Origin of the sequence: Streptomyces sp. NPDC017979 (genome assembly GCF_044328175.1) — a bacterium.
In the GTDB taxonomy this organism is placed as follows: Bacteria; Actinomycetota; Actinomycetes; order Streptomycetales; family Streptomycetaceae; genus Streptomyces.
Genome location: NZ_JBIRGU010000009.1, coordinates 169991 through 285333 on the forward strand (window position 1 = coordinate 169991; position 115343 = coordinate 285333).

The 115343-nt window shown below is 71.7% G+C and carries 90 protein-coding genes, 1 tRNA gene, 3 pseudogenes and 1 riboswitch (2 of these 95 running past the window's edge); of the genes and pseudogenes, 50 read left to right on the forward strand and 44 right to left on the reverse strand.

The annotated features are described in order from the left end of the window. Nucleotides 1-1280, forward strand: partial view of a PAS domain-containing protein gene (locus ACH4E8_RS23160; RefSeq protein ID WP_398451070.1) — the 3' portion only. It extends 2932 nt beyond the left edge of the window; only the last 1280 of its 4212 coding nucleotides appear in the window; its start codon lies off the left edge, out of view; the stop codon is at nt 1278-1280. Between the two features lie 67 nt (nt 1281-1347). Here ACH4E8_RS23160 and ACH4E8_RS23165 read toward each other — a convergent pair whose 3' ends face one another. The 6 genes and pseudogenes from ACH4E8_RS23165 to ACH4E8_RS23190 form a co-directional block, all read right to left on the reverse strand. Continuing rightward, nucleotides 1348-3000 (reverse strand): long-chain fatty acid--CoA ligase, encoded by a 1653-nt coding sequence (locus tag ACH4E8_RS23165; protein ID WP_398451072.1) that lies wholly within the window; start codon nt 2998-3000, stop codon nt 1348-1350. Nucleotides 3001-3314: 314 nt separating this feature from the next. Beyond that, nucleotides 3315-3899, reverse strand: a complete 585-nt coding sequence (locus tag ACH4E8_RS23170) for a SigE family RNA polymerase sigma factor (protein WP_398451074.1) — start codon at nt 3897-3899, stop codon at nt 3315-3317. Nucleotides 3900-4637: 738 nt separating this feature from the next. Beyond that, nucleotides 4638-5804, reverse strand: coding sequence for a lipid-transfer protein (locus ACH4E8_RS23175; RefSeq protein ID WP_398451076.1), 1167 nt, complete (start codon nt 5802-5804; stop codon nt 4638-4640). Nucleotides 5805-6511: 707 nt separating this feature from the next. Next, a pseudogene (locus ACH4E8_RS23180) lies at nt 6512-7645 on the reverse strand (bifunctional MaoC family dehydratase N-terminal/OB-fold nucleic acid binding domain-containing protein); the annotation flags it as partial. Beyond that, a pseudogene (locus ACH4E8_RS23185) lies at nt 7642-7881 on the reverse strand (acyl-CoA dehydrogenase family protein); the annotation flags it as partial. The pseudogenes ACH4E8_RS23185 and ACH4E8_RS23180, both read right to left, overlap by 4 nt. A gap of 243 nt (nt 7882-8124) precedes the next feature. Beyond that, entirely contained in the window at nt 8125-8433 is a 309-nt protein-coding gene (locus ACH4E8_RS23190; RefSeq protein WP_398451077.1) for a hypothetical protein, read from the reverse strand. 396 nt (nt 8434-8829) lie between these two features. On the opposite strand from ACH4E8_RS23190, the gene ACH4E8_RS23195 reads away from it, so the two are divergent. Together ACH4E8_RS23195 and ACH4E8_RS23200 are read left to right on the forward strand one after the other, a co-directional pair. Further along, complete coding sequence (locus ACH4E8_RS23195) at nt 8830-9741, forward strand: bifunctional DNA primase/polymerase (RefSeq protein WP_398451079.1); 912 nt, start codon at nt 8830-8832, stop codon at nt 9739-9741. Nucleotides 9742-10115: 374 nt separating this feature from the next. Next, on the forward strand, nt 10116-13988 hold the full coding sequence (locus tag ACH4E8_RS23200) for a hypothetical protein (protein ID WP_398451081.1): 3873 nt from the start codon (nt 10116-10118) through the stop codon (nt 13986-13988). On the opposite strand, the gene ACH4E8_RS23205 is transcribed toward ACH4E8_RS23200, so the two are convergent. Continuing rightward, the gene (locus ACH4E8_RS23205) at nt 13951-14751 is read right to left on the reverse strand and encodes a VOC family protein (protein ID WP_398451083.1); all 801 of its coding nucleotides are present in this window, start codon (nt 14749-14751) and stop codon (nt 13951-13953) included. The genes ACH4E8_RS23200 and ACH4E8_RS23205 overlap by 38 nt on opposite strands. Before the next feature lie 183 nt (nt 14752-14934). Between ACH4E8_RS23205 and ACH4E8_RS23210 the strand changes: the two genes are divergently transcribed. Further along, on the forward strand, nt 14935-15573 hold the full coding sequence (locus tag ACH4E8_RS23210) for a GNAT family N-acetyltransferase (protein ID WP_398451085.1): 639 nt from the start codon (nt 14935-14937) through the stop codon (nt 15571-15573). Here ACH4E8_RS23210 and ACH4E8_RS23215 read toward each other — a convergent pair. Next, complete coding sequence (locus ACH4E8_RS23215; protein ID WP_398451087.1) at nt 15489-16454, reverse strand: GNAT family N-acetyltransferase; 966 nt, start codon at nt 16452-16454, stop codon at nt 15489-15491. The genes ACH4E8_RS23210 and ACH4E8_RS23215 overlap by 85 nt on opposite strands. Before the next feature lie 189 nt (nt 16455-16643). After that, on the reverse strand, nt 16644-17237 hold the full coding sequence (locus tag ACH4E8_RS23220) for a TetR/AcrR family transcriptional regulator (protein ID WP_398451089.1): 594 nt from the start codon (nt 17235-17237) through the stop codon (nt 16644-16646). 254 nt (nt 17238-17491) lie between these two features. Between ACH4E8_RS23220 and ACH4E8_RS23225 the strand changes: the two genes are divergently transcribed. Continuing rightward, nucleotides 17492-18952, forward strand: coding sequence for an amidase (locus tag ACH4E8_RS23225; protein ID WP_398451299.1), 1461 nt, complete (start codon nt 17492-17494; stop codon nt 18950-18952). 61 nt (nt 18953-19013) lie between these two features. On the opposite strand, the gene ACH4E8_RS23230 is transcribed toward ACH4E8_RS23225, so the two are convergent. After that, nucleotides 19014-19967 (reverse strand): hypothetical protein, encoded by a 954-nt coding sequence (locus tag ACH4E8_RS23230; protein WP_398451090.1) that lies wholly within the window; start codon nt 19965-19967, stop codon nt 19014-19016. A 436-nt stretch (nt 19968-20403) separates the two neighbouring features. Between ACH4E8_RS23230 and ACH4E8_RS23235 the strand changes: the two genes are divergently transcribed. Beyond that, complete coding sequence (locus ACH4E8_RS23235) at nt 20404-20892, forward strand: N-acetylmuramoyl-L-alanine amidase (RefSeq protein ID WP_398451092.1); 489 nt, start codon at nt 20404-20406, stop codon at nt 20890-20892. Between the two features lie 173 nt (nt 20893-21065). Here the strand turns inward: ACH4E8_RS23235 and ACH4E8_RS23240 are convergent. Both ACH4E8_RS23240 and ACH4E8_RS23245 read right to left on the reverse strand, forming a co-directional pair. Beyond that, nucleotides 21066-21150, reverse strand: a tRNA-Ser gene (locus tag ACH4E8_RS23240). Between the two features lie 104 nt (nt 21151-21254). Next, nucleotides 21255-21608, reverse strand: coding sequence for a DUF4333 domain-containing protein (locus ACH4E8_RS23245; protein ID WP_398451094.1), 354 nt, complete (start codon nt 21606-21608; stop codon nt 21255-21257). A 449-nt stretch (nt 21609-22057) separates the two neighbouring features. On the opposite strand from ACH4E8_RS23245, the gene ACH4E8_RS23250 reads away from it, so the two are divergent. Next, nucleotides 22058-22570 (forward strand): hypothetical protein, encoded by a 513-nt coding sequence (locus ACH4E8_RS23250; protein WP_398451096.1) that lies wholly within the window; start codon nt 22058-22060, stop codon nt 22568-22570. A 68-nt stretch (nt 22571-22638) separates the two neighbouring features. Here ACH4E8_RS23250 and ACH4E8_RS23255 read toward each other — a convergent pair whose 3' ends face one another. Further along, nucleotides 22639-24267 (reverse strand): S1C family serine protease, encoded by a 1629-nt coding sequence (locus tag ACH4E8_RS23255; protein ID WP_398451098.1) that lies wholly within the window; start codon nt 24265-24267, stop codon nt 22639-22641. Nucleotides 24268-24483: 216 nt separating this feature from the next. Here ACH4E8_RS23255 and ACH4E8_RS23260 point away from each other — a divergent pair, with 216 nt between their 5' ends. The 4 genes from ACH4E8_RS23260 (at nt 24484) to ACH4E8_RS23275 (ending at nt 28483) form a co-directional block, all read left to right on the forward strand. Continuing rightward, the gene (locus ACH4E8_RS23260) at nt 24484-25293 is read left to right on the forward strand and encodes a glycerophosphodiester phosphodiesterase (protein WP_398451100.1); all 810 of its coding nucleotides are present in this window, start codon (nt 24484-24486) and stop codon (nt 25291-25293) included. Nucleotides 25294-25590: 297 nt separating this feature from the next. Then, the gene (locus tag ACH4E8_RS23265; RefSeq protein ID WP_398451102.1) at nt 25591-26163 is read left to right on the forward strand and encodes an ATP-binding protein; all 573 of its coding nucleotides are present in this window, start codon (nt 25591-25593) and stop codon (nt 26161-26163) included. A gap of 220 nt (nt 26164-26383) precedes the next feature. After that, on the forward strand, nt 26384-27385 hold the full coding sequence (locus tag ACH4E8_RS23270; protein WP_398451104.1) for a DUF5926 family protein: 1002 nt from the start codon (nt 26384-26386) through the stop codon (nt 27383-27385). An 882-nt stretch (nt 27386-28267) separates the two neighbouring features. Beyond that, nucleotides 28268-28483, forward strand: coding sequence for a hypothetical protein (locus ACH4E8_RS23275; RefSeq protein ID WP_398451106.1), 216 nt, complete (start codon nt 28268-28270; stop codon nt 28481-28483). 309 nt (nt 28484-28792) lie between these two features. On the opposite strand, the gene ACH4E8_RS23280 is transcribed toward ACH4E8_RS23275, so the two are convergent. Further along, complete coding sequence (locus ACH4E8_RS23280) at nt 28793-29476, reverse strand: bifunctional DNA primase/polymerase (protein ID WP_398451108.1); 684 nt, start codon at nt 29474-29476, stop codon at nt 28793-28795. Between the two features lie 839 nt (nt 29477-30315). Between ACH4E8_RS23280 and ACH4E8_RS23285 the strand changes: the two genes are divergently transcribed. Both ACH4E8_RS23285 and ACH4E8_RS23290 read left to right on the forward strand, forming a co-directional pair. Continuing rightward, on the forward strand, nt 30316-31923 hold the full coding sequence (locus tag ACH4E8_RS23285; RefSeq protein ID WP_398451301.1) for a PP2C family protein-serine/threonine phosphatase: 1608 nt from the start codon (nt 30316-30318) through the stop codon (nt 31921-31923). A gap of 168 nt (nt 31924-32091) precedes the next feature. After that, entirely contained in the window at nt 32092-33549 is a 1458-nt protein-coding gene (locus ACH4E8_RS23290; protein WP_398451110.1) for an aminopeptidase P family protein, read from the forward strand. A 51-nt stretch (nt 33550-33600) separates the two neighbouring features. Here ACH4E8_RS23290 and ACH4E8_RS23295 read toward each other — a convergent pair whose 3' ends face one another. Then, nucleotides 33601-34230 carry an ATP-binding protein gene (locus ACH4E8_RS23295; RefSeq protein ID WP_398451112.1) on the reverse strand — a complete coding sequence of 210 codons (630 nt, stop codon included), beginning with the start codon at nt 34228-34230 and terminating at the stop codon, nt 33601-33603. A gap of 244 nt (nt 34231-34474) precedes the next feature. On the opposite strand from ACH4E8_RS23295, the gene ACH4E8_RS23300 reads away from it, so the two are divergent. The 9 genes from ACH4E8_RS23300 (at nt 34475) to ACH4E8_RS23340 (ending at nt 44659) form a co-directional block, all read left to right on the forward strand. Further along, the gene (locus tag ACH4E8_RS23300) at nt 34475-35326 is read left to right on the forward strand and encodes a hypothetical protein (RefSeq protein ID WP_398451114.1); all 852 of its coding nucleotides are present in this window, start codon (nt 34475-34477) and stop codon (nt 35324-35326) included. A 136-nt stretch (nt 35327-35462) separates the two neighbouring features. After that, nucleotides 35463-36248, forward strand: coding sequence for a YcnI family protein (locus ACH4E8_RS23305; protein WP_398451116.1), 786 nt, complete (start codon nt 35463-35465; stop codon nt 36246-36248). Nucleotides 36249-36319: 71 nt separating this feature from the next. After that, on the forward strand, nt 36320-36973 hold the full coding sequence (locus ACH4E8_RS23310) for an SCO family protein (RefSeq protein ID WP_398451118.1): 654 nt from the start codon (nt 36320-36322) through the stop codon (nt 36971-36973). Beyond that, the gene (locus ACH4E8_RS23315; protein ID WP_398451120.1) at nt 36970-37506 is read left to right on the forward strand and encodes a copper chaperone PCu(A)C; all 537 of its coding nucleotides are present in this window, start codon (nt 36970-36972) and stop codon (nt 37504-37506) included. Before ACH4E8_RS23310 ends, ACH4E8_RS23315 begins: the two co-directional genes overlap by 4 nt. A gap of 19 nt (nt 37507-37525) precedes the next feature. Then, nucleotides 37526-39493 carry a copper resistance CopC/CopD family protein gene (locus ACH4E8_RS23320; protein ID WP_398451121.1) on the forward strand — a complete coding sequence of 656 codons (1968 nt, stop codon included), beginning with the start codon at nt 37526-37528 and terminating at the stop codon, nt 39491-39493. A gap of 33 nt (nt 39494-39526) precedes the next feature. Next, nucleotides 39527-40795, forward strand: a complete 1269-nt coding sequence (gene efeB, locus ACH4E8_RS23325; RefSeq protein WP_398451303.1) for an iron uptake transporter deferrochelatase/peroxidase subunit — start codon at nt 39527-39529, stop codon at nt 40793-40795. Nucleotides 40796-40871: 76 nt separating this feature from the next. After that, on the forward strand, nt 40872-41807 hold the full coding sequence (pheA, locus tag ACH4E8_RS23330; protein ID WP_398451123.1) for a prephenate dehydratase: 936 nt from the start codon (nt 40872-40874) through the stop codon (nt 41805-41807). A 726-nt stretch (nt 41808-42533) separates the two neighbouring features. Next, complete coding sequence (gene serS, locus ACH4E8_RS23335) at nt 42534-43811, forward strand: serine--tRNA ligase (protein WP_398451125.1); 1278 nt, start codon at nt 42534-42536, stop codon at nt 43809-43811. Continuing rightward, nucleotides 43808-44659 (forward strand): HAD family hydrolase, encoded by an 852-nt coding sequence (locus ACH4E8_RS23340; RefSeq protein ID WP_398451127.1) that lies wholly within the window; start codon nt 43808-43810, stop codon nt 44657-44659. Before serS ends, ACH4E8_RS23340 begins: the two co-directional genes overlap by 4 nt. A 353-nt stretch (nt 44660-45012) precedes the next feature. On the opposite strand, the gene ACH4E8_RS23345 is transcribed toward ACH4E8_RS23340, so the two are convergent. The 4 genes from ACH4E8_RS23345 to ACH4E8_RS23360 all read right to left on the reverse strand — a co-directional run bounded on the left by ACH4E8_RS23345 (nt 45013) and on the right by ACH4E8_RS23360 (nt 48658). Continuing rightward, nucleotides 45013-45732 carry an ABC transporter permease subunit gene (locus ACH4E8_RS23345; RefSeq protein WP_398451129.1) on the reverse strand — a complete coding sequence of 240 codons (720 nt, stop codon included), beginning with the start codon at nt 45730-45732 and terminating at the stop codon, nt 45013-45015. Between the two features lie 16 nt (nt 45733-45748). After that, the gene (locus tag ACH4E8_RS23350) at nt 45749-46660 is read right to left on the reverse strand and encodes an ABC transporter ATP-binding protein (protein ID WP_398451131.1); all 912 of its coding nucleotides are present in this window, start codon (nt 46658-46660) and stop codon (nt 45749-45751) included. 67 nt (nt 46661-46727) lie between these two features. After that, complete coding sequence (locus tag ACH4E8_RS23355; protein ID WP_398451133.1) at nt 46728-47630, reverse strand: ABC transporter permease; 903 nt, start codon at nt 47628-47630, stop codon at nt 46728-46730. Further along, the gene (locus ACH4E8_RS23360; RefSeq protein ID WP_398451305.1) at nt 47627-48658 is read right to left on the reverse strand and encodes an ABC transporter ATP-binding protein; all 1032 of its coding nucleotides are present in this window, start codon (nt 48656-48658) and stop codon (nt 47627-47629) included. The genes ACH4E8_RS23355 and ACH4E8_RS23360 overlap by 4 nt, the downstream gene beginning before the upstream one ends. 480 nt (nt 48659-49138) lie before the next feature. Between ACH4E8_RS23360 and ACH4E8_RS23365 the strand changes: the two genes are divergently transcribed. The 6 genes from ACH4E8_RS23365 to ACH4E8_RS23390 all read left to right on the forward strand — a co-directional run bounded on the left by ACH4E8_RS23365 (nt 49139) and on the right by ACH4E8_RS23390 (nt 55675). Then, complete coding sequence (locus ACH4E8_RS23365; RefSeq protein WP_398451135.1) at nt 49139-50002, forward strand: M24 family metallopeptidase; 864 nt, start codon at nt 49139-49141, stop codon at nt 50000-50002. Nucleotides 50003-50133: 131 nt separating this feature from the next. Continuing rightward, complete coding sequence (locus ACH4E8_RS23370; protein ID WP_398451137.1) at nt 50134-51951, forward strand: SDR family oxidoreductase; 1818 nt, start codon at nt 50134-50136, stop codon at nt 51949-51951. Continuing rightward, complete coding sequence (locus ACH4E8_RS23375) at nt 51948-52901, forward strand: MerR family transcriptional regulator (RefSeq protein WP_398451139.1); 954 nt, start codon at nt 51948-51950, stop codon at nt 52899-52901. The genes ACH4E8_RS23370 and ACH4E8_RS23375 overlap by 4 nt, the downstream gene beginning before the upstream one ends. A 124-nt stretch (nt 52902-53025) precedes the next feature. Then, nucleotides 53026-53571: an RNA 2'-phosphotransferase gene (locus ACH4E8_RS23380; protein WP_398451307.1), complete on the forward strand. Its 546-nt coding sequence runs from the start codon at nt 53026-53028 to the stop codon at nt 53569-53571. 10 nt (nt 53572-53581) lie between these two features. Then, on the forward strand, nt 53582-54487 hold the full coding sequence (locus ACH4E8_RS23385; protein WP_398451141.1) for an LLM class flavin-dependent oxidoreductase: 906 nt from the start codon (nt 53582-53584) through the stop codon (nt 54485-54487). A gap of 348 nt (nt 54488-54835) precedes the next feature. Further along, on the forward strand, nt 54836-55675 hold the full coding sequence (locus ACH4E8_RS23390; RefSeq protein ID WP_398451143.1) for a Cof-type HAD-IIB family hydrolase: 840 nt from the start codon (nt 54836-54838) through the stop codon (nt 55673-55675). Between the two features lie 23 nt (nt 55676-55698). On the opposite strand, the gene ACH4E8_RS23395 is transcribed toward ACH4E8_RS23390, so the two are convergent. The 6 genes from ACH4E8_RS23395 to hisC form a co-directional block, all read right to left on the reverse strand. Continuing rightward, on the reverse strand, nt 55699-56934 hold the full coding sequence (locus tag ACH4E8_RS23395) for a peptidoglycan DD-metalloendopeptidase family protein (RefSeq protein WP_398451145.1): 1236 nt from the start codon (nt 56932-56934) through the stop codon (nt 55699-55701). A gap of 572 nt (nt 56935-57506) precedes the next feature. Beyond that, complete coding sequence (locus ACH4E8_RS23400) at nt 57507-59414, reverse strand: GAF domain-containing sensor histidine kinase (protein WP_398451147.1); 1908 nt, start codon at nt 59412-59414, stop codon at nt 57507-57509. Between the two features lie 68 nt (nt 59415-59482). Beyond that, nucleotides 59483-63127 (reverse strand): thiol reductant ABC exporter subunit CydD, encoded by a 3645-nt coding sequence (gene cydD, locus ACH4E8_RS23405; protein WP_398451149.1) that lies wholly within the window; start codon nt 63125-63127, stop codon nt 59483-59485. A gap of 78 nt (nt 63128-63205) precedes the next feature. Further along, nucleotides 63206-64207, reverse strand: a complete 1002-nt coding sequence (gene cydB / locus ACH4E8_RS23410) for a cytochrome d ubiquinol oxidase subunit II (RefSeq protein WP_398451151.1) — start codon at nt 64205-64207, stop codon at nt 63206-63208. Between the two features lie 22 nt (nt 64208-64229). Continuing rightward, complete coding sequence (locus tag ACH4E8_RS23415; RefSeq protein ID WP_398451153.1) at nt 64230-65738, reverse strand: cytochrome ubiquinol oxidase subunit I; 1509 nt, start codon at nt 65736-65738, stop codon at nt 64230-64232. Nucleotides 65739-66029: 291 nt separating this feature from the next. Next, nucleotides 66030-67109 carry a histidinol-phosphate transaminase gene (gene hisC, locus ACH4E8_RS23420; RefSeq protein WP_398451155.1) on the reverse strand — a complete coding sequence of 360 codons (1080 nt, stop codon included), beginning with the start codon at nt 67107-67109 and terminating at the stop codon, nt 66030-66032. A gap of 380 nt (nt 67110-67489) precedes the next feature. On the opposite strand from hisC, the gene ACH4E8_RS23425 reads away from it, so the two are divergent. The 3 genes from ACH4E8_RS23425 (at nt 67490) to ACH4E8_RS23435 (ending at nt 70999) form a co-directional block, all read left to right on the forward strand. After that, entirely contained in the window at nt 67490-68602 is a 1113-nt protein-coding gene (locus ACH4E8_RS23425) for a LacI family DNA-binding transcriptional regulator (protein WP_361536233.1), read from the forward strand. Nucleotides 68603-68821: 219 nt separating this feature from the next. Continuing rightward, complete coding sequence (locus ACH4E8_RS23430) at nt 68822-70033, forward strand: metallophosphoesterase (RefSeq protein ID WP_398451157.1); 1212 nt, start codon at nt 68822-68824, stop codon at nt 70031-70033. A gap of 147 nt (nt 70034-70180) precedes the next feature. Further along, nucleotides 70181-70999, forward strand: coding sequence for a hypothetical protein (locus ACH4E8_RS23435; RefSeq protein WP_398451159.1), 819 nt, complete (start codon nt 70181-70183; stop codon nt 70997-70999). Nucleotides 71000-71364: 365 nt separating this feature from the next. Here ACH4E8_RS23435 and thiC read toward each other — a convergent pair whose 3' ends face one another. Then, nucleotides 71365-73158: a phosphomethylpyrimidine synthase ThiC gene (gene thiC, locus ACH4E8_RS23440; protein ID WP_398451161.1), complete on the reverse strand. Its 1794-nt coding sequence runs from the start codon at nt 73156-73158 to the stop codon at nt 71365-71367. Next, nucleotides 73153-73325: riboswitch (TPP riboswitch) on the reverse strand. (Overlaps the previous gene by 6 nt.) A 71-nt stretch (nt 73326-73396) precedes the next feature. On the opposite strand from thiC, the gene ACH4E8_RS23445 reads away from it, so the two are divergent. Further along, nucleotides 73397-74782, forward strand: coding sequence for a YibE/F family protein (locus ACH4E8_RS23445; RefSeq protein ID WP_398451163.1), 1386 nt, complete (start codon nt 73397-73399; stop codon nt 74780-74782). Nucleotides 74783-74855: 73 nt separating this feature from the next. Here ACH4E8_RS23445 and ACH4E8_RS23450 read toward each other — a convergent pair whose 3' ends face one another. From ACH4E8_RS23450 to ACH4E8_RS23465, 4 genes are all read right to left on the reverse strand, one after another. Next, entirely contained in the window at nt 74856-75293 is a 438-nt protein-coding gene (locus ACH4E8_RS23450; protein WP_398451165.1) for an SsgA family sporulation/cell division regulator, read from the reverse strand. A 148-nt stretch (nt 75294-75441) separates the two neighbouring features. After that, nucleotides 75442-76209 (reverse strand): IclR family transcriptional regulator, encoded by a 768-nt coding sequence (locus ACH4E8_RS23455; RefSeq protein ID WP_398451167.1) that lies wholly within the window; start codon nt 76207-76209, stop codon nt 75442-75444. A gap of 304 nt (nt 76210-76513) precedes the next feature. Then, nucleotides 76514-76732: a DUF5326 family protein gene (locus ACH4E8_RS23460; RefSeq protein WP_398451169.1), complete on the reverse strand. Its 219-nt coding sequence runs from the start codon at nt 76730-76732 to the stop codon at nt 76514-76516. 198 nt (nt 76733-76930) lie between these two features. Continuing rightward, complete coding sequence (locus tag ACH4E8_RS23465) at nt 76931-77248, reverse strand: cupin domain-containing protein (protein WP_398451171.1); 318 nt, start codon at nt 77246-77248, stop codon at nt 76931-76933. 206 nt (nt 77249-77454) lie between these two features. Here ACH4E8_RS23465 and ACH4E8_RS23470 point away from each other — a divergent pair, with 206 nt between their 5' ends. The 6 genes from ACH4E8_RS23470 (at nt 77455) to ACH4E8_RS23495 (ending at nt 82462) form a co-directional block, all read left to right on the forward strand. Next, nucleotides 77455-78582: a cystathionine gamma-lyase gene (locus ACH4E8_RS23470; protein WP_398451173.1), complete on the forward strand. Its 1128-nt coding sequence runs from the start codon at nt 77455-77457 to the stop codon at nt 78580-78582. 214 nt (nt 78583-78796) lie between these two features. Continuing rightward, the gene (locus ACH4E8_RS23475; protein ID WP_398451175.1) at nt 78797-79687 is read left to right on the forward strand and encodes a LysR family transcriptional regulator; all 891 of its coding nucleotides are present in this window, start codon (nt 78797-78799) and stop codon (nt 79685-79687) included. Nucleotides 79688-79781: 94 nt separating this feature from the next. Next, complete coding sequence (locus ACH4E8_RS23480) at nt 79782-80261, forward strand: NUDIX domain-containing protein (protein WP_398451177.1); 480 nt, start codon at nt 79782-79784, stop codon at nt 80259-80261. Between the two features lie 191 nt (nt 80262-80452). Further along, nucleotides 80453-80998 carry a DUF2269 domain-containing protein gene (locus ACH4E8_RS23485; protein WP_398451179.1) on the forward strand — a complete coding sequence of 182 codons (546 nt, stop codon included), beginning with the start codon at nt 80453-80455 and terminating at the stop codon, nt 80996-80998. Between the two features lie 5 nt (nt 80999-81003). Then, nucleotides 81004-81861 carry a GNAT family N-acetyltransferase gene (locus ACH4E8_RS23490; protein WP_398451180.1) on the forward strand — a complete coding sequence of 286 codons (858 nt, stop codon included), beginning with the start codon at nt 81004-81006 and terminating at the stop codon, nt 81859-81861. A 148-nt stretch (nt 81862-82009) separates the two neighbouring features. Further along, a complete protein-coding gene (locus ACH4E8_RS23495) occupies nt 82010-82462 on the forward strand; it encodes a GNAT family N-acetyltransferase (protein ID WP_398451182.1) in 453 nt (150 codons plus the stop codon). A gap of 110 nt (nt 82463-82572) precedes the next feature. On the opposite strand, the gene ACH4E8_RS23500 is transcribed toward ACH4E8_RS23495, so the two are convergent. Continuing rightward, complete coding sequence (locus tag ACH4E8_RS23500) at nt 82573-83958, reverse strand: serine hydrolase domain-containing protein (RefSeq protein WP_398451184.1); 1386 nt, start codon at nt 83956-83958, stop codon at nt 82573-82575. A 129-nt stretch (nt 83959-84087) separates the two neighbouring features. Here ACH4E8_RS23500 and ACH4E8_RS23505 point away from each other — a divergent pair. Next, a pseudogene (locus ACH4E8_RS23505) lies at nt 84088-84516 on the forward strand (GNAT family N-acetyltransferase); the annotation flags it as partial. Between the two features lie 123 nt (nt 84517-84639). Next, nucleotides 84640-85227, forward strand: coding sequence for a class I SAM-dependent methyltransferase (locus ACH4E8_RS23510; protein ID WP_398451309.1), 588 nt, complete (start codon nt 84640-84642; stop codon nt 85225-85227). Nucleotides 85228-85303: 76 nt separating this feature from the next. On the opposite strand, the gene ACH4E8_RS23515 is transcribed toward ACH4E8_RS23510, so the two are convergent. The 6 genes from ACH4E8_RS23515 to dnaB form a co-directional block, all read right to left on the reverse strand. Further along, nucleotides 85304-86578 (reverse strand): MFS transporter, encoded by a 1275-nt coding sequence (locus ACH4E8_RS23515; RefSeq protein ID WP_398451185.1) that lies wholly within the window; start codon nt 86576-86578, stop codon nt 85304-85306. Nucleotides 86579-86662: 84 nt separating this feature from the next. Further along, the gene (locus ACH4E8_RS23520; RefSeq protein WP_398451187.1) at nt 86663-87196 is read right to left on the reverse strand and encodes a carboxymuconolactone decarboxylase family protein; all 534 of its coding nucleotides are present in this window, start codon (nt 87194-87196) and stop codon (nt 86663-86665) included. Between the two features lie 22 nt (nt 87197-87218). Beyond that, nucleotides 87219-88112, reverse strand: coding sequence for a hypothetical protein (locus ACH4E8_RS23525; RefSeq protein WP_398451189.1), 894 nt, complete (start codon nt 88110-88112; stop codon nt 87219-87221). Nucleotides 88113-88278: 166 nt separating this feature from the next. Continuing rightward, nucleotides 88279-89781, reverse strand: a complete 1503-nt coding sequence (locus ACH4E8_RS23530) for an amidase (RefSeq protein WP_398451191.1) — start codon at nt 89779-89781, stop codon at nt 88279-88281. Between the two features lie 222 nt (nt 89782-90003). After that, nucleotides 90004-90342: a cyclic-phosphate processing receiver domain-containing protein gene (locus ACH4E8_RS23535; protein WP_398451193.1), complete on the reverse strand. Its 339-nt coding sequence runs from the start codon at nt 90340-90342 to the stop codon at nt 90004-90006. A 247-nt stretch (nt 90343-90589) separates the two neighbouring features. After that, on the reverse strand, nt 90590-92092 hold the full coding sequence (gene dnaB / locus ACH4E8_RS23540; RefSeq protein WP_398451195.1) for a replicative DNA helicase: 1503 nt from the start codon (nt 92090-92092) through the stop codon (nt 90590-90592). A gap of 425 nt (nt 92093-92517) precedes the next feature. Between dnaB and ACH4E8_RS23545 the strand changes: the two genes are divergently transcribed. Next, nucleotides 92518-93867, forward strand: coding sequence for an MATE family efflux transporter (locus ACH4E8_RS23545; RefSeq protein WP_398451197.1), 1350 nt, complete (start codon nt 92518-92520; stop codon nt 93865-93867). A 145-nt stretch (nt 93868-94012) separates the two neighbouring features. On the opposite strand, the gene rplI is transcribed toward ACH4E8_RS23545, so the two are convergent. From rplI to rpsF, 4 genes are all read right to left on the reverse strand, one after another. Next, nucleotides 94013-94459 (reverse strand): 50S ribosomal protein L9, encoded by a 447-nt coding sequence (rplI, locus tag ACH4E8_RS23550; protein WP_398451199.1) that lies wholly within the window; start codon nt 94457-94459, stop codon nt 94013-94015. Nucleotides 94460-94477: 18 nt separating this feature from the next. Next, a complete protein-coding gene (gene rpsR, locus ACH4E8_RS23555; RefSeq protein WP_005315025.1) occupies nt 94478-94714 on the reverse strand; it encodes a 30S ribosomal protein S18 in 237 nt (78 codons plus the stop codon). A 61-nt stretch (nt 94715-94775) separates the two neighbouring features. Further along, nucleotides 94776-95372, reverse strand: coding sequence for a single-stranded DNA-binding protein (locus ACH4E8_RS23560; RefSeq protein WP_398451201.1), 597 nt, complete (start codon nt 95370-95372; stop codon nt 94776-94778). A 75-nt stretch (nt 95373-95447) separates the two neighbouring features. Continuing rightward, nucleotides 95448-95738, reverse strand: coding sequence for a 30S ribosomal protein S6 (gene rpsF / locus ACH4E8_RS23565; RefSeq protein ID WP_003956532.1), 291 nt, complete (start codon nt 95736-95738; stop codon nt 95448-95450). 315 nt (nt 95739-96053) lie between these two features. Between rpsF and ACH4E8_RS23570 the strand changes: the two genes are divergently transcribed. The 3 genes from ACH4E8_RS23570 (at nt 96054) to ACH4E8_RS23580 (ending at nt 98859) form a co-directional block, all read left to right on the forward strand. Next, nucleotides 96054-96362 (forward strand): hypothetical protein, encoded by a 309-nt coding sequence (locus tag ACH4E8_RS23570; RefSeq protein WP_398451203.1) that lies wholly within the window; start codon nt 96054-96056, stop codon nt 96360-96362. Between the two features lie 170 nt (nt 96363-96532). Further along, nucleotides 96533-97651, forward strand: a complete 1119-nt coding sequence (locus tag ACH4E8_RS23575; RefSeq protein ID WP_361959723.1) for a peptidoglycan bridge formation glycyltransferase FemA/FemB family protein — start codon at nt 96533-96535, stop codon at nt 97649-97651. A 176-nt stretch (nt 97652-97827) separates the two neighbouring features. Beyond that, nucleotides 97828-98859 carry an alanine racemase gene (locus tag ACH4E8_RS23580; RefSeq protein WP_398451205.1) on the forward strand — a complete coding sequence of 344 codons (1032 nt, stop codon included), beginning with the start codon at nt 97828-97830 and terminating at the stop codon, nt 98857-98859. A gap of 35 nt (nt 98860-98894) precedes the next feature. On the opposite strand, the gene ACH4E8_RS23585 is transcribed toward ACH4E8_RS23580, so the two are convergent. Then, on the reverse strand, nt 98895-100475 hold the full coding sequence (locus ACH4E8_RS23585; protein WP_398451207.1) for a glycosyltransferase family 87 protein: 1581 nt from the start codon (nt 100473-100475) through the stop codon (nt 98895-98897). Nucleotides 100476-100603: 128 nt separating this feature from the next. Further along, nucleotides 100604-103273, reverse strand: a complete 2670-nt coding sequence (locus ACH4E8_RS23590) for a transglycosylase domain-containing protein (protein ID WP_398451209.1) — start codon at nt 103271-103273, stop codon at nt 100604-100606. A gap of 360 nt (nt 103274-103633) precedes the next feature. Between ACH4E8_RS23590 and ACH4E8_RS23595 the strand changes: the two genes are divergently transcribed. The 3 genes from ACH4E8_RS23595 (at nt 103634) to ACH4E8_RS23605 (ending at nt 106910) form a co-directional block, all read left to right on the forward strand. Next, nucleotides 103634-104347 carry a helix-turn-helix transcriptional regulator gene (locus tag ACH4E8_RS23595; protein WP_398451211.1) on the forward strand — a complete coding sequence of 238 codons (714 nt, stop codon included), beginning with the start codon at nt 103634-103636 and terminating at the stop codon, nt 104345-104347. 59 nt (nt 104348-104406) lie between these two features. Further along, nucleotides 104407-105489 carry an inositol-3-phosphate synthase gene (locus ACH4E8_RS23600; protein WP_398451213.1) on the forward strand — a complete coding sequence of 361 codons (1083 nt, stop codon included), beginning with the start codon at nt 104407-104409 and terminating at the stop codon, nt 105487-105489. 131 nt (nt 105490-105620) lie between these two features. Further along, nucleotides 105621-106910, forward strand: coding sequence for an MFS transporter (locus tag ACH4E8_RS23605; protein WP_398451215.1), 1290 nt, complete (start codon nt 105621-105623; stop codon nt 106908-106910). 149 nt (nt 106911-107059) lie between these two features. Here the strand turns inward: ACH4E8_RS23605 and ACH4E8_RS23610 are convergent, their stop codons facing one another. Then, entirely contained in the window at nt 107060-108505 is a 1446-nt protein-coding gene (locus ACH4E8_RS23610) for a CCA tRNA nucleotidyltransferase (protein ID WP_398451217.1), read from the reverse strand. 174 nt (nt 108506-108679) lie between these two features. On the opposite strand from ACH4E8_RS23610, the gene ACH4E8_RS23615 reads away from it, so the two are divergent. The 3 genes from ACH4E8_RS23615 to ACH4E8_RS23625 all read left to right on the forward strand — a co-directional run. Then, nucleotides 108680-111094 carry a DUF6049 family protein gene (locus ACH4E8_RS23615; RefSeq protein WP_398451311.1) on the forward strand — a complete coding sequence of 805 codons (2415 nt, stop codon included), beginning with the start codon at nt 108680-108682 and terminating at the stop codon, nt 111092-111094. Nucleotides 111095-111138: 44 nt separating this feature from the next. After that, a complete protein-coding gene (gene murJ / locus ACH4E8_RS23620) occupies nt 111139-113466 on the forward strand; it encodes a murein biosynthesis integral membrane protein MurJ (RefSeq protein WP_398451219.1) in 2328 nt (775 codons plus the stop codon). Between the two features lie 120 nt (nt 113467-113586). Beyond that, on the forward strand, nt 113587-115343 hold the 5' portion of the coding sequence (locus ACH4E8_RS23625; protein WP_398451221.1) for a serine/threonine protein kinase. It continues 130 nt past the right edge of the window; the window shows 1757 of its 1887 coding nt (coding positions 1-1757); its start codon is at nt 113587-113589; its stop codon lies beyond the right edge, outside the window.

Here is a 115343-nt window from a genome sequence, read left to right on the forward strand (position 1 = left end):
CGGCACCGGCACCTGCGGCTGGGCAGGCCCGGGCGCCTCAAGCCGCTGACGTGCGCTCCCTTGAGCAGGGGCCGCGGTCCCTGTCCCAGCCGTTGCCGGCCGAGGCTCCGATGCCGGCCGACGCCTCGCAGGGGCGGGCGTTCAGCGTAAGGACCCTCGGGCAGGGCGTCCCGTTCACACCGAACCAGGGCCAGGGTCAGGGTCAGGTTCAGAACCAGGCACCGGGCCAGAACCAGGCACCGGCACCGGCACCGGGTCAGGCGCAGGCGCCCTCCTCCGGCTCCGGGCGGCGGCGCAAGCTGGCCACCCCGCCGGCCGAGGACCGCCCCGAGCCGTCAACGACGGCACCCGCCGCCCCACCGCAGCCGAACGGCCACACCCAGTCCGCGCTCCGCCTCCCCGCACCGGGGGAGCGCGAGCGCGAGGAGCAAGGTCGGGCGTACGCCATAGGCGCCCCCGACGAGGGCGCCGCCGAGGGCCCCGAGCCGTTGGACGGCCCGGGCGGCGCGGTCGAGGTCACCAACCGGCCGCACCCCCAGCCGGTCGACGACGAGTTGCCGCCCGAGCCGTTGGACAACCCGCGCCGGCTGCTGGTCTGGCCCGCGCCGGACGTCTCCACTCAGCAGGCGCTCAGCGAGCGCGGCTACCGGCCGGTCGTCGTGCACTCGCGCGAGGAGGTCGACGCGCAGATCGCCGCCTTCCCCGCGGCGCTGTTCGTCGACCCGCTCACCGGGCCGATCACCCGCACCGCGCTCCAGTCGCTACGCCAGGCGGCCGTCGCGGCGGAGGTTCCGGTGCTGGTCACGGCCGGTCTGGGGCAGGCGACCCGGGAGGCCGCGTACGGCGCCGACCCCGCGGTGCTGCTGAAGGCGCTCGCCCCGCGCGACAGCGAGCAGCACCCCTCGCGGGTCCTGCTGATCGAGGAGCACGAGGAGATCGCGCTGGCGTTGACGGAGGCGTTGGAGCGTCGCGGCCTCCAGGTCTCGCGCGCCGCCGCGGACGCGGACGCCGTCTCGCTCGCGTCCCAGATGCGGCCGAACCTCGTCGTGATGGACCTGATGCAGGTGCGCCGGCGCCGCGCCGGGATCATCGACTGGCTGCGGGCGAACGGGCAGTTGAACCGTACGCCGCTGGTCGTCTACACGTCGGCCGGGCTCAACCGCGCCGAGTTGCCGCGGCTGTCGTCCGGGGAGACGGTGCTCTTCCTCGCGGAGCGGTCGACGAACGCGGAGGTCCAGTCGCGGATCGTGGACCTGCTCGCCAAGATCGGCACGAATTAGCGGGACGAGCACGTGAGAGGGGCCCGGGAGCGTGGGCTTCCCGGACCCCTCTCACGTACCGCCGTCGCTACAGCTCCGTCACGTCGAACTCGCCGTCCGCGTACTTCCGACGGATCGCCCGCTTGTCGTACTTGCCGATGTTCGTCTTCGGCACCTCCGGCACCAGCACCCACCGCTCCGGCAGTTGCCACGACGCGAGGCTCTCGCCGAGGAACGCCCGCAGCGCCGCGTAGTCCGCGCTCGCGCCCTCCCTGAGGACGACGGTCGCCAACGGGCGCTCGCCCCACTTCTGGTCCGGTACCGCCACCACCGCCGCCTCGACGACGTCGGGGTGCGCCATCAGGGCGTTCTCCAGGGCGATGCTGGAGATCCACTCGCCGCCGGACTTGATGACGTCCTTCACCCGGTCGGTGAGGGTGAGGTACCCGTCGGCGCTGATCACGCCGACGTCGCCGGTCTTCAGCCAGCCGTCCTCGCTGAACTTGTCCGCCGGCCTGACGGGCTCGGCGCCGACCCCGCCGAAGTACGCGGCGGCGATCCACGGCCCGCGCACCTCCAACTCGCCCGCCGACTCGCCGTCCCAGGGCAGCACGTCCCCGCCGGGCCCGACGACCCTGGCTTCGACGCCGGCCGGGAAGCGGCCCTGGGTGACGCGGTACGGCCACTCCTCCTCGGGCGTCAGCCCGGCCGGAGGGTGGGCCATCGTGCCGAGCGGCGAGGTCTCCGTCATGCCCCAGGCGTGGCAGAGCCGTACGCCGAGCTTGTCGTACGCCGCCATCAGCGCGGGCGGACAGGAGGAGCCGCCGATGGTGACGGTCCGCATGGAGGTCAGGTCGCGCGGGTTCGCGGTGACCTCGGCGAGCAGGCCGTGCCAGATGGTGGGGACGGCGGCGGCGTGGGTCGGCCGCACCCGTTCGATCATCTCGGCGAGGGGTGCGGGCTGGAGGAAACGATCCGGCATGAGCATGTGCACACCGGTCATAAACGCCGTGTGCGGTATTCCCCACGCATTTACGTGGAACTGCGGCACGACGACGAGGGTGGTGTCCCGGTCCGTCAACCCCATCGACTCGCTCATGCTGACCTGCATGGAGTGCAGGTAGACGGAGCGGTGGGAGAAGACCACGCCCTTGGGGTCGCCGGTGGTGCCGGAGGTGTAGCACATGGCTGCGGCGGTGCGTTCGTCCAGCTCGGGCCAGTCGAAGGTGGTCGGGCGGCCCGCGATCAGGTCCTCGTACTCGTGCACCTGCGCCCGGGAGTCGACGCCGTCGAGCAGGCTGCGGTCACCGGGGCCGGAGACGACGACGTGCTCCACCGTCGGCAGGTGCGGGAGGAGGGGCGCGAGCAGCGGCAGCAGGGAACCGTTGACGATCACGACGCTGTCGGCGGCGTGGTTCACGATCCACACCAACTGCTCGGCGGGGAGGCGGAGGTTGAGCGTGTGGAGCACGGCGCCCATGGACGGGATCGCGAGATACGCCTCGACGTGCTGGGAGTTGTTCCACATGAGGGTGGCAACACGCTGGTCTCCGTCGACACCGAGTTCGTCGCGGAGCGCGTTCGCGAGCTGCGTCGCGCGCTCGCCGACCTCGCGGAAGCTGCGGCGGTGCGGTTCGGCTTCGCCGGTCCAGGTGATGACCTGGGACTTCCCGTGGATCGTCATCCCGTGTTGGAGGATCCGGGTCACGGTCAGCGGTACGTCCTGCATGGTGCTCAGCACGGCGTCCTCCTGGTGGGCGCGGGCGCGCTACGTCGCAGTACGCCCTACGTGGCAGTAAGGGTGTGCAGATTCTGCATGTGCACCCCGGGATGCCACCACCCCTAGGGAAGCGCAATCGCTTCGTGTCTCACTTATCGCATGTATCGCACGTATCACGCGTGGCCACGTAACGCGTGTGCCGGTCGGGCCGGTCAGGCCGGTCAGGCCGCGGTTGTACGGGGGCGGGGTCCTGCCTGCCGTACGGCCGTGGGCCCGCGGGCCTCGGGCTGACGTCTGCGGGCGGGCGTCAGGGAACGGGCGTCAGCGGGCGGGCGTCAGCGGACCGGGGCCAGCTCCGGGTCCTCGCGCAGCTTGCCGAGCGCGCGTGAGACGGCGCTCTTGACCGTGCCCACCGAGACCCCGAGCACCTCGGCGGTCTGGGCCTCGCTCAGGTCTTCGTAGTACCGCAGCACGACCATGGCGCGCTGGCGGTCCGGCAGCTTCATCACGGCGCGCCACATCGCGTCGTGCAGCACCTGCTGCTCGGCGGGGTCGGGCGTCGGCGAGGTCTCGCGCTCGGGCAGCTCGTCACAGGCGAACTCGTCCACCTTGCGCTTGCGCCACTGCGAGGTGCGGGTGTTCAGCAGGGCGCGGCGGACGTATCCGTCGAGGGCACGGTGGTCCTCGATGCGCTCCCAGGCGACGTACGTCTTGGTGAGCGCGGTCTGGAGCAGGTCCTCCGCGTCGCTCGGGTTCGCCGTGAGGGAGCGGGCGGTGCGCAGCAGCACGGGCCCCCGTGCCCGTACGTACGACGAGAACGACGGGTAACGGGCGTAGGTCGCATACCGTGCGTCGGCTCCGTACGACGGAGGCACCGACCGGGCGGCCTTCGAAGCGCTTGTGCAGACTGGCGTGGTCATAGCCTCCAACGTAGGAGCGGAGGCCGCTCCAGCGGATCGGCCACAGGTCCCGAAGGCTTCTCCCCCTCAGGTTGTAGTGGTGGCGCCAACCCCACCTCCTGAAGGTGGAGACGACCCTCAGGAGCGATGACCCCGCGCTCAGGGGGAGGGGACGGCAGTCCTACGGAACGCGTGCCCCCGCATGCCGTTCGTAACCGTGGCTCGTGCACGGATCCTCCTTGAACCGGCCGACGAGCGGCCGGGATCGTGGGCTCCTGGAGGTCGGGTCGAATCCGTATCGAGGCTGCGTAGGGGGCAGGTCGGGGCCAGAACGAGGCCGGAACGGCGCCGGTACGGGGGTCTGATCCGGGGGAGATTGGGCCAGAACGGACAGGGTCACCCCGAGGTCCACGAGGCACAGCGGGAGCCGAGGGGAATCGACGGGGACCGCCCCGGCGGCAGCAGGGGCGGTGCGGTCCTTGCCGACGGGGGCGCCCGCTGGTCGTACGACCAGGGTGGAGATCCCGTACGACTCCAGGTGGACATCCGTCTCGGGGATCCCCGGGGGGCGCGGTACTTCCGTACGGGGTCGGGAGCGGGGCGGGCTGGTAACCGGTGCCTTCCGGGAGACGGACTCGGGGGCTCGGGCTGGGGCGCTCGGGGGCTGGGGGGCTCAGGCCCTCGGGCGCTCGGGTGTTCGGGCGCTCGGGCGCTCGGGCGCTCGACGCTCGGAGGCTGGGTGCATCTCGCCGCGGCCGGTCATCCGTCTGCTCCCAGGATCAGGCCCGACGTGGGGACGCCCGTGCCCGCCGTCACCAGGGTGTGCGCCGCGCCCGCCGCCTGGTTCACGGAGGTGCCGCGGATCTGTCGGACCGCTTCCGCTATGCCGTTCATCCCGTGGAGATACGCCTCGCCGAGCTGACCGCCGTGGGTGTTCAGCGGCAGGGCGTCCGCCGCGACGAAGTCGGAGCCCAACCCCGGCCCGCAGAAGCCGAACTCCTCCAACTGCATCAGCACGAACGGAGTGAAGTGGTCGTAGATGATGCCGACGTCCATGTCCCCGGGGCCGAGCCCCGAGGTGCGCCACAGCTGGCGGGCGACCACGGCCATCTCGGGCAGTCCGGTCAGTTCGTCACGGTAGAAGCTGGTCATCTGCTCCTGTGCGCGCCCCGCCCCCTGGGCCGCCGCGACGACCACGGCCGGTGGATTGCGTAGGTCGCGAGCGCGCTCCCGGCTGGTGACGACCAGCGCCTGCCCGCCGTCGGTCTCCTGGCAGCAGTCCAGCAGCCGCAGCGGCTCGACGATCCACCGCGACGCGGCGTGCTCGGCGAGCGTGATCGGCTGACCGTGGAAGTACGCGGCGGGGTTACGGGCCGCGTGCCGGCGGCCGGTCACGGCGACCCGGCCGAAAGCCTCCGGCGTCAGACCGTACGCGTGGAGGTAGCGCTGGGCGGCCATGGCGACCCAGGATGCCGGGGTGAGCAGCCCGGACGGCAGGTTCCACCCGAGGGCCGTGCCCTCCGCCGAGGGCTCTCGCTGTTGCACGCCCGCCCCGAAACGGCGGCCGGACCTTTCGTTGAAGGCGCGGTAGCAGACGACGACCTCGGCGATGCCGGCGGAGACGGCGAGGGCGGCTTGAAGGACGGTGGCGCAGGCCGCGCCGCCGCCGTAGTGGACGCGGGAGAAGAAGGAGAGTTCACCGATGCCGGCCGCCTGGGCGACGGTGATCTCCGGGCTGGTGTCCATGGTGAAGGTGACGAGCCCGTCGACGTCGGCCGGGGAGAGACCGGCGTCGTCCAGCGCCGCGTGCACCGCCTCGACGGCCAACTTCAGCTCGCTGCGGCCCGATTCCTTGGAGAACTCGGTGGCCCCGATGCCGACGACGGCCGCCCGCCCGCCGAGAGCGTCCTTCTTACCCAGACTCATCGGATGCCCTCCTCATCGCACGGTGGACGACTGGCGGTGGGGCTCGGGTCGGCAAGGCTCGACAAGGCCGGGGCAGGGCCGGTCAAGGTGGGGAGCGTGACCGTGGCCGTGCCGGTGACGTGGGTGCCGATGCCGTTCGCGCCGGTGATCCGTATCTCCGCCGCGCTGCCGCCGGCCCCGGTGCCGCCTCCTTCGTCAGCACGGATCGAGGTCACGGTGCCGCGCAGCACCATGGTGTCCCCCGGATAGTTGGGTGCACCAAGGCGGATGGCGACCTTGCGGAGCACGGCCCGCGGCCCGAGGCGGTCAGTCACATACCTTCCGACCAGGCCGTTCGTCGTCAGGATGTTCATGAAGATGTCAGGGGAGCCCTTTTGCCGCGACAGCTCCGCATCGTGGTGCACGTCCTGGTAATCGCGGGAGGCGAGCGCACCGGAGACGATCAGAGTGCGGGTGACGATGATCTCCAGCGGGGCCAGTTCGTCCCCGGGACGCAGCGGCACGGGACTGAGGTCCGGGCCGGGGTGCGGGGTGGGGTGTGAGGTGGCGTGTGGGCCAGGGTGCGGGGTGGGGTGTGAGGTGGCGTGTGGGCCAGGGTGCAGGGTGGGGTGCGGGTCGGAGTGTGGGGCGCCGCCCGGATCGTGGCGGGCGCCGTCACGTGAGTCTTCACCTGGATCGTCGCGTGGAACGTCATGCGGGACGCCGGCCGCTCCCGCGGCCGGGTCACCGACGACCCGGAAGACGGGCACCGTGAAGGCGCCCTGAGCACCGGCTGCATCATCTGCGTCGTCCTCGAACCGGTGGAAGTCCAGCTCCACCGGCATCCCGATGCGCACCCGGTCGTACGGAACCCCGGTCAGTCCGGCGACGATTCGCACGCCCTCCGACAGCTCCACCAGCCCGACGGCATAGGGCGGGTCGAAGGCCGGGAACGGAGGGTGGTGCATCACGACGTACGAGAAGACGGTGCCCGTACCGGCGGCGGGAACGGTGTCCCAAGCGTCCGAACCGCAGGCGTTGCACCCCGGCAGCCAGGGGAAGCGCAGTCGCGCGCAAGCCGTACAGCGCTGGATCAGCAACTGGTGCGCGGACACGCCCTCCCAGAAGCCGGCGTTGTCCCGGTTGACGACCGGGCGCGGGCGACGGGCCGTGACCGCGCCATGGGGCGGGGCGGTCCCGGGGGCGCCCTCTGGCCGGCGCTTCGCGGGGGCGTACTTCAGGATGCGAAAGCGGTGCGTACCGGCCAGTTCGCCGTCGGCGCGCACGTCCATGCGGGTCGTGATGAAGTGGCCCGTACCCAGCGCGGTCCGCTTCCGCGGTGACACGGACTCGATCACCGCGTCGAAGGTGATCCGCTGGCCGGGGCGGAGCGGAAGCAGATACTCCTGCTCGCAGTCGGTGGCGACGACCGAGCCGTAGTCGGCGGATTCGAGCAGCGCGAACATCTCGTCGTGGGCACCGCCCTTGCCCGGAGCCGGTTCCCCATCCCCATCCACGTCCCCGCGCTGGCCCTGGTCCCGGTCCCGCCCCTGGTCCCGGTCCTGGTCCCGAGAGCGGCTGTGTCCGGAGAGTCCGGCCATCGTCCACGCCTGGAGCATCGTGGGTGGCGCGATGGCGTCCGGGCCGCGGTACGCCGGGTTGCTGTCGCCCATCGCCTCGCACCAGTGCCTGATCATCGGCTCGTTGACCAGGTCCTTGCCGATGCCGCCGATGGTGGCGGGCCGGCCCTCGAACTCCTTCAACTGCGGATACACGTCGACGGGTTCGACGGGTGCGGTGAAGTCGGCGGGCTCTCCCACCGGCGCCGATCCCGAAGTCACGGTCGTCCGTTGCGTCGTCATCGGCTCCCCCTCTTCATGCCCTTCATGCCGAGTCGCTTCGTTGCCACGATCTCGCGCTGCACCTGGCCCACACCTCCCCCAAAAGTGCTAATTCGCGCGGCTCGGCTCCCCCATTCGAGCTCCCCCACCCTCAGCGCCCCCGGTGAACCGGCACGGATCAGGGCCTCGTCGCCCACGGGCTCCCGGCAGATGCGGTACACCTCCACCGCGGACTCGGTGCCGGCGAACTTCACGCCTCCCCGCGGTGGAAGGGCGTGGATGCGCTGTGCATGAACCTGCGGATGCGCGAGGCGCGTGGGCACCGATGTCGAAGTTCGAACCTGTCCGGGTTCCGCGTTTCTGACTGTCCGTCAGAAATGGATGTCTGTCAAGGTTCAAGGTCATCGCCGCACGCACGAAACCGCCTGGGCGACGGCGCCGAAGCGCCGCCGCCCAGGCGGCCGTTCACCCCTTGCTCACACCCCCATCGGGCCGGCCCCCTACCACCACAGGTGCGTGAAGTTCACCGCCACGTTGTCCTGGTCGATGGCGGTGAAGGCGGACCCGTTCACGCTGGCGGTGTTGTTCTGATTGGAGGCACCGGGGCCGCTGGCCACCTGCTGGGTGGTGGTGGAATTGCCCAGGTTGTCGCCGGCGACACCACTGCCGATGATCGATCCCACGGACGCATTGGATCCGTTGCCCGCCAGGGCGCCGTTGTCGGCCGCGGCAACGCCCGTGAAGAGGGCGGCCGTCAGCGGCAGGGCGGCGACGGCGGCGAGAACGCGGGCGGTACGGACGCTTGCCATGTATTTCCTCCAAGAATCACAAAAGGTCGATAAGCAGGAGCACGCACCCGAGGGGCTCGCACTGCTGCGCTGTGCACTGCCGCGGAACGCAAGTTCCGCTCAACACCCGGACGGCTGGCCGACCGCTCCGGACCCGAACACGACGTCGCGCAGTCACAGTTGCCCAGCGACCCCCTGGCGAACCACCCGACCCGGAGCGATTCCCCCTCAAGCGTGAGGACAAGCAGATAAACCCTCTTCACTCCCGCAAGACCGCAGACCGGGACGTCCAGCCATCGAAGCCGCAGCACGGAAACCGGGCAGCCCAAGGGGTGAACCGTTTCGGCGCTGATTCGGCACCGTTTCAGCCAACATGGCACGCTTCCCTTTCTCGAACACTCGTACGAAACTAAAACCATGGCCATCACCGATCGGCACACCGCCACCTTGGCCCTGGCCCACGCCCTCTCCGCCGCGGAGCGCGGGCTCCCCGTCATCCCGCTGTCCGCCACCAAGCTCCCGGCCCTGCGCTCGCCGCACCGCAAGGACGCCCTGCCGACCCGGTGCCGCGGCGAGTGCGGGCTCCTCGGGCACGGCGTCCACGACGCCACCACGGACCCGGCGGCCGTACGGGCCCTGTTCACCGCGGCGCCCCGGGCCACGGGGTACGGCATCGCCTGTGGTCGACCCCCGCACCACCTGCTCGGCATCGACCTGGACGTCTTCGGGGAGAACGGCTCCGGCGGCGCCGACACCCGTACCGACCACGCCCTGGCCGATTCCTTGTCATCGCTCCGGGACCTCGCCCTGCGGCACCTCTTCACCATCCCCGAGACGGTCACCGTCCTGACGCCCAGCGGCGGCCGACACCTCTGGTTGACCGGCCCCGCCAACGTCACGGTCCCCAACTCCGCGAGCCGGCTCGCGCCGGGCATCGACATACGCGGAGCTGGGGGTTACCTCGTGGGACCGGGCTCAGTCACCACCCGGGGGACGTACCGGCTCGCGCCCGGGAGCGCCCGGATCTCACCTGCTCCGTGCCCCGGCGCCCTTCTGCACCTTGTCGCGCCCCCTGCGCGCCCTCACCACCCCACCCGCACCACCCCCGGTACCGCGCGGAATCCCGGCCAGGGGCTCGTCCACTTCGTCCTCGCCGCGCACGAAGGACAGCGCAACACCCGACTTTTCTGGGCGGCCTGCCGTGCGTACGAGAGCGGATACGGGGACGCGCTCGCCGACGCACTCACGGACGCGGCCGTCCGCACGGGCCTCACCGAGCCGGAAGCACGCGCGACGATCGCCTCCGCGCGCCGTATGACGACCGCTTGACGACCGCATGACCGCACCCCGGCCGACCCCGGCCGACCCCGGCCGGCGAGCCGCACACGGCGCACGGGCTCCTGTTCCACACGGACGACGGCGCACGGTCGGATGACGGCCCGAAGCAGCCCCGCAAGCATTGTTAGGACAATCAGAACAGTCAGCGGCATCGGGTGCTGCTGCGCCATAAGCCCAGGTAGAGCCGTTGGTCCCGACGCTCCCGTGGCGTTCTCTCATGTGTGCGTGGTGGTGGCGACGGCTTCTCGACCGGCGCTTGTCCACAACCTTCCGACCCACCGTCAGTTTCCCTCTAGGCTGAAGAAACACCGGGAAACTCGGGGCACCGGGTACCGGACCGCAGCAGCGGAGGGGGATGAGGAACCATGGCCGGAGGTCGCCCGCCGAGAGACGACGCACCCAAGCGTTACCCGGAGTTGGAAGAGTTGGCCGCCTGGTTCAGTCAGGCCATGGCGGACGCCGGCTACCCCAGTCCGAACGCGGTCGTGCGCGCCGAGATCGCCCACAAGAACGTCGTCTACGGCATCCACGGAGCAGCCCGCTTCCTCAAGTTGGACGTCGTGCGCGCCCTCGCGGTGGGGCTCGGCCGCGACCCCGTCGAGGTCGAGCCGTTGTGGACCAGGGCGAAGGAGGCCGTGGACCGCGCCGCCGCGGACCAACTCGCCGCTCGGACCCCGCACCTCACCTCCTGGGCGCAGCTCCCCCTGCCCGAGCTGGCCCTGCGCAATCTGGTGGAGGCGCAGAGCAAGGCGGTGGAGCGCCTTCCCTACGATCGGCTCGCCGTGGAGGAGCCGCCGATGTCCGCGGTGTACGTCCGCCCGCGGATCCGCGCCTCCGCCCGGGCCGGCGAAGGCCACGCCCCGCGGGACGTGCGGACCGCCGGTGACGGCGACGGCGCCCGGCGCTCGGCGGACTCCGGCCGGGAGGAGGGCCCGGTGCTCGATGCGGTGCTGCCCGTCCCGGACGCCCTCGCCCGCCACGACCACCTGCTGATCACGGGCGAGCCCGGCGCGGGCAAGTCGACCCTCTCCAGCCACCTCGCCTGGACGCTGTCCCGGATCTGGCTCCGTCAGGACACCAGCCTCGAAGCACCGGTGCCCGAGCCCGTCATCCCGGTGCGCATCGCCGCCCGCACCCTCGTCGACCAGGGCGGATCGTGGAGCGCGGTGCTGTGCCAGGCGGCCCGGCGCAGCCTCGGCCGCAGCCTGGTCGCGGATCCGGACCCGACATTGTTCGCCGGCCGGGTGCAGGGCGCGCGCTGGCTGGTCATGGTGGACGGACTGGACGAAATAGCGGACCACGACGCGCGCACCGGCGTGATCCGTACGATCGCGCAACACGCACGCGCCGGCAGCGACTACCGCTTCGTGGTGACCACCCGCCCCCTGCCCGAGTCCGAACTCGCCCCGCTGCGCACGCCGCTCGTCGGCGCGTACGGCATGGAGCCGTTCCGGGACGCCGAGTTGCGGGACTTCGCCGGCAAGTGGTTCGCCGCGCAGTACGAGGGGGACAAGGAGCGGGCCCGGGCCGCCGCCGACCGGTTCCTGAAGGAGACCCGGGACGGCCGCCTCCAGGAGCTCGTCCGCAATCCGCTGCTCGCCACGATCGCCGCGGTGAACGCCACGGTCGACCGCTCGCGCCCGCTGCCCACCAGCCGTCTCAGCCTCTACCAGCGTTTCTGTGAGCACCTGTTGACCAGGGGCGAGAGTGCGGCGGCGGTCCGCGCCGAGCTGTACCGGCGCCATCGCGACGACCCCGAGCGGCGCGCCTTCCACCTCTGGCTGGAGGAGGACAAGCAGGAGGTGCTGGGCGTCCTCGGCCGGTGCCGCATGGAGGGTGAGGGCTCCCTCGCGGAGGCGGCGCTGCGCTGGGTGCGGGAGCACCCGGCCGGGCGACCGCTGCCGGCGGGCTGGGAGACGGAGGTGCGGGAGTTCCTCCAGGGCACGGGGCTGATGGTGCCCGCCGACGGCGACTACCGCTTCCTGCACCACTCCTTCGCGGAGTTCATGGCCGCGCAGTCGTACGCCCTGGAGATCCCGCCGGAGTTCCCGGACGTCGAGGACTGGATCCGGCGGGCCTACAAGGACGACGAGCAGACGTTCGTGATGTTCGTGTTCTGCATGTGGTCCGAGCGCCCCGAGTGCCAGAGGGACCGCATCACGGACGAGTTGCTGACCGGTACGCGCGGCGGGCACGAGCGGACGTTGCTGGCCGGGCTGCTGCTGGCGGAGGGCGTGTCCCTGGGGGAGGCGGAGGAGGCCCGGGTCCTGGACCGGCTCGAAGCGGTCGCGCGTAACGCCGACGCTGACGACAGCGAGGAGGCGTTGGAGGTCCTCGGCGGCCTCGGGGGTCGGCCGAGCGTCTTGGAGCGGCTGGAGCGCATGGCGTCGTCGGAACTGCTGGGCCCGATGCCGCGGCTGTACGCGGTCGAGGGGTACAGCCAGGCCGGGGAGGCGGAGGAGGCCGAGCGGTTGCTCGGCCTTGTGCTGGGGTGGATCTACGGGGCGGTGCCGCGGGCCGCCGAGGTGGCCTGCTCCATCGGGGAGGGCGCGCGCGATGCGGTGCGCCGGCGGGCCTGGGCCCTCGCGCAGGGGCCGGAGTCGAACGTGTTCCTGCGGGCCCGGTCCGCCGTGGCCCTGGAACGGCTGGGTCACCCCGAGGAGGCTGCGACCCTGGCCCGCGAGGTGCTGACGGACCCGTTGGCCGGTTCGCCCCAGCTCAAGGAGGCGTCGGAAGCCTGGACGAAGGCGATCCCGGCGGAGGCGGCGGTCGTGGCGCGGCTGGCGCAGCAGCGCCCCGCCGTGGACCAGCAGGGCCGGGCCACCGTCGCCAAGGTGTTGGAGGAGGCCGGCGAGTCGGAGGCGGCGGCGCTGCTCGCGGGCGAGGTGCTGCGCTCGGGCACGCCCGACTCGTCTGCACTCACCTCCGCGGCCAGGACCTGGGTCAAGGTGCGGGGCACGGATGCCGTGGCGACGGTGTTGGAGGCCGTCGCCACCAGCAGCGCCGACCAGGGCCACGACCTGGACACCCCGGCCGCGCTCCTCTCGTCGGTCGCCGTCTTCGCCGCGGAGTCACAGATCGTCGAATGGGCCAAGGACGTGCTGACCGAGCACCGTTGGGGCACGTTCGAGGGCGGTGCCGTCGTCTCCACCTGGCTGGCGTCCGGCGGCCCCGCGGCGGTCGACGAGGTCATGGCGAGGATCGACCGCGGCCGGCTCCTTGAGGGGTACGCCCGGGCGGAGGCGGCGGAGGTGCTGCTCGACGCGGGCGCCCGGGCGGAGGCGGCCGAGTTGGCCGAGTGCGCGCTGCGCACGCCCAATCTGTCCAACAAGCGCTACGAACAGTCGGCGGAGGTCCTGCTGAAGGTGGCGGGCGAGGGTGCGGCCGAGCAGTTGCGGACGGTCTGGGACGAGTGTCCCGGCTTGGGGATCAACAGCGCCTGGCTGCACGGCGTGTTGGACGCCTGCGGGAGCTACGAGGAGGAGGCGCCGCGCCTGTCCGCCGCGGCGCGCCACTTCGCCACGGAGCTGATCGACCTGGGCTCGGTGCAGAGCTCGGACGTGCTGCTGGCCCTGGAGGCCCTGGGCGAGCTCGATGGGCGCGGCTCCATCCCGTACGTCGTCCGGACGGCGAAGGAGCACAGCGAGCTTTCCTGGCAGAACCTCTGCGACATCGCCCAGGGGTTGGCGGCGCTGGGGGAGCGCGCAGCGGCCCTGGAGCTGTGGCGGCACGCGATCGCCATGCCGTATCCGCCGCAGCAGTCGGAACTTCGGCTGCTGATGGACATCGAGCGGGCGGAGGCGGTGGCCGAGGCTGCGGGGTGGATGCGGGAGTTGATCGCGGACCCGAGTACGTACGCGCCGCGGCGGTTGCGGCTACGGCAGTTGCTGGCGTGGTTGACGGCTGGTCAGGCCGCGGCCGAGCCGGACGCGCCCCATGCACCCGCCACGCGCGATGTGCCCGGTGCGCGCGATGCGGGAGGCGCGGGAGATACGAGAGGTGCGCGCGATGCACCCACCGCGCCCGGTGCGCCCGTCGCGCCCGTCGCGCCCGTCGGGTGTGGGATACCCGTCGGGTCTGGGGTACCCGGTGGGCAGGGCGTGCGAGCCGCATCGGATGCCCCGGCGGCAGGCCCGGTGCCGGGCCAAGAACCGGACGCGGCGCCGGACGCGGTGGTGGCGGACGCGGTACAAGACGCGGTCAGGGGAGGTCCGTCAGTTCCGGCGCCCCGCCGGTGAGGAGGGTGACGTCCAGGATCGAGAAGTCGGCGCCCTGCGGGTCGGTGAGCGAGGCGTACCGCCCGAAGGGGCTGTCCACCGGCCCGTACCGGAGCACGGCGCCGAGCCCGGTCGCCCGGGCCACGGCCTCGTCGCAGCCGGAGACGCTGAAGTACACGTTGACGTACGGGGGCACCTCGGGCGGGAAGTCGTCCGTCATCTTCATCCGCCCCAGGACGGGCTCGCCCTCGACGTTGTAGACCCGGAAGTCCACGTCCGGGTCTTCCATCTGCTGGGAGGTGTAGCCGAAGACGGCGGGGAAGAAGGCGTCCGCTGTCGCCGGGTCGCGGGTGAAGACCTCGGCCCAGCAGAAGGCGCCGGGCTGTTCCTTCGTCGCCTCGAAGCCCTCGTGCGCACCGGCCTGCCACACGCCGAAGACGACGCCGTCGGGGTCGCTGGCGAGGCACAGCGAGCCCAGGTCGTCGGCCTGCGTCGGCTCCAGCAGCACCCGGCCGCCGTGGCGCCGCACCTCGTCAGCGGTGGCGGCGGCGTCGGACGAGGCCAAGTAGAGACACCAGCGCGAGGTGCCCTCCAGGCCGGGCATCGGCGGTACGACGGCGGCGACCGCCTTCCCGTCCGCGTACGCCTGCGCGTAGCCGCCCTGGCCCGACGGCATCTCGCGGAAGGTCCAGCCGAGGACCGCGCCGTAGAAGTTCTTCGCCGCCTCGGTGTCCGGGAACATCGCGTCGGCCCAGACGGGCGTCCCCTGGGGTTTCACGGTCATGGCTGCGCTGCCTCCCGATCGCTGGTGCGGTCCGTCAAGGTGCTTCCCCATTCACGCTAGTCACTCGTGGCCCAGCACGCCCATCAAATCCGAACTTTTATTCGAATGAATGGGGAAGCGGCTCGATGCTCCCGCCCTGGCGCCCACCGCTCACGCGCCGGCACAGCGGTGATCAAATGGGGCATGACCTCCATCGACACGTCCTCCTTCTGGACCGGCGAGCGCGTACGGCTGCGCGGCATCGAGCCCGACGTCTGGACGGCGTTCATGCGCTTCGCCGTCGACGAGGAGGGACTCGGCGACCTCATACAGCCCCCGCGTTCCGCCGAGGAGCACCGGAACTGGACGCGGGAGCGGGCCGTCGCCGGGGCGGGGGACGGCGACCGGTTCCAGTTGGCGGTGGAGGCCGTCGACGGCGGCGAGATCGTCGGCGCGGTGGGGTCGCACCACGCCGACGCCCGCGCGGGCTGGTTCGAGTACGGCGTCACCATCGGTGCCGCGCACCGGCACCGCGGCTACGCGTCGGAAGCCGTCGCCCTCCTGCTGCGCTACATGTTCAACGAGCGGCGCTTCCACAAGTGCCAGGCGCGGATCCTCGCCCACAACGAGCCGTCGTTGGCGCTCCACCGTCGGCTCGGCTTCGTCGAGGAGGGGCGCCTACGGGACCACGTGTTCAGCGCGGGTCGACACCACGACCTCGTGCTGATGGGCGTGCTCGCCGACGAGTTCGCCGAGGCTCAGCCAGCGACGTCCGGTCCGGCGACCTCCGACCCGGCAACCTCCGGTGCAGCACCGTTCGATGCCGCGTCGCCCGTCGGGTAGGAGAAGTCGTACACGACGACCTCGGCCACCGGGACGTAACCGACGCGCTGGTAAAGGGCGTTGCTGGTGGGGTTCGCCGCGTTCGTGTACAGCACGACCTCCTTGGCGCCCGCCGCGAGCGCGGCGCGGCTGACCTCGACCGTGGCGGCGCCGGCGTACCCGCGTCCGCGCAGGTGGGCCGGGGTGTACACCGGATCGATCCGGACCTGGCCGCCGACCAGCGGATTCGCTCCGGCCATGGAGACGGGCGTGCCGTCCGGGGTCTCCCAGTAGGTGTAGTGCTTCTCGGCGAAGCGCGTGCCGGCCCAGGTGTCGGCGTCGATGGTGACGTCCTCACCGACGTCCGCGGCGAACTCGCGGCACCACTGCATGAGGTGCTCGTGCTCGGAGTCACCCACCAGCCGGCCGCGCCCCGCGGGGAAGGGATCGGGCGGGGTGAGCGTGCCCAGTCGGTTCAACCGGAGGCGTACGCGGGGCGCGTACGTCGCACCCGTACGCCGCTGCCACGCCTCCGCGAAGGCGTTCGCGGTGCTCTCCTCCGCGGTGACGTGGGGCAGGACGTACCCGAGCGAGAGCAGGTGCGCGGCGAGGCCGTCGGCCTGCTCGGGGGTGAGGGCGGTCGGGCTGAGGCCGCCGCCCGAGAGGCGGTGGAAGGTGGCGCGGACCTCGCCGTCCGACACCAACCGACCGAAGAGGGGGGCCTTGGGGCCGTACGCACCGGGCCCCTGGGTGCGCAGCTTCTCGGTGACCGAGAGCGGTGTGGTGTGCAGTACGGGGTCGGAGCGCAGGAAGTCGCCGGCGTGGGCGAGGAAGCCGTCGACGTCGTCGGTGAGGTGCCACTGGTGCGGTGCGTGCGGAGGGTGCCGTAGGTCTGAGCGCATCCCGACATGCTTTTCGAGGTGGAGGGCGCGAGCCAATGGTTTTCCGTAGGGCAATCGCCGGCATTCCGCACCATAGCCAGCCGGGCTCGCCCCGGCCCGCGCCCGTCGGCCGTACCGCCACGCGCCCTGCCACGAGTGCCGCGCGCCCGTCACGAGCACCGCGCCCTGCCACGAGTACGACTGCGCCCGTCACGGGTGCCGCGAGACGATTCCCTCCACGATCCTCATCAGCCGCTCCCCCACCCCGTCGATACTGCCGTTCTGCGTGCTGACCTGCGCTCCTTCGAGTACGAAGGTGATCTCAGCCGCGATCTGCTCGGGGTCGGGCAGCCCGGCCGCGGTGCACATTCCGACCAGCCGACGGGTCTGGAGCGCCTTGTGCTCCTCGATCACCCGCCGTGCGGGGTGGGCGCGGTCGGGCAGTTCGGCGATCGAGTTGATGAACGGGCAGCCCCGGTGCGAGATCTCCGGCAGCCCGTCGGCGATGAAGCGGGCGAGGCCGAGGATCTGCTCCCGCGGCCGGTCGGGGTGCTCGGCCTCCACCCGGTCGAAGGCCGCCCGGTAGTCCGCGGCGACGATCCGCAGCCACTCCGCGACCAGCGCGTCCTTCGTCTCGAAGTGTCGGTAGATCGCCATCTTGGTGGTCGCGGCCCGCTCGGCGATCGCCTGCACGCCGACCCTTCGGATCCCCTCGCGCTGGAAGAGTTCCTCCGCGGCGTCGAGGATGCGCTCGCGCGGCGGCAGTTTCGCCACCCTGCTCGGTCTGCTGGCGGTCGATGCCATGGCTACCCGATCGCTCGTTCTCTCACGTCCGGTGCGACCCCGGCGCACTCCGGCGTGAATCCGGCGTGAATCCGGCGTGCACCCGCGGGACTCCGGCGTACATCCGCAGGACTCAGGCGGGGCTGAGGCGTGACTCCGGCCCGTTGCACCCCTGTTACGGTACCAGCACGTCCCAGACGATACCGCTGGGTATCGTCGAGAACCGAACGGTATCGATGTGGCGAACCGTCGTCGACTGGGCTGGGAGAGTGACTGTGAAGGTTGCCGAGTACGTGCACTTCGACGCGGTCGGGCTGGCGGAGCTGATGGCCCGGGGCGAGGTGGCCCCCGACGAGGTGGAGGCGGCCGCGCGCCGGGCCGCGTACGTCGTCGATCCGCACATCAACGCCGTCGTGGAGACGTGGCCGACCGACGACGCCCCCGTTCCCCTCGCCAGCAGTTCGCCGCTCGCCGGGGTCCCCTTCCTCATCAAGGACATCGGCGTCTTCATGGCCGGTCGACGCATGGAACTCGGCAGTCGGCTCGCCGCCGGCCACACCGCCGAAGTCGACTCCGCCCTGATGCGCCGCTTCCGCCGCGCCGGCCTCGTCACGTTCGGCCGCACCTCGACACCGGAGATGGCGTACAGCAACACCACCGAGCCGGTGCTGTACGGCGCGACCCACAACCCCTGGGACACCCGGCGCAGCGCGGGCGGTTCCAGCGGGGGCGCGGGCGCGGCCGTCGCCGCCGGCGTCGTCCCGATCGCGCACGCCACCGACGCCGCGGGCTCGATCCGCATCCCCGCCGCGCACAACGGCCTCTTCGGCCTGAAGCCCACCCGCGCCCGGGTCTCCGCGGGCCCCCACTTCGACGAGGTCTTCAACGGCCTGGCCGTCCACGGCAGCGTCAGCCGCTCCGTACGCGACAGTGCGACCCTGCTCGACCAGGTCCGCGGCCCGGAACCGGGCGACCCCTACGTCGCACCCGAGCCGACCCTCCCGTACGCACAAGAGGTCACCCGCGACCCCGGCTCACTGCGCATCGGCGTCCTCGCCCAGGCGTGGGGCGGCCACCGCACGTCCCCGCCGGTGGCCGACGCCCTCGCCGGCACCGTCCGCCTCCTCGAATCGCTCGGCCACCGGGTGACGGAGGCGGTGGTCGACCTCGGCGTGGACTGGGAGGAGTTCGTCGTGGCCAACGCCCGCCAGTGGACGGCGAACCTCACGGCGTCGATCGACGAACTCGCCACCGCCTTCAGCCGACCGATCGACTCCACCACGCTGGAGCCGCCGGTGCTCGCGAGCTACGAGTACGGCCGACGGGTCACCGGCCCCGAACTCGTCGCCGCCCTCGCGGTCCGCAACCGCGTCGCCCGCACCCTCGCCGGCCACTTCGCCACGTACGACGTCCTGCTCACCCCGACGACCCCGGGCCTCCCGGTCCCCCTGGGCACCCACGCCGAGGGCGCCGACGCCCTGGACGGCCTCGGTTGGCTCCGCCGCCTGCTCGACCTCGCCCCCTTCACGGCCCCCTTCAACGTGTCGGGCACCCCCGCCATGTCCGTCCCCGCCCCGCCCGACCCGAAGACGGGCCTCCCGATCGGCATGCAGTTCGCGGCGGGTTACGGGCTGGAGGGCCGCCTCTTCCGCCTCGCGGGGCAGTTGGAGCAGGCGAGCCCGTGGGCGGAACGGAGGCCGGGGGTGTGGGCGGGGAGCTTGGCGGGCGCGTACTAGGAACCCCGACCCCGACCCCGACCCCGGCCCGGCTACGGGTCCTTCAGGTCCTTCAGGTCCTTCAGGTCCTTTGGGTCCTCCTCCAATACGAACGGGCGGCCGCAGCCAAGGCGACGCCGTACGCGGCGAAGGCGACCATGCCGATCCAGGCGACCAGCAGGGCGTCGTCGGAGGAGGGGAAGTCGCCGCGGCGCATGGTCACGACCCCGGCCGTGGCGAGCGCCGCGTAACCGACCCCGATCACGCCGTACGGAAGGAGGGTTGCGGCGCCGATCACCGCGGGTACGAGGGGGAGCCAGCGCGGGAAGACCTGCCCCCAAGGGCGGACCAGGCCCCAGAGCAGGAAGACCCCGAGGGCCGCCAGCAACACCGTGGCGTCCAGCCCCCAGGACTCCAGGGCGAGCCAGATCCCGGAGGCCCCGTTGGCCTCGGACAGCTCCAACATCTCGCCCCCGGACACCCCCGCGAAGGTGCCGCCGGACACCCAGATCAGCTTCATCACCACGTACGGATGAAACGCCACCGTTCCTGCGCAGGCCCCGAGTTGAAGCGGACGGGAAGCGGCTGACGGCGCCCCGACAGAGCTCGCCTCCGGCGTTCGCCGGTCGGATCGGGCGGTGCCGGCGAGGAGCACCGCGCCGACCGCCGCCAGGGCGTGCTGGGTGGCCGCCGCCCAACTGTCCACCGCCTGCCCGAACATCAACGTGACGACGTCCATCAGGAGGCCGAACGCAGCGATCACAGCACATCCGCACGTGCCCCAGAGCAGGGCCCGCAGCGCCGGTCGCAGGCCGTACCGCACCACCGCGCCGCAGACCAGCGCCGCGACCGCGCCCAGCACCACGACGCCCCAGCCCGACGCGGACGCACCCGCAGCGCCCCCTCGCGGCAGGAGCGACGTCCCGTTCACGGCGCAGGCCAGGCCGAACACCGCGTACGCCACCGCCCAACACATCGCGGCCCGTCCCGCCCAGCGCCTCCGGTGCCCCACCTTCGTCCGCACGTCTCCGGTCATGCCCGGAGCCTCACATCGGCCGGCGCGCCAAGGCATCGCCCGCCCGAACGACCGGCTCTCCGCTCCCGGAGGGAGAGGACCAGCGACCGGAGGACGACGTCCCGCGAGCGGGCGTCCACGGTCCGATGTTGCCGTCCCATCACATGTTCATGCAGTGATGACCATGTTGCGGAGGCACCCTCGTCGCCATGTTGACCTCCCGGAAGAACGGCGCGACGACCACCGCCGGCGCGAGGCGCCCATGACACCGGCCCACCGCCGACCGAGCCGACGCGGCGTGCTCGCCCTCGGCGGAGGGCTCGTCCTGGCACCCCTGTCGGCAGCCGCCCTCCTCCTCCGACCGGACCGGCAACCGCGGCGGGCACCTGCTGCGCCGCCTCCGTCACAGGGCATCCGCCGGACGTCGGCCTCCCCCGCCGCCCGGCCTCCCGGATGGATGGAAGGCGTCGCCCGAAAACCGATAGAAGCGAACTTCACGCCGGGCGGCCGGGAGGTGCAACGGGGCCTGATACTGCACGTCCAGGAGGGCGAAGGATCGCTCTTCGAGCGCTTCTCCGCTCCCGGGACGCGGAGTTCGGCGCACTTCTGGGTGTCCCAAGCCGGCGAGATCGAGCAGTACGTATCGATCCACGACCGCGCCTGGACCCAACGCGCAGGCAACGCCGACTGGGCGTCGATCGAAACCTCCGGCTTCACCGGCAAACCACTCACCCCGGCCCAACTCGACGCCGTCGCCCGCGTCTACACCTGGGGAGCCCGCGTCCATGCCTGGCCCCTCGAAGTGACGAACTCCCCCCAGGGCCGCGGCCTCGGCACCCACTCCATGGGCGGCGCCGCATGGGGCGGCCACGCGTGCCCCGGCCCGCAACGAGCCGGGCAGCGCGACGCCATCATGGAGCGCGTGCAGCAGTCACTACGGACGTGACGGCGTCGAACTCGCCAACCTTCGCCACCGGCGACGTCCCGGTCCACACCTGGTCCACATTCGCTGGTCAGCAACGCGACAGAGACAAATCAGAGTGGGACAGGCCACATGCGGAAGGGGTGCCCCTCAGCGAGGGGCACCCCTTCTGACCAGCGCATACGCTGATCTGCGTGCGGTGGGTGTGGGATTTGAACCCACGGTGACTCGCGCCACGACGGTTTTCAAGACCGTTCCCTTAGGCCGCTCGGGCAACCCACCCTCGCCCCGGCCACCAGCGGCGGAGCGGCTACAGCGTACCGGCTGGACGGCCGGGGTGCGGAGTGGTGGTCGGAGGGCGGATGGGGGCGTTGGGGGGGGGAGGGTCAGGTCCGGGCCGGGGTGGGCGTGTCGTCGGCCTTGATGTCGAAGTTGATCCGGTCGCCTTCGACCGAGGTCACCTTGACCGTCACGCCCAGGGTGCTGCCGTCGCCCGCCGTGAGTTCGCACCGGGTGGTGGTTTCGACCTTGCCGGCGAGGTCGTCGGGGCAGGTGACCTTCGGCTTCGGCTGACCCGTCGTCTCGGCGAGCTTCTCGGCGACCGTGTCGCCCAGCTTGTCCGCGGACATCTTCGGCTCGGACGTTCTGACCTCGGCTTCGGCCGAGCACCCGACGAGCAGTGCGCTGGCAGCCACGGCCGTGAAGATCGACGTTGCTGCGGTCAACCGGGTTGCGCTCATGGTGGACTCCGGTCCGGGGATCTCGGTGGGAAGCAGGAAGAGGTAGGAAGCCTACTCGGCGCGTTTGGCCTCGTTCTCGTGGCGTGACGGTACGCAGGAAGGGCACAAGTCGCCTGCTGTACGAGCCCTGTGGCTCGCGCCGGGCGTGCCCGTGGTCGCCAACGGCCGGACGACTTGTCGTAACCGACGTGGGTGGCCATGCCGGCGCTGTTGACCTTGTAGTCCTTCTGACCGGCCGTACTCGAAGGCCGTGGCGGAGGCGTACTCAGGCCGGGGGCGGACGCGACGGGCTCAAGTCGGGCGCGGAAGCGTTCGCCGGCGCCAAGGCCGGTGCCGGAGCAGGCGCGGACGTCGGCGGCATCGGGCGGGTGCAACACCGGGACCTCCTGGCAGCCCGGCACGAGCGGCCGTCCTTGCACCGGCAAACCGACTCTCCATAGGTTGAATTCATGGGACTCTTCGACAAGCTGACCGGAACCAAGCGCCCGGCCGACGGGGTCCCCCCGCGGTCCGCAGACGAGTTGGGCTCGGCTCTGCTCGGGATCAATCGGGCTGATGTCCCGTACGTGGTTCGGGACGGGCGGGCGGAAGGGGCCGATTTCGTCGCCGAGTGGCGGGTGCTGGATCCCGCCTGGCGGACCTTCTTCGTGGGAACGCAAGTGAGCAGGGTGTTCCAGATCCGGATGCGCTTGGTGCCGGAGAAGAACGAGGTCCGGTCGCTCGACCAGCAATACGAGGTGACGTGGGTCGGTGACACCCCCACGCTGGCCATTGATGCCAGTGCCCAGCGTGGTCAGATGCGAACGGTCTCGAAGGAGTGGACGGTCGGGAGGAACGACGACGGCGGCCTTCAAGCAACAGAGACGTTCAGCTTCGACAGCTCCGAGCTGAAGGGGCCCGTACAGGACGCCGTGCTCGGGGCCGGATGGACCTGGCGGGGGGTCATTTCCGGGAAGTTGTAGGGGCCTCCCGGGGAAAGCGCGGGTCCCCGCCGACCAGTTCGTCGACGGGGACCCGGAGAGGCGGTGCGTCAGCTGTCGCCGGTGCGGGAGCCGAGGGTGACCGGGGTGGTGGATTCCTTGCCGTCGCGTTCGTAGGTGAGGGTGACCTGGTCGCCGGGCTTGTGGTTCCAGATCTCGCTGATCAGGGTGGGGCCGCTGTCGATGGGCTTGTCGTTCAGCTTGGTGATGACGTCGCCCGGCTTCAGTCCGGCCTTGGCCGCGGGGCCGTTCGGCGGGACGGCGGGGGCGCCGCCGGTGCCCTCGGGAGCGATCTTGGCGCCGGTGGTGGTGGGGTCGGCGATGCCGATGACGGCGCCGATGACCGGGTAGACCGGCTTGCCGGTCTTGATGAGCTGCTCCGCGACGTTCTTCGCCTGGTTGATGGGGATGGCGAAGCCGAGGCCGATGGAGCCGGCCTGGGACTGGCCGAGGCCGCCGCCGGTGGACTGGATGGCGGAGTTGATGCCGATGACCGAGCCGCGGGAGTCGAGGAGCGGGCCGCCCGAGTTGCCGGGGTTGATGGAGGCGTCCGTCTGGAGGGCGCTCATGTAGGAGTTCTTGTCGCCGTCGCCGGAGGCGACCGGGCGGTTCTTCGCGCTGATGATGCCGGTGGTGACCGTGTTGGAGAGGCCGAAGGGGGCGCCGATGGCGATGGTGGAGTCGCCGACGGCGACCTTGTTGGAGTCGCCGAGGGCGAGCGGGGTCAGCCCGGTGGGGGCGTCCTTCAGCTTCAGTACGGCGACGTCGTAGCCCTCCGCGCGGCCGACGACCTCCGCGTCGTACTTCTTGCCGTTCGAGAACGTGGCGGAGAGGGTGCCGTTCTCGGCCGCGGTCGCGACGACGTGGTTGTTGGTGAGGATGTGGCCCTGCTTGTCGTAGACGAAGCCGGTGCCGGTGCCCGTACCGGATTCGGGGCGGCCGCCGAGGTCGCCGGAGCCGTTGCCGCCGCCGGACTTCGCTTCGATCGTGACGACGCTGGGCAGCGCGTTCGCGGCGACCGCGGCGATCGTGCCGGGGTCGCGCTTGAGGTCCTTGGGGATCTCGGAGGCGGTGACGGTCGTCGAGTCGTCCGGTCCGTCCTCGTGGTTGCCGGCCCAGAAGCCGGCCGCGCCGCCGACCGCGCCCGCCACCAGGGCGGCGACCAGGACGGCGGCGGCCAGGGCGCCGGGGCGCTTGCGCGGGGGCTTGGCGGCGGGCTGGACCGGGGCGCCCCAGACCGTACCGTCGCCGCTGCCCGGGGCCGCGGACGGCGGGGGCGGGGGCCAGGCCCCGGCCTGCGGGTGACCCGCGCCTTGGGGGTGGCCCGCGCTCTGCGCGTACGTCGTGTCGTGTCCGTACGTCGTGTCGTGTCCGTACGGCGCGTTCGCGGTGGGCGGGACGGCCTGGCCGTACGCCGCGGGCTGTGCCGTGCCGTGCGCGGTCTCCTGGCCGTACGCCGCGGGCTGTTCGGGCGTCGCGTCCGTCGCGGGCGCGGGCTCCGGCGCGGGCGCCGATGTCGGCTCCGCGTCGCCGGAAGCCGAAGCCGAAGCCGGGGGCGTCGGCGGAGCCGCCGGCGGGGGCGGCGGGCCCTGAGGAGCGGGAGCGGCTGCCGGCACGGGAGGTACGGACGGGGCGGCCGGCTGCGCAGTGCCCTCGTGGCCGTCGTTCTCGGTGCTCACGCTTCTCTCCTCTAAGGTCCACAAGCTCTGGTCGGCCGGAAAAAAAATCAGCTCCGCAGCGTTCTCAGGTAAGCATTTCCCACGGCCCGTCAGGCCACTGTAAGCAGGAGCTGTGCGTATCCCGGCATTCCCTTACAACGGACATAGCCGGCGCGCCGCCCACCGCGCCGACACCCCGACCCCTGCCCCGGCCCGCCCCGGTGACACCATGACGCGGTGACCCCAGCACGGCAGCCCCACATCCAGGTCGTGGCCCACCGCGGTGCCTCGGAGGACGCCCCCGAGCACACCCTTGCCGCGTACATGAAGGCCATCGAGGACGGCGCCGACGCGCTCGAATGCGACGTGCGGCTCACGGCCGACGGGCACCTCGTCTGCGTCCACGACCGCCGCGTCAACCGCACGTCCAACGGCCGTGGCGCCGTCTCCGCGCTGGAGCTCGCCGACCTCGCCGCGCTCGACTTCGGCACCTGGAAGGGGCGTGAGGACTCCACCGAGAGCCCGGACTGGGGCGATCCGTCGCTCACCTCCGTACTGACGCTGGAGCGGCTGTTGGAGCTGGTCGCCGACTCCGGGCGCCGCGTCGAGCTGGCGATCGAGACCAAGCACCCCACGCGCTGGGCCGGGCAGGTGGAGGAGAAGCTGCTGCGGCTCCTCGACCGGTTCGGGCTCGCGGCGCCCGCGGACCCGGCGGAGTCCCCGGTGCGGATCATGAGCTTCTCGGCCCGCTCCCTGAACCGGGTCGCGGCGGCGTCGCCCACCCTGCCCACCGTCTACCTGATGCAGTTCATCGGGCCCCGGCTGCGCGACGGGCGACTGCCGGCCGGCGCGCGGATCGCCGGGCCCGGCATCCGGCTGGTGCGCAACCACCCGACGTACGTCGAGCGGCTGCACCGGGCCGGCCAGCGGGTGCACGTGTGGACGGTGAACGAGCCGGAGGACGTGGAGCTGTGCGCCCGCCTCGGCGTGGAGGCGATCATCACCAACCGGCCGCGCCAGGTCCTCACCCAGCTCGGTCGGGCCTGAGACCCGCCCCAAAGAAGGCACCGCCCCAAAGAAGGCCCTGCTCTCAAGAGGCCCGCCCTAAAGAAGGGCGGCCCGAAGAAGGACGGCCCGAAGAAGGACGGCCCCAAGAAGGCGCCGCCCGGGCTTAAGAGGAACCGCGGAGAGACGAAGCACACACGGGGCGCCCGTCGGCCGCGCTGTGCAGTCGCATTCGTACGCCTACGGTGCGGTTCACCACCCTCCGCCCCACCATGCTTGGCCATGACAACCACTACGGGGAGTGCACCGGCGCATTCGTAACGTACTCGCCGGTCAGTTGTGCCCCACCGGGCTGCTCCGGTCCGGTTTCCGGTCCAGTCCAGGGGGGCATTCAGACGGTGGCGTGGGGCAAAGGAGGTCTCGGGGGTGGCGTTGGTGGTGGCACAAGAAGTGCCCACGTCGTCGAGCATGGCCGTACCCCATGGCCCTGCGGGCGTGGGCGAGGCGCGACACCGCATGCGTGAGCAATTGCGCATGGGGGGAGTGCCCGAATCGGTCGTCGACGACGCGATTCTGATCCTTTCCGAACTGCTCAGCAACGCCTGCCGGCACGGCAGACCGCTGGGGCGTACGGAAGTGGGCGACGGGGACGTGCGCGCCGCGTGGCGCGTCGATCTGGACGGCCGGCTGATGGTCGAGGTCACGGACGGCGGCGGGCCCACCCGGCCGGTGCCGTCGACGCCTTCGGTCACCGCGCGCGGCGGTCGCGGGCTGAACATCATCACGGCCCTGGCCAAGGACTGGGGCGTGCGCGACGACCCGGCCGGCGAGGTCACCGTGTGGGCGCTCGTCACGGATGGGCAGCGTCACGACCATTTCGCTACGCGCGTCACACACGACGAGCACAACTGATCAAGGGCGTTCCGGAGGCGAGGGAGCGGGCGATCGCGCAAGGGTCGAGTGCCCCCGCGCGCCGAAGCCCCGCCCCCGCCCCGCACTCGTCCCGCCCCGTGCTCGTACTCGTCGGCGGCACGCACCCCGTCTCGGGTGCCGCGCCCCCGCCCGCGGGGCGGACGACTAGGCTCGCCCAAGCACCGCACCACGCATCGCCGCATTCGGGAGAAGCCGCACCATGGCCAAGAAGCGCCCCCAGACCAAGGCCGCCAAGCACCAGCCCCAGGGCCGGGGCAAGCCCGTCGGCAGCGCGGGCGCGGCCGGGGCCGTGCCCGTGGTCGGCGCCCGCGAGCCCTGCCCGTGCGGCTCGGGCCGCCGCTACAAGGCGTGCCACGGCCGGGCCGCGGCGCACGCCGTGACCGAGCTCGTGCAACGGCCCTTCGCGGGGCTGCCCGGCGAGTGCGACTGGGTGGCCCTGCGCGAGCTGGTCCCCGCCGCCACCGTGGAGCTCACCCTCAAGGACGGACTGCCCGAGGGCGTGCCGTCCGTGACGCTGGCGACCGTGCTGCCGATGGCCTGGCCCGCGCTGCGCCGTGACGACGGCTCCGTACTGCTCGGCCTGCAGAACGACGGCTCGTCCGGCGACCTCAGCCGCGACCTGGGCGAGACGCTGGCCCGGGCGCTGCGTGCCGAGCCCGGCAGCCCGGTCGGCGCGGAGCGCGCCGCGTCCGACGAGGGCGTACGGCTCCAGGACCTGCTGGCAGCGGACGCGCCGTTCGCGCCCGTGGTGCACTCCGGCTTCGAGTTCTGGGTGCCGGACGCGGAGTCCTCGACGCCGGACGTCGTCGCCTCCCTGGAGCGGGCGAACGCCGCGGCGATCCCGACCGTCAAGCTCGCCGGCGTCGACGCCGCGTACTGGTGCGAGACCCCGGAGAAGAACCACCTGCGCTGGGTCATGCCGCACGCCGAGGAGGAGCTGCTCGACGCGCTCGCGCGGCTGCACGCGGCCGGCCGCAGCTCGCTGGGCGAGGGGACGCGGCTCGTCGGGTCGTTCCGGGCGCACGGTCTGGTCGTCCCGGTCTGGGACCTGCCGAGCGGAATGGGTGCGGAGGAGTGCGAGAAGCCGGCCGCCGAGTTCGCCGAGCGACTGGCGGAGGCGCTGGAAGCTGACGCTCCGCTCAGTGCCGACGAGCGCCGGGCGCGCGGTGGACTCACCAACCGTCAGGTCACCCTGAGCTGAACACGCCAAATATGGCACGCGTCGGGAAACTGGCCGGAACGTGACGCCAGCGGGAATCCCGGGCCGCCTTCGGGCCCGGGACCCGCGGTTGAGCCCGGTACCCCCCTCGGCATTACCGGGTGACTCCAGTCACAACTCCCGCCACTGTCAGCCGTTTCCGTGTCCGAATAACCGAGATCGAATTTGCGAACCGCAGATCTCTTGTTACCGTTCTTAGAGCCCGGTCGCTGGTGCATCCCCCGTCGCCAGCGACCGGGCCTCTCCATTTCCGGATGCGGTCCGTCCGCCTCGGCCGGAACCTTGACGTCCGCTCAACCCCCGCTAGTGCGCGCGGAGTTGCTGCCGGCCCGCAGGAGCAGTCGGCCGGCCCCTGGCCCGTCCTGCACCACCCCGACCGCCGCGTCGACGGAGTCGTCGGCAGACATGTCAGCAGGTGCTCCGACGGCCGCGTCGGCACTCACATCAGGCCCCGCACCGGCCGCCGCGAACTCCGCCACCGCCGAATAGCCGGCACCGCTCCCGGAACGCTCTCTCGGGGTCTCGCAGACACCGGGCTCATCACCCGCTTCGACGGTGCAGTTGATCTGTAGCGTGCGCCCCTGCGGACCCATGAGAGTCAGTACGGAAGTCAATTTCGCGCCCGTGGCATTCCGGTAGTACGTACGTGCCCATGTGGCAAGGCCATCGGCCAGTACACACGTCTGGGCTTCCACTCCTTCAGGCGAGGAGAGTTCCGGACCACAACGCACTCGGGTGACCTGCGTTCCTTCAGTTCCCCGAGTGGACGGAGTGGGTGAAGTGGATGGAGTGATCTCAGAGGTTCCTGCCCCTTGAGCAGCTTGAGCGGCTTGCGGGGTGACGGGCGCGGGACGGGGGCGGCCGGTGGGCGACGGGAGCGACGGACCCGGCTCGGCGCGCACGACGCCGTACTCGTCCTCCGCGCCGCCCGGCACCACCTGGCCCCACGCGGCCAGCGGCACCAGCGCCGCGGCCAGCACGGCGGAAGCGAGCCCGACCACACGGACGTACACGGACATGGGCCACCTGCCGATCGCGCGGACGGCGCGGGAACGCGGGGACGGAGAGCTGCGGAGCTGAGGAGAAGGCTGAGAAGAACCGTCCCCACGCCGTGCCGGTGGCACATGCGAGGGCAACGGTGGAGCGACGATAGCGACGCGGTACGGACGGACGGCCGGCCGCGCACCCGATTCCCGTACAACTCGGGCCCACTCCTACCCGATCGGGTGACCCAACCCCCGCGCCCAGCCCTCACGCCTCGGGCGGCAACGCGAGCACGGAAGCGGAAGGACGGCAGCACGAGGCCGGCAAGCACGAGGGCGGCCACGCGAGGCCGGCAACGCGACGGCGCGCCGCTTCCCCGCGGCGCGCCGTCAGCAGTCAGTCCCCTCAGTAAGCCAGTCGGCTTCCTTCGTCCGGCGCGCTCGTGCTCGCCTCGACCAGCGCGTCCACGACCGCCTCCACGTCCGGCAGCCACGGCGCGGCCGAGCCGGGCAGCGGCGCCCGCTCCCAGCGGACCTGCCCCGTGCCCGTCTCGGACGGGGGCAGCACCACGTACCCGCCCTCGCCGTGGAACCGCAGCGAGCTGGGCACGCAGTCCTTGGCGAAGAGCAGCTCGCCGAGTTGTTCGAGGGTGTACGGGGCGACCAACAGCGACCACCGCGTGGGCGTCGCCAGGACCGGCCCGAGCCGCATGTCCATCCGGTCGAGCTCGGCCAGCGCCCGCGCCCCGGCCTGCGCCGGCAGGCTCACCGCGCAAGGCGCCGCACCGCCGGTGGCGAGAACGACCGGCGCATTCGGCCGGTTCGTCCACCACCAGCGCAGCATGCGCTCGTCGGTCGTCGCCGCGAGGACGGAGGGGTCGAAGGGGTGCGCGCCGGGTACGACGCACTCGGGGTCGGGGCAGCCGCAGCGCCGCCCGTTGCCGCCGCCCGCCGCGGGAAGTCCCACCCCGGGGATGACGGGCCACCGCCATGCGGCGCAGGTCAGCGCCGCTTCCAGCTGTGCAGGCTGTGCCGGCCCCTTCTTGCGCCACAACCGGAGCCTGCGTCGCCTTCCGAGGATCTCGCGCATGAGCGCTCGTTCCTTTCCGTTGAACGCCGAGGTCCACATCACACCATGTGTGCAGCTTTTCACTGTGCGTACGAATGCGTACTGATACGCCCTGCATGTGCTTACTGCGTGCGTGTACGTACGTCGTCCTTCGCATGTAACGCGGGTACGCGTACGTACGGATCGGCTGGTCGGCGCGTCACCACCCGCGCCTTCGGCGCGGACGTCCCCCGGTGGCCTGCGGCAGGATCGCCGCCCGGGGGTCCAACGTGGGCCCTACTCCATTAAACGCACGGCGGGGAATGCGCGCTCAGTGCTTGCGTGTCCCGTGACCGACACCACCGAGTCAAACCCGCACACACGGGTCGATCCGGCACTTCCCCACACTCCGGGGGTCCGCCCGGAGTTCTTTCCGGGATCCGCCTCGGCCCTACGGACAGTAGGACGTCGGAGCCCGTCGCCAGGTTCCGGACGATGCCAACTGGCCGCCGGACGTCACCCTTTTCGTACCCACCACGTTCGGTATGACGCGCCCGTGCAGTCGCCCTCGGCGACGCCCGCCCGGGCGTCGCGCCCTGGGGGATCCGCTGAAGGATCACTGTCAAGCGCGCTCAGTCGATCGCAAAGAGCGGCAACGAGGTGCAATTTCCAGCCAAGTTCCCGATACATGCATGGCGGGCGCCGAAGGGCGAGCGGGAACGGAACCCTCCGTCAAGAGCACCCCAAAGCCTCCCCAAACTCCCGTAGACACCATCAATCCCACTGGTGCAATGCTGGACATCCCCTTACATCTGCGTGTAGATGTGGATCCATTGTCAGGCGCGCGAAATGACACGGGGGTTTGCGATGCTATTGCATGAATTGCACCCATTGAAAAGACCACTTCCGTGAGCGCCCCTCACTTTCCGAAAGTGGCCGGAATCGACTCTTCGAGTCCTCACTCCCCGCACACTGCGGCGGCTTCAGCGGCCCTCGCGGGAGGCGTCACGGCGGGCGATGCGACCGGCGTCACGCCAGCGCCGCCCCACCGGGCCTCGACCGGCGGCGCCAACGGCGCCGCTGCCGGCGACGCAGCCGGCGACGGACCCACCGACACCACCGACACCGCCGTCGACGGCGGCACCCCGCTCCACGACCGGCTCGCCGGCTGGGTCTCCGAACTGACCACCCTCCACGAACTCACCGAACGCCTGGCCGCGACCGGCTCCCTCGACGACGCCCTCGACGAACTGCTGCGCGCCGGCGCCGCCCTCATCGGCGCCCGCCGCGGCCTGGTCGTCCTCGAACCGCCCACCGCGCCCCCCGCCGGCCCGCCCGCCCGTGCGACCAGCCCGACCGGCGTCACCAGTCCCATCAGCCCTACTAGCCTCACCAGCCTTACTAGGGGATACGGGCTGTCCCACGCCGAACTCGGCCACATCGAGACCGTGCCGCGCGCCCTCACCGCGTACGGCCGCATCCTGGAGGGCCGCCGCGGCCCCGCCGGGCCGACCGCCCCCGAGGCCGTCGCCCACCCCGACATCCTCGGCGACGCGACGCTCGACCCGGTGCGCCGGGAGGTCGCCGTGCGCCTCGGCTGCGCCGCCGCGTACACCCAGCCGCTCGCCTCGAAGACGGCGGGCACGCTCGGCGCGGCCGTCTGGCTGTACGACGAGCCCGCCGCCCCGGTCGACCGGCGGCGGCACCTGATGCACCTCTACGTGCGGTACGCCACCGAGCACCTGGCCCGGCTCATCGAGGTGGCCCGGGCCCGGCAGACCGTCGCCGCGGTCGCCGAAGAGCTGCTGCCGAGCCGACTGCCCCGGGTCCCCGGCGTGCGGCTGGCGGCCCGGCACCGCACCGGACCGCTCGGCGGCGGCGACTGGTACGACGCCCTGCCGCTGCCGGACGGCGCCCTGGGGCTCGCGGTCGGCTCCGTCGGCGGGTCGGGGCCGAGCGCGCTCGCCGCGATGGGGCGGCTGCGCGCGTCACTGCGGGCGTACGCGGTCATGGAGGGCGAGGACCCCGTCGCCGTACTGTCCGACCTGGAACTGCTGCTGCGGCTGACGGAGCCGGCACGGACCGCCACCGCGCTCTTCGCGTACGCCGAGCCCGCCGCCGGCAGGGTGCTGCTGGCCGGGGCCGGGCACACCCCGCCGCTGGTGGTCGGCGACCGGCGCACCGAGTTCGTCGAGACGTCGCTCTCGGCGCCGCTGGGGATGCTGTCCTGCTGGGAGGCGCCGAGCATCGAGGTGTGTCCGCAGCCCGGAGAAACGGTGCTCCTGTACACCGACGGGCTGCTGCGGCGCGGCGGCGACCCGATGGACCGGGCCTTCGCCCGGCTGCACGCCGCCGCGGCGAGCGTGCCGAGGGCGGCCCGGGAGGACCCGGGCGCGATCGCGGACCACGTGCTGCACGCGATGGTGCCGGCGGACGCCGCGGGGGCCGCCGGGCCCGACGTCGTCCTGCTCGCCGCGCGCTTCGACTGACCGGCCTTCCCGGAAGGCCCTCGACCGAGCCTCCGCCGGGGCCTCGGCCCGCCCTTCGCCCGGGCCCAGTGGTACACCCGAAATGTCTGACTCCTCACACCCGTGGAGAGCGTCTTCACAGGACACATACGATGGACGTCGGTCCGATGACGCATCGAGGAGGCAGACGTGGCCGAGGAGCTCAACCCGAGCACTCCGGAAGAAGAAGAGCAGCCGGTCAAGCCGCGCAAGAACGGCCTCTACCCGGATGTCTCCGAAGAACTCGCCGCCAACATGGCGAGCGGCTGGGCGGACACCGAGCGCCACGACCTGGCGCCGATCCCGCAGGCCACGCACACCGCCGACCGCCGCGCGGCCCTGTCGCAGCGGTTCCCCGGCGAGCGCCTGGTGGTCCCCTCCGGGAAGCTGAAGACCCGCTCGAACGACACCGAGTACCCCTTCCGCGCCTCCACCGAGTACGTGTACCTCACCGGCGACCAGACCGAGGACGGCGTCCTCGTCCTGGAGCCCACGGCCGACGGCCACGAGGCCACGGTCTACCTGCTGCCCCGCTCCAACCGTGAGAACGGCGAGTTCTGGCTGTCCGGCCAGGGCGAGCTGTGGGTCGGCCGCCGCACCTCCCTCGGCGAGGCCGAGCAGCTCCTGGGCCTGAACACCAAGGACGTGCGCGAGCTGGCGGACGCGCTGAGCGCGGCGACCGGCCCGGTCCGCGTCGTCCGCGGCCACGACGCCGGCATCGAGTCGGCGCTGACCGACAAGGTCACCGCCGAGCGCGACGAGGAACTGCGCGTGTACCTCTCCGAGGCGCGCGCGGTGAAGGACGCGTTCGAGATCGGCGAGTTGCAGAAGGCGTGCGACTCCACCGCCCGCGGCTTCGAGGACGTCGTCAAGGTCCTCGACAGGGCCGAGGCGACCAGCGAGCGCTACATCGAGGGAACGTTCTTCCTGCGCGCCCGCGTCGAGGGCAACGACGTCGGCTACGGCTCCATCTGCGCCGCCGGCCCGCACGCCACCACGCTCCACTGGGTCCGCAACGACGGCCAGGTCCGCTCCGGCGAGCTGCTGCTCCTGGACGCCGGCGTGGAGACCACCACCCTCTACACCGCGGACGTCACCCGCACCCTGCCGATCAACGGCCGCTTCACCGAGCTCCAGCGCAAGATCTACGACGCGGTGTACGACGCCCAGGAGGCGGGCATCGCGGCGGTCAAGCCGGGCGCGAAGTACCGCGACTTCCACGACGCGGCCCAGCGGGTGCTGGCCGAGCGGCTGGTGGAGTGGGGCCTCGTGGAGGGACCGGTCGAGCGGGTCCTGGAGCTGGGGCTCCAGCGCCGCTGGACGCTGCACGGCACCGGCCACATGCTCGGCCTGGACGTGCACGACTGCGCCGCCGCGCGCACCGAGGCGTACGTCGACGGCACCCTGGAGCCGGGCATGTGCCTGACCGTCGAGCCGGGGCTGTACTTCCAGGCGGACGACGTGACCGTGCCGGAGGAGTACCGGGGCATCGGCGTCCGGATCGAGGACGACATCCTCGTCACGGAGGACGGCAACCGGAACCTCTCGGACTCGCTGCCGCGCCGGGCCGACGAGATCGAGACGTGGATGGCCTCGCTCAAGGGCTGACGCGCCGCTGACGAGCAGCGGCCGGGCGGAGGGCGCGCGACCCGGGGTCTCTCAGGAGACCTTGAGGAGCGCGTCCTCCCGCCATTTCAGGACCTTGTCGAAGCTGACGACGGCGCCGCGGCCCGGGCGGTTGCTGAAGTCGACGTGGTCCGCCAACTCCTCGATCAAGCACAGCCCGCGACCGCTCTCGGCGAGGGCGACGGCCTGCCGCTCGGGTCTCTCCCGTCCCTCTCTCATCTCCCGCCCCTCTCTCGCTTCGCGACTCTCTCTCGCCCCGCGAACCTCGCGAACTTCGTCCCGCCTCTCACGGCCCTCACGGCCCTCACGACCGTCCCGGTTCTCCCGGCCGTCCTGGCGCAGGCCGGCCGCGTGGGCGCAGCCGCCGTGCCGCGTCGACCTGGCGGGGAACCCCGGCCCGGAGTCGGCCACTTCGATGCGACACCTCTCGCCGTCCAGATACGCCGTGACGCGATACGCCTCCGAGGCTCCCGAAGGATCGCCCGGGGCCGGCCCGCCGCCGTGCTCGACGGCGTTCGCACAGGCTTCGCTCAGCGCCACCGAAAGGTCGAAGGAGATGTCGGGGTCAACACCCGCGGTCTCCATCGCGCCGATGAGCAGTCGCCGGGCGAGCGGGATGCTCGCAGCTTCGCGCCGCAAGTGCAGAGACCACCAGATGCTCATGCTCCAGCCTCCTGGCTGCGGCTCGACATACCGATACGTATTGCCCCAAGACACGGTCCGTAAGCACGGAGTTGCTGTGATTGCGCTCATTCGGCGGAAGCGCGCCAGTGGCGCGAAGGTGTAGGGCGCGCCCGGGAGTCGGGGGCGCCGGCGCGTGCCGGCGGCGATCGTCCGGCGAGATCAAAAAGGGCGTTACGGACCTGCCGTACCGCGCCGGGGGGCGTGGTGGGATGATGAGCCGGCCATGTCGTCCCTGTCGTCCCCACCCGGTGCGCCCGGTGCCGCCGCTCTGACCGGAGCCCCCGGTGAGCGCACCGGCGCCGGTGTCAGGCTGCTGCGGGCCGCGGTGTTCGCCGCGGTCTGCGTCGCGCTGTCCGCGGCGGGGCACGCGATCGCCGCCTGTGCCGGCGTCCCGTGGTGGACGGTTGCGGTGGGTCTCGCCGGCACGTTCGTCCTCGTCCTGCCCTTCACCGGCCGGGCACGTTCCCTGCCGGCCGTCGCCCTCGCGCTGGGCCTCGGTCAACTCGCGCTGCACGCGCTGTTCGGCGCGGGCCAGCAGCACCAGGTCCGCATCGGGCCGACGGCCGACGACCTGTTGCTGCGGATGGCGGCGAAGCTGGTGTGCGGCGTCGGCGCCGCGCCCCTCTCCGCCGAGGAGGCCCGCCAGGTGGTGACCGCGGCCGGGATCACCCCGCCGACGGCGCCGGCGCATCCCGCGCACCCGGCGCAGGAGGCCCTGGCCCAGCCCGAGCTGCTGCCGTCGCTGCCCATGCTGCTGGCGCACCTGCTGGCCGCGCTGGCGACGGGCTGGCTGCTGCGCCACGGCGACCTGGCGCTGCTCCGACTGATCCGGCTGTCCACCTCCTCCGCCGAGGAGGCGCGGGAGCTGGTGGCCGAGGCGGGCCGGCTGCGCTCGCTGCGGGCGGCGCTCACGCTCGTACGGGCGCTCTGTTCCGGTCTCGTACGCCTGCCGGCTCCGGGCGCGCGCCCGGCGCGGGCCGTGGACGATCCGCCGCCGCCGGCCACGGCCGAGGCGCTCCAGCACGCGGTGATCAGGCGCGGGCCGCCCGCCCCGCGTTACGCCCTCGCTGCCTGACGCGGTCCGCTCGACGGGAGTGGGACCGCGGTGCCCGCGCACCTCGCGCGCCTCCGCGCCCCCTGGGTGAGGAGTGCCCTGCCGCGTACGCCCGGGCGCACCCACCGTTCCTCCCACACCGTGGAGTGCATTCATCATGAACGTTTCTTCCTACGCGTCCCGTAAGCCCCTTTCGTCCCGCACGCCGTCGTCCCGCGTGCTGTCGTCCCGCGTGCTGCGCGGCGTCGCCGTCGCGGCCGGTGTCGGGGTCGCCTCGGTGCTGCTGGCCGGGCCGGCCGCCGCGCACGTCAGCGTCCAGCCGCAGGGCGAGGCCGCGCAGGGCGGATACGCCACCGTCTTCGTCAAGGTGCCGAACGAGCGCGACAACGCGTCGACCGTGAAGCTGGAACTCAACCTGCCCACCGAGCACCCGATGACGTCGGTGATGCCGCAGCCCGTGCCCGGCTGGCGGGCCGAGGTCACCAAGTCCAAGCTCGCGAAGCCGCTGACGGTGCACGGCAAGCAGGTCACCGAGGCGGTCTCCAAGGTCACCTGGACCGCGGACGGATCCAAGATCGGCCCGGGGCAGTTCCAGCAGTTCCCGCTCTCGCTCGGACAGCTCCCCGAGAAGGCCGACCAGCTCGTCTTCAAGGCGCTCCAGACGTACGACAACAAGGAGGTCGTGCGCTGGATCGAGGCGCCGGAGGAGGGCGCGGCCGAGCCCGAGTCCCCCGCGCCCGTGCTGAAGCTCGCCGCCGCGCAGGGCCACGGCCACGGCGCGGCCGGCGACGAGGCCGACGGCAAGTCGTCCGACCAGGCCGCGAAGGACGACTCCGACGACAGCACGGATGCGACTGCACGGGTCCTCGGCGCGGTCGGCATCCTGGTGGGGGTCGCCGGAGTCGCCTTCGGCGTGCTGGCGGGCCGCCGGCGCGCCTCCTGACGACTCCCCGACCGACCGCACGCAACAGAACAGCACCCCCTCCTCGAACTCCTCGAACCAGGACTCTCCCCATGCGCAAGAAGACCGCCCTGGCAGCAGCACTCGCCGCGACCGCCGTGCTCACCCTCTCCGCCTGCTCCACCACCAGCAGCACCGGCGGCAAGAGCTCCGTCGCCGAGGTCTCCGTACCGGAGGCGAAGCCGGGCACCGTGCTCGACCAGCCCTTCGAGAAGCCGGACCTCGTGCTCACGGACACCAAGGGCAAGCCGTACGACCTGCGGGCCGAGACGAAGGGCAAGCCCACCCTGATCTTCTTCGGGTACACCAACTGCCCGGACGTCTGCCCGCTGACGATGAGCAACATCGCCATCGCCGAGAAGAGCCTCTCCAAGGCCGAGCAGGACAAGCTCCAGGTCGTCTTCGTCACCACCGACCCTGAGCGGGACACCCCCGCCCAGCTCGGCAAGTGGCTGCCGGGCGCCGGCGACCCCTCCTTCGTCGGCCTCAGCGGCGACTTCGCGAAGATCCAGGCCGCGGCGAAGTCGATCGGCATCGGCATCGACCCGGCGAAGAAGGAGGGCGACTCCGTCGTCTCCATGCACGGCGCCCAGGTGATGGCGTTCTCCCCGGAGACCGACAAGGGATACGTCGTCTACGGCGAGGACACCAGCCCCGACGACTACAAGAAGGACCTGCCGAAGCTGGTGCGCGGAGAGAAGCCGTGAACCCCCGCACCCGACTGCCCTGGATAGCCGGTGCGATCGCGGCGGCGCTGGCGCTCGCGGGCTGTTCGTCGGGGTCCGCCGACGACGGGGCCGACCGCGCGGGCGGCCCCGAACTGAGCGTCAGCGGCGCCTTCATGCCGCAGCCCGTCAGCGACATGGCCGCCGGCTTCCTGACCGTGCGCAACGCCGGCGGCGCCGCCGACCGGCTGACGTCCGTCTCCAGCCCCCTCTCCGACGCGGTGACGATCCACGAGTCGAAGGGGCAGAAGATGCGGAAGGTCGACGGGTTCGACGTCCCCGCCGACGGCGAGCTGACGCTCAAGCGCGGCGGCAGCCACATCATGCTCGACCGGCTGAAGCAGCGACCGGTGAAGGGCGACAAGGTCACCGTCGAGCTGCGCTTCGAGAAGTCCGACCCGATCCGGGTCGAGCTTCCCGTCATGGAGCCGACGTACGTCCCGCCGGAGGCGGACGGGTCGCACGACCCGTCCGCGGGCTCGACCGGTACCGGTTCCACTTCCGGGCACCACTGAGCGAAGGACGCGACGACACATGGCAACCACCGCCCCCGCCCGAAGGGCGCCGTACCGACCGCTGCTCGCCGTGGCGGTGCTCGTCGGCACCGTGCTGGCCGCGCTGCTGACCGCGGCCGGCCCGGCGAGCGCGCACGCGGCCCTCACCGGCAGCAGCCCCGCGGACGGGGCGGTGGTGGCCACCGCCCCCGAGGAGGTCTCGCTCAGCTTCTCCGAGCCCGTCGCCATGGGGGACGACTCGATCCGGGTCCTCGAACCGGGCGGCGAACGCGCGGACGCGGCGAAGGTCCGCGACACGTCCGCCGCCGGCAAGGTCTCCTACGCGGTCGACCTGCGGACCGACCTGCCGAACGGCACCTACACCGTGGCCTGGCAGGCGGTCTCCGCCGACAGCCACCCCATCTCCGGCGCGTACACCTTCTCCATCGGCGCGCCCTCGGCGACCTCGGTCTCCCTGCCCGACGGTGAGCCCGGCGACGGCCTCGTCGGCACCCTGTACGACGTGGCGCGGTACGTCGCCTACGCGGGCTTCGTGCTGCTGGTCGGCGCGGCCGCGTTCGTCCTGCTGTGCTGGCCGCGGGGCGCGTCCGTGCGGCCGGTCCAGCGGCTCGTCGCGTACGGCTGGGTCGCGCTGACCGTCGCCACGCTGGCGATGCTGATGCTGCGCTCCCCCTACACCGGCTCGGGCCGGCTCGCCGACGCCTTCGACCTGGACGGGCTCCAGGACGTCCTGGAGACGAAGACGGGCACGGCGCTCGTCTCCCGGCTGCTGCTGCTCGGCGTGGCGGCGCTGTTCGTCGCGGTGCTCTTCGGGGCGTACGCGCAGCGCCGGCACGACGATCCCGCGGACGACGATCCCGCGGACGACGGGGACGGGGACGACGGGGACGGGGGCGACGAGCGACGCAACGACCTGACCTTCGGCCTCGCCGTGGGCGGCACGGTGGTCGCCGCCGGGATCGCCGCGACCTGGGCCCTGTCCGAGCACGCCTCGACCGGCATCCAGACCGGGCTGGCGATGCCCGTCGACGTGCTGCACCTGCTGGCCGTCGCGGGCTGGCTCGGCGGGCTCGCGGCGCTGCTGACCGCGCTGCACCGGGCGCCGTCGCTCGACGCGTCGGCGGTGCGGAAGTTCTCCCGGGTCGCCTTCGGCTGCGTGGTCGTCCTCGCCGTCACCGGGCTGTACCAGTCCTGGCGGCAGGTCGGCTCCTGGTCCGCGCTGACGGGGACGGACTACGGGCGGCTGCTGATCGCGAAGATCGTGCTGGTGGCCGCGCTGGTGGCGATCGCCCGGGCGTCCCGGCGCTGGACCGCGCAACTGGCCGAGGCCCCCGAAGAGCTCGAAGAAGCGGCGGAGGCCGAAGGGACGGAGGCCGTCGGGGATCCCGTACGCGCCGCCCAACTCGCCCGCCAGCGCGCCGCCATGGCCACCGTCCGCCGCAAGAAGGCCCGCGACGCCGACCCCGTGAAGGCCCGGCTGCGCCGCTCGGTGCTGGTCGAGGCGGGCGTCGCCGCGGTCGTCCTGGCCGTGACCACCGTCCTGACCGCCACCGAACCCGGCCGTACGCAGGAGGAGGCCGGTCGCTCGCCGGCCGCGTCCTCGGCCGGGCAGCTGGGTCCGGGCAGCGCGCCGTCCGGGTCCAGCGGCCCGGCCGAGGTGAAGGTCCCCTTCGACACGGGCGCGGCGAACGGCAAGGGCACCGTGCGGCTCACGCTGGGCCCCGCGCGCCCCGGTGGGAACGAGCTGCACCTGTGGGTGTCGGGGGCGGACGGCAAGCCGTTGGACGCGCCCGAGGTGCGGATGTCGTTGACCCTCCAGGACAAGCAGATCGGCCCGCTGCCGGTCACCCTCGCGAAGGTGGCGGCCGGCCACTGGAGCGCGGGCTCCGTACAGATTCCGATGCCCGGCGAATGGCAGGTCAAGGTGACCGTGCGGACGTCGGACATCGACCAGACGACCGTCGAAGAGCACGTGAGGATCGGCTGAGCGACCGTGGCACCCCTGGACTCCCGCAAGCCGGTGGACGCACCCCCCGCCACCGAACCCCCCGCACCTGACGCACCGTCGCGGCGGCGGGTGCTGTCGACCGCGGCGGCGGCCGGTGCCGCCGGGCTGGCGCTCGGCGGGGCGGGCGGCGCGGTGGCGCACGCCGTCACCGCCGCCGACGCGCCCACCGCGCTGACGTCGGTCGGCGCGAGCGCCGTGCCGTTCCACGGCGCCCACCAGGCGGGCATCACCACCCCCATGCAGGCCCACGGCCACCTGCTCGCGTTCGACCTGGCGCCGGGGGCGGGCCGCAAGGAGGCCGCGGCCCTGCTGCGCCGCTGGTCGGCGCTGGCGGCGGCGCTGATGGCGGGCGACCCGGCCCCGTCGGCCGACACCGGCGTGGCCCTGGACGCCGGCCCGTCCTCGCTGACGTTCACCTTCGGCTTCGGCCGCACCTTCTTCGACCGCACGGGCCTGACGGCGCGGCGCCCGGCCGGCCTCGACCCGCTGCCGGCCTTCTCGTCGGACCAGCTCGACCCGCGGCGCTCGGAGGGCGACGTCTGGGTGCAGATCGGGGCGAACGACGCACTGGTCGCCTTCCACGCGGTGCGCGCGCTCCAGCGGGAGGCGGGCGGGGCGGCGCGGGTGCGCTGGCAGATGGCCGGCTTCAACCGGGCGCCGGGCGCCACGGGCCGCCCGATGACCGCACGGAACCTGATGGGCCAGGTCGACGGCACCAACAACCCGAAGCCCGCCGACCCCGACTTCGACGAGCGGATCTTCGTCCCCGCCACCGGGAGCGCGCCGGATTCGCAGTGGCTGGCGGGCGGCTCGTACGCGGTCGTCCGGCGGATCCGGATGCTCCTCGACCCCTGGGAGCGGCTGTCGCTGCCCGAGCAGGAGCGGGTCATCGGGCGGCGCAAGTCCGACGGCGCCCCGCTGACGGGCGGCTCCGAGACGACTGCGCTGGCGCTCGACGACCGTTCCGCGGACGGGCAGTTGGTGATCCCGTCGAACGCCCACGCGCGGATCTCGGCGCCGGAGCAGAACAACGGCGCGGCGATGCTGCGCCGCCCCTTCTCGTACCACGACGGCGCCGCGGCGGACGGGGCGCCGGACGCCGGCCTGCTCTTCGTCTGCTGGCAGGCGGATCCGCTGCGGGGCTTCGTGCCGGTGCAGCGCAGGCTGGACCGGGGGGACGCGCTCTCGGCGTTCGTACGGCACGAGGCCAGCGGGCTCTTCGCGGTGCCGGGCGGCCCGGCCGAGGGCGAGTACGTGGGGCAGCGGCTGCTGGAGGCGTGACCGCCGTCCCCGCCGCGGCCGGTCGTGATCGATCAGCCGGCCGCGGCGGGGGTGCGACACGTTCTAGGGTGACCGTATGTCAGCCACGCGGTACACCTACCTCGGTCCCGAGGGCACCTTCACCGAGGCCGCCCTCCGCACGCTGCCGGAGGCCGCCACGCGGGAGCTCGTCCCGATGGTCTCGGTCCCGGCCGCGCTCGACGCCGTACGCAACGAGGACGCGGCGGCGGCCCTCGTGCCGATCGAGAACTCCGTCGAGGGCGGGGTGACCGCCACCCTGGACGAACTGGCCGCGGGCGAGCCGCTGATGATCTACCGCGAAGTGGTGCTGCCGATCGCGTTCGCGCTGTTGGTGCGGCCGGGGACGAAGCTCTCCGACATCGCGACGGTGACCGGGCACCCGGTCGCCCAGCCCCAGGTGCGCAAGTGGCTGCGGGCGAACCTCCCGGACGCCCTGTGGGAGTCGGCCGCCTCCAACGCCGACGGCGCGCGGCTGGTGCAGGAGGGGCGGTACGACGCGGCCTTCGCGGGCGAGTTCGCGGCGGCGACGTACGGGCTGGAGCCGCTGGTCAAGGACATCCACGACGCGCAGAACGCGGAGACCCGGTTCGTGCTGGTGGGGCGCCCGGCCCGGCCCGCGGCACCGACCGGCGCGGACAAGACGTCGGTGGTCATCTGGCAGCACGACGACCGGCCGGGCGGGCTGTTGGAGCTGTTGCAGGAGTTCGCGGTGCGCGGCGTCAACCTGATGCTGCTCCAGTCCCGGCCGACGGGCGCGGGCATCGGGAACTACTGCTTCGCGATCGACGCGGAGGGGCACATCTCCGACCGGCGGGTGGGGGAGGCGCTGATGGGGCTGAAGCGGATCTGTCCCGAGGTGCGCTTCCTCGGTTCGTATCCGCGGGCCGGGGTGCTGCCCTCGGACGTCGCCGGGCCGCGGCCGGGGACGTCGGACCCGGAGTTCACCGCGGCGGCGGACTGGCTGGCCCGCTGCCAGGACGGCCGCCCCTGACCGGCGTCCGTCGGGCCCTTTGCGGGGCCGGCGCATGGGCGTCCGCCGGGCCCTTGGCGAAGAGCCGGGGCGTGAGCCTCCGGCGGGCCTTCATGGCGGCATCCGTCAGCCTTCATGGCAGCGTTCGTCGGGCCGGCGCTGACCGGAACTGTCCTACCTGCTGACTTTCCCCGTCCACAGGCCCGACGGAGTTATCCACAGTTATCCACAGGGTGCCCGATGGTCCTGGGGACAAGTCGACAACGGACCTCGCCCCAGTCGACAAATCGCTGCACTCGGCGCGCCATCCTCCACAGGACCGGTATGTGGCCCTGCCATCCTCCCGTCACCCGCATTTCATCGATCAACTCTTTGGGGCGAGCAATTCCCACCCTAATGAGTGGACCGGAGAGGTTTGAGAGAAGAATCCGACAACTCGACCGCACGCCGAGGAATGACCCCTTCCGCAATCCACAGTTTCTTCGCACAGCCTGTGGATAACTTTTTCCCAACAGGCGCCCCTGTGGACAACGAACGAGCAAGTCCCGCAGCCCACAAGGGACATGGGTCAATTCCGGCCGCCGTGAGATGATCCTTTCCGGGGAACGAAACCGCCGCGATTGACGACAGAGCGGGCTTCGGGCGGGCTCACCCCATACTCCACCAAAAGCCCTGAATAGGGACAAAGGCCGGCGCAACGCAATATCGAGTGGGCGGGCGCCGGGCGGGCACCGGTAGCCTGGTGGGGTGATTGACCTTCGCCTGCTCCGTGAGGACCCCGACCGAGTGCGCGCCTCCCAGCGCGTCCGTGGAGAGGACGTCGAGCTCGTCGACGCCCTGCTCTCCGCCGACGAGCGGCGCAGGTCGTCCGGCGCCCGCTTCGACGAGCTGCGCTCCGAGCAGAAGTCCCTCGGCAAGCTGATCCCCAAGGCCACCCCCGAGGAGCGCGCCGAGCTGCTCCAGCGGGCCGAGCAGCTGAAGGCGGACGTCAAGGCCGCCGACGCGGCCCAGCACGAGGCCGACGAGGAGACCCGCGGGCTGATGCTCCGTCTCGGGAACCTGGTCCACCAGGACGTCCCGGTCGGCGGCGAGGACGACTTCGTCGTCCTGGAGACCCACGGCACCGTCCGCGACTTCGCCGCCGAGGGCTTCGCCCCCAAGGACCACCTGGAGCTGGGCGAGGCCCTGGGCGCCATCGACGTCGAGCGCGGCGCCAAGGTGTCCGGATCGCGCTTCTACTACCTGACCGGCGTCGGCGCCCTGCTGGAGCTGGCCCTCGTCAACGCGGCGATCGCGCAGGCCACCGCGGCCGGCTTCACCCCGATGCTCACCCCCGCGCTGGTCCGCCCGCGCGCCATGGAGGGCACCGGCTTCCTCGGCCAGGCCGCGGAGAACGTGTACCACCTGGAGAAGGACGACTACTACCTGGTCGGCACCTCCGAGGTCCCGCTCGCCGCGTACCACATGGACGAGATCATCGACGCCGACAAGCTGCCCCTGCGGTACGCCGGCTTCTCGCCCTGCTTCCGCCGCGAGGCCGGCACGTACGGCAAGGACACCCGCGGCATCTTCCGGGTGCACCAGTTCGACAAGGTCGAGATGTTCTCGTACGTCGACCCGGCGGACGCGGAGGCCGAGCACCAGCGGCTGCTGGACTGGGAGAAGCAGTGGCTGACCTCCCTTGAGCTGCCCTTCCAGGTCATCGACGTGGCCTCGGGCGACCTCGGCTCCTCCGCCTCGCGCAAGTTCGACTGCGAGGCGTGGATCCCGACCCAGGGCAAGTACCGCGAGCTGACCTCCGCGTCGAACTGCGACGGCTTCCAGGCCCGCCGGCTGTCGGTGCGGATGCGGGACGGCAAGAAGGTCCAGCCGCTCGCGACGCTGAACGGCACGCTGTGCGCCGTACCGCGCACCATCGTCGCCATCCTGGAGAACCACCAGCTCGCCGACGGTTCGGTGCGGGTGCCCGAGGTGCTCCGCCCCTACCTCGGCGGGCGGGAGACCCTGGAGCCGATCGCCCGGTGAGTGCCGCGACCGCTTTCCCGTACCGGCTGATCGCCACCGACCTCGACGGCACGCTGCTGCGCGAGGACGGCACCGTCTCCGCGCGCACGCGCGCGGCGCTGGCCGCGGCCACGGAGGCGGGCGCCGCCCACATCGTCGTGACCGGCCGCGGCGTGCCCTGGACCCGCTACATACTGGACGACCTCGGCTACCGGGGCCTCGCGGTCTGCGGCCAGGGCGCGCAGGTCTACCACGCGGGCGAGCACCGGCTGTTGACGTCGCTCACCCTGGACCGCAAGATCGCCGCCATCGCGCTGGCGAAGCTGGAGGCCGAGGTCGGGCCGCTGGCGCTGGCGGCCAGCCGCGACGGGCTCGACGGCGACGTGCTGGTGAGCCCGGACTACGTGGCGCACGACGGCCCGCTGCCGTACGTGCCGCTCACCGACGCGGACGAGCTGTGGGCCCAGCCGCTGAACAAGATCTACATCCAGCACCCGACGCTCGACGACGACGCGCTGACGCGGGTCGGCAAGGAGACGATCGGCGGCTTCGTGGACGTGGTCATGGCCGGCCCGGGGGTCGTCGAGATCATCCCGCTGGGGCTGACCAAGGCGACGGGCCTCTCGCTGGCCGCGCGCCGGCTGGGGATGCGCCCGGCGGACACCATCGCCTTCGGGGACATGCCGAACGACATACCGATGTTCGGCTGGGCCGCGTGCGGCGTGGCGATGGCGAACGCGCACACCGAACTGAAGGCCGTCGCCGACGAGCTGACCCTGTCGAACGACGAGGACGGCATCGCGACGAAGCTGGAAGCGCTGCTCTCAGGACCTCCGGAGGCTTCGGAGCCTTCGGGAATCGCGGGTTGAGAAAAGACCGCCCCCTGCTCGCGGTGCGTTGCATACGCACCGGGGAAGGGGGCGGTCCGCGCTTGCGCGCGCTCGAAGCGACCGCCCCCTCGGGCACCGGCGCGGCGCGAGCAGCGGGTGAGACTGCCCGCGGCCGGTCCACCGGCGCCCAGTCGGGAACGGGACGGACCTCCTGAGGTCGACGTCCCGCTCCGCTCCCGGTAGGTGCACCGCCCGCACTGATGTGCGCCCGGTGCCTTCACTCTCTCCCAACAACCCTTCTGCGTCACCTTATTTCCGGGCCGGGCGAGCCGGTCGCGGGGAGGTGTACGTGCTGGTCGGAGGAGGGGCGGCGGGGGTGGAGCGCGGCCGCCTCACTCCTCGCCGGCGAGCTTGAGGACGCGCAGCTTCTGCCCCGCGTACCACGTCGCGCCGACGGTGACGACCGACAACAGCACCACGGCGAGCGGCAGTCCGACCGCCGAGCCGATCAGCCCCTCGCCGGCGATCTTCTCCGCCAGCGCCAGCGACCACTGCTGCACGCTGAGCGTGCGGGCGCCGGAGACCAGGCTGCCGAAGATGCCCTCCCACACCAGCGCGTAGATCAGTCCGATGATGACGGCGTGCCGGCTGACCGTGCCCAGCAGCAGGAACATCGCGCTGTAGGCGATCGAGCCGAAGAGCGCGGCGACGGTGTAGGCGATCGCGACCTGCTGTCCGTTGCCGTTCAGGATGAAGCCGGCGACCAGGGTGGGGATCGCGGAGAACGCCATGGTGACGGCGATCGCCACGGTGAGCTTGGTGCAGATGATCGTGTGTCGCTTCACCGGCTTGGCGAGCAGGTAGACGATCGAGCCGTCGTCGATCTCGGGCCCGATGGCGCCGGTGCCCGCGATCACTCCGACCAGGGGCACCATCGTGGCGATGGCGAAGCCGGCGAGCAGGTCGTTGGCGACCTGGTCGTCCGCGCCGTGGAAGGTGCGCACCGCCACCGAGATGAGCAGCAGCAGGGCGGGCAGGATGAACAGGATCGCGGCCCGGCGCCGGCCGAGCACGGCCCGATAGGTGAGCTTGGCGACTGTGGGGTGGTACATGGCGTCACAGCTCCTTTCAGGCCGCTACGAGGTAGGAGAAGACGGATTCGAGGGACTCGTCGGACGGCGAGACCGTCAGCAGCCGGACCCCGTTGTCCCGGGCGACGCGCGGCAGCAGTTCGGTGAAGCGGCCGAAGTCGACGGCCTGGATGCGCAGCGCGCCCTCCGCGAGGTCCACCTCGATGCCGGCGGTGGACGGGTCCGCGATGAGCGCGGCGGCGAGCGCCCGGTCGTCGCTGGAGCGCACCAGGTAGCGGTGCGGGCGGTCCGTCATCAGCCGGCGGATCTTGCGGAAGTCCCCGGACGCGGCGTGCCGGCCGGCGACGACCACCTCGATGTGCGAGGCGAGTTGTTCGACCTCCTCCAGGATGTGGGAGGAGAACAGCACCGTGCGGCCCGCGGCCCCCATGCTCCGCAGCAGCTCCATGAGCTGCATGCGCTGGCGCGGGTCCATGCCGTTGAAGGGCTCGTCGAGCAGCAGCACGGACGGCTCGTGGACGAGCGCGGAGGCCATCTTCACGCGCTGCCGCATGCCCTTGCTGTACGTGGCGATCTTGCGGTCCTGCGCGTACTCCATCTCGACGGTGGCGAGGGCGCGCCGGGCCTCCTTCTCGCCGAGGCCGTGCAGTTCGGCGTTGGCGACGACGAAGTCGCGGCCGGTGAGGAAGTCGTACATCGCCTCCCGCTCCGGCACCACGCCGATGTGCCGGTACACGGACTCGTTGCGCCAGATCGGCTGGCCGTCGAGGGTGACGCTGCCCGTGGAGGGGGCGAGGAAGCCGCCCATCATGTTGATGAGGGTGGACTTGCCGGCGCCGTTGGGGCCGAGCAGTCCGGTCACCCCGGGGCCGATGTCCATGGTGACGTCGTTGACGGCGACCACGTTCCCGAACCACCGGGAGACGTGCTCGATGGAGATGGTGGTCACGGGCGCGGCCCACTCTCTTGAGGCTTGCGGTGCCCGGTGTGCCCCGGGCGGTTGGCGGCGGTCGCGGTCACAGGCCGGCCCTCCGGTAGCGGCGCATCAGCACCGCGTACGAACCGGCGACGAGCCCCAGCACGACCAGCAGGTAGAGCAGGCCGACGGCGGTGCCCGGGCCGTCGCCGCCGGGGAAGCCGGAGGAGGCGCCGAGCAGCGCGGTCTGCACCCCGTCGATCAGGCTGATCGGCGAGAAGAGGCCGAACCACTGGATGGCGCCGGTGGATTCGGTGCCGTAGGCGATGGCCTGGACCGTGGAGACGGCGCCGTACGTGATCGTCAGGGTCGCGATGATCGCGGCCACGCCGAAGCCGCGGCGCGGCGTGAGGGCGGCGATCACCAGGCCGAGCCCGGCGAAGAGGACCGACAGGAGAGCGACGGAGACCATGCCCTGGGCGAACCATTTCGTCTGGTCGGCGAAGTCCATCTTGGCGAGCAGCGAGCCCGCGTAGAGGACCACCAGCGGTGAAGCGGTGAGGACGAAGAGGGCCGAGGCCATCGCGGCGTACTTCGCGAGGACGTAGTCGACCCGCTCGATCGGACGGGAGAAGTACAGCGGGACCGTCTTGAACCGCAGGTCGCGGGAGACGGACTGGGGCGCCTGGGCGGCCAGGAAGAGCCCGATGACGGCCTGGGTGACCAGGGCGTAGTTGGTGTAGTCGAGCGGGAGCTTGGACGCCTTGGTGGCGACGGCGACCGCGACGATGATGGCCGCGGGCAGGCACATCACCGCGAAGAGGACCATCGGCAGCACTTTGGACTTGGCGGAGCGGCCGAGGCCGTAGGCGCCGCGCAGCGACTGCGAGAAGAGCGAGCGGCGGGCGTAGGCGCGGCCGAGGCGCTGGCCGTCGTAGTGGCGGTAGCCGATGTTGTGGATGCGGGCGGACTCGGGGGCCGCGCCGGGGGTGTGGGTGCTCATCGGGGCGGCCCCATCGTGCTGGAAGCGGTGGAGGGCGTGGTGTCGGTGGTGACCGTGGCGTCGGTCGCCGCGGCTGCGGAGGTGGCCGCGGTCGCCGGTCCGGACTGGAAGACCTCGGCGATGTGGTGGCGGCGCTGTTCCATCCGGACGAGACCGAGGCCGAGGTCGGCGACGGTGTCGCGGACGACGTCGTACGTCTGCTCGCCCTCCGCTTCGAGCAGCAGGACGTGGCCGGCGCCGGGCAGTCCGTCCTCGGTGTGCCCGTGCAGGCGGACGCCGGCGGCGGCGAGGCGCTCGCGCAGGGCGGCGGTGCCGTCGGGGTGCGCGTCGGAGTCGGTGACCTCGACCGCGAGGGTGGTCGTGGTGCGGGTGAAGTCGCTGGTGGAACTGGAGCGCAGCAGGGTGCCGCCGTCGATGACGACGACGTGGTCACAGGTGCGTTCGAGCTCGCCGAGCAGGTGCGAGGTGACGAGGACCGAGATGCCGAAGTCGGTGTGGATGCGACGGATCAGCCCCAGCATCTCATCCCGGCCGACCGGGTCGAGGCCGTTGGTCGGCTCGTCCAGGAGGACCAGCTTGGGGTCGTGGACGAGTGCCTGGGCGAGCTTCACCCGCTGCTTCATGCCGGTCGAGTAGCCGCCGATGGGGCGGTAGCGCTCCTCGTAGAGGCCGACGTGGCGCAGGGTGTCCGCGGTGCGCTCGCGGGCGGCGGTCGGCGGGAGGCCGGACATGCGCGCCATGTGGACGACGAACTCGGTCGCCGACACGTCCGGTGGCAGGCAGTCGTGTTCGGGCATGTAGCCCACCTGCTCCCGGATGGCGCTGCCGTGGGTGGCCACGTCGAGGCCGAGCACGGCGGCGCGTCCCTCGGTGGCCGGGGACAGCCCCAACAGGATCTTGATCATCGTCGACTTGCCGGCTCCATTGGCGCCCACCAGTCCGGTCACACCGGGGCCGATGTCCAGGGAGAGCCGGTCAAGCGCGGTGACCCTGGGGTACCGCTTACTCAAACCTTCTACCGCGATCACACTCGTCACGGGTTCGACCGTAGTGGCCGGGCGGGCGGGGGTCGTCAGCCTGGGAGGTCGGTTCCGCGTACGCCTCCAGGGGGAGCGTCCCGTAGGGGTGGCCTACGAAAGTGGACGGGCGGGGTGGTGCGGGCGCTGCCGTTTGTCGTCCGAAGGGCGTCGTTCCGAGGTCGCGGGTGGTGGACGCGGGTGGTGGACGCGGTTCCTCGGCGGGGTGGGGCGGGGCGTCGGGGCGGGCGCAGGGCGGAGCGACGGTCGGGGCGCTGGTCGGGAGTTATCCACAGGCTGGTGCAGGGCACTTGACGCAGCCGTCGAGCATTGTCACATTCATCAGTGTCACGGTGTGGGTCACGTTACGGACGCGTAGAGCTACGACCGTCCGTGGACCTACGACGATTGCGACGAGCTTCGACGAGTTCGACGAGCTTCGAAGAGTTCGACGAGCTTCGACGGGTTTCTACCGGGTGAGGGGGCTGTGCCATGGCTTCGGTGGTGGCGTCGGCGGCGCCGAGGGCGTCGTCTTCGGGCGGGCCGGGCGCGGAGCTGCGCGGGTTCAAGGAGGTTCAGCGCCTGGCGTACGACTGCGCGGAGGCGGTGGCCGCGCAGTTGAAGCCGGGGGTGACCGAGCGGGAGGCGGCCCGGATGCAGCGGGAGTGGCTGCGGCGCCGCGGCGTGCGGGACTGGTTCCACCTCCCGTTCGCCTGGTTCGGCGACCGCACGGCCTTCACCGGCTTCCGGATACCGCTGCAGTTCTTCCCCACGGACCGGGCGTTGGAGCCGGGGATGCCGTTCATCCTCGACATGGCACCGGTGCACCGCGGCTTCACCGCCGACGTCGGCTACTCGGGCTGTCTGGGCCCCAGTCCGCTGCACGACAAGCTGGTGACGGACCTGCGCGAGCACCGCGAGTTGATCCTCCGCGAGGTGCGCGAGCGCCGCTCGCTGCGGGAGGTGTACGAGGACGTGGACCGCCTCATGGTCCGCCAGGGGTACGCCAATCGCCACCGCGCCTATCCGTTCGGGGTGATCGCCCACAAGGTGGACCGGGTGCGGGAGCGGCGCTGGGCACCCACCGTCTTCGGGTTCGGTGCGCAGGCGTTGAAGGGCCTGTTGAGCGACGCGGTGCACGGACACCGGGAGGGCTGGTCCCCGCTCTGGAGCCCGTACCGCTTCTCGGACCACCCGCCGCAGCCGGGGCTGTGGGCGGTGGAGCCGCACCTCGGATTCCGGGGCACGGGCGCGAAGTTCGAGGAACTGCTGGTCGTCACCGACTCCAAGGACCCGCAGGAGAGCGCCTTCTGGCTGGACGACGACCTGCCGCACGTACGCCGCTGGGCGGCGTGAGCGGGCGCACGGCACGACGGGAGACTGCTGGGCGGGCCAGCGGGGCAAGCCACGACAGGGCAGGGCAGGACGCGACAGACGGCAGGTCAGGGCAGACGGCAGGGCAGGGCAGCGAGGGAAGTGTGGAGCGCATGAGCGACGAAGCGGTGGGCGCGGGCATTCCGGGCGCCCGGGAGCGTTGGGTCCGTACGGGCGGCATCGAGCTGTGCGTGGCCGAGTTGGGCGAGCCGACGCAGCCCACGGTGGTGCTGGTGCACGGCTATCCCGACAGCAAGGAGGTCTGGTCCGAAGTCGCCCGTCGACTCGTCGAGGACCACGGCTTCCACGTGGTGCTGTACGACGTGCGGGGCCACGGCCGGTCGTCGGCGCCGAAGCCGCTGCGCGGCGGCTTCACGCTGGAGAAGCTGACGGACGACTTCCTCGCCGTCGTCGACGAGGTGAGCCCGGACCAGCCGGTGCACCTCGTCGGGCACGACTGGGGCTCGGTGCAGTCCTGGGAGTTCGTCACCGTCCGGCGGACCGAGGGCCGGATCGCCTCCTTCACCTCGATCTCCGGCCCCTCGCTCGACCACTTCGGCCAGTGGATCAAGAAGCGGATGCGCCGCCCCACCCCGCGCCGGGTGGGCCAACTGCTGGGCCAGGGCGCCAAGTCCTGGTACGTGTACGCGCTGCACACCCCGGCGCTGCCGGAGCTGCTGTGGCGCGGCCCCCTCGGTCGGACGTGGCCGAAGGTCCTGGAGCGGATGGAGAAGCCGCCGACGGCCGGCTATCCGACCGCGTCCCTGCCCGACGACGCGGCGCACGGCGCCTGGCTCTACCGCGACAACATCCGGGCGCGCCTGCTGCGCCCCCGCTCCGACGCGTACGCGCACGTACCGGTCCAGCTCATCACCCCGACCGGCGACGCCTTCCTGTCCCCCCGGCTGTACGACGAGTTGGGCGAGTGGGCCCCGCGGCTGACCCGGCGCTCCCTGCCCGGGCGGCACTGGGTCCCGCGCTCCCGCCCGGACCGGCTGGCCGCCTGGGTGGCCGACTTCGTGCACGCCCACGAGGACAGCCCCACCGGCACCGCGGGGACTGCCGTGGGCACCGCCCCGGCGACGCCCGCCGCCCGCAGCCCCCACGGGGAGCGGTTCGGCGGCCAGCTCGTCCTGGTGACGGGCGCGGCCAGCGGCATCGGGCGGGCCACCGCCTTCGCGTTCGCCGAGGCGGGCGCGCGGATCGTGGCCGTGGACCGGGACGCGGACGGCGCCGTGCGGACCGCCGAGCTGTGCCGGCTGATCGGTGCGCCCGCGTCCTGGGGCGAGGTCGTCGACGTCGGCGACGAGGAGGCGATGGAGAAGCTCGCCGAGCGGGTCGCCACCGAGTACGGCGTGGTGGACGTGTTGGTCAACAACGCCGGCGTCGGCCTGTCGGGCGCCTTCCTGGACACCTCGCCCGACGACTGGCGCAAGGTGCTCGACGTCAATCTGTGGGGCGTGATCCACGGCTGCCGCCTCTTCGCCCGGCAGATGGCCGAGCGCGGCCAGGGCGGTCACGTGGTCAACGTGGCGTCGGCGGCGGCCTACCAGCCGTCGAAGGCGCTGCCCGCGTACAGCACGTCCAAGGCGGCGGTGCTGATGCTCAGCCAGTGCCTGCGGGCCGAGTTGGCCGGCCGCGGCATCGGGGTCTCCGCGATCTGCCCCGGATTCGTCAACACCAACATCACGTCCACCGCCCGCTTCGCCGGGGTCGACGCGACGGAGGAGAAGCGGCGGCAGCGGCGCAGCGCCCGGCTGTACGGCCTGCGGAACTACCCCCCGGAGAAGGTGGCCGACGCGGTCCTCGCCGCGGTGGTGCGCAACGAGGCGGTGGTGCCGGTGACGCCGGAGGCGCGGGGCGCGCTGTGGATGTCCCGGTTCGCCCCGCGGGCGCTGCGCGGGGTCGCCCGGCTGGAGCCCCCGCTGTGAGGCCCGGTGAGTACCGGATCGAGGACCTGGCGCACCACAGCGGCGCCACGGTCCGCACGATCCGCGCCTATCAGGACCGCGGCCTGCTGCCGAAGCCGGAGCGGCGGGGCCGGTCCAACGTGTACGGCACGGCCCATCTGGCGCGGCTGCGGCAGATCGCCGACCTGCTCGACCGGGGCTACACCCTCGCCTCCATCAAGGAGCTGCTGGAGGCGTGGGACACCGGCCGCGGCCTCGGCGGGGTGCTGGGGCTCGTCGCCGAGGTGCACGGCCCGTGGACGGACGAGCAGACCGCGCGGATCACCCGCGCCGAACTCGCCGCGACGTTCGGCGGCGGCCCGGACGAGAAGGCCGTGGCGGAAGCGGTCGAGCTGGGCGTACTGGAGCCGGTTCCGGGCCGGGACGACGAGTTCTTGGTGCCGAGCCCCCAAGAGCTGGCGGTGGCCGCCGAGTTGCACGCTGCGGGCGTACCGCTGTCCGCAATCTCCGGTCATCTGCGGGAGCTTCGCGGCCAGGTCGAGCACATCGCCTCCCGCTTCCTGGACTTCACCACGGAACACGTCTTCGCCCGCTACCTGGGCCACCCGCAGCCGACCGACGCCGATGCGGCCGAAGCGGCGGCACTGGTCCGCCGACTGCGCCCGCTCGCCCAACAGACGGTGGACGCCGAACTCGCGCGTGCGATGCGCACGTTCGCCACCCGCCACCTCCACCGCCACCTGACCGCGGACGGCCCGCCCCCGCGGCCCGCGGATGCGTCCGCACCGCCTGCCGTCGCCCTGCCGTCCGAGACGATCCGCGCCGTGCGGAGCCTGGTTGGCGCGGAGCACGTGACGGCGTTCGTCACGGCGGCCACCGAACGGGAGGTGCAGGCCAGGACGTTGGACGCGCTGAGCACAAGGTCACTTGCCAGTAACGAAGTTACCCAAAACGGCATCGACACAGAGTAGTTGTCCACAGAATCGTCAATTAGCCTGTGGATAACTCTTGTTGGCTGTGGATCAAACCTCTGCGCGAAGAAAAGTTTCTCAGTGGCGGAGCGCTCCGGAAGCGCGCCACCCTGGTGGCATGAACATGGATGAAAGACGCACCGTGAAGGTGTCGAAGCACCTCGCCAAACACCTGCGCCACCAGCCGGAGCGGATCGGCATCACCCTCGACGCGAACGGCTGGGTGGAGATCGACGAGCTGCTGCGGGCGCTCGCCGCGCACCGCTTCCCCGTCAGCCGCGCCGAACTGGAGCACGTCGTCGCCGTCAACGACAAGCGCCGCTTCGCCATCGACGGCAGCCGCATCCGCGCCAACCAGGGGCACACGGTCGCCGTCGACCTCGACCTGCCGGCGGCCACCCCGCCCGCGTACCTCTACCACGGCACCGTCCCGACCAACCTCCCCGCGATCCGGGTCCAGGGCCTGCGCCCGATGCGCCGCCACCACGTGCACCTCTCCCCGGACCGGCAGACCGCGATCCGCGTCGGCGCCCGCCGCGGCCGCCCCGTCGTGCTCCCCGTCGACTCCGGCGCGATGCACCGCGCGGGCCACGTCTTCCGGGTCAGCACCAACGGCGTCTGGCTGGCGGACGCGGTGCCCCCGGAGTTCCTACGGTTCTCCGGGACGTAGCCTCGGTGCCATGAGTCAGCGCCTGAGCACCGTGATCCTGCCCGTCCGTCGCTGGAGCGAGGGTGGGCGGGACCAGTGGACCCGCGCCGAGGAGCTGGGCTTCCACACCGCGTACACCTACGACCACCTGACGTGGCGCGCCTTCCGCGACGCTCCCTGGTTCGGCGCGCTCCCCACCCTGACGGCCGCGGCGACCGCCACGGACCGGCTGCGCCTGGGCACCCTCGTCACCTCGCCGAACTTCCGGCACCCCGTGACCCTCGCCAAGGAGCTGATGACGCTCGACGACGTCTCCGGCGGCCGGCTCACGCTCGGCATCGGCGCGGGCGGCGACGGCTTCGACGCGACCGCGCTCGGGCAGGAGGCGTGGACCCCACGGCAGCGGGCCGACCGGTTCGCGGAGTTCGTCCCGCTCCTCGACCGCCTGCTCACGGAGGAGGCGGTCACCCACGAGGGCACCCACTACTCGGCCCACGAGGCGCGGGCGCTCCCCGGCTGCGTGCAGCGCCCGCGCGTCCCGTTCGTGGTCGCCGCGACGGGCCCGCGCGGCATGCGCCTCGCCGCCCGGCACGGGCAGGCGTGGGTCACCACGGGCGACCCCAAGATCGGCCGCACGGGCGGCACGCCCGAGGAGTCCCTCCGGGCGGTGGGCGAGCAGGTGCGCCGCCTCGGCGAGGCGTGTGAGGAGGCCGGCCGGGACGTGCGCGACCTGGACAAGGTCCTCCTCACCGGCTTCACGCCGGACCACGGCCGGATGCTGGCGTCCCTCGACGCGTTCGTCGACTTCGCGGGCGAGCACTTCGCGCTGGGCATCGACGAGATCGTGATCCACGCGCCGATCGCGGACTCGGAGTTCGCGTCCGACGAAGCGGTCTTCGAAAAGATCGCCACGGACGCGCTCGCGCAGCTGAACTGAGCCGAGCCGAGCGATGGCGCGCGTCTGTGCCTGCGCGCGCCCCTGACGTCCCGCCGCACGCACCCGGAGGTGGGCCGTTCGCTCCGCGCCCCAAAGACGCCACCCGCCGTAGCCGTGACGGTGTGCTGCTTCCTGCGGCCGCGGAGGGACCCCCGCCTACGCCCTGTGGGCTTGGGGGGACGGAACTGCGCGAGGCCCACCCACCGGGCCGCGGGGGCCCACGCTCCCGCAGCGCAGCGGCGAGGGCGCCCCGCAGCGGAGCCCGCAGCAAGGGCCCGCACGCGGACCGCGGGCTCATGTGTGCAATCACTCGCACGCCCGTGCGGGGTCGTGCGGGAGAATGCTGGGGTGACCCCTGCAACCGACGCCCCCGCGCCCCGGCTCATCGCCACGGATCTGGACGGCACGCTGCTGCGCGATGACAAGTCCGTCTCCGCACGCACCGTCGCCGCGCTCGCCGCGGCCGAGGACGCCGGCATCGAGGTCTTCTTCGTCACCGGCCGGCCGGCGCGCTGGATGGATGTCGTCAGTGCGCACGTGCACGGCCACGGCCTGGCCATCTGCGCCAACGGCGCCGCCGTGGTCGACCTGCACGCCGGCGGGCGGCTGCTCCAGGCGCACCCCCTGGAGCGGCCCACCGCGCTCGACGTCGTCGATGCGCTGCGCGCCGCCGCGCCCGGGACCACGTTCGCCGTGGAGACGACCGCGGGGTTCCACCACGAGCCGGCCTACCCGCCGGTGTTCAGCCATGACGCCGGCACCATCGTCGCCGCGGCCGAGAAGCTGCTGCACGTCGAGACCGGCGCCGGCGCCCCCGTGCTCAAGCTGCTCGCCCACCACCACGAGCTGGCCCCCGACGCCTTCCTCGACCTGGCCCGTACGCACGCCGGTTCGCTCGCCTCGCTCACCCGCTCCAGCCCCAGCTCGCTGCTGGAGATCAGCGCACCGGGCGTGAGCAAGGCCAGCACCCTCGCGCTGTGCTGCGCCGAGCGCGGGATCTCGGCCGCGGAGGTCGTCGCCTTCGGGGACATGCCGAACGACGTGGACATGCTGCGCTGGGCCGGCACCTCGTACGCCATGGGCAACGCCCACCCCGACGTGCTGGCCGCCGCGTCCGGCCGCACCGCGGCCAACGACGAGGACGGCGTCGCGGTCGTGATCGAACGGATCCTGCGCGACCTGCCGTGAGGCAGCAGGGCGCATGAGCCCGGTCAGTCCCCCGTCGAACCCAACCGCACCCCGCGCTCCCGCAGCCACGCCGCCGGATCCACGCCCGAGCCCAGATGCGGCGTGAGCCGCACCTCGAAGTGCAGGTGCGGGCCGGTCGAGTTGCCCGTGGAACCGGCGAGCCCGATCAGTTGGCCGGCGGCCACCGGATCGCGCTGGTCCACGGCGACCGACGACAGGTGGGCGTACTGGGTGTAGTAGCCACCGGGGTGCTCGACGACGATCTCGATCCCGAAGGCGCCCCCGCACGAGACGGAGTGCACCCGGCCCGCGCCGGCCGAGCGCACCGGGGTGCCGATGTCCACGGCGAAGTCCTGGCCGGTGTGCCGGTTCGCCCAGCGCGCGCCGCCGCTGCCGAAGCCCGCGGAGAGCACGTAACCCTCCACCGGCACCACCCACCCCGCGCCCGCTCCGGTCGGTTCCGGGGCCGGTTGCGTGGCGCGGACCGCCCCGGGGCACGAACCCGCGGCGACCCGGTCGTCCGCCTCGCCCTGGAGGGTCCAGCGGGCCTTCTCCAACTTGGCTTCCAGGCCCGCCTTGGTCTTCGCCAGCTCCTCCTTGCGCTCGTCGAGGTCGTGCCAGGCCCGGCGCGCCCGGTCCTCCGCGGCCACCAGCCGCCGCTCCGCCTCCCGGGCGCTGCCGAGGAGCTGTCGTACGGCGTTCTCGGCCTGCCGGGCGAGCCGCCGCAGCCGCATCAGCTCGTCGGGGTCCCGGCTGAGCAGCAGTTGCGCGGTGGCGGTGAGCTGGCCGCCCGTGCGGTACTGCTCGCGGGCGACCGCGCCGACGGCGTCGTGGATCACGGCCACTTCCTTGCGCTGCCGTTTGATCTCGCCCTGGAGTCGGATCGCCTCCGTCCGGCGTGCCTCGGCCTCCCGCAGGCTCTTCTCGTACGCGACGGTGACCTTCGCCGCCTCCTCGAACAGCCGGGCAGTCTCCGCGCCGGTGGTGCCGACGGCCGGCCCGTGCGACGGCTTCCGGGACGGCTGCGGCGACGGTGCCGGGGGCTCGGGCTCGGCCTCGGGCGTCGCGGTGACGACCGGGCCCAGCGCCACCTGCCGCACCAGACCGGCCGACGGCACCGGGGACAGCGACGGTGACGGAGCGGCATTGGACGGGGACGGGGACGGCGACTCCTCGACCGCCATCGCGCCGGTAGGCGTCAACAACACGCACGGCACCACCACGAGGGCGAGCAACGGCGACCGGCGTCTACGGGACATGCTCGGGATGGTCACCCGGCCCTGGCCCGATTCCGGGGACCGCGGAAGGGCGTACGCCCACCCGGCCCAGCAAAAACCCCCAGGCCACGGACAACCACCCCGCAGTCGGCGCAGCCCTGCCGGCGGAGTCCCCAGCGTTTGTCTGTGCGTCCGGACGTAGCCGCCGTTGGCCTGCGGGTGCGTTGGTCTCCACCGGCCCGTCTGTGGCTGGTCGCGCAGTTCCGCCCCCTACGCCCGTAGAGCGTGGGGGGACCCCACCTGCGCCCAGAGGGCATGGGGTACCCCAGCGTCCCCAAAAGACCTCGCCGTTTCCCTGCGGGAATCATGACCACTGCGGCCCGGTGGTGGGCTTGTCGCGCAGTTCCTCGCGCCCCTAAACACCTCCACCTCCAGCCCGCAGACAAATGACGGGGGCAGCGAAACAGGGGGCGCTGGGGGCCGCCGAGCCCGCAGGGCACAGGGGGCGGAACTGCGCGACCAGCCACTCACGGTCCGCAGACGCAACAGCACAGCCCGCCGCACGGCGAACCCGCACCCACCAAGCCCGCCGCACGGCGAACCCGCCGCACGGCCTACCGCGGGGCCTCCCACCGCACCGTCGTGCCCCGTCCGTCCGCCCCGATCCCCGGGCCGCACGCGCTCGACCCGCCCAGCGACTCGGCCCGCCGCGCGAGGTTGCGCAGGCCGCTGCGGCGGCCGCCGTCCGGGATGCCGACCCCGTCGTCGGCCACCGTCAGCCGTACGCCGTCCGTGCCGTCCGGCAGCCGTACGGTCGCGTCCACGACGACCTCGATGCGCGAGGCGTCCGCGTGCCGGAACGCGTTCGACAGCGCCTCCCGCAGCGCCGCGATCAGGTTCTTCCCGGTGAGTTCGCCGACGAGCGCGTCCACCGCGCCCACGAACCGGTGCCCCGGCTTGAACCCCAGCGGCACCGCCGCCATGTTGATCTCGCGCAGCACCCGCGTCCGCAGCCCGGACGGCGCCTCCGCCGGGCTCTGCTGGAGGGCGAAGATCGCCGTACGGATCTCCTGGATCGTCACGTCCAACTCGTCGACCGCCTTGCCGACCCCGTCCTGGAGCGCGGGCACGACCGAGCGGCGCTGGGCGCCCTCCAGCATGAGCCCGGTCGCGAACAGCCGTTGGATGACCAGGTCGTGCAGGTCGCGGGCGATCCGGTCGCGGTCCTCGAAGACGGCGAGCCGTTCCCGGTCGCGCTGCGCCTCCGCCATGATCAGCGCCAGTGCGGCCTGCGAGGCGAACTGGCTGGCGAGGGTCCGCTCGGCCTCCGTGAACTGCTTCCCGCCGCGTCGCCGCGGGGTGGCGAGCGCCCCCAGCACCCGTCCACCGCTCTGCAACGGCAGCATCATGCACGGCCCGTACCGCCCGGCGACCTTGGTGATGATCCGCGGGTCGCTGGCCGCGTCGGCGACGAAGACCGGTTCCCCGGCGAGCAGTTGCGCGATCACCGGGCTCTCCGGCGGCATCACCTCGCCCAGGAATGTCGCGGGCTGGTCGGAGGCGACGGCGGCGATCTCCAGACCGCCCTCGTCGGCGGGGAGCAGCACGATGCCGGCCGCGGAGTCGGCGAGCCTGCGGGCCTGTTCGGCGACGACGGTCAGGGCGTCCTCGGCGTCCCCGCCGGAGAGCAGGGCGGTGGTGACGGCGACGGAGCCGTCGATCCAGCGTTCGCGCTGCCGGGCGGCCTCGTACAGCCGGGCGTTGCCGATGGCGATGCCGGCTTCGGTGGCGAGCACGCGCACCATGTGGAGGTCGTCGTCGTTGAACTCGGCCCCGCCCCGCTTCTCCGCGAGGTAGAGGTTGCCGAAGATCTCGCCCTGGACGCGGATCGGTACGCCGAGGAAGGTGCGCATCGGCGGATGGCCGGGCGGGAAGCCGGCGGCGCGCGGATCGGACGTCAGGTCCGCGAGCATCACCGGTGCGGGGTCGTGGATCAGCGCGCCGAGCAGTCCCCGGTGGCCGTCGGGGCGGTGACCGATCCGGGCGGCGACCTCGTCGTCGATGCCGTGGGTGACGAAGTCGGAGAGGCCGCGGCCCTCCTCGTCGACGACGCCGATCGCGGCGTAGCGGGCGTCGGCCAGCTCGGCCGCGGTCTCGCAGATGCGGTCCAGGGTGGTGTGCAGCTCCAGGCCGGTGCCGACGGAGCGCATCGCCTCCAGGAGCTGGGGGACCCGGGCGGTGAGCTCGGTGGACAGTCCCTGGAGGCTGCGGGTGGCGCGGGTGGCGGCCTCCAGCGGATCCCGTGCGCCGGCCCCGGCAGCCGAACCGGGCCCCGGGGCGGCGTCCTGACCTGCGTCCTGCTCCGTTCTTCCGGACGCCGGTGCCCCTCCGGGTCTCCGGGCTTCCTCCGACGCCCCCCGCGGCGCTCCCTGCGGCGTCTCCTGCCGCGCCTCCTGTGACGCCCCTTGCGACGCCCCGGATCCGGTCGGTTCCACCGCGTCCTTCGGTTCGGGCACTGTCATGACCTTGAGCCTAGTAATTCCTATTTAGCGAGGAAAGTCGGCTCCGCGGGCGGCCCGGGCCGTGGGGCTCAGCCCCTGCCGGCCCCCACCAGTTCCGCCGCCGCGTCCGTCGACTTCTCGCGCTCCATCATCGCGCGCAGCGGCCCGTCCACGGCGACGAGTTCGGCGTACGGACCGCGCTGGACGACCCGTCCCTCCGCCAGGACGACGACCTCGTCCACGGCGTCGAGCCCGTGCAGCCGGTGCGTGATGAGCACGGTCGCGGCCCCCCGCGCGGTGCGCTCCTCCGTCGCCGCCAGCAGGTCCGCCGTCAGCGCGTCCGCGGTCGCCACGTCCAGGTGCTCCGCCGGCTCGTCGAGTACGAGCACGGGGAAGCCCGCGAGCAGCGCCCGCGCCAGGGCGAGCCGCTGCCGCTGGCCGCCGGAGAGCCGGGCGCCGTGCTCGCCCACGAGGGTGTCCAGCCCCTGCGGCAGCGCGTCGACCCACTCCAGCAGCCGGGCGTCGGAGAGCGCCCGCCGAAGTTCGTCCTCGCTCGCCCCTGTCCGGGCGATCCGCAGGTTCTCCCGCACCGAGCTGTCGAAGATGTGGGCGTCCTGGGCGCAGAGTCCGACGAGGCCGCGCACGGCGTCCCCGTCGAGCCGGTCCGCGGGCACGCCGCCGATCTCGTACGTGCCGTCCCGGGCGTCCAGGAAGCGCAGCAGCACCTGTGCCAGCGTGGTCTTCCCGGAGCCGGAGGCGCCGACGACGGCGATCCGCTTGCCCGCGGTGACGGTGAGGTCCAGCCCGTCGAGCGCGTCCCGGCGCTGTCCCGGGTACCGGGCGTGGATCCCGGCCAGCCGCAGCGGGAACGCCGTGTCCGGCGCCGCCGCCGGCTGCTCGGGTTCGCGTACGGGCACGGGCGCGTCCAGCACCTCGTACACCCGCTCCGCGCTCCGCTTGACCCGCTGCCGGTACTGCACCGCCAGCGTCAGGCCGGTGACCGCCTCGAAGGCGGCGAGGGGGGTGAGGACGACGACGGCGAGGTTGACCCCGTCGAGCCGGCCGTCGCGGACCGCCTGGACGCCGACGGCCGCGGCGGCCACCACGGTGAGCCCGCAGGCCAGGGCGGACAGCCCGGCGCCGAGCGCGGTGGCGGCGGCGCCGCGCTGCGCGATCCCGGTCAGCTCCCGGTCCGCGGCGCGCGTGCCGGCGAGCCGGGAGCCGAGCGCCCCGGCGACGGTCAGCTCGGCGGTGCCGCGCAGCAGGTCGACGGTGCGGGCGGCGAGCCGGCCCCGGGCCGGCGCCAGTTGGCGTTCCGCCCGTCGCGCGAGCGCACCGCTGAGCAGCGGTACGGCGAGGCCGCCGGCGAGCAGCCCGACCGCGAGGATCGCGGCGGCCTCCGGCAGCAGCCAACCAGTGAACCCGACGGCGGCCACGCTGACCAGGGCCGCGGAGCCGGCCGGCAGCAGCCAGCGCAGCCAGTAGTCCTGGAGCGCGTCGACGTCGTTGACGAGCCGGGCCAGCAGGTCGCCGCGGCGGCGGGCGCCCAGCCCGGCCGGGGCGATCCGCTCCAGGCGCCGGTAGACGGCGACCCGCAGTTCGCCGAGCATCCTCAGCACGGCGTCGTGCGACACGAGGCGCTCCGCGTAGCGGAACACGGCCCGGCCGATGCCGAAGGCGCGGGTCGCGGTGACGGCCATCATCAGATAGAGCACGGGCGGCTGTTCGGAGGCCCGGGAGATCAGCCAGCCGGAGACGGCCATCAGGCCCACCGACGACGCCAGCGCCAGGCTGCCCAGCAACAGGGCGAGCCAGAAGCGGCCCCGCTGCTGCTCGGCGGCGCGCCGCACCCGGGTGAGCACCGGCACCCGCTCGCCGACACCCGCGGGGTCGAAGTCGTACGCGTCGCCCCCCTGGGACCTTTCCGCGTCCTTCGCGTCCTCCGCGTCTTCGGTGGCCCGCGCGGTTCCCTGCGGGCGGGACGACTCCTCCAGCCACTCCACCCGGTCGCCGCGCCCCGCCGCGCGCACGGCGGCCCGCTCCCGCGCGGTGGCCTCCGCCGGCTCCGCCACCGGGACGTCGGCGGCGGGAGAGGTACGGGTCAGGGTGACGACCCGGTCCGCGACCGCCAGCAGCGCGGGGCGGTGCACCACCAGCAGCACGGTCCGGCCGGCCGCCAGCCGCCGTACCGCCGCCACCACGCCCTCCTCGGTCTCGCCGTCCAACGCGGCCGTCGGCTCGTCCAGCAGCAGCAGCGGCCGGTCCGCGAGGAACGCCCGGGCGAGCGCCAGCCGCTGGCGCTGACCGGCCGAGAGCCCGGCGCCGTCCTCGCCGAGCGGGGTCTCGACGCCGTCGGGGAGCGCGGCCACGAAGTCGTACGCCCCGGCCTGCCGCAGCGCCGTCTCCACCGCGGCGTCCTCGGCGTCCGGCCGGGCCAGCCGGACGTTCTCGGCGATCGTGCCGGCGAAGAAGTACGGCCGCTGGGGCACCCAGGCGATCCGCTCCCGCCAGCGCGCCGGATCCAGCTCCGCCAGGTCGACGCCGCCGACGCTGACCCGCCCCCCGTCGGGCGCCCGGAAGCCGAGCACCACGTCCAGGAGCGTGGACTTGCCGATGCCGCTGGGACCGACCAGGGCGACGGTCTCCCCCTCGGCCACCGTGAGGGACGCGGCGTCCAACGAGGGCTCGGTGCGCCCCGGGTGCCGTACGGTCACGCCGTCCAGCTCCAGCCGCAGCGCGGCCGGTACGGGTCGGGTGCCGGCGGTGCGCGGCTCCTCCTCCAGCACCTCGAAGATCTCCTCGGCGGCGGCGAGCCCTTCGGCGGCCGCGTGGTACTGCGTGCCCACCATCCGGATCGGCAGGTACGCCTCGGGCGCCAGGATCAGGATGACCAGCCCGGTGTAGAGGTCCATGCCGCCGTGGACGAGCCGCATGCCGATGGTGACCGCGACCAGGGCCACGGAGAGGGTGGACAGCAGCTCCAGCGCGAAGGAGGAGACGAAGGCGATCCGCAGCGTCCGCATGGTGGCCCGCCGGTACTCGGCGGTGATGGAGCGGATCGAATCGGCCTGCGCCTTGGCCCGGCCGAAGACCTTGAGGGTGGGCAGCCCCGCGACCACGTCGAGGAAGTGGCCCGACAGCCGGGACAGCATCCGCCACTGCCGGTCCATCCGGGTCTGGGTGTACCAGCCGATCAGCACCATGAAGATCGGAATCAGCGGCAGGGTGCCCACGATGATCGCCGCGGAGACCCAGTCCTCGGTCACCACCCGGGCGAGCACCGCGACCGGCACGACGACCGCGAGTCCGAGCTGCGGCAGATAGCGGGCGAAGTAGTCGTCCAGGGCGTCGATGCCGCGGGTCGCCACCGCCATCAGGGAGCCGGTGCGCTGTCCGCTCAGCCATCCCGGGCCGAGCTCGGTCGCCCGCTCCAGCAGCCGTCCCCGCAGCTCCGACTTGACCGCCGCGCTCGCCCGGTGGGCGGCGAGTTCGGTCAGCCAGGAGACCAGGGCCCGGGCCACCGCGACGGCCGCCAACAGCGTCAGCGGGGTGAGCACGTCCGAGAGCGAGAGCCCCCGTTGGAAGGCCCCGACCACGATCTCGGCGATCAGCATCGCCTGGGCGATGACCAGCGCCGCCCCGACCAGTCCGAGCAGCACCACCGCGATCAGGAAGCGACGGGTGGTCCGGGCGTAGCGCAGCAGTCGCGGGTCGATCGGTTTCACGTGAAACATCCCCTACGGACGAGAGGCGGGTGGGGCGCGGAGGTGGCGGGGCCCGAACGCGGCGTCCGGGCCCCGACCCGGGTCGAGCTAGTGCGCGTCGGCGATGTGCTGCGTGCCGATGCGCTTGCGGAACACCCAGTAGGTCCAGCCCTGGTAGAGCATCACCAGCGGTGCGGCGATCCCGGCGCACCAGGTCATGATCTTCAGGGTGTACGGGGTCGACGAGGCGTTCGTGACGGTCAGGCTCCAGGCGTCGTTCAGCGAGGAGGGCATCACGTTCGGGAAGAGCGTGAGGAAGAGCATCGCGACCGCGGCCACGATGGTCACCCCGGAGAACGCGAAGGACCAGCCCTCGCGCCCGGCCATGTTGGTGGCGATGGCGACCACCAGCGCGGCGACCGCGACGATCATCGCGACCAGGCTGCCGGTGTCACCCCGGGAGACCTGGGTCCAGATCAGGAAGCCCAGCGCCAGCACGGCGGTGAGCACGCCCAGCTTGGTGGCGAGCGCCCTGGCCCGTACCCGGATGTCCCCCACCGTCTTCAGCGCGGCGAACACCGCACCGTGGAAGGTGAAGAGGGTGAGCGTCACCAGTCCGCCGAGGATCGAGTACGCGTTCAGCAGGTCGGCGACGTTGCCGACGTACTCCATGTCCCCGTTGATCTTCACGCCGCGCACGATGTTGCCGAAGGCGACGCCCCACAGGAAGGCGGGGATCAGCGAGGTCCAGAAGATCGCGTGCTCCCAGTTGGTCTGCCAGCGCTCCTCGGGCCGCTTGTGGCGGTACTCGAAGGAGACGCCGCGCACGATCAAGCAGAACAGGATCACCAGCAGCGGCAGGTAGAAGCCGGAGAAGAGGGTGGCGTACCACTCGGGGAAGGCGGCGAAGGTCGCACCGCCCGCGGACAGCAGCCACACCTCGTTGCCGTCCCACACCGGGCCGATGGTGTTGATCAGTACGCGGCGTTCCTTGCGGTCCCGGGCCAGCAGCTTGGTGAGCACCCCGATCCCGAAGTCGAAGCCCTCCAGGAAGAAGTAGCCGATCCACAGGAAGGCGATCAGTACGAACCAGACGTCGTGAAGTTCCATGCCTCAGCAGCTCCTTGCGGCCTCAGTACGAGAAGGCCATCGGCCGGTCGGCGTCACGATCGTCGCCGCCGATCTTCTTGGGCGGGTTGAGGTCGGCCTCCGTCAGCTCGGGCGGGCCGAGCTTGACGTACTTCACCAGCAGCTTGACCTCGATCACGGCGAGCACCGCGTAGAGCAGGGTGAAGATGATCATCGAGGTGAGCACCTCGCCCTGGGAGACCCCGGGGGAGACCGCGTCCTCGGTGCGCAGCACTCCGTAGACGACCCACGGCTGCCGGCCCATCTCGGTGAAGATCCAGCCCCAGGAGGTGGCGATCAGCGGGAAGGTCATGGTCCACAGCGCGACGATCCAGTACCAGCGGCTGAAGCGGGCGCCCAGGGGCTTCTTCCGGAAGAGCACCAGGTTCGGCACTTCGTCCTCACCGGTCCGCAGCGCCGGCGGCAGCAGGAACTTCTTGCGGGTCAGCCAGAGCCCCAGCAGTCCGATGGCGAAGGACGCCATGCCGAAGCCGATCATCCAGCGGAAGCCCCAGTAGGCGACCGGGATGTTGGGCCGGTAGTCGCCGGGCCCGTACTTCTCCTGCTCCGCCTTGTTGACGTCGTTGATGCCGGGGACGTACGAGTCGAAGTCGCCGTTGGCGAGGAAGGACAGTATCCCCGGGATCTCCAGCGCGACCTCGTTGTGCCCCTTGTCCACGTCCCCGTAGGCGAAGAGGGAGAACGGAGCCGGCGCCTCGCCGTCCCACAGGGCCTCGGCGGCGGCCATCTTCATCGGCTGCTGCTTGAACATCACCTTGCCGAGGAAGTCGCCGCTGACCGCGGTGAGCAGTCCGGCCGCGATCACGGTCACCAGGCCGAGCCGCAGCGAGGTGCGCATCACCGGCACGTGCTTCTTGCGGGCCAGGTGGTACGCGGCGATGCCGACCATGAACGCGCCGCCGACGAGGAAGGCGGCGGTGATGGTGTGGAAGAACTGGGTGACGGCGGTGTCCTGCGACAGCACCTTCCAGAAGTCGGTCAGCTCGGCCCGGCCGCGCTGCTCGTTGATGCGGTAGCCGACCGGGTGCTGCATCCAGGAGTTGGCGGCCAGGATGAAGTACGCGGAGAGCACGGTGCCGATCGAGACCATCCAGATGCAGGCCAGGTGGATCTTCTTCGGCAGCTTGTCCCAGCCGAAGATCCACAGCCCGATGAAGGTGGACTCGAAGAAGAAGGCGATCAGCGCTTCGAAGGCGAGCGGGGCGCCGAAGATGTCGCCGACGAAGCGGGAGTAGTCGGACCAGTTCATGCCGAACTGGAACTCCTGCACGATGCCGGTGACGACACCCATGGCGATGTTGATCAGGAAGAGCTTGCCCCAGAACTTGGTCGCCTTGAGGTACTTCTCCTTGTTCGTCCGGACCCAGGCGGTCTGGAGCCCCGCGGTGAGGGCGGCGAGGGAGATCGTCAGCGGTACGAAGAGGAAGTGATACACGGTCGTGATGCCGAACTGCCATCGCGCCAAGGTCTCCGGCGCCAGAGCCAAGTCCACGTCGTCATCTCCTTACATCGACGAGGTCGATCGGCAGTTTGCCTGGTTAATCCCGCTCATTGCGGGACGAACGAGACACGCTTGTGAAAGCGTTCACATTCACATGAGATTATGTCTCATACGAAATCCGGACTGATGACCGGGGGGTACCTCTTGACGCGACCGCCGCCCGGAGGCTAGAGCGCACCTGCTCGGAAACACAGCGGTGGCCCGGGTCCCCACCGGGAACCCGGGCCACCGCGAAGCCGTCAGGCCGCCATCAGGAGTGGGCCCGCCGAGGGCGGGCCGGCGTCACACCTCCCGGTGGAAGACCTCCGCCACGTGCAGGAACAGATCGTTGGCCTCCGGCTCCCCGATCGTGATCCGCACCCCCTCGCCCGGGAACGGCCGCACCGTCACCCCGGCCCGCTCGCACGCCGCCGCGAAGTCCGCCGTCCGCTCCCCGAGCCGCAGCCAGACGAAGTTCGCCTGGGTCTGCGGCACCGTCCACCCCTGCTTGACCAGGCAGTCGTACACCCGTGTCCGCTCGCACACCAGCGCCCCGACCCGCCCCAGCAGCTCGTCCTCGGCCCGCAGCGAAGCCACCGCGGCGTTCTGCGCGAGCTGCGTCACGCCGAACGGCACCGCCGTCTTGCGCAGCGCCTCCGCCACCGGCTCGTGGGCGATCGCGAAGCCCACCCGCAGCCCCGCCAGCCCGTACGCCTTGGAGAACGTCCGCAGCACCGCCACATTGGGCCGGTCCCGGTAGAGCTCCACGCCGTCCGGCACCTCGGCGTCCCGGATGAACTCCCGGTACGCCTCGTCCAGGACCACCAGGACGTCCGAGGGCACCCGGTCGAGGAACCGTTCCAGCGCCGCCCGGCGCACCACCGTGCCGGTCGGGTTGTTCGGGTTGCAGACGAAGATCAGCCGGGTCCGGTCGGTGATCGCGTCGGCCATCGCGTCCAGGTCGTGCACGTCCCCGGCGGTCAGCGGCACCTGCACCGACGTCGCCCCGCTGATCTGCGTGACGATCGGGTACGCCTCGAAGGAGCGCCACGCGTACATCACCTCGTCGCCCGGGCCGGCGGTCGACTGGACCAACTGCTGCGCGATCCCGACCGACCCCGTCCCGGTCGCCAGGTGGGTGACGGGCACCCCGAAGCGGTTCGACAGCTCCTCCATCAGCGAGGTGCACGCCATGTCCGGGTAGCGGTTGAACTCGTGCGCCGCGGCGAGCACGTCCTCCAGCACGCCGGGCAGCGGCGGATAGGGGTTCTCGTTGGACGACAGCTTGTACCCGACGGGGCCGCCGGCGGCCGCGGGCCTGCCCGGCTTGTAGGTGGGGATGCCGTCCAGCTCGGCGCGCAACTTCGGGCTCGTCTCGCTCACCGCAGGTCCTCTCCTCGACCGTCCGACCGTTGCCCGGAAACCCGTCCGGCAACCAATGCTCCTCACCTTATGAGGATTCGACTCCGCTGCGAAGGTCACCGCGGACCGCACCCGAGGAGGGGGAGCGCTCGTTTTCCGGGCGCGCGCCTGCGGTTCGCTCCGTGTCGCGCGTCCCCCGTAGAGGTGAGTTGCGACCTCCCAGGCATGGCGATCCTTCGGCAGGTCAGGCCCGTAGAACACCGCACCCGACCTGTAGTCGGCCACCAAGTCCCTTATTTTCCAAGGCAGTTCATGGTTTATGATCATGCAGAATCGTGCCTGTCAACGACTGACAGCACGAGCGGCCCGACCCCCCACGTGAGCCCTAATATCGGCTCGCCATGACAGCAGCAGGGAAGCACCAGGTGAGCCGGACGGACACATCCCGCCGGGGAAGCCGGCAAGGTCGGGCGGGCATTCGAGACGTCGCCGCCGCCGCCGGTGTCTCCATCACGACCGTCTCGGACGCGCTGAACGGAAAGGGCCGCCTCCCGGACGCCACCCGCAGACACGTCCGCGAAGTGGCCGACCGGCTCGGTTACCGCCCGTCGGCGGCAGCCCGCACCCTCCGTACGGGCAAGTCGGGCCTCATCGGCCTGACCGTCACCACGTACGGGGATGAACCTTTCACCTTCACCGAGTTCGCCTACTTCGCCGAGATGGCGCGGGCCGCGACCTCCGCCGCGCTCGCCCGCGGCTACGCCCTCGTCATCCTCCCGGCGACTTCGCGCCACGACGTCTGGTCGAACGTCGCACTGGACGGCACCGTCGTCATCGACCCCTCCGACCACGACCCCGTCGTCACCGAGCTGGTGCGCCAGGGCCTGCCCGTCGTCTCCGACGGCCGCCCCGCCGGCACCCTCCCGGTCACGGCCTGGGTCGACAACGACCACGAGGCCGCCGTCCTCGACCTGCTGGACCACCTCGCCGACGCCGGCGCCCGCCGCATCGGCCTGCTCACCGGCACCACCACGGACACCTACACCCGGCTCTCCACCACCGCCTACCTGAGCTGGTGCGAGCGCGTCGGCCAGGACCCGGTGTACGAGTCGTACCCGGCCCACGACCCGTGCGCGGGCGCCGTCGCAGCCGACCGGCTGCTCGCCCGTCCGGACCGGCCGGACGCCGTCTACGGACTCTTCGACCCCAACGGCACCGACCTGCTCGCCGCGGCCCGCCGCTACGGCCTGCGCGTCCCCGACGACCTGCTGCTGGTCTGCTGCAGCGAGTCGACGGTGTACGCCACCACCGAGCCGCCCATCACCACGCTCTCCCTCAAGCCGCGCCGAATCGGCACGGCGGTCGTCCAACTCCTGATCGACGCCATCGAGGGGATCGACGAGGACCGGCCGGTCGAGCAGGTGATACCAACGGAGTTGATCATCCGGACGTCCTCACAGCGCCGCTCCCCGCGGACGACCGTGAGCGCGCCGCGCTCCCCGTCACCGGACTAGGTCCTCAGCAACCGGAGGAATCGGGATCCGCCGAGCGTCCCCAATTAGGGCCCTATTGGGGCGAAACAGCCGACGTGTCAGGGGTGCGGCTGGATTCACCACCCCTGGTGCGTCACACAGCGCGGACCTCATTCCTATGATGGGCGCACGACACCGCGGACCACCCCGACCAGGCTGGGCCGAAAGGTGAACGGCGGCGCGACGGTGGTGGAGGGGTCGATGACTCAGGGGGCCGGTCAGGGACCCGTGGTGCGTACGGCGACGTTGCGCGATTTCCGCGTTCCGCCGTACGCACAGGTACCCGTTCAGTCGGAGGCATCGCCTCCCGAACCGCAAGCGCAACAGGAACCGCAGCAACAGGAACCGCAGCAGCAAGATCCGCAGCAGGAGTCACCGAGCTACGGCGAGCCCCAGCCGTACGCGGAGCACCCGCCCCACGCCTCCCACCCGGGAGACCACCCCGGCAACGCCCTGCCCGACGACGAGCTGCCGGAGGGCTACACCCCCACCGAGCGCGACCTCCCGGTCATCAGCCGCAGCAGGCCCGACGACCTCACCGTCCAGCTCCAGCCCGGCGCGACCGCCGCCGCCGCGCCCGCAGCCGAGGGCCCCGGCCCGCTGTACGTCGTCGGCGACGTCCACGGCTACCTCGACGAACTCGTCGCCGCCCTCGCCGCCCAGGGCCTGATCGACGCCGACGGCAAGTGGGCCGCCGGCAACACCCGCCTCTGGTTCCTCGGCGACTTCACCGACCGCGGCCCCGACGGCATCGGCGTCATCGACCTGGTGATGCGGCTCTCCGCCGAGGCCGCCGCCGCCGGCGGCTACTGCAAGGCCCTGATGGGCAACCACGAACTGCTGCTCCTCGGCGCCAAGCGGTTCTCCGACACCCCGGTCAACTCCGGCGCCGGCACCGCCACCTTCCAGGCGGCCTGGCTGCTCAACGGCGGCCAGAAGAACGACATGGACCGGCTCCAGGACGTCCACCTCCAGTGGATGTCCCGGCTGGACGCCGTCGTCGAGGAGGACGGCCACCTGCTGCTGCACTCCGACACCACCGCGTACCTGGAGTACGGCGAGACCATCGAGGACGTGAACGACACCGTCCACGAGATCCTCACCCGCAACGACGCCGACGAGTGCTGGGACCTCTTCCGCAAGATGACCAAGCGGTTCGCCTTCCGGGACGAGGAGGCGGGCCCGCTCGCGGTGCGCGAGCTGCTCTCCGCGTACGGCGGCAACCGGATCGTGCACGGTCACAGCCCCATTCCGTATCTGCTCGGCGAGGTCGGCACGGAGGACGGCGAGGACGGGGACCGCCCCGTGGTCGAGGGGCCGCACGTGTACGCGGACGGGTTGGCGATCGCCATGGACGGCGGTGTGACGATGGCCGGAAAGCTGCTGGTCGTCCAGCTTCCGCTACCCGCCTGACGCAAGCCGGGTACGCGTTTTATCTCAACCCCTGTCACTCCGTGCCGTAACCGCTCTACCATCGGCTTGTCCGACGCAGGCACTCCTCCACCAACGCCCAATCGCCCGTCCGGTACGGGTGGTTCCGGCCTTACGGAGCATCGGGGGATGCACATGAACAGCGCTCCGCACCTACAGAACGAGGACCGCGCCGAGTTCGAGCGCCTCCTCGAAGACGCCCTGCGCAACGCCCATGAGCGGCCCGATCTCGCCACCGTGGGGCAACGCCTGAACGCGGCACAGCTGCGCACGATGGCGCTGAACGCCACGGCGCTGATCACCGCCTCCGCCGCGCCCGAGTACGAGCACTACGTCAGGATCCGCGAAGAGGCCCGCTCGCCGACCGCCGCGGGCGACCGGGACCGGCCCAGGATCCACGTCGCCGGCGACGGCAGCGGCGCCGGCTTCGCGGCCGTGGTCGCGGTGCTCGCCCCGGTCCTCGCCGGCATCGCCGCGCTGCTGTTCCTGCTGGTCGGGTACGTCCTCAAGATGCTCGACCCGCCGCCGTCGTTCGCCCAGGCCCTGGTGTCGGCCGGCTGGTTCTTCGCCGCCCTCACCGCGGCGGCGATCCTGTACGCGGGGGTCGGCCTGTTGCGCACCGCGCTGCGCAACAGCGCTACGCAACTGCCGGCGGAGGAGTTGTCGAACGAACTCCCCGACGAGGTGGCGCGCGCCAAGGACGCCTGGCTCCACGCGGTGCTGGAGCGCGGCGTCCTGCCGTTCCTCCGGATCGCGTTGGAGGACCCGGCCGTGGACCCGGTGTCCGGTGCGCCGCCGCGGCCGGTGACCCGGATGCCGAAGGTGGGGTACGACAGCCCGGACTACTCCAGTCCGAGCGAGGGCAAGTCGGCGGGGCAGCGGCCCACCTTCACCAGCCCCGACTTCACCAGCCCGGACTTCGGGGGGCCCGAGAACCGCCCGGAGTGACCGCGCGGTGTCGGGGCGACGTCGCGGTACGGGGGTGCGGCGCGCGCCGCACCCCACGCCCGTCGGGGCGCCCCGGGGGGCGGGCGGCCCCGTCAACCCGGCGGCCCCGGGGGGGGCGGGGCGGGTGGGGGGGCGGGGGCGGGGCGCCGGGGGGGGGGTGGTGGTGCGCCCCCCGGGGGGCCGCCCGCCCCCCGCGGGCCCCCCGGGGGTGGGCCCCCCCCCGCCCCCCGGGGGGGGGGGCGGGGGGGGGGGGGGGCGGCGGGGGGGGGGGGGGGGGCCGCCCCCCCCCCCCCCCCACGCCCGTCGGGCCGACCGGTGGACCGGTCGGCCCAGTCAACCGGTCGGCCCGGTCGGCGGCGTGCAGGTCATTCGGCCATCGGCAGGTACACCCTGTTGCCGCTCGCCGCGAACTCCTTGGACTTCTGGAGCATCCCCTCGGTGATCTCCTCCGCCGTCGCGTCCGCCGACGCCGCCCCGCCGAACTGCTCCGAGATGGACTGGCTGATCTTCATCGAGCAGAACTTCGGGCCGCACATCGAGCAGAAGTGCGCCGTCTTCGCCGGCTCGGCCGGCAGCGTCTCGTCGTGGAACTCCCGTGCGGTGTCCGGGTCGAGCGCCAGGTTGAACTGGTCCTCCCAGCGGAACTCGAACCGCGCGTCGGAGAGCGCGTCGTCCCACTCCTGCGCCCCCGGGTGCCCCTTGGCGAGGTCCGCCGCGTGCGCCGCGATCTTGTACGTGATCACTCCGGTCTTCACGTCGTCCCGGTTGGGCAGCCCCAGGTGCTCCTTGGGCGTCACGTAACAGAGCATGGCCGTGCCCCACCAGGCGATCATCGCCGCGCCGATGCCGGAGGTGATGTGGTCGTACGCCGGCGCCACGTCCGTGGTGAGCGGGCCGAGGGTGTAGAACGGCGCCTCCTCGCAGATCTCCTGCTGGAGGTCGATGTTCTCCTTGATCTTGTGCATGGGCACGTGACCGGGGCCCTCGATCATGGTCTGCACGTTCATCCGCTTGGCGATCTTGTTGAGCTCGCCGAGCGTCTTCAGCTCGGCGAACTGCGCCTCGTCGTTGGCGTCCGCGATGGAGCCGGGCCGCAGCCCGTCACCGAGGGAGTACGTCACGTCGTACGCGGCGAGGATCTCGCACAGCTCCTCGAAGTGCTCGTACAGGAACGACTCCTTGTGGTGCGCCAGGCACCAGGCGGCCATGATCGAGCCGCCGCGGGAGACGATGCCGGTCTTGCGGCGGGCGGTGAGCGGCACGTACCGCAGCAGTACGCCGGCGTGCACCGTCATGTAGTCGACGCCCTGCTCGGCCTGCTCGATCACGGTGTCCTTGTAGATCTCCCAGGTCAGCTCCTCGGCCTTGCCGTCGACCTTCTCCAGCGCCTGGTACAGCGGCACGGTGCCGATCGGCACGGGGGAGTTGCGCAGCACCCACTCCCGGGTGGTGTGGATGTTGCGGCCGGTGGACAGGTCCATGACGGTGTCGGCGCCCCAGCGGGTGGCCCAGGTCATCTTCTCCACCTCCTCCTCGATGGAGGAGGTCACGGCGGAGTTGCCGATGTTGGCGTTGACCTTCACCAGGAACCGCTTGCCGATGATCATCGGCTCGATCTCCGGGTGGTTGACGTTGGCCGGCAGCACGGCGCGGCCGGCCGCGATCTCCTCCCGCACGACCTCGGGGGAGACGTTCTCCCGCAGGGCGACGAACTCCATCTCGGGGGTGATCTCGCCGCGGCGGGCGTAGGCGAGTTGGGTCACCGGCCGGCCGTCCCGGCCGCGGCGCGGCTGGCGCGGGCGCCCGGGGAAGACCGCGTCGAGGTTGCGCAGCCCGCCGCGGGGCGAGGTGTGCTTGATCCCGTCGTCCTCGGGGCGAACGGGGCGGCCCGCGTACTCCTCGGTGTCGCCGCGGGCGACGATCCAGCTCTCGCGCAGCGGGACCAGACCGCGGCGCACGTCGGTCTCGACGGTGGGGTCGGTGTACGGGCCGGAGGTGTCGTACAGCGTCACGTCCCGGCCGTTGGTGAGGTGCACCTGACGGACCGGCACCCGCAGGTCGGGGCGGGAACCCCCGACGTACGCCTTGTGCCAGCCCGGTGTGCGCTCGCCGTCGACAGCGGGTTCGACGGCAGGCGTGCGTGCGTCCTGAACGGTCATGGAAGACCTACTCCCTACGCCGGCATTACCCGGTAACAGGTTCGGCGGTCGACGCAGCGGTGTCCGGGACGTGTGGCGTGCCGGCGCTTTCGCGATCGGCCCTGCAGTACGTCTACGGAGGTCAGCGCCCTCTCAGCCCGGTGCTCCGAGCTCCCGCGTGTGCAAAGGTGGCACCACGCTAGCGTCATTTCTGGCGTGCTGGCCAGGGGGCCCCTGCCGTTCTTGCGATGATCGGTCGGTGACCTCACCACCGCCCGGCCCCCAGCAGGGTCCTGCTCCCCAGCCCGCGCCCGGCCATGAACACGGCCACCAACACGGCCCTGGACACGGCCACGGACACGGACACAGCCACGGGCACGGGCCCGCCGCGCCCGTCTCGCGGCATCTGCGCCGGGTCATCGCCGCGGTGCTGATCCCTTTCGCCACGGCGGTCGTCGTGGGTCTCGCCATCCTCTGGCCCGGCTCGGCGCCCGGCCACGAGCGCACCGGCGTGGGCTTCGACCGACAGACCGAACAGGCCACGGTGACCCGGATCGAGCGGATCGACTGCAAGTCCGTGAACTCCGCCCAGGTGCCGCCGACCGGCGACGCCAGCACGCCCCAGGGCCGCGAGGCGATCGCCGCGCAGCAGGGCGAGTGCAAGAAGGCCACCATCACGATCGACTCCGGCCAGCACAAGGGCCGCGCCTTCGCGGAGATCGTCCAGCCCGACGCGGTGCGGCAGTTGGAGAAGGGGCAGGAGGTGGTGGTGGCGTACGCGCCGGACGCGCCGCCGGACCTTCAGTACGCCGTCATCGACGTGAACCGGAAGGTTCCGCTGGCGGTGGTGGCCGGGATCTTCGCCCTCGCGGTGGTGCTGGTGGGGCGGATGCGCGGGGTGATGGCGCTGATTGCGCTGGTGATCTCGTTCGCCGTACTGACGCTGTTCATCCTGCCGGCGATCTTGGAGGGGTCCAACCCGCTGGTCGTCGCGGTGGTCGGGGCGAGCGCCATCATGCTGATCGCGCTCTACATGTGTCACGGGCTGACGGCGCGCACCTCGGTCGCGGTCCTCGGGACGCTGATCTCGCTGCTGTTGATCGGGCTGCTCGGTTCGATCTTCATCGAGTGGGCGGTGCTGTCGGGCAACACCGACGACAACACCGGTCTGATCCACGGTCTCTATCCGGAGATCGACATGAGCGGTCTGCTGCTGGCGGGCGTCATCATCGGCTCGCTCGGGGTGCTCGACGACGTGACGGTCACCCAGACCTCGGCCGTGTGGGAGTTGCGGCAGGCCGATCCGGGGATGGGGCCGCGGGCGCTGTACCGCGCGGCCATCCGGATCGGTCGCGACCACATCGCCTCCGTGGTGAACACGTTGGTGCTCGCCTACGCGGGTGCCGCGCTGCCGTTGTTGCTGCTCTTCACCATCGCGCAGAGCGGGGTGGCGACGGTCGCCAACAGCGAGTTGGTGGCGGAGGAGATCGTCCGGACCCTCGTGGGGTCGATCGGACTGGTCGCTTCGGTCCCGGTGACCACCGCGCTCGCGGCGCTGGTGGTCTCCGCCGACCGTCCGCAGGCGGGTGGGGCGGCGGTGCCCGCGAGCCGTGGTTCGGGCCGGGGCCGGCGCCGCAAGAAGTAGCTGCGCGGGCCGGTCGGCCCGAAGGAGCGACGGCGCGGCCCGGCCAGCCGGGCGAGGGGGCGGCGCGGGCCGGTCAGCCGGCGTTCTCCCCGGTGAGGATGGACCTGAGCACCTGTTCCAGGTCGGTGTCGAAGTCGCCGAAGGCCCGCTCCTGACCGAGCGGGACCAGTCGGTCGGTGCGGTCCAGGAAGGCGACCACGGGGGCGGCGCTGACCTGGAAGAGCGCGCAGTCCCCGCCGACCTGGAGCCGGATGCCCAGGTCGGCGAGTTCGCCGGGGCCCATCGGGGCGATGTGCACGTCGCCGTCCCCGCTCGGTCCGACGATGCCGTCGAGCAGCAGGTCACGGCTGAACGCCCAGGTCACCGGGGCGTCGCCGGGCAGGTGGAAGGTCATCCGCACGGCGTACGGATCCTCGATCTCGTAGCGGAGCTCCACCGGGATCCGGAACGAGAGCTCCTCGGAGACAAGGAAGTTCATCAGGACCTCGGCCTGGACCGACTCGTCGCGCATCGTGTACCCCGCAGTGAAGGAGGCCCGGATCGGGCCTGGTTGGCAGCCTTCTGGATGAAGTCAGCAGAAAACGGGTCAGGAAGGATACCCCTGAGCCTCTTCCCACAATCGTGCTGTATGCGACCAGAGGACTACAAGGAGTGATTTTTCAGATACTGATAGAGGAGGCGAGGGAACCCAGCAAACGGCCTATCCCCGTCCTCAGTTGCTCGATCGCCGGGAGCAATCGTTCCTCCTGATCGAGCGGCAGCGATATCGCCATCGCCGCGGCGACGTCGGAGTCGCAGTCGGAGCTGGGCCCGGTGGCGGAGCCGGCGCCGGTGGCGATGGGGATGGCGGCGCAGACCGTGCCGACCGCGTACTCCTGCCGCTCGATCACGGGGTCCGCGCAACCCCTCGTCGCGAGCCGGTCCAGCAGGGCGCGCCGGTCCGGTACGGAGTGCGGCGTCAGGGGGCGCACGGGGTAGCGGTCGAGGTGGTCGAGGAGGGCCGCGTCGTCGAGTTGGCCGAGCAGGCACTGCCCGAGGGCGTGCGCATGGCCGGTCGCACGGAATTCGGCCCACTCGCGGACGGCGGGGGCGTGCGGTGCGTCGGCGATGCCGGTGATGTCGATCTCGCCCTCGCGGTAGACCGCGAAGTAGACGGGCACGCCGATCGCGTCCCGCCAGTGCTCCAGCGAACCTTCGAGCTCGTCGCGACGGTGCTGCACCGCCCCGCCCACCGGACCCAGCCGATCCAGGGCGTCCCCGAGCACGAACACCCCCTTCTCCCGGCGCAGATACCCCTCGTGCGCCAGGGTGCGCAGCAGGTGGTACGCGGTGGGCAGGGGGAGGCGGGCCTGTCGGGCCAGCACCTTCGCGGGCGCGCCGGCCGGATGACGGGAGGCCGCCTCCAGCAGCCTGAGCGCCCGCTGCACGGATGTGATCAGGGTGGGGGGAGCACCCTCGCTCGCCGCCGTGGCCACGAATCACCCCCAGAACATGGTGACGGGCGACTCGCCCGCCCGCGGGGGCCGTCCCCGTGGATCCGCCGTGCCGGGCCGCCCGGGTTCCCCCGTCCCCCCTCACGGGGGAGCGCTCGTGGGCGCACAACAGGGCGCACTAGGGGTGGTGAAACCGGGTGCCCAGCGGCGGACTGCCACTGTAGTGGCCATTCAACCAACTAGGCCCTGCGTTGGCTCCGGGTTCCCTCGCCTGGGTTAAAGCTGTACCGCGCAGTGGTTACCAGTCCCCGCGGGAGTTCGATGATCCCTTGAACTTCCGTACGACAAAGATGAGTCCGCCGATGAGGGCGACGAACGCCAGCATCTTGAAGAGCAGACCGATCACGAAGCCGACGACGTTCGCTATCAGGCCGCCGAAGACCGCGAGCGCTACCAGCGGGAGCGCGATCCACTTCACCCACCACGGCAAACCGGCGAAGATCTCCCGTACCGCCATCGTCGTCCCTGCCTTTCCCACTCGGGCGCTGCCGCTGCTACTCGACAACTGCCGTTTCGCTCGGTGGCAGCGCCGCTGTCCTCGGGCACTGCCGTCTCCACTGTCCCCTTCGATGCTAGGCGGACCGGGGGCGGCACGGGCGGCCCGTGGCCCTTGATCTCCCCTGACCCGTCCCTTAGGGCATCCCGGAGGGGCGCCTCAGCTCTCCGGAGGAGAGAAGACCACCAGCACCCGTAGGTCCTCGGTGATGTGGTGGAACTTGTGCGCCACTCCGGCCGGAACGTAGATCACGCTGCCGCGCGCCACCGCGGTGGTCTCCATGCCGACGGTGATCGAGGCGCGACCGCTCACCACGAAGTACACCTCGTCCTGGCGGTGGGGCTGCTGGGGGTCGGCGGTGCCCGCGTCGAGCGCGTACAACCCGACCGACATGTTCCGCTCCCGCAGGAACTGGAGGTACGCACCGTCGTTCGCGGCCCGTTCCGCTTCCAGTTCGTCCAGCCGGAATGCCTTCATCGTGCTCCGCCCTGCTGTCGTGTCCGATCACGTCAGCCACGATCAGACACAGGAAGGCAAGCGCCGTCAAGACGGGCCACGGGGGCACCGGGAGGGGGTACCGGAGGGCGCCCCGGCTGTCCGTTCGGCGGCGCCGTCGCGCAGTATGGCGCAGGAGCGCGCGGGCGCACAGTGACGTCAGAGCGACGAGAGGAGCGTGACGGGCCATGGACGAGGGCATCGGCGACGGTACGAGGGCCGTACGGGCAGGGCTCCCCAAGCCGGTGAAGTACGAGCCGCCCCTCCCGGGCCCCGTCTTCGCCGCCCACTACCACCTGCCCGGCGAGCCGACCGGCCCGTACACCTACGGCCGCGACACCAACCCGACCTGGACCCATCTGGAACAGGCCATCGGGGAACTGGAGGCGCCGGGCGAGGCCGTGGAGACGGTGGTCTTCTCCTCCGGGATGGCCGCGATCTCCGCCGTCCTCTTCTCCCGGCTGCGCGCCGGCGACACCGCGGTGCTGCCCAGCGACGGCTACCAGGCCCTGCCGCTGGTGCGCGAGCAGTTGGAGGCGTACGGGATCGAGGTCAGGACCGCGCGGACCGGCGGCGACGCCCAGCTCGCGGCGCTGGACGGCGCCGACCTGCTGTGGATCGAGACCCCGTCCAACCCCGAGCTGGACGTGTGCGACGTGCGCCGGCTCGTCGCCGCCGCGCACGCGCAGGGAACGCTGGTCGCCGTGGACAACACCCTGGCGACCCCGCTCGCCCAGCGGCCGCTGTCGCTGGGCGCCGACTACTCCGTCGCCAGCGACACCAAGGGCATGACCGGCCACGGAGATCTCCTGCTCGGCCATGTGACCTGCCGGGACCCGGAGCTGGCGGCCGGCGTGCGGCACTGGCGGAAGGTCGTCGGGGCGATCCCCGGCCCGATGGAGACCTGGTTGGCGCACCGCTCGTTGGCCACGCTGCACCTGCGGATCGAGCGCCAGTGCGCGAACGCGCTGGCCCTCGCCCGGGCGTTGGGCGGCCGGCCGGAGGTGACGGGGCTGCGCTACCCCGGCCTCGTGGACGACCCCTCGTACCGCCTCGCCACCGCGCAGATGCGTCGGTACGGCGGCGTGCTCTCGTTCGTGCTGCCCGACCGCGAGCACGCGGAGCGCTTCCTCGACGCGCTGCGGCTGGTCGACGACGCCACCAGCTTCGGCGGGGTGCGCTCCTCGGCGGAACGGCGCGGGCGCTGGGGCGGGGACGCGGTGCCGGCGGGCTTCATCCGGCTGTCCGCCGGTGCGGAGGACACCGAAGACCTGATCGCCGACGTGCTGCGCGCGCTGGACGAAGCAGCGGCGTAGCCGTGTCGCGGCATGCGGGACGGGCGGTCCGAACCTCCCCCCTCATGGCTCGGACCGCCCCGGTTCATCCCCCCGAAGAACCGCCCGAACAAGGCTAGTTGACTCTGCGTCAGTGTCCAATCACAGTAGCGACAGCAACCTATCGACTTATTTATAGTTGTCCGGTCCGCGGACATCGTCGTCAACGGATGCAGTCGGTCAGGAGGCGCTCGGCATGGATCTGGCGCTGCTGCGCACCTTCGTCACGGTGCACCGGGCCGGTTCGTTCACCCGCGCAGCCGCTCTCCTCGGGCTCTCCCAGCCCGCGGTGACCGGTCAGATACGCACGCTGGAGCGACAACTCGGGAAACCGCTGTTCCTGCGCCAGGCCAGGGGCGTCACCCCCACCACCATCGGGGACGAGTTGGCCCATCGTGCGGCGCCCCACCTGGACGCCCTGGTGGAGATCACCGAAGCGAGGCTGGACGAGGAGTCCGGCGTCCGCACCCTGCACCTCGTGGGGCCCCCGGAATTCACCTCGATACGGGCGCTGCCCGCCCTCACCCCGCTGATAGCCCAAGGGCTCGCCCTGCGCGCGTCGTTCGGGAACGCCGAGGCCGCGATGGACGGGCTGGCCGCCGGACACCACGATCTGGCCATCACCACCGCCCGACCGCGCGGCAAACTGCTGACCTCGACTCCGCTCTGCGACGAGGAACACGTGCTGGTGGCCTCCCCGCGCTGGGCGGCCCGGCTGGGCCCCGACGTGCTGCGCGGCGGGCACGTGGTGCTGGAACAGCTGCCGGTGGTCGAGGTGCACGAGTCGCTGCCCCTGGTCTCGCGCTACTGGTCCGCCGTCTTCGAGTCCCGGCCCGCCGCCGCGGGGACGGTGATCGTGCCCGATCTGCGCGCCGTGCTGGAGACCGCGGCCTCCGGCGCCGGGCTGGCCGTGCTGCCGCGCTATCTGTGCGAGGACGCCCTGAGGGACGGCCGGGTGGTGGCGCTGCTCGACCCGCCGGTCCCACCGCTGCGCACGTACTTCCTCGCGGTGCGCACCGGGACGCTCGCCCTGCCGCACATCGCCCGGGCCCACGAGTGGCTGATGCGCGCCGCCCACGAGTGGTGACCGTCCCCGTCGACGGGCGGTGACCCCGCGCGACCGCGGGACGACCGAGTGCTCCGGGAGTTTCAGAGCGGTCGGCACGGGCCATGGTCCAGACATGACCGAACGGCCCGTGGTCAAGCGCACCGCACGCGCCATTCTGCTCGACGGCAACGATCTGATCCTGATCAAGCGGACCAAACCCGGCGTCGATCCGTACTGGCTGACGCCGGGCGGCGGCGTGGAGCCCGAGGACGCCACCGTCGTCGACGCCCTGCACCGCGAGGTGGACGAGGAACTGGGTGCCAAGATCACCGATGTGGTCCCTTGCTTCGTCGACACCGTGGAGCACATCGCGGGCGGCGGCGTGACCGGAGTGAAGGTCCAGCACTTCTTCGTCTGCCGGCTGGCGTCCATGGATCCCTCCCGTCGACACGGCCCCGAGGTCGACGACCCCATAGGGACGTACGAGATCGTCCGGGTGCCCTTCAGCCGGATGGGCATCGCCGGGGTCCATCTCGTACCGCTCTCCCTGCGGCACTACCTCGACGGCAACATCGAAGGGGTACGGGCGATGCACGCGCCCGACTTGGGCTGAACCCCGGACCGGGCTGAGGTACGGCCCCGGCCGAACCCCGGCCCGCGGCCCACCTGCGCCCCGACCCGCTGGCCGGAGCGCGGCCTCCTGGTGGAGCAGCGGGCCCGGTCATGCGTACGCCGAGGCTCGTACGGGCGGTTACTCCCGCTGTCGGACGCGATGAGCGGGACGTCCGCGGCACGGTGTTTCACGTGAAACCACTCAAACGCCCGGTACGCCGGAGCCTTCTCGTCGTCCACGTCTGTGCGGCGGCCGGCTGGCTCGGACTCACCCTCGGTCTGCTCGCCCTGGCCGTCACGGCGCTCACCACCGAGTCCACCACCACGGTCGGCGCCGCCGTCCGGTCGATGAAGGTGTTCACGGACTGGCTGGTGCTTCCGCTCGCGCTGCTGACGCTGCTCAGCGGGCTCGTGCTCGCAGTGGGCACGCCCTGGGGGCTGGCCCGGCACCGCTGGGTGGTGATCAAGTTCTGGCTCACCCTGGGCACCGTCACCGCCTCGGTCTTCGCCCTGCGGCCCGGAGTCAACGAGGCGGTGGAGACCGTCTCCGAGAACGCCGCCCTGGCCTCCCCCACGGATCTGGTGGCCGGCCCGATCGTCTCCTTGAGCGCGTATCTGTTCATGACCGTGGTCTCGATCCTCAAGCCCTGGGGTCCGACCCGCCGCGGCCGACGGTTGCGGGCCGAGATCAGTTCCAGGAAAACACTGGACGAGCGATCACCGAGGCAGACAGTCTGACCCCTATGTCGACAGCGCTGCCCGAGCTACCCATCCGCCGCCTCACCAGGGACGACCTCACTCTCTGCGCCGACCTCTCCGAGGAGCGGGGCTGGGCGCGCGACGAGGGCGGGTGGGGACTGCTGCTGGCGGCGGGCACCGGATTCGGCATCGACGACCCCGCGGGGAAGGGGCTGGCGGCCTGCTACGTGGTGACGTCCTACGGCCCTCGGCTCGCCGCCGTCGGCAAGCTGCTGGTCGCCACCGCGTACGAGCGGCAGGGCTTCGGCAGCCGGCTGATGCGTCATGCGCTGGCGGCCGCCGACCAGACCCAACTACTGCTGTACGCGACCGCGTACGGCCAACCCGTCTACCAGAGGCTGGGGTTCATCGAGGTCGGACGGGTCGAGCAGTTCCACGGACGGCTCCGTGACGCGGCGGTGGACGCACCGGCGGGCCTCGTCACACGGCGGGCGATGGCCGAGGACATCCCGGAGGTCGTCCGGCTGGACGCCGAGTGCTTCGGGGTGGACCGCACGTCGATGATCACGCGGCTGCCCGCCGCCGTCGACCAGATGTGGGTGGCGGAGGAGGACGGCGCACTCGTCGGCTACGCGGCGAGTTGGCCGGGCGCCAGCTCCACCATCGCCCCGGTCACCGCACGGGACAGCCGCACGGCCCGGGCCCTCATCGCGTCGCTCGCCCGCAGCACGGCCGAACCGCTCCGGATGCACGTCGACGTCCGCCACAAGGAGGTGCTGGACTGGGTGCGGGAGAGCGGTCTGGAGTCGGTCGGCGCCACGGTCACCATGACCCACGGCGGCGGCGAACTCCCGGGCGACTGGCGGCGCTGCTTCGCCCCGCTCTCCCTGGCGACGGGCTGACGGGCTGACGGGCTGACGGACCGACGGACTTGAGGGGCTGACCGGCTTGAGGTTCTGGCGGGCTTGAGGGTCCGACCGGCTTCTGGGGCGGCGGCCCGACGGGCGGGGACCAGCGGGCCGCCGAGCGTCCCCGCGTACCCTGCGGACCATGAGCGACCTGGAGATACGCCCCGCAGCGACCACCGACATCCCGGCCATCGTGGCGATGCTCGCCGATGATCCGCTGGGCGCCCAGCGGGAGTCCCCGGACGACCTCGCCCCGTACCGCACCGCCTTCGAGCGCCTGGCGGCCGATCCTCACCAGCACCTCATGGTGGCCGTACGCGAAGGGCGCGTCGTCGGCACGCTGCAACTCACCGTCATCCCGGGGCTGTCCCGACGCGGTGCCACCCGCTCCGTCATCGAGGGCGTCCGCGTCCACGCCGACGAGCGCGGCAGCGGGCTGGGAAGCCGGCTGATCGAGTGGGCCGTCGAGGAGTCCCGCCGGCTGGATTGCCAGTTGGTCCAGTTGACCTCGGACGCCACCCGCAAGGACGCCCATCGCTTCTACGAGCGGCTCGGCTTCGAAGCCTCGCACGTCGGCTTCAAGCTCTCCCTCTGACGCCTCTGAGTCTCTCTGGCGTACGAGATCGACATCGGGTGGAGTGCCGTGTTTCACGTGAAACATGGCACTCCGCCCGACACGGCACCCGCGAACGGCCCGCCGGAGCGTCAGTGCGCGAGCCCCCGCCAGCCCTCCGGGTCGACCCCGCCGGGTACGCCCGCGTCCGGCTCGTAGGGCTCCCGGGTGAAGACGAACGACGCCAGGTCCAGATGCCGGACCGAGCCGTCGTCCCGGCGCACCACGCGCAGCGTCTCCCCCGCGTAGTACCCGTTCCGGCCGATCCACGTGCCGTCGGCCCGGGGAGCGAACCGGGCCCCGCGGCCGTAGTCGTTCAGCGGCTGGAGCTCCACCTCCCGCTCGGGGTGCAGCCGCAGCCCGTACGGCTTGGTCCCCCAGTACCAGGTCCCGGTGAGCGCCAGCAGCTCCGGGTCGACCTCCGGCAGCGGTCGCCAGGGCGCGGGGAGCCGCGGCTCGGCCTCCGCCACGATCCGTACGAGTTCGGCCGTGACGGCCCAGGGCTGGGGCCCCGAGGTGGCGTTGGCGAGGGCCGCGGCGACGACCCCGTCCGCCGGGCTCACCAACAGCCCGGCGACGAATCCGGGCAGCGAACCGAAGTGCCCGATCAAGGTGCGCCCGTCGATCTGGAAGACCTGGAGCCCGAGCCCGTAGGTGCTGCCCCACTCACCGGCCTCCAGGGGCGCGGCGGGCACCGCCATCTCCCGTACGGACGCCGCGCTCAGCACCCGCTCGTCGCCCTCGGCGAGGAAGGCGCCGAAGCGGCAGAGGTCGCCCACGGTCGACCACATCTGACCGGCCGGGGCCATCAGCCCGAGGTCCTCGACCGGTTCGGGCAGCAGGGCGTCGGCCCACGGGTGCACCGCCCAGCCCTCCGCGTACGGGGCCACGGGCCGTACGCCCGTGCGCTCCAGGCCCAGCGGCCGGAGGACCTCGCGCTCCAGCACCTCGGCCCACGACTCCCCGCGCACCGCCTCCACCAGCGAACCGAGGAGGGTGTAGCCGGGGTTGGAGTAGTGGAAGCGGCGGCCGACGGGGTGCTTGCCCGGGTCATCGCCCAGGACGTCCGCGAGCCCGGGCCGCAGCGCGGCCGGGGTCCGCTCCCACCAGGGAGCCGGCGTCTCGGCGCCCAGACCGGCGCTGTGGCCGAGGAGCTGGGCGATCGTCACCTCCCCGACTCCGGTGTCCGGCAGGTGCTTCTCCAGGGGGTCTTCGAGGTCGAGCAGCCCTTCGTCGCGCAGCCTCATCACCAGCACGGCGGTGAAGGTCTTGGTGATCGAACCGATGCGGTACTGGGTGTCGGCGTTCTGCGCGTCGCCTTCGGCGGCGGAGCGGGCGGCGCTCCACACGAGCCGCCCCTCCCGGGCGACCCCGGCGACGAGGGCGGGCGTGCGCCCCTCCGTCTGAGCGGTGGCGACGTGGTGCAGCAGGGCGCGTTCTGTGGTGGGGAGCAGCCGCTCCGACAGGGATGAGGTCATGCCACAGGTCTATCTCACCGCTGTACCCCACACGCAAAGGCTTTCCGCCCCCGCCTTCCCGCTCGACGACCGTGCGCTGCGGGTAATTGCGCTGCGGCGGTCTTACGGCTCGTGCTAGACAGCCTCGCCATGAGCGATCTCGTAACGGAGCGATTGGTGCTGCACCCGCTGACCGCCGAGGAGGCGGAGCGGCTGAACGCCGGCACCCCGGGCGAAGGAGCCCGCTGGGCGGCCGACTACCCGATGGAAGACGACAGATCCGCGGCCCGGCGCTATCTGCACAGCCTCACCGCGGACCCCGACACCCCCCACCCCGGAGCCTTCGAGATCCGGCTCCGGGAGGACGGATCCGCCATCGGCGGCGCCGACTTCCACGGTCCGCCGGACGCGCAGGGCGCCGTCACCATCGGCTACGGACTGGTCCCGTCGGCCCGCGGCCACGGCTACGCCGCCGAGGCCCTGCGGGAACTCCTCGCGTTCGCGCAGCGCTCCGGCATCGCCCGCGTGAAGGCCGACGCCGACCACCGCAACGTCGCCTCGCACCGGGTGATGGCCTCCGCCGGCATGCGGCTGGTCGGCACGGACGACCGCGTCCGCTACTACGAGACGGCCTGGGGCGCGCCGCCCGGGGTCGCCCCTTCCGCGGCCCATCTGACCAACACGGCGAACGCCTACGACGCCATCGCGGTCCAGTACACGGAGTTGACCCAAGGCGTGCTCGCCGCGTTCCCGCTGGACCGTGCGTTCCTCGACGCGTTCGCCGACACGGTGCTGGCGAACGGCGCCGGCCGGGTGGCCGAGTTGGGGTGCGGCCCGGGATACGTGGCCGCGCACCTGGCGGGGCGCGGGCTGGACGTCTTCGGCGTCGACCTCTCGCCGACGATGGTCGACATCGCCCGCGCGACCTATCCCGGGGTGCGGTTCGACGTCGGCTCGATGGACGCGCTGGACCTGCCGGCGGGGGCGCTGAACGGCATCGTCTGCTGGTACTCGACCATCCACGCGCCGCCCGAGGTGATGCCCACCTACCTGGCCGAGTTCCGTCGGCTGCTGACGCCGGGCGGCCATCTGGCGATCGGCTTCATCGAGTCCGAGGGCGGGCCGCTCACGTCCTTCGACCACAAGGTGGTCGAGGCGTACCGCTGGCCCGTCGACGAGTTGGCCGGGCTCGCCGGCGACGCCGGGTTCGTCGAGGTGGGCCGGATGCTGCGCGAGCCGGCCGAAGACGAACGCTTCCGCCGCGGCAACCTGCTGCTCCGGCGGAACTAGCCCGGCCCGCAGACGCGGCGACGGCCGGCCCGGGCGCGGTGCCCGGGCCGACCGGCCGGCAGTGGTGCGCGGCGCGTCACGCCGCCTTGGAGAGGGTGGAGCGGTCCTTGCCGGGCGCCTGGCGGGCGGGGATCGCGGGGGTGGTGACGACCTTCGGTCCGTCGTGGCGCGGCCAGAGGAGGAGGGCGCCGGCCGCGCCCGCCGCGGCGAGGACGGCGAGGACGGACCAGGCGGCGGTGAAGCCGGCGCTGGTGCCGAGCCATCCGGCGACCGGGTAGGTGACCAGCCAGGCCAGGTGCGACAGGGAGAACTGGGCCGCGAACGCCTCGGGGATCTCGTTGCGCCCGACGGAGGCGCGCAGGACCTTGCCGGTCGGCGTGACGATCAGCGCCATGCCCACCCCGATCACGGTCCAGATCGCCGCCGTGCCGATCCAGGTGGTGAGGCCGGTGGCGATGAGCGTGACCGCGGCTGCCGTGCCGGCGACGAGGACTCCGGCGCCGGTCGTCATCACGGTGCGGGCGGCGACCCGGTCGAGCACCCGGGGGAGTGCGAGGGCGGCCAGCAGGGTGCCGGTGCCGGAGGCGGCGAGCATCCAGGCGACGTGGGACTGCGAGCCGCCGAGTTCGTCCCGGACGTAGTTGACGGTGTTGACGACGACGATCGAGCCGGCCGCCGCGACCACCAGGTTGAGCGCCATGATGCCGCGCAGCCGCGGGGTCCTGAAGAAGGTCTTGATGCCGGCTGCCGCCTTGTCCCACGCCTTGGTGTGGGCGCTGGGGCGGGCGTCCGGGATGCGCGTCGACAGGACGAGCAGGGCGGAGACGAGGAAGCCCGCGGAGGTGCCGAGGAACAGCCAGTCGAAGCTCATGAACGTCAGGGCGACGGCGGCCAGCACGGGGCTGAGCAGGCTCTCCATGGTGTAGGCGACCTGGGAAGCGGACAGCGCTCGCGTGTAGTCGGCCTCGTCGGTGACGATGTCGGGGATGACGGCCTGGAAGGTCGGGGTGAAGGCCGCGGAGGCGGCCTGGAGCAGGCCGATCAGCACGTACACGTGCCAGACCTCGGTGATCAGGGGCAGTGCGAGGACCACCGCACCGCGGACCACGTCGAGGAGGAAGAGGAGGGTCCTTCTGGGGAGCCGGTCGACGTACGCGGCGGCCAGCGGGGCGATGACCACGTACATGACCATCTTGATCGTCAGGGCGGTGCCGAGCACCATGCCGGCGCGCGGGCCGGCGAGGTCGTAGGCGAGGAGCCCGAGGGCCACCGTGGTCAGCCCGGTCCCGAAGAGCGCGATGACCTGGGCGCCGAACAGATGGCGGTAGTCGCGGATGGCGAACAGTCGCATGGCGGGTTCCTTCCGTTTCCATGCGGCGGGGCACGGCCCCGGGGTGGCGGCCGTGCCCCGCGGGTACAGGCGGGGTCGTTGTTCCTAGGCACCGGCGTCACTCCCCGGTGTGAGACCGGCGAGGAGGTTGAACGCGCCGGTGAGGACGTTGAGTGCGACGACGCCGACGACGTCGGCTATCGCGCGGTCGCTGAAGCCGTGCTCGCGCAGTGCGCCGACCTGTTCGTCGGTGATCGACGTCGGCTCGCGGTGGACCTGGAGGGCGAGGGCGACGATCGCGGCGGTGGCGGGGTCGGCCGAGGTGCCCTCGCGGGCCCGCTCGATCTCGTCCTCGTCCACTCCCAGGGCGCGGGCGGCACTGACGTGCGCTTCGAGGCAGAGCCCGCAGCCCTGGTGGGCCTGGATCGCGATGGAGATCCGTTCGCTGGTCCTGCGGTCGAGCTTGGCGCGGCCCATCGCCCGGCTGAGCTGGAGGTATCCCCCCAGTACGGCCGGTGAGTGCGCCATCGTGGAGACCATGTCACCGAGCTGGCCGTGGTGACGGGAGGCCAGCTCGGCGAGGAGGTCGCGCGAGGCGCCGACCGCCGTGTCTGGCGTGAGTCGGGTCAGGCGGGGCATGAAGCTCCTCCCTTCGGTGTGATCAGTGGTGCGCGTGGGCGCCGTGGTGGTGGCCGGCGTGGCCGGCGGGCGCGGCCTTGGAGGCCGTCGAAGTCGTCGGGGCCTTTGCGGTCGTCGGCACGGTGAACTCGGCCGTCCGGACGACGCCTTCGTGCTGGAAGTCCAGGTACAGCCGGTAGGTGCCGGCCGAAGGTGCGACCGCGGTGAAGACGATCTCCGGCCCCGGCGCGGTGGTGCCGTCGCCCGGCTCGCCCTCCGGGTGCACGTGGAGGTAGCCGAGGTCGCCGACGCGCAGCGCCACCAGGTGTCCGTACGCGGCCAGGTACGGCTGCAGGTCGGTGACGGGGCGCCCGTCCCGGCTGACGGTGAGGGTCAGCTCGCTCGCCTCGCCCGGCAGGAGCGCGCCGTCGAGCGTGACCGCGTACTCACCGATCCGCGCGGTCCCGGTGGCCTCGGGGAGCGGCTGCGGGTCGTACGCGCCGGCGACCGCGACGTCGATCCCCAGCGTCATGGTGCCGTCGTGGCCGACCGGGTGGACGTCGGCGAAGAACCTCCAGTCCCCCGGCTCCAGTGCGAGCTCGACGCTCCAGTTGCCCTCCTCGTCCTTCACCGGGTGCACGTGCTGGAACCCGGCCGTGTCCCGTCGCACGGCGATGAAGTGCAGCTCCTTCTCGTGCTCGGGCGTGAACTCGGTCACCGCCCGCCCGTCGGGGCCGATCACCCGGAAGCGGACGGGCTGCACACCCGCGGTGCGGATCGTGGAGTCGAGCTCCAGCGTGTACCCGTGCTGGGACACCGACAGCCCACCGGGCTGGCCGCCGCCGTGACCTGCGTGCGCACCGTGACCTGCGTGTCCGGCGTGGGCACCGTGGCCCGCGTGGTCGGCCTGGCCGTGGTGACCGGAGTGGTTCTGCATGACGTCTCCCCTGTGTGTGATGCGCCTGCCGGCGCCCCGTCCGCTCAGGACGTGATCCACACTGTATACCCCCGGGGGGTATGTAGGCGAGCTTTGGAGGCAGAAATTTTTCCGCGGCCCCCAAGGCCCCCCTCACCACGGCGCCGCCACCCCGCGGAGCGCCCCGTCAGCCCTGGTCACCCGGCAAGGTGGGTCGGGGGCCGCACGCCACGGCGGCCGCCTTCGGCACCCGGAAGCCGCCGATCTCCCGTTCGAGCAGTTCGGCCAGGAGCAGCGGGGTGCGGTCCTCGTGCATCGGGCCGATGAGCTGCACTCCCACCGGCAGCCCCACGGGAGACAGCCCCGCCGGCACCGCGGTGGCGGGCAGGCCGGGCATGGTGGCCAGACCGGCCCAGACGAGTTGGTCGAAGAACTGCCACTCGACGCCGTCGATGTCGATCCGGCGCTCCAGCAGATCGGGGTCGCGGTCGTGCGGGAACGCGGGCGTGGGCGACACGGGACAGACCACGGCGTCGAACTCGGCGAAGAACTGCCGCCAGCCGTGCCGGTGCACCTCGCGACGGCCGTTGACCTCGATCCACTCCCGGTGGCTGAGCACCATGCCGCGCAACCGCGCCGCGGCCAGGCTCCGGTCCTCCGCGCCCAGTCGGGCGACGCGGGCTCGCACCTGCTCGATCGCCTCGACGGGGAAGTGCGCGACGGACCCCGAGCACAGCAACTGCATGTAGAGCAGCGCCGCTTCGGTCAGATCGGGCAGCAGCGGACTGGCCCGTTCGACCCGGGCGCCGCCCTTGACGAGCGCCTCGACCACCCGGGCCACGCCCGCCCGCACGGCGGCCCCGGTCGCGATGAGCGGATGCTCGTCCAGGACCAGGACCCGGAAGTCGCGGAGCCGGTCGTGGCGCGCCGGCGGCAGCGTCACCTGGTGCGCGACTCCGAACGTCAGCGGGTCCGGCCCGGCCATGACGTCCAGCAGCAGCGTGAGGTCGCGGGCGGTGCGCGCCATCGGACCGACGACGGCGAGGTCGAGCTCGGTCGGCAGGGCCGGCGCGCCCGGCAGCACCATGCCGCGGCTGGCCGCGAGGCCCAGGGTCGGTTTGTGCCCGTAGACGCCGCAGAAGTGCGCTGGAGCGCGCAGCGAGCCGGCGAGGTCGGAGCCGATGGACAGCGCGCCGAACCCGGCCGCCAGGGCCGCCGCCGATCCACCGGAGGACCCGCCCGGCGTACGACTGCGGTCCCACGGGTTGTTGGTGGTGCCGTAGATCCCGTTGAAGCTCTGCCAGTCCTGTAGCCCCACCGGCACGTTGGTCTTGCCGAGCACCACCGCGCCCGCGGCCTTGAGCCGGGACACCTGCACCGCGTCCTCGTCCGGCACGTGGTCCCGGTGCGCCGGCATCCCCCAGGTGGTGGGCAGTCCGGCGATGTTGAAGGACTCCTTGACGGTCACCGGGATGCCGAGCAGCGGCCGTTCCTCGCCGCGGGCGAGCGCCCGGTCCGCGTCACGCGCGGCGGCCCGCGCCCGGTCGAAGTCCGGCACGCAGATCGCGTTGATCGTCTCGTCGTCGCGCTCGATGCGGGCGATCGCCTCGTCGGTCAGTTCCACCGAGGTCACTTCGCCCGCGCGCAGGGAGGCCGAAATCGCTTCGGCCGAAAGGAAGTTCCGATCCATGCCAGCGGACGGTACGGGGCCGCGCGGGAGGCCATAAAACCCCATGCGGGACAAGGGGCCGACGCCGTCGGGGTCCTGCCGACAGCCGTGCGCGCCGTGCCGCGGATCACGACGTCACTCCGGGTGAGCGGCTGTCAGGCGCAGCGAGCCGTCGAGCCCCTTCCCCGCACCGTGCGAGCGGTCGATGTCGAACGCCGAGGTCTCAAGCCGGTGTCGGCTTCGCTAAGCCGTTGCCCGCCGGACTCGGTAGTTCCAGCGAGTGAGTGACCGGACGACGGTTTCGGCACCGACGGGGTTGGCGCTGTGCACGAAGACCGTTCCGATCTGGAAGGGCCGTCCGTTGAAGGCGGCTTCTTCCATGAGGGCCACCACGGGGATGATGGTGTCCTCGCCCCCGAGATCGTGGTCGAGCCAGAGTTCGTCGATGAAGCCGTCGCGATGCTCTTGCAGAAGCTGGATGCCTTCTCGGCTGGTGCGGGCAATCCGGGTCGCTCTGGGGAGTGGCCGGATGTCGTCTACGCCAAGGACGACAGGCGTCGGTGCGGTTGGGTCTTCGTCCATCTGGTCATCATCACAGCGAAGCCCCCGCGAGAACCGCGGCCAGTGACGACTGCGTAGCCAGTGCCCCAGGTGCCGCCGGCACCGCGCAGAGCACGGCGGGGTCCTGCCTGGCCGCGGTCGGGGTAGCCCAGGCACCCGGAGTTCAACCTGCCGACCTGCGAATCTCGGTCCAGCGTCGGCGCCGACTTCCATCCGACGTCGACCGTGAGGTCCCGAGACGAGCCGCAGGACGCCACGAGTGCGCGGATCAGGTCTGCGCCATGTCCACGAAACGGGAGTAGTGGCCCTGGAAGGCGACCGTGATCGTCGCCGTCGGGCCGTTACGGTGCTTGGCGACGATCAGGTCCGCCTCGCCCGCGCGCGGGGACTCCTTCTCGTACGCGTCCTCGCGGTGCAGCAGGATCACCATGTCCGCGTCCTGCTCGATGGAGCCCGACTCTCGCAGGTCGGAGACCATCGGCTTCTTGTCCGTGCGCTGTTCGGGGCCACGGTTCAGCTGGGAGAGCGCGATCACGGGGATCTCCAGCTCCTTGGCCAGCAGCTTCAAGTTACGCGACATGTCGGAGACCTCCTGCTGACGGCTCTCGGCCCGCTTGGAGCCGCCGGACTGCATCAGCTGGAGGTAGTCGATGACGACGAGCTTCAGGTCGTTGCGCTGCTTGAGCCGGCGGCACTTGGCGCGGATCTCCATCATCGACAGGTTCGGGGAGTCGTCGATGTAGAGCGGGGCCTGCGAGACGTCCGGCATACGGCGCGCCAGCCGGGTCCAGTCCTCGTCCGTCATCGTGCCGGAGCGCATGTGGTGCAGCGCGACGCGGGCCTCCGCCGACAGCAGGCGCATCGCGATCTCGTTGCGCCCCATCTCCAGGGAGAAGATGACGCTCGGAAGGTTGTTCTTGATGGAGCACGCCCGCGCGAAGTCCAGCGCCAGCGTGGACTTTCCCATCGCGGGACGGGCCGCGATGACGATCATCTGGCCGGGGTGCAGGCCGTTCGTCAGCGAGTCGAAGTCGGTGAAGCCGGTGGGCACGCCGGTCATCTCGCCGCTGCGCGAGCCGATCGCCTCGATCTCGTCGAGCGCGCCCTCCATGATCTCGCCGAGCGGCAGGTAGTCCTCGCTGGTGCGCTGCTCGGTGACGGCGTAGATCTCCGCCTGCGCGGAGTTCACGATCTCGTCCACGTCGCCGTCGGCGGCGTATCCCATCTGCGTGATCTTGGTGCCGGCCTCCACCAGACGGCGCAGCACGGCGCGCTCGTGGACGATCTCGGCGTAGTACGACGCGTTGGCCGCGGTGGGGACGGACTGGACCAGGGTGTGGAGGTAGGAGGCGCCGCCGACGCGGGTGATCTCGCCCCGCTTGACCAGTTCCGCCGCCACGGTGATCGGGTCGGCCGGCTCGCCCTTGGCGTACAGGTCGAGGATGGCCGTGTACACGGTCTCGTGGGCGGGCCGGTAGAAGTCGTGGCCCTTGATGATCTCCACGACGTCCGCGATGGCGTCCTTGGAGAGCAGCATGCCGCCGAGGACCGACTGCTCGGCGTCCAGGTCCTGGGGCGGGACGCGCTCGAACCCGCCGGACGCGCCGGACCAGCCGTCGTCGTCGCGGCCGCGCTCGTGCTGGTCCTCCCGGCCGCCGCCGCGGCGGTCGTCACCGCGGCGATCCGTGCGGCGGGGGCGGGAGACGGGAAGACGGTCTCCGGGGACGTCGTCCGCCGCCCACGGGTCGTCCAAGGGCTCGGAAATGCTCACCCGGGCCACCTCCTCCCGTCCGCGCAGCGGACCTCGCCGTGCCCCACTTTTCTACGGCACAGCACCGACAAACCGAGTGGCCCGACCCGGCTTCCGGCGCGTCGAGCGACGGTCCACGTTAGGCCGCTCAGCACCGTCAGCCAATCTGGTTATCCACAGGCCATGTGGATGAGCGACCAGATGCTGTGGAGAACTCCGCAGAACCTGTGCACGGACCGGGGGACAGCACTGTGGACAAAGTTGCCGCCTTCACTATCCACAGGGTCTGACCTGCGACTATCCCATCCACTGGCTGTGGGGAAGAAAAAATTTCCCGACCGGGCCAAGATCAGAACAAACGGCCCAGCACAGAGCCGTCACCCTCAGTACAAGTAAGGATCACAGGGCATTTGCATCTCTTACCTGTGGACGATTACATTGATGCGATGACCCAGGCCCCAGCGTCACCGAAGGTTCAGCGGCGACGCCGCGACCGGCGCCATGACCGAGAGATCGTCACCCTCGCCGTCCCGGCCTTCGGCGCCCTCGTCGCCGAACCCCTCTTCGTGATGGTGGACAGCGCCGTCGTGGGCCATCTGGGCACCCCGCAACTCGCCGGGCTCGGCGTCGCCGCCGCGCTGCTGATGACCGCGGTGAGCGTCTTCGTCTTCCTCGCCTACGCCACCACCGCCGCCGTGGCCCGCCGGGTCGGCGCGGGCGACCTCCCCGGCGCCATCCGCCAGGGCATGGACGGCATCTGGCTCGCGGTCATCCTCGGCGCGGTCGTCGTCGCCGTCACCCTCCCGCTCGCCCCCTGGGTCGTCGACGTCTTCGGCACCTCCGACACCGCGTCCCCGTACGCCGTCACCTATCTGCGCGTCTCCAGCATCGGCATCCCCGCGATGCTGATGGTGCTGGCCGCCACCGGAGTGCTCCGCGGCCTCCAGGACACCCGCACACCGCTGTACGTCGCCGTCGGCGGCTTCACCGCCAACGCCGTCCTGAACGTCCTGCTCGTGTACGGCGCCGGCTTCGGCATCGCCGGCTCCGCCTGGGGCACCGTCATCGCCCAGTACGGCATGGCCGCCGCGTACCTCGTCGTCGTCATCCGGGGCGCACGTCGGCACAAGGCTTCCCTGCGCCCCGACGCGGCGGGGATACGGGCCAGCGCCCAGGCCGGGGTGCCCCTGCTGATCCGTACGCTCTCGCTGCGCGCGGTCCTGATGATCGCCACCGCCGTCGCCGCCCGCCTCGGTGACACCGAGATAGCCGCCCATCAGATCGTGCTCTCCCTGTGGAGCCTGATGGCCTTCGCCCTCGACGCGATCGCCATCGCGGGGCAGGCGATCATCGGCCGCTACCTCGGTGCCGGCGACGCCGAGGGCGCCCGCCAGGTGTGCCGCCGCATGGTGCAGTGGGGCATTGCGTCCGGCGTGGTGCTCGGCGTACTGCTGATGGCCGCCAGCCCGCACTTCCTCCCGCTGTTCAGCAGCGATCCGGCGGTCCACGACGCCCTCCTTCCGGCGCTCCTGGTGGTCGCCCTTACCCAGCCCGTCGCCGGCGTCGTCTTCGTTCTCGACGGCGTTCTGATGGGCGCGGGCGACGGCCCGTACCTCGCCGGCGCCATGCTGGTGACGCTGGCCGCGTTCGCTCCGGTCGCCCTGCTGGTGCCCGCGCTCGGCGGCGGACTCACCGCCCTGTGGTGGGCGATGACCCTGATGATGACCGTCCGCATGGCCACCCTCTGGTGGCGGACGCGCTCCGGGCGCTGGATCGTCACCGGCGCGACCCGCTGAGTCGCGGCTTGCTGGACCGCCGACTTCTCCGGCCGTTGTTTCACGTGAAACACGCTGTTTCACGTGAAACGAGAAGTGGGCCGTACCCCCAAAGGGGTACGGCCCACTTCTTGGCTCGGGCGAACCGGCCGGGTCAACCCGCCGATCAGGCGGCGATGACCTCGATGCCGACCTTCGCGTCCACCTCGGGGTGCAGACGCACGGACACCTGGTGCGCGCCCAGGGTCTTGATCGGCGAGCCGAGCTCGACACGACGCTTGTCGACGTCCGGGCCACCGGCGGTCTTGATCGCCGAGGCGATGTCGGCCGGGGTCACGGAGCCGAAGAGGCGGCCGGCGTTGCCGGAGCGAACGGCCAGCCGCACCTTCACGCCTTCGAGCTTGGCCTTGATCTCGTTGGCCTGCTCGATGGTCGCGATCTCGTGGATCTTGCGGGCGCGGCGGATCTGCGCCACGTCCTTCTCGCCACCACGGGTCCAGCGGATCGCGAAACCACGCGGGACCAGGTAGTTGCGAGCGTAGCCGTCCTTGACCTCGACGACGTCGCCGGCAGCACCGAGGCCGGAGACTTCCTGGGTGAGGATGATCTTCATGTTGCGGTCACCCTTCCCTTATCGCGCGGTGGACGTGTAGGGCAGCAGCGCCATCTCACGGCTGTTCTTCACGGCCGTGGCGACGTCACGCTGGTGCTGAGTGCAGTTGCCGGTAACGCGGCGGGCACGGATCTTGCCGCGGTCGGAAATGAACTTCCGCAGCATGTTCGTGTCCTTGTAGTCCACGTACGCAGTCTTGTCCTTGCAGAATGCGCAGACCTTCTTCTTAGGCTTGCGCACAGGCGGCTTCGCCATGGTGTTTCTCCTGTGTGATCAAGAAGTGGGGTATCGAACGCCCCGTGGACCCCGAGGGGTCCTAGAAGGGGGGTTCGTCCGAGTAGCCGCCGCCGGAGTTGCCGCCGCCGGAGCTTCCGCCCCAGCCGCCGCCGCCTCCGCCGCTGCCGCCCTGCTGACCACCCGCGGGGGCACTGGTGGCCCACGGGTCGTCGGCGGGCGCTCCGCCGCCCTGCTGCTGGCCGCCACCGGGGCCCGCGCCCCAGTTGCCGCCACCCTGCTGACCGCCCCCGTAGCCGCCCTGACCACCGCGACCGGTGGTCTTGGTGACCTTGGCCGTGGCGTTCTTGAGGCTGGGGCCGACTTCCTCGACGTCCAGCTCGTAGACCGTGCGCTTGACGCCCTCGCGGTCCTCGTAGGACCGCTGCTTCAGCCGGCCCTGCACGACGACGCGCATGCCGCGCTGGAGCGACTCGGCGACGTTCTCCGCCGCCTGCCGCCAGACCGAGCAGGTCAGGAACAGGCTCTCGCCGTCCTTCCACTCGTTCGTCTGCCGGTCGAAGGTGCGGGGAGTGGACGCGACGCGGAACTTCGCGACCGCCGCACCGGACGGGGTGAAGCGCAGCTCGGGGTCATCGACGAGATTGCCGACGACCGTGATGACGGTCTCGCCTGCCATTGGGGGAACCTCTCGGCGGGGATTGCTTCTGGCTGCTTGCTGCTACTCGAACCCGAAGACCTCTGAGCTAGGTGCTCAGTGGGTCTCGGGACGGAGGACCTTGGTCCGGAGGACCGACTCGTTCAGGTTCATCTGGCGGTCGAGCTCCTTGACGACCGCAGGCTCGGCCTGCAGGTCGATGACCGAGTAGATGCCCTCGGGCTTCTTCTTGATCTCGTAAGCGAGACGACGACGGCCCCAGGTGTCGACCTTCTCCACCTTTCCGTTGCCCTCGCGGACGACGGAGAGGAAGTTCTCGATCAGGGGGGCGACAGCGCGCTCCTCAAGATCGGGGTCGAGGATGACCATCACCTCGTAGTGACGCATGTGGAACCCACCTCCTTTGGACTCAGCGGTCACGGTCGTTCCGTGACAGGAGGGTCGTGATGCGTGTGATGCAACGGTGTCGAGTAAAGCAGGACCCACTGACAGTCCCCCGGTCGTTCCCCGGCGACCGTCGGAACGATCTTCGTGGGGCGGACCCGGGCCTGACGGGGCCCGAGCAGACACCGGTGCAGACCGTACAGAGTACCCGCAGGGGGCCTTCCGGTTGAAATCCGGTGGCCCCCGGCCGCAATCTGTACACATCGGGTGTGCGCGGCACTACGGTGCGCCGCGCTCCGCAACGCCAGGAGGTGCCACATGGCACAGGCAGTGCGACGTCAGACCGGCCTCTTCGCCACGGACGGCAAGCCCCACCCCCTCCAGGACACCCTGGCCGGCGTCACTCTGGTGCTCGGCGTCATCGCGTTCGTGACGTCGATGTTCTCCAGCCTGCACCTGCTCAGCTCGTGGACGGGCCTGGTGGGAATCCTCACCGGCGCGTACGGGCAGTTCATCTCCGAGACGACCCGGGAGCGGTTCGTCCTGATCCTGGGGCTCGGTGCGTCCGCGGCCGGGTTCTTCCTCGGCATGGCGCACGGTGGCCTCTTCGGCGGCTTGATCGGCTGATCGAGGGCCGGCGGCCCGGGCCCGGCGAACGGTCCGGCCGGGGCCGGGCCGGTGGTCCCGACGGCCGCTTTCCACACGCCCATTCGGGGCGCTCCCCCAGCGCAGTAGGCTTCGGCGCGAGAGCCGGAGCCCCTGACCCATGGGGACACACCTGCTGAGGAGCGCCCCACATGAGCCTGACACTGAGGACCATCAGCCGAGAGCAGCACCTGGCGTACATCCAGTCCCTGCCGTCGGCAAGCCACTGCCAGGTGCCCGCATGGTCCGACGTGAAGACCGAATGGCGCTCCGAGAACCTCGGTTGGTTCGACAAGAACGGCACGCTGGTCGGCGCGGGCCTGGTGCTGTACCGCCAGTTGCCCAAGATCAAGCGGTACCTCGCGTACCTCCCCGAGGGCCCGGTCATCAACTGGTACGCGCCGAACCTGGACGAGTGGCTCCGGCCCATGCTCGCCCACCTCAAGCAGCAGGGCGCCTTCTCCGTGAAGATGGGCCCCCCGGTCGTCATCCGCCGCTGGGACGCCCCCGCCATCAAGGCCGGCATCCAGGACCCGGACGTGAAGCGGCTGCGGGACGTGGAGGCCACCCACATCGAGCCCCGCGCCTTCGAAGTCGCGGACCGGCTGCGGAAGATGGGCTGGCAGCAGGGCGAGGACGGCGGCGCCGGCTTCGGCGACGTCCAGCCCCGGTACGTCTACCAGGTCCCCCTCGCCAACCGCTCGCTCGACGACGTCCTCAAGGGCTTCAACCAGTTGTGGCGACGGAACATCAAGAAGGCCGAGAAGGCCGGCGTCGAGGTCGTCCAGGGCGGCTACCACGACCTCGAAGAGTGGCAGCGCCTCTACGAGATCACCGCGGTGCGCGACCGCTTCCGCCCGCGCCCGCTCTCGTACTTCCAGCGGATGTGGACCGTCCTCAACAACGAGGACCCGAACCGCATGCGGCTCTACTTCGCCCGCCACAACGGCGTGAACCTCTCCGCGGCCACGATGCTCGTCGTCGGCGGCCACGTCTGGTACTCGTACGGCGCCTCCGACAACATCGGCCGCGAGGTCCGGCCGTCGAACGCGATGCAGTGGCGGATGCTGCGCGACGCGTACGCGATGGGCGCCACCGTCTACGACCTGCGGGGCATCAGCGACTCCCTGGACGAGACCGACCACCTCTTCGGCCTGATCCAGTTCAAGGTCGGCACCGGCGGCGAGGCCGTCGAGTACGTCGGCGAGTGGGACTTCCCGCTCAACAAGCTGCTGCACAAGGCGCTCGACATGTATATGTCGCGCCGCTGACGCGCGCCGGGTCGCCGGCGGCCGTACGCCGACCGCCGATGCGCCTCTGCCGGCCCCGGCGCCCGCACCGTAACCTCGTAGATCCCGTATCCCGCACACCCCGCAGATCCCGCAGCGCGCAGCTCCCTCGCAGCGCGCGAAGGTCTCGCAGCCACCAGAAAGGTCCCGGGCCGGCCATGGCGCTCTCCCTGTACGTCGACACCAACCGCTGGCGGGCGCACCAGAAGTCCGTGATCGACCAGTTCCCGGGTCTGGTGCCCGTCTGCAAGGGCAACGGTTACGGGTTCGGCCACGAGCGGCTGGCGGAGGAGGCCACCCGCTTCGGCTCCGACGTCCTGGCGGTCGGCACGACGTACGAAGCGGCCCGCATCAAGGACTGGTTCAGCGGCGACCTGCTGGTCCTCACGCCCTTCCGCCGGGGGGAGGAGCCCGTTCCGCTGCCCGACCGGGTCATCCGCTCCGTGTCGTCGGTGGACGGCGTGCACGCCCTCGTGGGCGCCCGCGTGGTCATCGAGTGCATGAGCTCCATGAAGCGCCACGGCGTCTCCGAGCAGGACCTGGCCCGGCTGACCGGCGCCATCGACGACGTACGCCTTGAGGGCTTCGCCATCCACCTGCCGCTGGACCGCACGGACGGCTCCGACGCCGTCGAGGAGGTCATCGGCTGGATGGACCGGCTGCGGGCCGCCCGGCTGCCGCTGCACACCATGTTCGTCAGCCATCTGCGCGCCGAGGAACTGGCCCGGCTGCGCCAGCAGTTCCCGCAGACCCGCTTCCGCGCCCGCATCGGCACCCGCCTCTGGCTCGGCGACCACGACTCGACCGAGTACCGCGGCTCCGTCCTCGACGTCACCCCGGTCGCCAAGGGCGACCGCTTCGGCTACCGCCAGCAGAAGACGGCGTCGGACGGCTGGCTGGTCGTCGTCGCCGGCGGTACGTCCCACGGGGTGGGGCTTGAGGCGCCGAAGGCGCTGCACGGGATGATGCCGCGGGCGAAGGGCGTGGCGCGGGCCGGCCTCGCGACCGTCAACCGCAATCTGTCGCCCTTCGTCTGGGCGGGCAAGCAGCGCTGGTTCGCCGAGCCGCCGCACATGCAGGTGTCGATCCTGTTCGTGCCGTCGGAGGCGCAGGAGCCGCGGGTCGGCGACGAGTTGGTGGCGCACCTGCGGCACACCACCACCCAGTTCGACCGCCTCGTCGACCGCTGAAACCCTAGAGCGGGGCGCCGGGGCGCCGGCTGGGGTCAGCCCTCGTCGTCGCGGGGCGCCCTGGCGGACGCCTCGGTGCCCCACTCCACCTTGGGCCCGTGCGCCGGGTCCGCCGCGGACGCCCCGGCGGGCTCCGTACGACGGCTGCCGAGCACGAAGACGTCCCGCGCCCGGTCCAGCACCCCGCCCGACGGGTCGTCCGACCCGTCCTGCCGTACGCCGTCCCGCTCCGGCCGCAGCACGTCCCGCACCACCATCGCGCACAGGAACAGCGTCCCCAGCAGATGGGCCGCGATCGCCAGTTGGTAGCCCTCCGGCGGCAGTCCCTGGTGCTTGGTGCTGGTCGTGTACGCGAGGTACATCCAGATGCCCAGGTAGTACGCGACCTCGCACGCCTGCCAGATCAGGAAGTCCCGCCAGCGCGGCCGGGCCAGCGCGGCCAGCGGGATCAGCCAGAGCACGTACTGCGGCGAGTACACCTTGTTCGTCAGGATGAACGCGGCCACCACCAGGAACGCGAGTTGCGCGAAGCGCGGTCGCCTGGGGGCCGCCAGCGCCAGCGCCGCGATGCCGCCGCAGGCGAGGACCATCAGCAGGGTCGCGGCCGTGTTCACCGACTCGACCTCGAACGACTCGCCCGTGCGCTGGGAGATGACCAGCCAGAACGAGCCGAAGTCGATCTGTCGCTCCTGGCTGAAGGTGTAGAACTTCTTCCACCCCTCCGGCGCCAGCAACATCACCGGCAGGTTCGTCACCAGCCACGCTCCGGCGGCCCCGAGGGCGGCGGTGCCGAACTCCCGCCACTTCCCGGCCCGCCAGCACAGCAGCAGGAGCGGGCCGAGCAACAGCACGGGATAGAGCTTCGCCGCCGTCGCCAGCCCGATCAGCACGCCGAAGGCGAGCGGGCGGCTGCGCGCCCACATCAGCATCGCCGCGGCGGTGAGCGCCACGGCGAGCAGGTCCCAGTTGATGGTGGCCGTCAGGGCGAAGGCGGGCGCGAGGGCGACCAGCAGGGCGTCCCAGGGGCGACGGCGGTGGGTGCGGGAGACGCAGACCGCGATGACCGCGGTGCAGATCATCAGCATCCCGGCGTTGACCAGCCAGTACACCTGCTCCTGGTGCTGGATGGAGCCGCTGGACGGCGTCAGCCAGGCGGCCACCTGCATGAAGAGCCCGGTCAGCACGGGGTACTCCAGGTACTCCATGTCGCCGGGGAGCCGGTCGAAGTACGGCAGCAGCCCTTCCGAGAAGCCCCGGCCCAGGTAGAGGTGGGGGATGTCGGAGTAGCAGGCGCGGGTGTACTGCGAGCTGGCGCCCCTGAACCAGGCCCAGTTGTAGCAGGGCAGCTTCTGCACCATGCCCAGGGCGAACATCCCGATCGCGGTGAGCGCGACCACGCGGACGGGGGTGAGGTACCCGCCGCGGACGCGCAGCGCGTAGCGGCCCGCCGGGCCGCCGATCAGCTCGCTGCCGGCCGCGGCGACGGAATCGCGCCGGGTGGGCCGGACGTCCGGCCGCACGTCCGGTGCCGCGTCCGGCCGCGCACCCCGTCGGTCGTCCCGCGGGCCGTCCGGTCGGTCGTCCCGGTGCAAGCTCGTCTCTTCTGCGCTGGGCATGGTGCACATCCTGCCGTACGCGGCGGGCCGTACGCGGGGGAGTGCGCCACGAGGGCCGTCGCATCCGGTGCTGTCCGGATGCGACGGCCCTCGTGGACCTGCTCGGGCGCCCTCAGGCGACGCCGGTGCTACTCCCAGCCCTCCCGGCCGGCGATGATGCCGGTGCTCGCTGAGCTGCTCTGGCTGCCGCTGGGTTTTCCGCCGGGACCGCCGTTGTCGTTCCCGTTGTTGTCGTTGCCGTTGTTGCCGTTGCCGTTGCAGTTCCAGTTGTCCCAGGGGTCACAGGACTGCGAGGCGCTGGTGGCGGGCTTCGACGGGCCGCTGCTGGAGGTCTCCTTCGACGGCGTGCTCGACGGCTTCTCCGACTCCTTCTTCGACGGGGTCGTCGACGGCGACGGCGGCGGGCTGGAGGCGCCACCGCCCCAGACGGCCTCGCCGATCGGCTCCGGCTTCGGGAACTTCAGCGACTTCTGGCCCTTGAGGGCGTCGCCCATGTAGTCCGCGAAGATGTCGGACGGGAACGACGAACCGTGGATCTTGTCCTGGCCGCCGGTGCCGAACATCTCCAGGAAGGCCCGGTTCTTCTTCGTCTCGTCGTCGTCGAGGCGGTACATGTCGATGGCGGTGGCCAGCTTCGGGGTGTAGCCGACGAACCAGGCCGACTTGTTGCCGTCGGTCGTACCCGTCTTGCCGGCGATCTCGTGCCCCTTGACCTGGGCGTTCTTACCGGTGCCCTCGGTGACGACGTCCTTGAGCACATCGGTGACGTTGTTCGCGACGGCCGGGTCGAAGGCGCGCTCGGGCTCGTCCTTGTGCTCGTAGATCACCCGGCCCTTCTTCTTCACGGACTGGACCGAGTACGGCTCGCGCTGCTCGCCCTGCGCCGCGAAGGTGGCGTAGGAGCTGGCCATGCGGATGGCGCTCGGGGTCGAGATGCCGATCGAGAAGGAGGGCACGTTCGCCTTGTTCAGCGACTCCTCCAGCAGGCCCGAGTCGATGGCGGCCTCGCGCACCTTGGGGATGCCGATGTCCATGCCGATCTGCACGAAGGGGCTGTTGGCGGACTCGATCATGGCCTCGCGCATGGTCATCTCGCCGTACGGCTGATCACCGTCGTTGACCTGGCGCCACTCCTCGCCCTTCTCGTTGCGCCAGGTCGAACCGTCGTAGTTCTTGATCACGAGCTTGTTCTTGCCGCTGTAGCCGCCCTTGTCCGGGTCGACCCTGGTGCGGTCGGAGTCGGGCTGGTTGGCCGGCTTGCCGGGATCGCGCACGCCGTCGCGCATCGCCGCGGCCAGCACGTACGGCTTGAAGGTCGACCCCACCTGGGCACCGGTGTTGTTGGCGTTGTTGGTGAAGTGCTTGGTGGCGTCCGCGCCGCCGTAGATCGCGACGATCTTGCCCGTCTCCACGTCGACCGAGGCGCCGCCGAACTGGACGTGCGTGTCGGTCTTCGGGCGCTTCTCCGGGTCGATGTTCTTGTCGTACGCCTTCTTCACGGCCGCTTCGAGCTGCTGGATCTTCTTCTTGTTGAAGGTCGTGTGGATCTCGTAGCCGCCCAGCGCGAGGTCGTCGGCGGTGATGCCCCGCTTGTTGTTGCTGACGAAGTTGGCCTTGGCGAGGTCGACCAGGTAGCCGACCTGGCCGCCGAGCTTGGCGCCCTTGGTGACCGGCTCGATCTTGGGCAGCGCGGTGAACGTCGCCCGCTTCTCCTGGGTCAGGTGGCCGTCCTTGACCATCTCGTCCAGCACCCACGCCCAGCGCTTGGTCACCCGCTTGAGGTTGGCCTCCGGGGTGGCGGCGGCGTCGATGTCCACCGAGCCGGCCGGGTCGTAGTACGTCGCACCCTTGAGCAGGGTGGTCAGGAACGCGGCCTCGCTCTCGTTGATCTTCTTGGCGTCCTTGCCCAGGTAGGTCCGGGCGGCGGCCTGGATGCCGTAGGCCCCGCGGCCGTAGTACGAGGTGTTCAGATAGCCGGCCATGATGTCCGACTTCTCTTCCTCCGCACCGACCTTTATGGAGATGAACAGCTCCTTGACCTTGCGGCTCAGGGTCTGCGACTGGTCGGCCAGCACCGCGTTCTTCACGTACTGCTGGGTGATCGTGGAGCCGCCCTGGGTCTGCTCGCCCTTGGCCATGTTCACCAGGGCCCGGGAGATGCCCTTGGGGTCGATGCCGGAGTCCGTCTCGAAGGTCTTGTTCTCCGCAGAGATCACGGCCTTCTGCATGTGCTCCGGGATCTCGCTGATGTCGACGTTCTGCCGGTTGACCTCACCGCCGGTCGCGGCCATCGGCGTGCCGTCGTCCCAGTAGTAGACGTTGTTCTCGGCCTTGGCCATCTTGTCCGGGTCGGGGATGCCCACCATCGCGTACGCGAGGGTCGCGGCCCCCATCAAGGTGCCGAGGAAGGCCAGCGCGAGGCCGCTGACCAGCTTCCAGGACGGCACCCAGCGCCGCCAGCCGTCCTTGTGCTGGCGCGGGTAGTCGATCAGGCGCTTCTTGCCGGGCCGCCCGCCGCGGCCGGGCTCCTGGTGGCCACCGGCGCCCGCGCCCCGGCGTCCGCCGCCGCGACCCCCCCGGCCGCCGCCTGCGGTGCCGTCCACCCGTCGGCGCCCGCCGCGCTGCGCGGCTCTACGGGCCTCGGCACGGCCGCCGTAGGGCCGCTCCTCGCCGTGTGCCGCGGGTTCGGACCCATGGGACGGGGCCGCTCGGCGGCCGGACGGCTGCTGCGCGGCGCGCCTGGCAGCCGCCCGCCCGCCGCTCTGTGGCTGCGGCGGTTTGCGACGGTGCTCGCTCATCGAACGACTACTCCTCGGGCAGGCGAAATGCCTGGAAGTGGCAGTTGACTTCCGGTCCCCCCAACACGGATGCGGACCGGCCGGCACGAAAGGCTCGTCCGCTGTGCATCCACGGCGATGACGTCCGGCGACGGCCCATGGTTCCCGGCGGTCTGCATCCGCACAGACTACGCACGGCCAAATCCCTCCCGACACTGAAGTTCATCCCAAAACAGGCAAGTTGCCCGGGATGAATTGGCCATGTGATCCCGTTCACCGCACTCCCCCTTGTCGCAGGAGCATCGCCGCCCTATCGTGCTGATGTATCGACTCGATACATCAGCACGAGACAACAGGTCGAGGCGGACGAGGGAGGCGATGGTGAGCAGGCGCTCGGGAATCCTTGAGTTCGCCGTGCTCGGCCTGCTTCGCGAAGCCCCGATGCACGGGTATGAGCTGCGGAAACGGCTCAACACCTCACTGGGGATCTTCCGGGCCTTCAGCTACGGGACCCTCTACCCCTGCCTGAAGACGCTGGTCGCCAACGGCTGGTTGACGGAGGAGCCGGGCAGCGCCCCCGAGGACGCCCTGGCGGCGTCCCTGGCGGGACGCCGGGCCAAGATCGTCTACCGGCTGACGGCGGAAGGAAAGGAACGCTTCGAGGAACTGCTCTCGCACACCGGCCCCGACAGCTGGGAGGACGAGCACTTCGCGGCTCGCTTCGCCTTCTTCGGGCAGACGGAGCGCGAGGTACGGATGCGGGTGCTGGAAGGCCGCCGCAGCCGGCTGGAGGAGCGCCTGGAGAAGATGCGCGCCTCCCTCGCCCGCACCCGAGAGCGCCTCGACGACTACACCCTGGAGCTCCAGCGCCACGGAATGGAGTCCGTGGAGCGCGAAGTGCGCTGGCTGAACGAGCTCATCGAGAGCGAGCGGACGGGGCGGGACCAGCGAGGTTCCTCCCCCGACGAAGCGCCTCGCGAGAACAACACACGTGGTTCGCAGGACGGCCTGCCCCGGCACGGGGGCACGGGGACCGGGAGCACTCCTCCCGGCCCCGGCTCCGCGCCGGATCCGTCCGACGACACCGCCAACTGAGACCCCGCGGTCCGCGGGGTCTCATCCGGAATACCGAAATGACACAGGGAGCAACCGGAATGGGTTCGGTTCGCGTAGCCATCGTCGGCGTGGGCAACTGCGCCGCCTCGCTGGTGCAGGGCGTCGAGTACTACAAGGACGCCGACCCGGACAGCAAGGTGCCGGGTCTGATGCACGTCCAGTTCGGCGACTACCACGTCCGTGACGTCGAGTTCGTGGCCGCCTTCGACGTGGACGCCAAGAAGGTCGGGCTCGACCTGGCCGACGCCATCGGCGCCAGCGAGAACAACACCATCAAGATCTGCGACGTGCCCAACTCCGGCGTCACGGTGCAGCGCGGCCACACCCTCGACGGTCTGGGCAAGTACTACCGCGAGACCATCGAGGAGTCCCCCGAGGCCCCGGTCGACGTCGTCCAGGTCCTCAAGGACCAGCAGGTCGACGTGCTGGTCTGCTACCTGCCCGTGGGCTCCGAGGACGCGGCGAAGTTCTACGCCCAGTGCGCCATCGACGCCAAGGTCGGCTTCGTCAACGCCCTCCCGGTCTTCATCGCCGGCACCAAGGAGTGGGCCGACAAGTTCACCGAGGCGGGCGTCCCGATCGTCGGCGACGACATCAAGTCGCAGGTCGGCGCCACGATCACGCACCGCGTGATGGCGAAGCTGTTCGAGGACCGGGGCGTCATCCTGGACCGCACGATGCAGCTGAACGTCGGCGGCAACATGGACTTCAAGAACATGCTGGAGCGGGAGCGGCTGGAGTCCAAGAAGATCTCCAAGACGCAGGCCGTCACCTCGCAGATCCCCGACCGCGACCTGGGCGAGAAGAACGTCCACATCGGTCCGTCCGACTACGTCGCGTGGCTCGACGACCGCAAGTGGGCCTACGTCCGCCTGGAGGGCCGTGCGTTCGGCGACGTCCCGCTGAACCTGGAGTACAAGCTGGAGGTCTGGGACTCCCCGAACTCCGCCGGCGTGATCATCGACGCCCTGCGCGCCGCGAAGATCGCCAAGGACCGCGGCATCGGCGGCCCGATCCTCTCCGCGAGCAGCTACTTCATGAAGAGCCCGCCGGTCCAGTACTTCGACGACGAGGCCCGCGAGAACGTCGAGAAGTTCATCAAGGGCGAGGTCGAGCGCTGAGCTGCGGCTGAGCCGACGTCCGTGCCGGCCGCCCCGCGGGGCGGCGTACGGCGATGACCGCGGAGGGTCCCCGGGTGTCCGCCCGGGGACCCTCCGCGTGTGCGGGGACCCGGTGTGTGACGCTTTACCGCATGCCCGTCGTACGTGATCTGCGCGTACTCCTGCGCCTGACGAACTTCCGCCGGCTCCTCGCCGTCCGACTGCTCTCCCAGACAGCCGACGGCGTCTACCAGGTCGCGCTCGCCACGTATGTGGTCTTCTCCCCGGAGAAGCAGACCTCGCCCGCCGCCATCGCCTCCGCCATGGCCGTCCTGCTGCTGCCGTACTCCCTGGTCGGCCCCTTCGCCGGGGTCCTGCTGGACCGGTGGCGGCGGCGACAGGTCTTCCTCTACGGCAATCTGCTGCGGGCGCTGCTGGCCTGCGGCACCGCACTGCTGATCCTCGCCTCGGTGCCCGACTGGCTCTTCTACCTCTCCGCCCTGATGGTCACCGGCATCAACCGCTTCGTCCTCGCCGGCCTGTCCGCAGCCCTGCCCCGGGTGGTGGACGACGACCGGCTTGTCATCGCCAACGCCCTGTCGCCGACGGCGGGCACGCTGGCCGCCTTCGCGGGCGGCGGGCTCGCCTTCGTCGTCCGGCTGGTCTCCTCCGACTCCGACGCGGCGGTCGTCCTGCTGGGCGCCGCCCTCTACCTCTGCTCCGCACTGGCCTCGCTCCGGATGAGCCGGGAACTGCTCGGCCCCGATCCGGACCGGGTGCAGCCGCGACTGCTCACCGCCGTCGCCTCCACGGCGCGCGGTCTGGCCAGCGGGGTGCGCCATCTCGCGGAGCGGCCGGCGGCCACCCGTGCGCTCACGGCGATCACCCTGATGCGCTTCTGCTACGGCGCCCTGACGGTGACCGTGCTGATGCTCTGCCGCTACGCCTGGTACGCCGACGAGCAGGACGGCCTCGCCCTGCTCGGGGTGGCCGTGGCGGTGTCGGGGGCCGGGTTCTTCACCGCGGCCGTGCTCACCCCCTGGGCCATCGGCCGACTCGGCCGCTACGGCTGGATGATCACCTGCGCCGGGTCGGCGGCCGTGCTGGTGCCGGCACTGGGGCTGGCCTTTGAGCCCGGACCGATACTGGTCGCCGCGTTCGTGCTGGGGCTGGTCACCCAGGGCACGAAGATCACCGCCGACACCGTCGTCCAGACGTCGGTGGACGACGCCTATCGCGGTCGGGTCTTCTCGCTCTACGACGTCCTGTTCAACGTCGCCTTCGTGGGTGCTGCGGCCGTCGCCGCAGTGATGCTGCCCCCGGACGGCCGCTCGGTCGAGTTGGTCGTCCTGGTGGCGCTGATCTATGCGGCAACCGCCCTGCTGCTGAAGCACTGGAGCCGATCGACCGGGCGGACACCCGAGCGGACCTCCCGGGGGTAGCCCAGCGGCGAAGGACGGTCCGCCGGCGATGTTTCACGTGAAACATCGCCGTGGAACGGCAGGGCTCCATGTTTCACGTGAAACATGGAGCCCGTGTGCCGAGGTGGTGCAGTACTCAGTCCTGCGCAGGACCCAGTCCCGTGCAGCATTCAGTTCTGCTGGGTTGCCCACCACTCCTTGAGCGCGGCGACCGCGGCGTCGCGATCCATCGGACCGTTCTCCAGACGCAGGTCCAGGAGGTGGGCGTACGCCTTGCCGATGGCGGGCCCGGGGCCGATCTCCAGGACCTGCTGGATCTCGTTGCCGTTGAGGTCGGGGCGGATGGCGTCCAGCTCCTCCTGCTCCTTGAGCTGGGCGATCCGCTCCTCCAGACCGTCGTAGGTCCGGGAGAGGGCGGCAGCCTTGCGCTTGTTGCGCGTGGTGCAGTCCGAGCGGGTGAGCTTGTGCAGCCGGGTCAGGAGCGGGCCGGCGTCGCGCACGTAGCGGCGCACCGCCGAGTCGGTCCACTCGCCGTCCCCGTACCCGTGGAACCGCAGGTGCAGCTCCACCAGCCGGGCCACGTCCCTGACCAGCTCGTTGGAGTACTTGAGCGCGGTCATCCGCTTCTTGGTCATCTTCGCCCCCACCACCTCGTGGTGGTGGAAGGAGACCCGGCCGTCCTTCTCGAAGCGCCGGGTGCGCGGCTTGCCGATGTCGTGGAGCAGGGCGGACAGCCGCAGCACCAGGTCCGGGCCGTCCTCCTCCAGGTCGATGGCCTGCTCCAGCACGGTCAGGGAGTGCTCGTACACGTCCTTGTGCCGGTGGTGCTCATCGCTCTCCAGCCGCAGCGCGGGCAGCTCCGGCAGTACGTGGGCGGCCAGCCCGGAGTCCACGAGCAGCGCGAGGCCCTTGCGCGGGTGGGCGGAGAGGACCAGCTTGTTCAGCTCGTCCCGGACCCGCTCGGCGGAGACGATCTCGATCCGCCCGGACATCTCCGTCATGGCGGTGACCACCTCGGGCGCCACCTCGAAGTCGAGCTGGGCCGAGAAGCGGGCCGCCCGCATCATCCGCAGCGGGTCGTCCGAGAAGGACGCCTCCGGGGTGCCCGGCGTGCGCAGCACCTTCGCGGCCAGGTCCTCCAGCCCGTGGTGCGGGTCGATGAACTCCTTCTCCGGAAGCGCGACGGCCATCGCGTTCACCGTGAAGTCACGGCGGACGAGGTCCTCCTCGATGGAGTCGCCGTAAGACACCTCGGGCTTGCGCGAGGTCCGGTCGTACGCCTCCGAGCGGTAGGTCGTGACCTCGATCTGGTAGCCGCTCTTCTGGGCGCCCACCGTGCCGAAGGCGATCCCCACGTCCCACACCGAGTCCGCCCACGGCCGGATGATCTTCAGTACGTCCTCGGGGCGGGCGTCCGTCGTGAAGTCCAGGTCGTTGCCGAGCCGGCCGAGCAGTGCGTCCCGGACCGAGCCGCCGACCAGGGCGAGGCGGAACCCGGCCTCCTGGAAGCGACGGGCGAGGTCGTCCGCAACGGGCGCTACGCGCAGTAGCTCTACAACTGCGCGGCGTTGCACCTGGCTCAGTGCGGTGGGGGTGTCTTCATTCGCATTCGGCACAACAGAAGAGGGTACGTGGCCTGGCCCGCGGGGGTGCCCGGATATGCGTCATGATCGTGCGGGCCACTCCGCGGCACTCGCACCCGGCGCACCTCGTTACCATGCGTGGACGCGGTGAGCGACAGCGACCCGGCGCAAATGACGACGAACCGACGACGAGGGACGGACGAGCGCGTGGCCGAGGCGGCAGCATTCCGGAGGACGACCCGCTCTCCCGCCCGCCGCTGGCTACGTCGGACCGGCGCGTGGCTGGCCACCGCGCCCCTGGCCGTGGGGGTCCTCGCCGGGCCGCTGGCGCCCGTCGCCCAGGCGGCGGAGCCGATGAGCGCCCCCGCCGCGCAGAGCGCACCGCAGACGGCACCGGCAGCCAAGAACGCCCGGACCGTGGACGTGTCGTTGAACACCCTGACGCCGAGCGCCCCGCGCGAGGGCGACACCCTGACCATCACGGGCACGGTGACCAACAAGGGCAAGCAGACCGTCAAGAAGGCCGACATCGGGCTGCGGGTGGGGCCGGCCCTCAGCGGACGGACCGCCATCGACCGGGCCGCCAAGCGCGCCGGCTACGACCCGGGCACCGACGGCTCCGGCATCGACGGCAAGTACACCGTGAAGCTGCCGGCGCTGGCCTCGGGCATCAGCCACGACTTCAGCATCTCCGTGCCGGTCGACGACCTCGACCTCGGCGCGGACGGCGTCTACCCCGTCGGGGTGGCCCTGTCGGGCCAGCCGCCGAACGCCCCGTATCAGGACGTGCTCGGGTTCCAGCGCACGTTCCTGCCCTGGCAGCCGGACGCGCTGGGCGACAAGCCCCAGTTCACCTACCTCTGGCCGCTGATCTCCTCCGCCCACCTGACGTCCGACGTGGGCGAGGACGAGCAGCGGACTCCGGTGTTCGAGGACGAGGAGCTGGCCAAGGAGCTCGCCCCCAGCGGGCGGCTGGGTCAGCTCGTCTCCCTGGGCAGCGAGTTGCCGGTGACGTGGGTCGTCGACCCGGACCTCCTGGCCACGGTCGACGCCATGACCAGGAACTACCGGGTGAAGAACGGCACGGAGACCGTCCCCGGGAAGAACCAGGCGCTCGCCAAGCAGTGGCTGAGCTCCCTCCAGGCCGCGATCCAGGACGACAAGGTGATCGCGCTGCCGTACGCCGATCCGGACCTGGCGTCCCTGGCGCACCGCGGCAAGAACGTCTCCGGCTCCCTCAGCCACCTCCAGCAGGCCACCGAGGTCGCCGAGCGGACCGTGGAGACGGTCCTCCACGTCGAGCCGTCGATGGACTTCGCCTGGCCCGTCGAGGGCGCGATCGACTCCTCGATCGTGGACGTCGCCACCTCGGCCGGCGCGAGCAACGTGATCGCCCGCAGCGACAGCCTGGAGGACGACCTCCAGTACACCGCCTCCGCGGCCCGGCCGATCGGCGGCGGCACGACCGCCGTGGTCGCCGACGCCCGGCTGTCGAAGGCGTTCCAGAGCTCCATGCTCCACAGCGAGGCGTCCACCCTGGCCGTCCAGCAGTTCCTCGCCCAGTCGCTGGCGGTGGCCCGCCAGGACCACGACGGCCCGCGCAGCATCGTCGTCGCCCCCCAGCGGGTGCCCACCGCGGCTCAGGCGCAGGCGATGGCGCACGCCGTGAAGCAGCTCTCCGACGAGCGCTGGACCCAGCAGGTGGACCTGGTCGCCGCCGCCGAGGTCAAGCCGGACGAGGCCGCGTCCCGGCAGGTGCCGTCCACCTCGCGCTACCCGGCCCACCTGCGCAAGCAGGAGTTGACCGTCCGCACGTTCGAGGACATCCGCGCCACCCAGACCGCCCTCGACAAGTTCACGGTCATCCTCACGGCCCGGGACCGGGTGGAGACGCCGTTCTCCCGGGCGATCGACCGGGAGATGTCGAACTCCTGGCGCGGCAACCGCACGGCCGCCGCGGAGTACCGCACCGACGTGGAGCAGAGCCTGCGGGCCCTCACCGGCGAGGTGCAGCTGATCGAGAAGTCTCAGATCACGCTCTCGGGCCGGAGCGCCACGATCCCCGTGACCGTGCAGAACCGACTGCTCCAGGACGTCGACAACCTCGTCCTGCGGCTCAGCTCGGACAACGCGGCCCGGCTCAGCCTCGACGGCGACAAGGGCGTCGCCGAGCGCCCGATCGAGGTCAAGGCGGGCCACAGCCAGTCCGTGAAGTTCGACGCGCTGGCCAACGCCAACGGCCAGGTGCGGATGACGGCCCAGCTCTACACCGAGGACAACAAGCCGTACGGCGAGAAGATGCAGTTCACGGTGAAGGTCTCGGAGGCCACCCCCACCGTCCTGCTGGTGATCGCGGGCGGTGTGCTGCTCCTGGTCCTCGCCGGGGTGCGGATGTACACCCAGCGCAAGCGGGCCGGCGGCTCCGGCCCCGCCGGCGAGAACGGCTCCGCCGCGGATGACGGCCCCGAACCGACGCCCGACGGGGGCACCGCCCCCGAGGAGACGCAGCCGTCGAAGGACGACGCCGAGGCCCCCGATCCCGGGCAGCCGAGTGACCCGACACCGGACACCGGTCCGGAAAGCGGCAACCCGTCGGTCGCGGGTGAGAAAGTGGACCGTTGAGCGATGTCGTGGCCGCCGGCCGGGGACGATGAGGTGGGGTAGCAATGAACGCGCCGTACGACGGTGACCGCGGTCAAGGCGCCGGCATGGACCCGGCGGGCCAGCCGCAGCAGCCTCCGTACCCCCACGACCCGGGCCAGCAGCAGCACCAGCAGCAGTACGCCCAGGATCCCGCTCAGCACCCGTACGCCCCGGAGCACGGGCAGCAGCAGCACTACGTCCAGGATCCCGCTCAGCAGCAACAGCACTACCCGCACGATCCGTACCAGCAGGACCCGTACCAGCAGAACGGTTACGCCCAGGACCCTTACCTGCGCGACGCCTACGCCCCGGACCCGTACCGGGCGCAGGACCTCTCCGCCCAGGATCCGGTGGCCGAGGCGCTGTACGACCGTGCCTCGCACCCACCACCGCCGCCCGGCACCTACCCGGACGCCCAGCCGCTCTACCAGCAGCCCCCGGTGTCGCAGTACGCGCCGGACCCGCGCGTCTGGGCGCACACCCCGCCCCCGGAGCCGGCCGGCCCCTCGCGTCACCTGCCGTACGGCGACGACGCCCGGACCACCCAGTACACCGGCGTCGACGACCTGGTGAGCAACGCCAGCGAGCAGCCGCCGGCGCAGGACGCGTTCGCACACCTCTACCGCGACCAGCAGAGCCCCGGCCAGACCGTTCCCGCGCCCGCCGCCGAGCCCGCCCCTGCGCCGCCCCCACCGGCGGCGAAGAAGTCCGGCGGCCGGGTGGCGAGCCTGGCGAAGTCCAGTGCGGTGATGGCCGCGGGCACGATCGTCTCCCGGCTCACCGGCTTCCTGCGGAACCTCGTGATGGCCGCCGCGATCGGCGTAGGCGTCCTCAGCGACACCTACCAGGTCGCCAACGTCCTGCCGACGATGATCTACGTCCTGGTCGGCGGCGGCGCGCTGAACGCGGTCTTCATCCCGCAACTCGTGCGGGCCATGAAGAACGACGAGGACGGCGGCGAGGCGTACGCCAACCGCCTGTTGACGCTCGTCGTCGTGCTGCTCGCCGGCGTCACCGTGGTCTGCGTGGTGGCGGCCCCGCTGCTGGTGACGATGATGTCGCCGACCATCGCCTCCGACCCGGAGAAGAAGGACGTCGCGGTCGCCTTCGCCCGCTACTGCATCCCCACGATCTTCTTCATGGGCCTGCACGTGGTGCTCGGGCAGATCCTGAACGCCCGCGAGCGCTTCGGCGCAATGATGTGGACCCCGGTCCTCAACAACGTCGTCATCATCGCCTCGTTCGCCGCGTTCATCTGGGCCTTCGGCAGCTTCACCGAGTCCGGGGTGAACACCGCCACGATCACCCCGGAGGGCGTCCGGCTCCTCGGCCTCGGCACCATGCTCGGTCTGGTCGTCCAGGCGCTGGCGATGCTCCCCTACCTGCGGGACGCGGGCTTCCGGATGCGGTTGCGCTTCGACTGGCGGGGCCAGGGCCTGGGCAAGGCCGCCGGTCTGGCGAAGTGGACGCTCTTCTTCGTGCTCGCCAACCAGCTCGGCATGATCGTCGTCACCCAGCTGGCGACCTCCGCCGGCGCGACCGCCGAGAAGCACGGCTTCACCGGCACCGGCATCACGGCGTACAACTACGCGCTGCTGCTGTGGCAGCTCCCCCAGGCCATCATCACCGTCTCGGTGATGACCGCGGTGCTGCCCAGGATCTCGCGCTCGGCGCACGACGGGGACGCCGCGGCGGTCCGCGACGACATCTCGTACGGCCTGCGCACCTCCGCCGTCGCCATCGTTCCGTCCGCCTTCGCCTTCTTCGCGCTGGGCGTGCCGATGGCCGGCCTGATGTACGCCGGCTCGGGCGCGGAGGGCGCCCGGAACATCGGCTTCACCCTGATGGCCTTCGGCCTCGGTCTGATCCCGTACTCGGTGCAGTACGTCGTGCTCCGCGGCTTCTACGCCTACGAGGACACCCGGACGCCCTTCTACAACACCGTGATCGTCGCCGTCGTCAACGCGAGCGCGGCCGGGATCAGCTTCCTGCTGCTGCCCGCTCGCTGGGCAGTGGTCGGCATGGCCGCCTCCTACGGCCTGGCGTACATGATCGGCGTGGGGGTCGCCTGGCGCCGGCTGAAGCGGCGGCTGGGCGGCGATCTGGACGGGGCGCACATCATGCGGACGTACACCCGGCTGTGCATGGCCTCGCTCCCGGCGGCGCTGTTCGGCGGCGCCGCGGCGTTCGGGATCATCAAGGCCCTGGGCAACGGCGCCACGGGCTCCCTCGCCGCGCTCCTGGGCGGTGGGGTCGTGCTCCTGGGCGTCTTCTTCGTCGCGGCCAAGCGCATGCGCATCGAGGAGCTGAACTCCATGGTCGGCATGGTGCGCGGGCGTCTCGGCAGGTAGGACCGCGCACCGCCGCGCACAACCATCGCCAGGTGCCGTGTGTCGTGCATAGCAGCGGACTGTGGGCACAATTGGCATGGCTGTTGGTTATGCGCAACGGATGGGGAGGCAGGAACGACGGTGGCGGAACGTAGCACGGCTGCCGTCGACGTGGCCGACAACGGCGGAGACGAACCGCTGACCGCGCAGGCGGAGGAGGCCACGGCCGACGGGGCGTCCGAATCCCCCGCACCGGAGGCGAAGGGCTCTCCGGACGGGGAAGACAGCGGTTCCGAGGACGAGCAGGGCGACGAGGTCCGACCGACCGAGCAGCCCGTGGAAGCCGAGCAGTCGCAGCAGCCTGCACAGGCCGAGGAAGCCGAGCAGACCGAGAAGGCCGTGACGTCGAAAGACGCTGCACCGGACGACGAGCCCGCGCAGGCGCCGGAGGCGGGGAAGAAGGCGAAGCCCGCCGACTCGACCGTCGCCACGCCCGAGCTACACAGCGGCCACAAGCTCGCCAGACGCTACCGCCTCGAAGAGTGCATCACCCGTTTGGACGGATTCAGCAGTTGGCGTGCGGTGGACGAGAAGCTGCGCCGCGCCGTCGGGGTGCACGTGCTACCCGCGAACCACCCCAGGGCCCGCTCCGTGCTCGCCGCGGCCCGCTCCGCGGCCCTCCTCGGCGACGCACGGTTCGTCATGGTCCTCGACGCCGTCGAGGACGACGACCTCGTGTACGTCGTCCACGAGTGGCTGCCGGACGCCACCGAGCTGACCGCCCTGCTCGCGATGGGCCCGCTGGAGCCGCACGAGGCGTACAAGCTCGTCGACCAGCTCTCCCAGGCCCTGGCCGCCGCCCACCGCGAAGGGCTCGCCCACCTCAAGCTCACCCCCGGCGCCGTGCTGCGGACCTCCACCGGCCAGTACCGCATCCGCGGGCTCGCCGTGAACGCCGCCCTGCGCGGCATCAGCGTCGAGCGGCCCCAGCGCACCGACACCGAGGCCATCGGCGCGCTCCTGTACGCGGCGCTGACCCAGCGCTGGCCGTACGAGACGAACGCGTACGGCCTGTCCGGGCTGCCCAAGGGCGTCGGGCTGCTGCCGCCGGACCAGGTCCGCGCGGGCGTGCACCGGGGACTCTCCGAACTGGCCATGCGCGCCCTGGTGAACGACGGCGCCACCGCCTCCCGCCAGGAACCGCCCTGCACCACCCCGGAGGAGTTGGCCAAGGCCGTCGGGGAGATGCCGCGGATCCGCCCCCCGGAGCCCACCTTCGCCGCGCCTCCGGAGTACCGCCGCACCACCTACCAACAGGGCACCTACGGCCGCCCGGCCGGACCGCCCAGCGCCGGGCTCACGCACCCGGTGCCGATCCCGCCCGCGCCGCTGGAGAGCCGGGCCGGCAAGGCGCTCAAGTGGATCGTCGCGGCCCTGCTGATCACCGCCCTGGGGCTGGGAAGCTGGCAGATCGCGGAGAAGCTCCTCGAACGGGACGACGACCCCGGATCCAGCACCCAGACGCCACCCAAGGAGAACGACGAGAAGCCGAAGGCGCCGGCGGAGCCCCTGGCCATCAAGGACGCCGACGAGTTCATGCTGAACGGCGACGGCATCAAGGAGCAGCAGGTCCCGAACACGGTCGACGGCGATCCGGGCACGTCCTGGGTCACGCCCGAGTACCACAACTACCCGAACTTCGGGAACCTGCCCGAGCGCAAGCAGGGCAGCGGCATCATCGTCGACCTCGGCAGCGTGCAGGAGGTGTCGGGCATCGACATCGACATGTACCGCGCCGGTCACGAGATCCAGGTGTTCGCGGCGGGGGAGAACGCGTCCAACCCGACATCGCTCTCGGAGTTCGGCAAGAGCCTGACGCCCCGGCAGACGGTGGGGGC

Coding starts and splice junctions, on each gene's coding strand:
- ACH4E8_RS23425 (WP_361536233.1), top strand. CDS start 67,490: ATGACAGCAGCAGGGAAGCACCAGGTGAGCCGGACGGACACATCCCGC.
- cydD (WP_398451149.1), bottom strand. CDS start 63,127: ATGTTTCACGTGAAACCGATCGACCCGCGACTGCTGCGCTACGCCCGG.
- ACH4E8_RS23215 (WP_398451087.1), bottom strand. CDS start 16,454: ATGCGCTCAGACCTACGGCACCCTCCGCACGCACCGCACCAGTGGCAC.
- ACH4E8_RS23600 (WP_398451213.1), top strand. CDS start 104,407: ATGGGTTCGGTTCGCGTAGCCATCGTCGGCGTGGGCAACTGCGCCGCC.
- ACH4E8_RS23310 (WP_398451118.1), top strand. CDS start 36,320: ATGCGCAAGAAGACCGCCCTGGCAGCAGCACTCGCCGCGACCGCCGTG.
- ACH4E8_RS23400 (WP_398451147.1), bottom strand. CDS start 59,414: ATGACAGTGCCCGAACCGAAGGACGCGGTGGAACCGACCGGATCCGGG.
- ACH4E8_RS23480 (WP_398451177.1), top strand. CDS start 79,782: ATGACCGAACGGCCCGTGGTCAAGCGCACCGCACGCGCCATTCTGCTC.
- ACH4E8_RS23250 (WP_398451096.1), top strand. CDS start 22,058: ATGGGACTCTTCGACAAGCTGACCGGAACCAAGCGCCCGGCCGACGGG.
- murJ (WP_398451219.1), top strand. CDS start 111,139: ATGAACGCGCCGTACGACGGTGACCGCGGTCAAGGCGCCGGCATGGAC.
- ACH4E8_RS23270 (WP_398451104.1), top strand. CDS start 26,384: ATGGCCAAGAAGCGCCCCCAGACCAAGGCCGCCAAGCACCAGCCCCAG.
- ACH4E8_RS23525 (WP_398451189.1), bottom strand. CDS start 88,112: ATGCAGAACCACTCCGGTCACCACGGCCAGGCCGACCACGCGGGCCAC.
- ACH4E8_RS23590 (WP_398451209.1), bottom strand. CDS start 103,273: ATGAGCGAGCACCGTCGCAAACCGCCGCAGCCACAGAGCGGCGGGCGG.
- thiC (WP_398451161.1), bottom strand. CDS start 73,158: ATGACCGTTCAGGACGCACGCACGCCTGCCGTCGAACCCGCTGTCGAC.
- ACH4E8_RS23475 (WP_398451175.1), top strand. CDS start 78,797: ATGGATCTGGCGCTGCTGCGCACCTTCGTCACGGTGCACCGGGCCGGT.
- ACH4E8_RS23200 (WP_398451081.1), top strand. CDS start 10,116: ATGGCCGGAGGTCGCCCGCCGAGAGACGACGCACCCAAGCGTTACCCG.
- ACH4E8_RS23460 (WP_398451169.1), bottom strand. CDS start 76,732: ATGGCGGTACGGGAGATCTTCGCCGGTTTGCCGTGGTGGGTGAAGTGG.
- rplI (WP_398451199.1), bottom strand. CDS start 94,459: ATGAAGATCATCCTCACCCAGGAAGTCTCCGGCCTCGGTGCTGCCGGC.
- ACH4E8_RS23170 (WP_398451074.1), bottom strand. CDS start 3,899: ATGACCACGCCAGTCTGCACAAGCGCTTCGAAGGCCGCCCGGTCGGTG.
- ACH4E8_RS23530 (WP_398451191.1), bottom strand. CDS start 89,781: ATGGATCGGAACTTCCTTTCGGCCGAAGCGATTTCGGCCTCCCTGCGC.
- ACH4E8_RS23190 (WP_398451077.1), bottom strand. CDS start 8,433: ATGGCAAGCGTCCGTACCGCCCGCGTTCTCGCCGCCGTCGCCGCCCTG.
- ACH4E8_RS23380 (WP_398451307.1), top strand. CDS start 53,026: ATGGATGAAAGACGCACCGTGAAGGTGTCGAAGCACCTCGCCAAACAC.
- ACH4E8_RS23515 (WP_398451185.1), bottom strand. CDS start 86,578: ATGCGACTGTTCGCCATCCGCGACTACCGCCATCTGTTCGGCGCCCAG.
- ACH4E8_RS23605 (WP_398451215.1), top strand. CDS start 105,621: ATGCCCGTCGTACGTGATCTGCGCGTACTCCTGCGCCTGACGAACTTC.
- ACH4E8_RS23430 (WP_398451157.1), top strand. CDS start 68,822: ATGACTCAGGGGGCCGGTCAGGGACCCGTGGTGCGTACGGCGACGTTG.
- ACH4E8_RS23210 (WP_398451085.1), top strand. CDS start 14,935: ATGACCTCCATCGACACGTCCTCCTTCTGGACCGGCGAGCGCGTACGG.
- ACH4E8_RS23560 (WP_398451201.1), bottom strand. CDS start 95,372: ATGGCAGGCGAGACCGTCATCACGGTCGTCGGCAATCTCGTCGATGAC.
- ACH4E8_RS23575 (WP_361959723.1), top strand. CDS start 96,533: ATGAGCCTGACACTGAGGACCATCAGCCGAGAGCAGCACCTGGCGTAC.
- ACH4E8_RS23470 (WP_398451173.1), top strand. CDS start 77,455: ATGGACGAGGGCATCGGCGACGGTACGAGGGCCGTACGGGCAGGGCTC.
- ACH4E8_RS23175 (WP_398451076.1), bottom strand. CDS start 5,804: ATGAGTCTGGGTAAGAAGGACGCTCTCGGCGGGCGGGCGGCCGTCGTC.
- ACH4E8_RS23280 (WP_398451108.1), bottom strand. CDS start 29,476: ATGCGCGAGATCCTCGGAAGGCGACGCAGGCTCCGGTTGTGGCGCAAG.
- cydB (WP_398451151.1), bottom strand. CDS start 64,207: ATGGAACTTCACGACGTCTGGTTCGTACTGATCGCCTTCCTGTGGATC.
- ACH4E8_RS23535 (WP_398451193.1), bottom strand. CDS start 90,342: ATGGACGAAGACCCAACCGCACCGACGCCTGTCGTCCTTGGCGTAGAC.
- ACH4E8_RS23570 (WP_398451203.1), top strand. CDS start 96,054: ATGGCACAGGCAGTGCGACGTCAGACCGGCCTCTTCGCCACGGACGGC.
- ACH4E8_RS23545 (WP_398451197.1), top strand. CDS start 92,518: ATGACCCAGGCCCCAGCGTCACCGAAGGTTCAGCGGCGACGCCGCGAC.
- rpsR (WP_005315025.1), bottom strand. CDS start 94,714: ATGGCGAAGCCGCCTGTGCGCAAGCCTAAGAAGAAGGTCTGCGCATTC.
- ACH4E8_RS23295 (WP_398451112.1), bottom strand. CDS start 34,230: ATGAGCATCTGGTGGTCTCTGCACTTGCGGCGCGAAGCTGCGAGCATC.
- ACH4E8_RS23580 (WP_398451205.1), top strand. CDS start 97,828: ATGGCGCTCTCCCTGTACGTCGACACCAACCGCTGGCGGGCGCACCAG.
- ACH4E8_RS23465 (WP_398451171.1), bottom strand. CDS start 77,248: ATGAAGGCATTCCGGCTGGACGAACTGGAAGCGGAACGGGCCGCGAAC.
- ACH4E8_RS23490 (WP_398451180.1), top strand. CDS start 81,004: ATGTCGACAGCGCTGCCCGAGCTACCCATCCGCCGCCTCACCAGGGAC.
- ACH4E8_RS23235 (WP_398451092.1), top strand. CDS start 20,404: ATGGAAGGCGTCGCCCGAAAACCGATAGAAGCGAACTTCACGCCGGGC.
- ACH4E8_RS23355 (WP_398451133.1), bottom strand. CDS start 47,630: ATGAGCACCCACACCCCCGGCGCGGCCCCCGAGTCCGCCCGCATCCAC.
- ACH4E8_RS23585 (WP_398451207.1), bottom strand. CDS start 100,475: ATGCCCAGCGCAGAAGAGACGAGCTTGCACCGGGACGACCGACCGGAC.
- ACH4E8_RS23230 (WP_398451090.1), bottom strand. CDS start 19,967: ATGACCGGAGACGTGCGGACGAAGGTGGGGCACCGGAGGCGCTGGGCG.
- ACH4E8_RS23320 (WP_398451121.1), top strand. CDS start 37,526: ATGGCAACCACCGCCCCCGCCCGAAGGGCGCCGTACCGACCGCTGCTC.
- ACH4E8_RS23500 (WP_398451184.1), bottom strand. CDS start 83,958: ATGACCTCATCCCTGTCGGAGCGGCTGCTCCCCACCACAGAACGCGCC.
- ACH4E8_RS23195 (WP_398451079.1), top strand. CDS start 8,830: ATGGCCATCACCGATCGGCACACCGCCACCTTGGCCCTGGCCCACGCC.
- ACH4E8_RS23520 (WP_398451187.1), bottom strand. CDS start 87,196: ATGCCCCGCCTGACCCGACTCACGCCAGACACGGCGGTCGGCGCCTCG.
- ACH4E8_RS23305 (WP_398451116.1), top strand. CDS start 35,463: ATGAACGTTTCTTCCTACGCGTCCCGTAAGCCCCTTTCGTCCCGCACG.
- ACH4E8_RS23435 (WP_398451159.1), top strand. CDS start 70,181: ATGCACATGAACAGCGCTCCGCACCTACAGAACGAGGACCGCGCCGAG.
- ACH4E8_RS23395 (WP_398451145.1), bottom strand. CDS start 56,934: ATGTCCCGTAGACGCCGGTCGCCGTTGCTCGCCCTCGTGGTGGTGCCG.
- ACH4E8_RS23385 (WP_398451141.1), top strand. CDS start 53,582: ATGAGTCAGCGCCTGAGCACCGTGATCCTGCCCGTCCGTCGCTGGAGC.
- ACH4E8_RS23205 (WP_398451083.1), bottom strand. CDS start 14,751: ATGACCGTGAAACCCCAGGGGACGCCCGTCTGGGCCGACGCGATGTTC.
- ACH4E8_RS23365 (WP_398451135.1), top strand. CDS start 49,139: ATGGCTTCGGTGGTGGCGTCGGCGGCGCCGAGGGCGTCGTCTTCGGGC.
- ACH4E8_RS23245 (WP_398451094.1), bottom strand. CDS start 21,608: ATGAGCGCAACCCGGTTGACCGCAGCAACGTCGATCTTCACGGCCGTG.
- ACH4E8_RS23345 (WP_398451129.1), bottom strand. CDS start 45,732: ATGTACCACCCCACAGTCGCCAAGCTCACCTATCGGGCCGTGCTCGGC.
- ACH4E8_RS23300 (WP_398451114.1), top strand. CDS start 34,475: ATGTCGTCCCTGTCGTCCCCACCCGGTGCGCCCGGTGCCGCCGCTCTG.
- ACH4E8_RS23495 (WP_398451182.1), top strand. CDS start 82,010: ATGAGCGACCTGGAGATACGCCCCGCAGCGACCACCGACATCCCGGCC.
- ACH4E8_RS23220 (WP_398451089.1), bottom strand. CDS start 17,237: ATGGCATCGACCGCCAGCAGACCGAGCAGGGTGGCGAAACTGCCGCCG.
- ACH4E8_RS23370 (WP_398451137.1), top strand. CDS start 50,134: ATGAGCGACGAAGCGGTGGGCGCGGGCATTCCGGGCGCCCGGGAGCGT.
- rpsF (WP_003956532.1), bottom strand. CDS start 95,738: ATGCGTCACTACGAGGTGATGGTCATCCTCGACCCCGATCTTGAGGAG.
- pheA (WP_398451123.1), top strand. CDS start 40,872: ATGTCAGCCACGCGGTACACCTACCTCGGTCCCGAGGGCACCTTCACC.
- ACH4E8_RS23450 (WP_398451165.1), bottom strand. CDS start 75,293: ATGCGCGACGAGTCGGTCCAGGCCGAGGTCCTGATGAACTTCCTTGTC.